We start from the raw sequence: 115,080 nt of genomic DNA, 5'->3' as shown, positions 1-115,080 counted from the left end.
TAACCGTTGTTGGCGCCGGACACGGTGAGGATCTCGCCCGCCGTGCCCGCGCGCACCGCCTCCCGGACCGCCAGATACGCCGGGCTGAAGCGGACCGGGTGCGCCACCGCGAGCCGCACGCCGGCCGCCCGGCACGCCTCGACCATGGCCGCGCCGTCCTCGGGCGTCGTCGCGAGGGGCTTCTCGCACAGGACGTCGACGCCGTGCGCGGCGGCGAGTTCGACCAGGGGCCGGTGCCGTACGTTCTCCGCGCAGACGACGACCTTGTCGGGCCCCCAGGCGAACAACTCCTCGTACGTGTCTACGTAGTTCACGCCGATCCGGGCCGCGAACTCCTTGCCGCGCAGCTCGCCCGGCGCCGCCAGGTCCGTGTCCGGGTCGGCCGCGAGGACCTCCACGCCGTCCATGGCGGCGAGCCCGCGCGCGAAGCCGCCCGCGTGCACGTGCGCGAACGACAGCACTCCTACCTTCATGGCCTTCACAGCCCGGCCTCCTCGGTCTGCTTCAGTTCGACGGGGTCACCGCTGCGGGCCGACTCGGCCGCCGCCACCGCGATCCGGACCGCCTCGACACCGTCGCGCGCCGACACCCGGGGCGCGGCACCGCCCGAGACGGCGGCGGCGAACTCCCGCAGCTCCGTCAGGTACGGGCTCTCCGTCATGGGGCTGCCGGGGATGCCCTCGCCCCGCGTGCGCTCACCTTGGGCCAGAACCCGGAAGCCGGTATGGGCGGTCGAGTCGTGCTCCAGGATTCCGTCGGGACCGGCGACCCGGAACGTGGTGCGGAACCGGAGGTCCGGCGGGCCCCACACGCCGAGCACATGGCTCACCGCGCCGGAGGCGTGCGTGAGGACCGCCGTGCCGGTGGTCACGTCGCCGGGCTGCGCGCCCGGGCCCTGGTGACCGCGGACCTGTGCGTGCACCCGCACCACCTCGCCCGCGAGCAGCCGCGCGAAGTCGAGATCGTGGATCATCTGGTCGACCAGGATGCCGCCGGACAGGGAAGGGTCGGCGAACCAGGGCGCCCACACCGGGAAGCAGCCCGAGCGGGTGAAGCGGAGCACCGCCGGGTCGCCGATGCCGCCCGCCGCGACGGACTCGGCGAGCGCCGCGTAGGCGGGGAAGTAGCGGACGACGTGCGCGGGGAAGAGCAGCACTCCGGCGGCCTCGGCCGCGGCCGCCATCTCCCGCGCCTCGGCGACGGTGAGCGCGAGGGGCTTCTCGCACACCACGTGCTTGCCCGCGGCGATCGCGTCGAGGGCGAGCCGGTGATGCGTGAACGTGGGGGTGCAGAGGTCCACCAGAGCGCTGCGGTCGAGGAGTTCGGGGAGGGACCGCGCCACCGACACGTCGTGATCGGGGTACCGGGCGGCGAGTTTCTCCGCGTTGCCGTCGGTGGACAGGATCGCGACGCGTGCGCCGAGCGCGGTCCAGGCGGGCAGATGCGCACGGGCGATGCCGCCCGCGCCGATCAGGCCCACGTCGAGGCGTGCCATGAACGTCCTTTCGGGAGTGCGGTGATGCGGTGTTCAGCCCTTCGTGCCGCTCTGGGCGATGCCCTGCACGAAGTGCCGCTGGAGGAACAGGTAGAGAAGGATCATCGGCAGGCTGGCGATCAGCGAACCGGCCATCATCACCGGATAGTTGGTCTCGAACTGTCCCTCCAGGGAGGTCAGCCCGGCACTGATGGGCATCTTCGCCGGGTCGGTGTTCACGACCAGCGGCCACAGCAGGTCGTTCCACGACCACATCGCGGTGATGACGGCGAGTGCGGCCAGCGCGGGTCGGATCAGCGGCAGCATGATCGACCAGAAGATGCGGAAGGGCCCGGCGCCGTCGATGCGCGCCGCCTCCTCCAGTTCGCGCGGCAGGGCGAGGAAGAACTGCCGCAGCATGAACGTCCCGAACGCGCTGAACATGCCGGGAAGGAACAGCGCGGGCGGGGAGTTGAGCAGCCCGAGCCGCTGGATGATGTCGTACTGCGGCAGGATCAGCAGGGACGAGGGGACCAGGAGCACGGACAGGAACAGGGCGAACAGAACGTTCTTGCCGCGGAACCGCATCCGCGCGAACGCGTACGCGGCGAGCGAGCAGAACACCAGCTGACCGGCGGTCCTGCCGACCGTGTTGATGACGCTGTTGCCGAGCATCTCCCCGTACGGCATCGCGGTGAAGACCTCTTCGAACGAGGCCCAGTTCCACTCCTGCGGCAGGAACGTCGTCGGTACGTGCACCGCCTCCGGCAGCGTCTTCAGCGCCGTGAGCAGCTGCCACAGGAACGGGAAGACCATGACGAGCGCGCCGAGCGAGAGCAGTATGTGCGTGGTGACGGCCCCGCCGTCCACGCGGCGCAACCGGTCACGCATAGTGCACCCACCTCTTCTGGAGCCGGAACTGAAGGAACGTCAGGGCCGCTGTGAGCAGCATCAGGAGGAAGGCCAACGCGGCCGCCGCGCCCTGGTTGTTCTGCTGGAACGCCCACTGGTAGAAGAGGCTCACCACGGACTGGGTCGAGCCGAGCGCAGGATTCGTCGGGCTCATCATCACGTAGATCAGGTCGAACATCTGCAGCGAGTTGATCACGCAGATGACCGCGGCGAAGAAGATGCTCGGACTCAGCAGCGGAAGCGTGATCGTGAAGAAGCGGCGCACCGGTCCCGCGCCGTCCAACTCGGCTGCCTCGTAGTAGTCCTGAGGGATGCCCTTGATGCCGGCGATGAAGATGATGAGGTAGTAGCCGACGCTCTGCCACACGGCGACGACACCGATGGCCCACAGCGCCGACGACGGGTCGGAGGCCCAGAAGTGCCGGGACATCCCGAACCAGGACAACACCTCGTTCAGGAGGCCGAAGTTGCCGTTGTAGAGCCAGTTCCAGACGAGGCCGACGGCCACCGGAAGCGTGACGAACGGGATGAAGTACAGGGCGCGATAGACGGCGACGCCGCGCAGGCCGCGCCGGTTGAGCAGCGCCGCCACCATGATCGACAGAGGCAGGGTGAGCAGCCCGATCGCTCCGTACAGGAGGGTGTTGCCGACGGCCCGCCACACCGTGACGTCCTGCACGACCCGCGCGTAGTTGTCCCCGCCGATCCAGCTGTTGCCGCCGAACGGGCCGAAGGCGGTGAAGCTGTAGCCGAACGTCTGCAGCATCGGCCAGATGTAGAACAGCAGGAAGCCGAGCCCGATGGGCGCGATGAAGAGGTACGCGGCCTTCTGCGTACGCGAGTTGGGTCCGCGCGCGGTGTCGTCGCGCCCTGCCTTCGCGCGCGGCTTCCTGATCCGGCCCTCCGCCTCGGCGGCGGCCGTCGACGGGAACACGGCCATCACTTGCCCTCCTCGTCGAGCGCCCGGTCCATCTGCTTCGCCAGCGTCCGCGCCGTCTGCTCGATGCCGCCCTTGCCGCTGAACGGGGCACCGAGCAGCAGGTATTCCTGGTCCTCCCAGACGGCGGTGTTCCGCGAACTGGGGTACGGGAACGCGTAGTCGAGCATGTCGATGAAGACGCGCAGATCGAACTCCGGCATCGACTTCAGCCAGGCGTCCTGGGTCCCCTCGTACGAGGGGATGGTGACGCCGCCCTTCGCCTGGATCTCCGCGGCGGGCCTGCGGGCCATGAAGTCGACGAACTTCCAAGCAGCCTGCTTGTGACGGGACTTGGCGCTGATGGCGTTCGCGAGACCGTGGATGACCGTGGCCCGTCGGCGCCCCTTCGGCAGCACGGCCACACCGCCGTGGTCCTTGATGGCGGGCGTGCCGTACATGAACGAGGCCATCGCCGACAGGTCGTAGTTCATGGCCACTTGCTCCGACAGGAACAGATTCCTGGCCCGCACCTCGGACATGGCGCTCTGCGGCGGTGACCAGCCCCGGTCGACGAGGTCGGTCCACAACCGCAGCCCTTCGACGGAGCGGGGGTCGGCGAATCCGGACTTCCCGTCGCGCAGCACGTATCCGCCCGCGCCGAAGACGGACGGATAGAACTTGGTCTGCCGGTCCATCTCGGCGGCGATCCCGTACACCCGGTTCCCGGGGTCGGTCAGCTCGCGTGCCGCGTCCCGCAGATCGTCCCAAGTCCAGCTGGAATCCGGGTATGTGACTCCCGCCTTGTCGAACAGCTTCTTGTTGTACCAGAGCCCGACCGTGTCGAAATCCTTGGGCAGGCCGTACTGCGTTCCGTCGTACGCGTAGATGTCGACCAGTGCCTTCGGGTGCCTGCCGACCGGAGTCCGGTCGCGTGCGATGTGCGGGTCCAGTGGTTCCAGGACGCCGTTCGACGCGTACAGCTGAAGGTTCACGGCGTTCATCCAGAACACGTCCGGCGCCGTCCCGCCACGCATCGACGTGCGCAGCGTCGTCCAGTACGAGGCCCAAGGGGTGAGCTGGATCTCCACGGAGATGCCAGGGTTCTCGCGCTCGAACGCCGTGATGATCTGCCGCATCCCGGGCACCTGGGCGACGTCCCAGATGCCGTACGAGAGGGTGGTGCGGCCGTCCGACGAGGCGGTGTCGGAAGCGTCGCCGTCCTTGCTGCACGCCGTGGCGAGGGGGGTCGCCGCGAGAGCACCGGCGAGCAGGGTTCTCCTGCGCATTCGCGTCTCCGGTCGGTAGCGGGTGGTGGGGGAAGGTCCAGCGTTCGGGGGCAGGGCCTCAACGGGCCCTATGGGCCCGGGAGGTGTGCTTCGGCCGCGTCCAGGGCGCGGCGCACGGCGCCGAGCGCGACGCCCTCGCGGCCGAGCGTGCTGACCGCGATGCGCGGCACGTGCAGGGTGAGGGGCTCGAGCCGCTCGGTGAGCAGCGGGGTCAGGGGTTCGCCCACAGGAGCCAACGCGCCCGTCAGGACGACGAGTTCGGGGTCCAGGGCGAGGACGAGCGCGGCGACGGCCGGGGCGACACCGGCCAGGAACCGGTCAAGGACGGCGAGCGCCTCCGGGTCGCCGTCGCGCACGGCGCGGGCCAGCGCGTCGGTCTCGGACTCGCCGGGCAGCCGTTCGCCGGTCCACGCGAAGCCCTTCTCGGCCTCGTCCACACCGAGTTGGGGCAGGATGCCGAGCTCGCCCGCGCCGCCGCGCCGGCCCCGGTGCAGTCTGCCGTCGATCATCAGGCCGCACGAGATGCGCGGCCCGAGCAGCACGCACGCCACGTCGTCCGCGAGCCGTGCGGCGCCCCGCCAGTGCTCGGCCAGCACCGCGAGGTTCACATCGTTCTCGACGAGGACGCGGTCGGTGCCGGGGAAGTCGTCCGCGAGCCGCCGCGCGAGATCCAGGTCGGTCCAGTCCGGCACGATCACCGACCGGATCCGGCCGGTGCGGTCGACCATGCCGGGCACGCCGATGCCGAGCGTCCACACATCGTGCGGGGCGAGCCCCTGCTCGGCGAGGAAGCGGCGCAGCCGGCCGCGCAGCAGCTCGATGCGCTCCGCCCCCGTCAGCTCCGGGTCGAAGGACTCCCTTTGCCGGGCCACGACCTCGCCGTCGAGTCGGGCGAGGAGCAGCACGATCTTCTTGAGCCCGATGTCCACGCCGACGACGTGCCCGGCCTCGGCCCGGAACCTGAAGCGTCGCGCGGGCCGCCCGGGGGCCCGCCCCGTCGCCGGGATGTCCGCCTCGGCGATCCACCCCTGCGTCGCCAGCTCCTCGACGAGTGCCTCCACCGTCGGCCGGGAGAGTCCGGTCGCACCGGCCAGGCCGCTCACCGTCTGCGGACTCTCCTGCCGCAACGCCCTCAGCACCACACCGGTGTTGAGGCCGCGCAGCGCCGCGAGGTCGTGCCCGCGTGCGCGGTCGTGCACCGCCACGGATTTCACCTCCGGCGGATCGACTTCTCGCGTTTTCTCGCGCTCGAATACGCAGGACTGTTGCAGAACCGTCCGGGCTTGGGAACCCCGCCCGCAAGTAAATTACGCAGAACTCCTGCGAATTGAGAGCGCGCGGCCTGCGGGTCCCGGTCCGCGAAACGTCACAGATGGCCCATTGACGCCTCTTCGGCCGGGCACTGAGGCTGGGGTCATGACCCAACTGTCCGAGCACTTGCGTCAGGCCACTCCCGTCGTCGCTCAGCGCGGGGAGGGCGTCCACCTGTACGGGATCGACGGCCGCCGTTATCTGGACTTCACAGCGGGAATCGGGGTGACGAGTACCGGCCACTGTCATCCGCGGGTGGTGGCGGCCGCGCAGGAGCAGGTGGGCACGCTCATCCACGGCCAGTACACGACGGTGATGCACCAGCCGTTGCAGCGGCTGGTGGAGAAGCTCGACGGCGTACTGCCCGACGGTCTGGACAGCCTGTTCTTCGTGAACTCGGGCAGCGAGGCGGTGGAGGCCGCGCTGCGGCTCGCCCGGCAGGCGACCGGGCGGCCCAACATCGTGGTGGCGCACGGCGGTTTCCACGGCCGGACCGTGGCGGCGGCCTCGCTCACGACCTCCGGGACGAAGATCCGTACGGGTTTCGGACCGCTCATGGCGGGGGTGGCGATCACGCCGTTCCCGAACGCGTTCCACTACGGCTGGGACGAGGAGACCGCGACGCGGTTCGCGCTGCGCGAGCTGGACCATCTCCTCGCCACGGTGTCGGACCCGGACGACACGGCGGCCATCCTGGTCGAGCCGGTCCTCGGCGAGGGCGGTTACGTACCCGCCAACTCGGCCTTCCTGCAAGGGCTTCGGGAGCGTGCCGACCGGCACGGCATCCTGCTGATCCTGGACGAGATCCAGACGGGCGTCGGCAGGACCGGACGGTTCTGGGGGCACGACCACTTCGGGGTGCGTCCCGACGTGCTGATCACGGCGAAGGGGCTGGCCTCGGGGTTCCCGCTGTCCGGGATCGCCGCGTCGCGGGAGCTGATGAGCCGGGCACGGCCGGGCTCGCAGGGCGGCACGTACGGCGGCAACGCGGTCGCCTGCGCGGCGGCGTGCGCCACGCTCGACGTGATCGAGGAGGAGGGGCTGGTCGCGAACGCGGCGACGATGGGGGCGCGGCTGCGCACCGGGCTCGAGGAGGTCGCGGCGAAGACACCGGCGATCGGGGACGTACGCGGGCTCGGGCTGATGCTGGCGAGCGAGTTCACGACGCCGGACGGCGAGCCCGACCCGGCGACCGCGCTCCGCGCTCAGCAGGCGGCGGCGGACGCGGGGCTGTTGCTGTTGACCTGTGGTCCCTGGGGGAACGTGGTGCGCATGATTCCGGCGCTGGTGGTGTCGGAGGAGCAGGTCGACGAGGCGCTGGGGATGTGGAGCGCGGCGGTGTCGACGGCCACGTCGGCGCCGTAGGGGTTCGCCTCTTCGCCGCCGGGTGCCGACCGATGGGGCGTCCCGCGCAGTTCCCCGCGCCCCTGAGGCATGCGCTGCGCGCAGCCTTCCCCTGAGCGAGCGAAGCTCGCTGCAGGGGCGCGGGGAACTGCGCGACCAGCCACACTCCACCCGCACCCGCCCCCCCACAAGAACCGTCACCCTCCCCCCTGATGGAGCCCCACCATGACCACACCCCCCGTCATCGCGGCCGTACCCAAGAACCTCCACATCGACGGAACCTGGCACCCCGCGGCAGCGCACCGCACGATGGCGGTCGACAATCCCGCCACCGGCGCCACCCTCTGCGACGTCGCCGACGCCGGCCCCGAGGACGGCGAGCGGGCCATGGACGCGGCAGCGAAGGCGCAGCGCGCCTGGGCGGCGACCGCACCCCGCGAGCGGTCGGAGATCCTGCGCCGCGCCCACGAGATCATCCTCAGCCGCACCGAGGACCTCGCCCTGCTGATGACCCTGGAGATGGGCAAGCCCCTCGCCGAGGCCCGCGGCGAAGTCGCCTATGCGGCCGAGTTCTTCCGCTGGTTCGCCGAGGAGGCGGTCCGGGTCGACGGCGGGTACGCGCTGAGCCCGGACGGCCGCAACCGCCACCTGGTGCTGCGCCAGCCGGTCGGCCCCTGTCTGCTGATCACCCCGTGGAACTTCCCGCTGGCGATGGGCACCCGCAAGATCGGCCCGGCGATCGCGGCGGGCTGCACGATGATCCTCAAGCCGGCCCCGCAGACCCCGCTGTCCACCCTCGCGCTGACCGAGATCCTCACCGAGGCGGGCCTGCCCCCGGGCGTCCTCAACGTCCTGACCACGTCGGACGCGGCCGGTGTGGTCGAGCCCCTGCTGCGCGGTGGCGGCATCCGCAAGCTGTCGTTCACCGGCTCCACCCAGGTGGGCCGCATCCTGCTCGCCCAGTGCGCGGACACCGTCGTACGCACCTCGCTCGAACTGGGCGGCAACGCCCCGTTCATCGTGTTCGAGGACGCCGACCTGGACGCCGCGGTGGACGGCGCCATGGTGGCGAAGATGCGCAACATGGGCGAGGCGTGCACCGCCGCCAACCGCATCTACGTGCACACCTCCGTCGCCGAGGAGTTCGCCACCCGGCTCACGGCCCGCATGGCGGCGCTGACCTTCGGCGACGGCACCGCCCCCGGCACCGACGTCGGCCCGCTCATCGACAGCACCGGCCGCGACAAGGTCGTACGACTCGTGCGGGACGCCGTCGACCGCGGGGCGAAAGTGCTCACCGGGGGTGAAGTCCCGGACGGGGAGGGGAACTTCTACCCGCCGACCGTCCTCGCCCAGGTGCCCCGCGACGCCGAACTCACCACCACGGAGATCTTCGGGCCGGTCGCCGCGCTGTTCACGTTCGAGGACGAGGACGACGTCGTGGGCGTCGCCAACGACACCGAATGGGGACTCGTCAGCTACGTCTACACCCGCGATCTCGACCGGGCGCTGCGCGTCGGCGAACGACTGGAGACCGGCATGGTCGGCCTCAACACCGGGCTGGTCTCCAACCCGGCCGCGCCGTTCGGCGGCGTCAAACAGTCCGGGCTCGGGCGCGAGGGCGGACGCGTCGGCATCGAGGAGTTCCTGGAGTACAAGTACCTCGCGATCCCGGCGGCGGGCGGGTGACGAGCCGCGCCGCGCTCACAGCCGCTCCACCGCGCGGAACCCGGCGAGCCGTGACACCAACGACCGCGCGCGCGGGGCGAGTTCGCTCACCAGGACCGTCTCTCCCGCGTTGAGCAGGCCGAGGACGGCGGAGAGCTCGGGTGCGGTCAGGTCCGTCTCCAGGACGTGCCCGCACGCCGCGACGAGCTGCCGCCCGCAGGCCGGGGACCACAGCACGCGTTCGGTCGCCCGCACCGCGTCGTCGTCGGTGAAGTGGCCGGGGCGCGCGGGCGGCGGCACGGGCCCGAGGCCCCCGTTCGTGGCCTGGCGCAGCGTCTCGCGCACCACCCGGCGCTGCAGTGCCGCGGGCCGGGCGGCCTGCCGGAAGTGGTCGAGCGCCGCCGCGAACACCGGCGGCAGTCCGGCGGGCAGGTCGTCGGGCGGGTCGCCGTCCGGTACGTGGATGCCGTCGCCGCCCCAACCACCCTGCGGGGAGAGGGGGTTGGGGCCCGGCGCGAGCAGCGAGTGCAGGCCGGTGCCGGGGCGGGGCGACTCCCGGGGAATGCCGATGTGCACGCCGGCCGTGGCGGAGGGCGGTGACGCGGCGGCCGGGGTGGGCGCCGTGTGGCGATAGCCCGCCGGCCAGTACAGCAGATCGCCGGGGGCCGATTCCGCCGCCACCCGGTGCCCGGCGCGGTCGAGCTCCAGGCGCCGGGAGCCGAGGACCACGTACAGGAACGTCGCACCCCGGTGGGTGCGGGACTCGGAGGGGGAGCGGGTTCCGTGGAAGAGCGTCGTGGTCGCGCCCGCGCCGGGCTGCCCGACCCGGCTCCACAGGCCCGCGAGGAAGTCGCGTTCCCGTGCCCAGAGGGGGTGGTGGCGTGAGTGCAGCCCCCGAATCACGAGGGAGAACGATTCGCCCGCCAACTGCCCCGCAAGGCGCCGGTCGTAGGCGTCGAACGATCCGTCCTCGGGCCCGGGCAGCAGATCCCCGGGGTCGCTGAGACGGCGCTGTCCGACGGTGAAGCCGACCCGGTCGTGGCCGGCGGGCCGTTGCGCGGCGACGACGGCGCTCTCGAAGACCTCGTTCCGGTCGAACGGCGCGTGCGGGAGTGCGGATCCGCGGAACAGGACGGGGCGCCGGTCCCAGTACTCGGCGGCGAAGTGCTCCCAGTCGAGCCGGTCGAGCCGGTCGATGGGCGCTGTGCCGACGGTGCTCATCGGCGGCGCTCCGGCCCTGTCGCCTCCACGGCACGCGAGCGGTACAACTCGCTCAGCAGGGGGAGCAGTTCGGGGTCGTCGGCCGATGTGTCGGCCGACTGCGCGAGCTCTGCCACGGAGCGGGCGTCGTGCGTCGTGCGCAGTCGGGCGAGGAGGCGGTCCGCTGCGGCTCCCGGGGCCGTCCAGGCGTGTCCGTTCGCCGCCCAGACCGCGGGGCCGTGGCTGTCGGGGTCCCCGGGAGCGCGGACGATCTCGGCGACTCGTCGTAATCGGTGCTCGGGGGTGAGGCGGATGCCCGGTCGGCGCGGCGGCGCCGGGTCGAGACCGGCCGCCGAGCGCAGTGCGGCCCAGCGCAGAAGCAGCTCCCGCTCGGGCTCGGGTCCGGCCAGGGTGTCCGTGAACAGGTCGGCGGAAGCGGTGAGTCGGGGCGGCGCGGTCAGACGGCCGTCAGGGTCGGCGGGCATCGGGTGAGGGTACGTGATCGGCCCCTCGACGTAGGCGGGGTGCCGGCGCATCAGGTCCGCGAGGACGTCCGCCACCAGCGGCAGGGCCGATGTCGTCCGCGCGGGCACGGTCAGGCGCAGCGTGGTGCACCGGCCGGGCCGGTGGTCGAGGTGGGTGCTGCCGGCGGGCCAGTGGACCACGTCGCCGGCCCGGGCCCGCAGCTCGTACTCGGTGCCCGTGTGCTCGGGCCGCACCCGTACCGTCAGCTCCCCGTCGAGCACCCAGGTCAGGGCGGCCGCGTCCGGGCGGACAGCCTCGTCCTCCACGGTGTGGTGCCGGTCGCCGACGGCCAGGTCCGCGGTGACGGGCAGCGGGGCGCGGCCGATGTGCCGCCAGAGGTCCGCGAGCACGTCCCGCACCCGCGACCACAGCGCGAAGTCATGGCTGAGCGGGTCCGTGACCGTGAGCAGCCACCCGTCTCCGGCGAGCCGCGGATGCCCGGCGAGGCGGTCGGCGTACCCGGCGAGGTCCGGGTCCGCTGGCCCCGGCAGGAGCGGCCCCGGGTCCTTCAGCCGGCCGTCCGTCGTGGCGAGCCGTACCCGCTCGGGCGGTGCGGCGGCGGTGGCGGCCCGCAGCAGGGCGTGGGTCTCGGCGGGGCCGAGGCCGAGCGCGCCGGCCCCCGGAACCACCACCGGTTCCCTGGCCCAGTACGTATGGGCGAAATGCCGCCAGTCCGGGCCGGGTGCGAGTCCGGTCGGATCGAGGCCGGGGATGGGTGCGGCGCTGTCGTTCATCGGGACAAGGGGCTCCTCGGTCCCTCACCGGGGATGGTCGGTCGGGCCCCGTGACCCTGCCACTGCGTTTCGCGCGCCGTCAACGTCTTCCGGAGAAGCTGTGAACATCTGGCGCAGAACATGCGCCTCGATCCATGCCGTCACTTCAGCCCCGGGCGCCTCAGACCGCGCTGCCCGCCTTCCAGTCCGCCCACGACACATTCCAGCCATTGAGGCCGTTCGACGGATCGACCGTCTCCTCGCCGGAGCGGCGCACCTCCACCACGTCGCCGACGATCGAGCTCTTGTAGAACTCGGCCCCCGGCGTCGACGCGTCGTCCGCGCCCTGCGCGTCGCGCAGGCCTATGCAGCCGTGACTGGTGTTGCTGGTGCCGAAGACCGACGGGGACGCCCAGTAGTTGCCGTGGATGAACGTGCCGGAGGTGGTGAGCCGCTGTGCGTGCGGCACGTCGTCGATGTCGTACTCGTCGCCGAGGCCCACGGTCGTCGAGTCCATCCGGGTCTCCTCGAACCGCTCGGAGATCACCATCTTCCCGGCCCACGTCTCGTACCCGGAGCCGCCGCCCGAGACGTCGTAGGTGGCGATCTCCTCGCCGTCCCGTGACACCGTCATCGACTTCTTGCTCAGATCGACGACGCTGATCTGCTCGCGCCCGATGTGGAAGGTGACGTCCTTGTCCTGGGTGCCGTACACCCCGTCCGCGCCCTCCACGTCCTTGAGACGCAGCTTCAGCGTGATCTTCGTGCCCGCGGCCCAGTACGTCTCGGGCCGGAAGTCGAGCCGGGTGTCGCTGAACCAGTGTCCGACGATCTCGACGCCCGGATCGGCCGTCACCGTGATCGCCCTCTGGACGGCGGCCCGGTCCGTGACGGCCCGCGTGAAGTCGAGCGAGACCGGCATGCCGACGCCCGACGTGGAGCCGTCCTCCGGGGTGAAGTACCCGACGAAGGTCGCGCCCGGCTTCTTGGTGGTGAAGGTGGAGGTGTGCGTGGAGCCGCCGCCCTTGACCTTCGCGGTGACGGTGTAGTCCGTGTCCGACAAGGGGTTTGCGGCGGACGTCCACGTCGTACGGGCGTCGTTGAACGTGCCCTTGAGGGCGGCCCCGCCGTCGGCGGTGACCCGGACGTCCGAGAGCGTCCCGCCGGACACCGACACGGTGACCGGGCTCGTGAAGTCGGCCGATGTCGAGCCGCTCGCCGGGGTCACGCTCACCGTGGCGCTGTCGGCCGTGCCGGAGCCGGCCGACGCGGTCTTCGCCCCGGCCGCGCCGGCCGCCCCGGCGCAGCCCGCGACGGTCACCAGGGAGGCCGCGCCGAAGGCGGTGAGCAGCCCTCTGCGTGACCAGTGGTCCGCCCGCGCCTGCCGCGCCCGCGCTGCCTCGTGCGCTGTTCGATCCCGAGAGTCGCCCACATCCGAGCCTTCCTGATCCATGGCTGCTGCGGTCAGGAATGCTGCCTCCGCGATCTGGGCGGACTCTTGGAAAATGGGCCTCTTGTCTTAATTTTCCCTTGGAGAGCGGCACGGGGTGCCGCGCGGGCCGGATCGCGGGACCGCGGGCCCTGTGGAATGGTGAGTGGGCGAAATGCGCTCAATGCCCGCTATCTCCGTAGGAGGCGTCATGTCCTCGAAGCGTCGCCGCAAGAAGAAGGCCCGCCGCAAGCACGCGGCGAACCACGGCAGCCGTCCCCAGTCCTGAGTCCTGAACCCCGGGGCCCGGGCTCTTGAGGAGCCTCCGGTTCCGGTGGCCTCAGGCCTTCTGTACGACTCCTTCACCGGTCGCGGCCGCCCACTCCGTCACCAGTGCCTCGTACTCCGCGCGGTCCTCGGCGGTCAACTGCCCACCGGTGCGCGACCAAAGGTCACGGATCCGCTCGTTGAGCACGTCGGCTGTGCGTGCGGAGCGCGGGGCAGGGGTGGAGGACATGTGAACGAGGGTAGGGGATCGGTACGACTTTCCGCTTCGGTCGGTGACGTGGGTATCGCCATGTGTGATGTTCGCCATGGTCGTTCGCACGAGTAAGTCCTGTCAGGGCTTGCGCGCCACTCCCGCGTACAGCGGAACCGGGCTCCCGTTCCGCTCTTCGTCGACGGCGAGCTCCGGGTGCCAGTCCGGCAGCCACACGATGCCCGGATCGAGCAGATCGAGACCGGTGAAGAACGTGGCCGTCTCCTCGCGGGAGCGCGGTACGAGCGTGACCCCGCCGGCCGCGTACATGTCGACGGCCTGCCGGGTGCGCTCCGGGTCGTGGTCGGACGCGAGGTGGGACAGGACGAGATGGCTGCCGGAGGGCAGCGCGTCCACCAGGGTGCGCACGAGGTCGTACGCGCCCGCCTCGTCGGGGACGAAATGCAGCAGCGCGATCAGTTACACCGCCACGGGCCGGTCGAAGTCCAGGACGGAACCGGCCAGATCGAGGATCTTCCGCGGCTCGCGGACGTCCGCCTGGAGATAGCGGGTGACGCCTTCCGGCGTGCCGTTCAGGAGTGCCTGGGCGTGGGTGAGGACGAGCGGATCGTTGTCCACGTACACGACGCTCGCCTCGGGCGCCGCGGTCTGCGCCACGCGGTGCAGGTTCGGCTCGGTGGGGATGCCGGTGCCGATGTCGAGGAACTGGCGCACCCCGAGCCGTGCCGCGAGCATCCTCGTCGCCCGCTGCATGAACCAACGGTTGTGCCGCGCGCCGTACTTGGCCGTCGGCTCCATCGCCACGATCTGCCGGCCGAGCGCCTCGTCCGCGGGGCCGTGGTCGCTGCCGCCGAGGAACCAGTCGTAGACCCGGGCCGGGTGCGGTGTGTCGGTGTCGCTGCGCGATGTACCGGAGGACGTGTCCGTCATGGGGCAACTCCCTTTTCGGTGCGGCCTGTTCGGGATGCGTACGTACGCTCCGTGTCATCCTGCCGTACCGGCGTGACGCGGGGGGAGGGGCGTCACGCCTGATACGAGAAGGGCGGGACGGACCATGCGGAGGCGCGCCGCGGGCCGGGATCTCGGGGCGCCCCCGTCGGGACCCGGCCGACCCAACCACCCCGGGATGCGGTGGAGTTGGTGTCCTTGACGGCGGTCGTCCGGGTGGCGCAGGCTGACCGGCGGAGATCACGGACCGGGGGATGGGGTGACGGCGCCATGGTGAGCGGACCCGTGCTCGCCGTCGACCAGGGCGCCTTCGGCACCGAAGCGCGCGCCGTCCGCCCGGCGTCCGGCGACCTCGGCGCGAAGGGCGCGGTCGCGGGGGGACGCCTCGCAGTCTTCCGGGCCGCCGTGGGCCGCGCGTCGTGACGGTCACCCGTGTCGGGCCGCTGCCCGCCGCCACGTACGACATCACGGTCGTCGGCGCCGGAGTCGTCGGCTGCGCGCTCGCCCGGGAGCTGGTGCGGAGGGCGCCCGGAGCGCGGATCGCGCTCCTCGACGCGGCGGACGACATCGGCGAGGGCACCTCCAAGGCCAACACGGCGATCCTGCACACCGGCTTCGACGCCGCGCCGGGCTCGCTGGAGGCGCGGCTCGTCCGCGACGGCAGCCGCCGCCTCGCCTCCTACGCGGCCGAGTCCGGCATCCCCGTCGAACCGGTCGGCGCCCTGCTCATCGCCTGGGACCCCGACCAGCTCGCCGCCCTGCCGGGGCTCGCCGCCCAGGCCGAACGGAACGGCCACCACGCCGTCCGCCCCATTCCGGTGGAGGAACTCCGGTCCCGTGAGCCCCACTTGGGACCGGGGGCGCTCGGCGCACTCGACGTACCCGGCGAGAGCGTCATCTGCCCCTGGACGACCACGCTCGCGTACGCCACCCAGGCGGTCCGCGCGGGGGTCGACCTGCACCTCAACTCCCGTGTGGAGAACGTCAGATCAGGTACGGGGACGCATCGGCTCATCGTCGCGGGGCGCGGCTCGCTCACCACTCGATGGCTGGTCAACGCCGCGGGCCTGCACGCCGACACCGTCGACCGGATGCTCGGCCACGAGACGTTCACCGTCACCCCGCGCCGGGGCCAGCTCATCGTCTACGACACGTTCGCCCGCGACCTCGTGCGGCACATCCTGCTGCCCGTGCCCACCGTGCGCGGCAAAGGCGTCCTGGTCACCCCGACCGTCCACGGCCACGTCCTGCTCGGCCCGACGGCCGAGGACCTGTCGGGGGACGACGCCAAACGGGCCACGCACAGCACGGCCGACGCCATCGACCTGCTGCGCGCCCGGAGCCGGCGCATCCTGCCGCGGCTCGTCGACGAGGAGATCGTCGCCGTCCACGCCGGACTGCGCGCCGCCACCGGCCACGACGACTACCGCATCGACGCCCGGCCGGGACGGCACTACGTCACCGTCGGCGGCATCCGCTCCACAGGGCTCACGGCGTCGATGGGCATCGCCGCGTACGTCGCCGACCTACTCGCCGACAGCGGATGCGCCGCGCTCGGCACGCCGCGCGAACTGCCGCCCGTGACCGTGCCCAACCTCGGCGAGGCGTTCCCGCGCCCCTACCAGCGGCCCGAACTCATCGCCAGGGATCCGGAGTTCGGTGTCCTCGTCTGTCACTGCGAGCGCGTCACCCGCGGCGAGATCCGCGCCGCGCTCACCACCACGATCCCGCCCGCGTCCCTCGCCGGACTGCGCCGCAGAACCCGCGCGGGCGCGGGCCGCTGCCAGGGCGCGGCGTGCGGGGCCGCGGTGCGGGAGCTGTTCGGGCGGGGGAACGGGGCGCGGGGGTGACAGGCGCGGGGAGCGGTGCGGCGCGGGCGGTCGACGTGCTGATCGTCGGGGGCGGGCCCGCCGGGCTGGAGGCCGCGAAACGGCTGGCCGCGGCGGGCGTCGGAGCCGTCGAGGTGCTGGAGCGTGAGCAGGCGGCCGGCGGGACGCCCCGGTACTGCCTGCACGGCGGCTTCGGGCCGCGCCGGCGGCCGCTGAACGGGCCCGCGTACGCGAGCCGCGCCGTGTGGGACGCCGAGGCCGCGGGCGCCACCGTCCGTACCGGTGTCACCGCCCTAGGCTGGGCGGACTCCACGACGCCCGCCCTCGACACCGTCGGCGCCCACGGGCACGAGCGGATCACCGCCCGCGCTGTTTTGCTCGCCACCGGCGCCCGCGAACGCCCCCGCGCCGCCCGGCTGATCCCCGGCACCCGCCCCGACGGCATCCTCACCACCGGCGAACTCCAGCAGTCCGTCCACCTCTTCGGGCAGCACGTGGGGACGCGGGCCGTCGTGGTCGGCGGTGCACCCGTCGGCCACGCGGCGCTCGCCACGCTGCGCAGCGCGGGCGTCGCCGTCACCGCCCTGATCACCCGGAGCCCCGCGAGTGCCCGCGAGGCCGACGCCCGGCTCCGCCACGGCGTCCCGGTCCTCACCCGGACCGCGGTCACCGAGATCCTCGGCCACTCGCGCGTGGCCGGTGTCCGCGTGCGGCACGCCGACGGCCGCTCGGCGGTGCTGCCCTGCGACACACTGGTCCTCACCGGCGACTTCGTCCCGGAGGACGAACTGGCCCGCAGAGGAGGGCTGTCGATGGATCCGTCCACCCGGGGCCCTCGGGTGGACGGCGGCTGGCACAGCACCCGGAGCGGTGTGTACGCGCTCGGCAACCTCGTGCACGTCACCTGGTCGGCACGGGCGGCAGCGGCGGAGGGGCGCCGGGCGGCCGCGGCCGTGCTGCGTGACATCCGGGCCGGGTGAGACGGGACGCGGCCGCCTCAGCCGGCCCGGAGTTTCGCCGCCCGCTCGCGCGGGTCGTAGTCCGCGCCGACGCCCTCGATCAGCAGCACGTCCCCGTCGATGTGGTCGGTCCGCAGCCGCAGGATCTCCTGGTACGCGGGCGAGGCGTACCAGGCGCGGGCCGTGGCCAGATCGGGGAACTCGATGAGCACCATGCTGCCGGGCCAGGTTCCCTCCACCACCTCGGCCGGCGGCCCGTGGACCACGAACCGGCCGTCGAACGGATCGAGGGTGGCCTGGATGCGCTCCAAGTACTCCAGGATGTCGGGGTGCGGGCGACGGCTGCGCAGATGCGCGAACCCGAAGGCGGACATGGTCGGCTCCTCGTCGTCGGACTCGGGGTGTCCAGAGGGCCCGAACGTAGCCGCGGCCGCCGGTGCGCGGCGATTACCCGCCGGGTAAGGGCGGACCGACGCTCGCTCTAGGAGGGCTCGCCGAACGACCCGTGCCGGCCCGCCCCGGACGCGAACCGGCCCGCCCCTTCGAGGCCCTCCTGCAACACGCCGACACCGTGCCGGAGTTCGGCGCGCATCGCCTCCTCCTCGGTCAGGCCGTGCTGCTCCCGCGCCGACGCCCGGTCGCTGCGCAGGCACGCCTGCGGGAACTCCGCGAGCCGCGCGGCGAGCGCCTCCGCCTCGGCGCGGGCCCGGCCCGGCGGTACGAGGCGGTTGGCGAGCCCCATCGCGTGGGCCTCGGGCGCCGGGACCGGGCGGCCGGTCAGGATCAGGTCCATGGCCCGGCTCTCGCCGATCAGGCGGGGCAGCCGGACCGTGCCGCCGTCGATCAGCGGGACGCCCCAGCGGCGGCAGAACACCCCGAACACGGCGTCCTCCTCGGCGACCCGCAGATCGCACCAGAGCGCCAGTTCCAGACCGCCCGCCACCGCGTGCCCGCTCACCGCCGCGATCACCGGCTTGGACAGGCGAAGCCGGGTCGGGCCCATCGGCCCGTCCCCGTCGGGCGCCACCCGGTTGCCGCGCTCCGTGCCGACGGCTTTGAGGTCCGCGCCCGCGCAGAACGTTCCGCCCTCGCCCCACAGCACCGCCACCCGCGCCGCCTCGTCCGCCTCGAACGCCCTGAAGGCATCGGCCAGTTGGATCGCTGTCGCGCCGTCGACCGCGTTGCGGGCCTCCGGGCGGGACAGGATCACCGTGGTGACGTGCGCGGTGCGCTCGACGCGGACGGGCGAAGGTGACATCTCGGTGCTCCCGGGTGAACTAGCCGACTTTCAGGGTGAGTTCGGCGTCGGCCGTCGAACTCGTACCGACATACAGCTTGAACGTCCCCTCCTCCACAAGGAACTCACCGCCCGGATCGTTCGTCCAGAACCCCAGGTCCTCCGCGGACAGCCGGAACCGGACCGTCGTGGAGGCGCCCGCGTCGAGCGTGACCCGCTTGAACCCCCGCAGCCTGCGCACCGGTTGGGTGATGCTGGCCGCGACGTCCTGGACGTACAGCTGGGCCACCTCGTCGCCGGAGCGCTTGCCGGTGTTGCGCACCGACACCGACACCTCGACCGTGTCGCCCTTGCGCAGCGCCCCCGCGGAGACGCTCCCGCGGCTGAGCTTCGGCGTGCCGAGGGCGAACGTCGTGTAGCTGAGACCGTGACCGAACGGGAACTGCGGCGTCGGCGGCAGGTCCAGGTACTTCGACGTGTACTTGTTGTCCGCGTCGTACGGGCGGCCCGTCGACTCGTGGTTGTAGTGGATCGGGATCTGCCCGACCGTGCGCGGGAACGACACCGGCAGCTTCCCGCCCGGGTTCACCGCGCCGAACAGGACGTCGGCCACGGCGTGGCCCGCCTCGGTGCCCGGATGCCAGGCCTCCAGGACGGCGGGCGCCTTGTCCAGCCAGTCGCCGACCGTCAGCGGGCGGCCGTTGACGAGGACCACCACGAACGGCCGGCCGGTCTCCGCGATCGCGGCGATCAGTTTCTCCTGCGCGCCCGGCAGTGAGATGCCGCTGCGCGCCGACGCCTCGCCGCTCATCGACGCGGGCTCGCCCACGACCACGACCGTCACGTCCGCGGCCTTGGCCGCCGCCACCGCCGCGTCGATCCCCGCGGTGTCCTCGCCCTCCGGGTCGACACCCCGCGCGTACGTCACCTTCGCGTCCGGCGCGGCCTTCTTGACGGCGTCCAGGATCTTCACCGCGGGGAACTTCTCCGCCGACGCGGGCACCACCCACGTACCGAGAAGGTCGGTGGAGTCCGCGAACGGGCCCACCACCGCGAGGGAGCCGACCGACTTCTTCAGCGGCAGGGCGCCGTCCTCGTTCTTGAGCAGCACCATCGAGCGGGCCGCCGCCGCGCGCGCCGCCTTCCGGGCGCCTCCCGACGGCTCCGTGATCGCCGCGTCCTCGTCCACGTACGGATCGTCGAAGAGCCCGAGCGCGTACTTCAGCCGCAGCACACGCGCCACCGCGTCGTCGATCCGCTGCTGCTTGATCCTCCCCGCGCGCAGCAGCTTCTTGCCGTTGGTGAGGAGGTTCGTGCTCGACATCTCCATGTCGACGCCCGCGTTCAGCGCGAGCCGCGCCGCGTCCGCCCCGTCCTCGGCGAAGCCGTGCGCGATCAGCTCCTGGACGCCCGTCCAGTCGCTGACCACCATCCCGTCGAAGTCCCACTCCCGCTTGAGGATGTCGGTCAGGGTGTGCGCGTTGCCGTGGGCGGGGACGCCGCTGATGGTGTTGAACGAGGCCATGACCGTCGCCACGCCGGCGTCCAGCGCCGCCTTGAACGGCGGGAGATAGAGATTGCGCAGCCGGGACTCCGACACGTCCACCGTGTTGTAGTCGCGGCCGCCCTCGGCGCCTCCGTACGCGACGAAGTGCTTGGCGCAGGCGGCGAGGGTCTCCTTGGCGCCGTAGCCCGAACCCTGATAGCCGCGCACCTTCGCCGCCGCGAACCGGGCCGTCAGGTACGGGTCCTCGCCGTTCCCCTCCGCGATCCGGCCCCAGCGCGGCTCGTGCGTGACGTCCATCATCGGCGAGAAGGTCCAGTGCACGCCGTTGGAGCGGGCCTCCTTCGCGGACACCTCGGCGTCCGTGCGCGTCACCTCGGGGTCGAAGCTCGCGGCCTGCGCGAGCGGGATCGGGAAGTTCGTCCAGAAGCCGTGGATCACGTCCAGGCCGAAGAGCAGCGGGATGCCGAGGCGGGACTCCTCGACCGCCAGACGCTGCAGCGTGTTCGTCGTTTTCGCGCCGAAGATGCTGAGCACCGAGCCGAGCCGGCCCGAGCGTGCCGCGTCCTCGACCTCCTTCGTCGAGCCCGAGCCCGGATTCAGGTCGTACGCCCACGGAAGCTGCTGCAGCTGGCCCAGCTTCTCTTCGAGAGTCATACGGGAGAGGAGGGCCTGGATCTTGTCCTCGTACGCTGCCCCACGCTGCTCCCCGGCCCCGTACGCGACCGGGGTCTGACTGGTCGCGACGGCCCCCGCGGCGGCGGTGACGCCGATCGCGGACAGCAGAGTACGCCTTCGTAGCTCCGGCATGTCTTCGCTTCCCGATAGTCCGAGACCCACAACTTGTGTGGTGGGCACAAGAATTGAAGTGAAGTTACGTTCCTGTGACCAGCGGGTCAAGAGATGCGACAGGGGTGTCGGGGGCGTCCGCGCGATCTTCCCTCATCCTGTCCCCGCGAACTCCGCGGGCGGGATGTTGACCTCAAGTTAGCTTGAGGTCATACCGTCATCGGTATGAGCATGGAGACCACAGCCTGGACGCAGCTGCACAGCGTCATGAACGCCCAGAGCGGCGGACCGAAGAACCGCCCCTTCGCCCGCGCGACCCTGCGCCGCATCGCCGCCTTCGCACGACCGCACCGGCGGCGCATCGCCCAGTTCGTGTTCCTGAGCATCCTGACCGCGCTGCTGGCCGTCGCGACCCCGCTCCTCGCGGGCGACGTCGTCAACGTCATCGTCGGCGGCCACGACCAGGGCCGCGTCGTCCGGCTCGCCGTCCTCATCGCGGTGATCGCGCTCGCCGAGGCCGGCATCGGACTCCTGGCCCGCTGGCTCTCCGCGAACCTCGGCGAAGGACTGATCCTGGACCTGCGTACCGCCGTCTTCGACCACGTGCAGAAGATGCCCGTCGCCTTCTTCACCCGCACCCGTACCGGCGCGCTCGTCAGCCGCCTCAACAACGACGTCATCGGCGCGCAGCGCGCCTTCAGCAACACGCTGTCCGGCGTCGTGGGCAACGTGGTGACGCTGATCCTGACGCTGGCCGTCATGCTCACCCTGTCCTGGCAGATCACCCTCCTCGCGCTGCTCCTGCTCCCGGTCTTCGTGCTCCCGGCCCGCCGGACGGGCGCCCGGATGGCGCGCCTCCAGCGGGAGGCCGCCGCGCACAACGCCGCCATGGGCACGCGCATGACCGAACGCTTCTCGGCGCCCGGCGCCACCCTGGTCAAGCTCTTCGGGCGCCCCGAGGACGAGTCGCAGGAGTTCGCGGCGCGGGCCCGGCGGGTGCGTGACATCGGGGTACGGACGGCGATGGCGCAGTCGGCGTTCATCACCGCGCTCACGCTCGTCTCCGCCCTCGCGCTGGCCCTCGTCTACGGCCTCGGCGGCTACTTCGCCCTCGACGGCAGCCTGAAGGCCGGCACCGTGGTGACGCTGGCACTGCTCCTCACCCGCCTGTACGCGCCGCTGACCTCGCTGGCCGGGGCCCGGGTCGAGGTCATGAGCGCGCTCGTCAGCTTCGAGCGGGTCTTCGAGGTCCTCGACCTGAAGCCGCTCATCGAGGACAAGCCGGACGCGAAGCCGATGCCGCAGGGGCCGGTCGCCGTGGAGTTCGACGACGTGCGCTTCGGCTACCCGTCCGCCGACAAGGTCTCCCTGGCATCGCTGGAGGAGGTCGCCTCGCTCGACACCCGGGGCGGCGCCGAAGTGCTGCACGGCGTCTCGTTCCGCGCCGAACCCGGCCAGACCGTCGCCCTCGTCGGATCCTCCGGCGCCGGGAAGTCGACCATCGCGCAACTCCTGCCCCGCCTCTACGACACCGACGCGGGCGCCGTCCGCATCGGCGGCGTCGACGTACGCGACCTGACGGCCACCTCGATGCGCGCCACGCTCGGCATGGTCACCCAGGACGGACACCTCTTCCACGACTCCGTCCGCGCCAACCTGCTGCTCGCCCGGCCCGGAGCGAGCGAGGACGACCTGTGGGACGTGCTGCGCAGGGCCCGCCTCGAAACCCTGGTGCGCGAACTGCCCGACGGGCTCGACACCGTCGTCGGCGAGCGCGGCTACCGCCTCTCCGGCGGCGAACGCCAGCGGATGACCATCGCCCGCCTGCTCCTCGCCCAGCAGCGCGTCGTCATCCTCGACGAGGCCACCGCGCACCTCGACAACACGTCCGAGGCCGCCGTGCAGGAAGCCCTGGCGGAAGCGCTGGAGGGGCGCACCGCCGTGGTCATCGCGCACCGGCTGTCGACGGTGCGCTCGGCCGACCAGATCCTGGTCGTGGAGGACGGACGGATCGTCGAGCGGGGGACCCACGACGAACTCGTCGGCGCCGGCGGACGGTACGCCGAGCTGTACCGGACCCAGTTCGCGGCGGGGGAGCGGGAGACTGCGGTCGAAGCCGCGTGAGCGCGCCGCCGCGGGTGCCGGGCGCCCGGCCACGGATTCGTCGTGGCCGGGCACCCGGCTCGCCCACTCCTTCGCAACGCGCGCCGGAACTCCCCCACCAGATCCGACAAAACGCAGGTTGACAGGATGCCGCCGACATGAGCGACGGCGGTTACCCTGGCCGCATGCTGCTGGGTCGTACAGCGGAGTGCGCGCGGCTCGAGGACCTCGTCGACGGTGCGCGCGGCGGGCGCAGCGGGGCCCTGGTGGTCCGCGGCGAGGCAGGGATCGGCAAGTCCAGCCTGCTCGCCTACGCCGAGTCGGTCGCCGGGGACCTGACCCAGCTGCGCACCCACGGCATCGAGTCCGAGACCGGGCTGCCGTACGTGGGCCTCGCGGACCTCTTCCGGCCGGTCACCCACCAGCTGGAGCGGATACCGGACCGTCAGGCCGCCGCTCTCACCAGCGCGCTCGCGCTCGGGCCCGCCGTCGCGCAGGACCGGTTCGCCGTCGCCGCCGGAACGCTCAGCCTGCTCGGCGCGGTCAGCGAGTCGGGGCCCGTGCTGATGGTCGTCGACGACGCGCAGTGGCTCGACCCCTACTCCCTGGACGCCCTCGCCTTCGCCACCCGCAGGCTCGGCCGCGAAGGTGTCGTCGCCCTCTTCGCCACCCGGGACAGCGGGGAGGCCGCCTCCCGGCTGGCCCCCGTCGAGACCCTCACCCTGCACGGCCTGGACGCCGACGCCGCGCGCAGACTCGTCGCCGACGAACCGCTCTCGCCGCACGACGTCAGCTGGCTGCTGGCCGAGGCCCGCGGCAACCCGCTCGCCCTCGTCGAACTGCCCGCCCTCCTCGCCCGCGGCGGCCACCGGCCCGACACCGGCGCCCCGCTGCCCATCGGCGAGATGCTCGCCCGCACCTTCCGCAGTGCCATCGACCGCCTCCCGGAACGGACCCGGGATGCCATGCTGCTCCTCGCCGTCCTCGGCCCGCGCCCCCTCGCCGGCACCGAACGCGTCCTGCGCGCACACGAGTTGACCTACGAAGCGCTCGAACCCGCCGAGCAGGCCGGCCTGATGACCGTCGAGGAGGGGGCGTACATCTTCCGGCATCCGCTGATCCGCTCCGGCGTCTACCACGGAGCGAGCGCCGTGCACCGCTGGCGGGCCCACCGGACGGTCGCCCACGCCCTGCGGGACGCCAAGGCGCCCATCGCCCTGGAGCGTTACGCCTGGCACCTCGCGGAGTCCGGCGCCGACCCCGACGAACAGGTGGCCGCCGCCCTGGAGCGCGCCGCGTCCGGCGGCCCCGCCGGCCTGGCCTTCCCGCTCGCGGCCCGCCTGTACGCGCACGCGGCCCGCTTCACCCCCGGCGACGAGCACAAGGCGCGCAGGCTGCTCGCCGCCGCCCGCGCCGCCCAGGCCGCGGGCTCGCTCGACGAGGCGGCGGAACTCCTCGACCGCGCCCTCGGCCACGCCGCCGGTGAGCGCACCGTGCTCGACCTGCGCCAACTCCGTTGCTACGTCGACATTCAGCGCGGCCGCCCGGCGCACGCCCGCGAGCAGCTCCGGGCCGCCGTCGACGAGGCACGGCGGGTCGATCCCGCCCTGGCCGCCGTCATGCTCGGCGGCATCACCCTCACCGAACTCGCCATCGGCGACCTCACCGCGGCGCGCGCCACCTCCGCCGAGTCGATGCAGATCGCCGAGGCGTTCGGCGACCCGGCCGCGGCCCTGCCCGTACGCCTCCTGCACGCGCTCGTCGAACTCCTCGGCGGTGACGCGCGGGACGGCCGCGCCCTGCTCCACGACCTCGAGAAGCCGCTCTCCGCACCGGACCTGGCGTTCCCCTATCCGGTGTCCGGCGTGGGCGGCCTGTGCTACCTCGCGGCCGAGGAACTCGACGCGGGACACGCCCTGCTCGACCGCGCCGTGCACGCGGCACGCGCCTCCAGCACCGTGGGACTCCTCGCCCACCTTCTCGGCACGTACTCCGTCGTCGAGTTCTGGAGCGGCCGGTGGAACGCGTCGCTCGCCCACGCCGACGAGGCCGCCCGGCTCGGCGAGGACACCGGACGCGTCATCGAGGTGTGCCGGGCGCTCGCCGCCCAGGCCAGGACCGAGGCCGCCCGCGGCAAAGAGGCCGACTGCCGGCGCCACGCGGCACAGGCCTGGTCCCTCGCGGAGACCGCCGAACTCCCCATGGACGCGGCCCGTGCCCACAGCGCGCTCGGGCTGCTCGAACTCGGCCTCGGCCGCTTCGAGGAATCCGTCCGGCACCTGGCGAACGTACGGGAGTTCTCGCTCGCCAACGGCCGCGGCGACGGCCTCTATCTCTCCTGGGCCACCGACCTCGCCGACGCCTACGTCCACCTCCACCGCACCGACGAGGCGTACGACGTGCTGCGCGTCCTCGATCACGAGGCGGGCCGCGGCCACCGCCCCGTCACCGCGGCGGCGGCCGCCCGGGTGCGCGGCATGCTCCAACCGGCCGAGGCCGACGTCCACATGGGCCGCTCGTTGGACCGACTCGCCGAGGTGAACGCTCCGTTCGAGCGGGGCCGCACCGAGTTCGCGCGCGGTGAACTGCTGCGCAGGCAGGGGCGGCGCGGCGAGGCGCGGCGGTGGCTGCAGCGCGGACTCGCCACCTTCGAACGGCTCGGCGCGAGCGGCTGGGCGGCCCGCGCCGCCGCCGAACTGCACGCCGCGGGCGGCGACGGCTCCCGCACCGGCGACGCGGGCCGCACCCCGCTCGACGGCCTCACCCCGCAGGAACTGCGCGTCGCCCTCGCCGTAGGACGCGGAGTCACCAACCACGAGGCCGCCGAGCAGCTCTTCCTGAGTGTCAAGACGGTCGAGTTCCACCTCGGCAACATCTACCGCAAGCTCGACGGAGTGCACCGCAGGGCCCAACTCGTGCGCCTCATCAGCCAATCCGCCGATGCCTGACACACGCCCCGACGCACGACAGCGGGGGTGCCCGTGGTGGGCACCCCCGTCCCCCGTTCGTTCCCCCGTGATTCCCCCGTTCTTCCCCCATGTACGAAAGCCCCGTGAACTTTCGTGTTCTCCACGATGGACCCGCGGCGCCGCCGTGGCCACGGTGAAAACCCTGGGATCGCGGACCAGGGGAGTACGGCCGTTGATGTAGTCGCAGGGAGCCGCGATGCGGGGCCGTCCGGCCCTGCGGGTGAGGGCCGGATGGCCCCTCCCACGCCGCTCCGGGCGGCGCGACGGTGTGCGTCCGTCGAGGTCGGGGGGCGACCATGGCCTGGGATCCCGTACGCAGGCTCCGCCGCCGGACACCGCGCGCACCGCGCACGAAGAGCCGGACGCCGCCGGTGGTGGTGCGGTGCGTCGCCGGATGTCTGGTCATCGAGGTGCGCGCGGAACTCGGGCCGGCCGCCGAAGCCTCGGTCGGGAGGTTGCTGCACGGTGCGATCCGCCCCGGCGCCGCGGGCGTCCTCGTCGACCTGCGCCACACCGAGCGGCTCGGTGCCGGGGGCGTCAGTGTGCTGTGGCTCGCCCGCATCCTGGCCGACCGCAACGGCCTGCCGTTCGGCCTCATCGGGGAACGCGCCGAACTCCCCTCTCCGACAGGGGGATCGATCCCCGTGAACGGGTCACCCGGCAGCCTCCTGGGCGCCCCGGGCCAAGGCCTCCTGCACCGTCGGCAGCGGAGCGAACCGGTCCAGCAGGCCGCCCGCCCGCAGGAGCTTCAGGATGGGCGGTTGCGCGCAGACCACCAGGAGCAGGCCGCCGCGCGCGACGACCCGGTCCTGGGCCCGGCACAGCAGGCGCAGGGCGTAGATGTCGAAGAACTCCACCGGCTCGAGGTCGAGCACCACGGTGTGCCCGACGGCGCTGGTGGCGGTGTCGAGTGTCGGCAGGATGTGCAGCGCCGCGGCGATGTCGATCTCGCCGTGGAACTCGATCACGGTCAGTCCGTGGGCCTCGTGGACCAGGACGTGCCCGACGGGCCATGCGCTTCTTTCCAGCATGGCGACTTCCCCTAGGCGGATCGGACTTCCGGAGGTGGTCCGGGAGGCAGGACGACGGGGATCGGCCACCGGGGTCACGGACGGCCTGAAATCATCAGAATACGGCCTGACGTGGCGTCCTGGGCAGGAGAACGACATGCTCGGTCGATGATTCCCGTACGGCGGTCCTGCGCACCCTGCGCGCGGGCCCAACCGGCCCCAGATGTCGCCCCGTTCGGGCCCGCCGGGCGGCGACTCACCCGCGGTGGATGATGCCCGGCCGCGCGGTCCCTGCTGCGGTCTGGTGATGATGCGTGAATGCCATGAATACGCGGACGGCCTCACGGGTTTCGTCACGCGGCGGGTGCGCGACGCCCGGCACGCGGTGGAGGCGGTCGGGGGAGCGGTGATACGCGGCGCGGTCGGTCTGGTCCTGGACCGGATCGACCTGGACGCCGTGGTGGCGCGGGTGGACGTGGACGCCGTGGCGGCCCGGCTCGATGTGGACGCGGTCGCGGCCCGGCTCGATGTGGGCCGGGTCGTGGACCGGGTGGACGTGGACCGCGTGGTGGAGCGGGTCGACGTCGGCCGGATCGTCGAACGGGTGGACGTGGATGCGGTGGTGGACCGGGTCGACGTGGGTGCGGTCGTGGAGCGGGTGGATGTGGACCGGGTCGTCGAGCGGGTGGACGTCGACGCCATCGCCTCCAGGGTGGACGTGAACACCATCGCCTCCAGGGTGGATGTGGATGCCATCGCGACCCGTGTGGACGTGGGCGCGATCGTCGAGCGGGTCGACGTCGACGCCATCGCGGCGCGCGTCGACGTGAACGCCGTCGCCGACCGCGTCGATGTGGGCGCGATCGCCGCCCGCGTCGACGTGGACGCCGTCGCCGACCGCGTGGACGTGGAGCGGATCATCGCCCGGATCGACCTGGTCGGGCTCACCCGCGACGTGCTGCGGGAGATCGATCTCGGGGTGATCGTGCGGGAGACCGGCGGCGGCATGGCCGCGGACACCGGCGCCGCGTTCCGGGACCTCGGGCGCCGGGGGGACCGCGGGGTGAACCGGCTCGCCGACCGGATGCTCCGGCGCGGGGCGCCCGCGAACGGGCGGGCGGGCCGATGAGCGTTCCGGAGGGCAGAGGCGGGGCTGAGCCGGCCGGGCTCGTCTCGCGCGGGATCGCGGCGCTGCTCGACATCCTGGTGCTCGCGCTCACCGGCGTCAGCGTCCAACTGGGCGCGGGATGCGCACGGTTGCTCGTCGCCGGGCCGCCGTTCCGGATGCCCGCGCTGGACGGGCGGATCGCGGGGGTGATCGGCTGGACGTTCGCCGTGTGCTACTTCGGCGGGGCCTGGGCCATGACCGGGCAGAGCGTGGGCGGGCGGCTGATGGGGATACGGGTCGGCGACCGCGCGGGACACCGGCTCGGTCTCCCGCGGGCGCTGCTGCGGGCCGCGCTGAGCGTGACGTTCCCGCTGGGACTGCTGTGGATCCCGTTCAGCCGGCGGCGGGCCGCGGTGCCGGACCTCGTGGTCGCCGCCGCCGTCCGCTACGACGGGCCGTGAACCGTCCGGGGGAGCTTGGCCGCGGCGACCAGACCGCCGAGCCCGATGACGGCGATGACCACCAGCGCGGCCATGTACGGGCCGACGGCCGGGTCCGCGACGAGGATGGTCCCCGCGACCGCGGTCCCCACCGACGAGCCGAGGTTGGAGATGCTGCGCGACAGGCCGGAGATCTCGCCCTGGAGGTCCTCGGGGAAGCTCGACTGGACGATGTTGACCGACGGGGTGAGCATCAGCCCGACCCCGAGGCCGATCAGGAACAGCCCCGGGACGTACATCCAGGCGTTCGTCGTGCTCTGGGCAAGTGCGATGAGCACGCCGATGCCGCAGACCGTCGTGATGAACCCGGCCATCACGAGCGTGCGCTGCTCCCTGCGCTTGGCGAACCGCTCCGCGCCCAGCGAGGACAGCAGCAGGCCCAGCGTGGACGCGGTGAAGACGACACCGGTGCCGATCGCGCTGTAACCCTGTACGACCTGGAGGTAGGTGGCCACGACGAACGAGATGCCCATCAGCGTCAGCCACTGGATGTGCTGGGTGATCAGGCCGAGATTCGAGGTGCGGTTGCGGAACAGGGCGGTGGGCAGCAGGGGCTGACGACCCTTGCGCTCCCTCGCCCGCACCCAGCGGAAGAAGGCGAACAGGAGTACGGCGCCGGTCAGTAGCAGGGCCAGCATCAGCCAGACGTTGTCGTCGGCGGCGAGGATGCCCATGACGACCAGGACCAGGCCCGAGGCCGAGAGCACCGCGCCCCAGGTGTCGAAGTCGCACTCCGGGTCCGGCGGCAACGGGTCGTGCACCCGCCGGGCGAGCACGATGATCACCACGACGACGAGCGCCTGGAAGACGAACGCCGCCCGCCAGCTGATCGCCGACGTGATCAGCCCGCCGATCAACGGTCCCGCGGCCGCGCCGATCCCGGCCATCGCCATGATCGCCCCGAACGCGCGGGCCCGGTCGGTGACCTCGGTGAACAGCAGTGTCGTCAGGATGTAGACGGGCGGGATGAGCAGCGCCGTCCCGATGCCCTCCAGGATCGAGTTGCCGAGGATGAGGACGCCCAGGCCGGGTGCCGCCGCGCTGAGCAGCGCGCCGACCCCGTAGATCGCCAGGCCGACGACGAGGCACCGTTTGCGGCCGTAGCGCTCGGTGAGGATGCCGCCGGGGATCATCAGCGCGGCCATCACCAGCAGGAACACCGTGATCGCGGTCTGCACGCCCTGCACCGTGGTGTCGAGGTCCTCACTGATGTCCTGGATCATCACGGTCATGTTCGACCCGGCGAAGCTGCACACGAACTGGGCCAGGGCGAGCGGCGCGAGCACCTGGCGGGGCCAGGGGCGTGGCTCGTGCGGGGCTGCGGCCCCGCCGTCACTGGACGGCACGGTCATCGGCTGGCCTCCGATCTGGGGCGGGACGACGGCCAGAGTCCCCTGTGGCCCCCGCCCGGTCGTCACCCCCGGAGGGTGACGACCGGCACCCGGGGCCGGGCGCAACACTCGGGGCACCACAACGGTGCATTCGGCACCGGCACCGAACACGGAGGTCCTGCCATGGCCACCTCGACGAGTTCACACCATCAATCCGGCGCCAAGGCGGCCGCGGCCGGCGGGCTGACCGTCTTCGCCGCCGTGCTGCTGTTCATCTCCGGTTCCATGGACTTCTGCCGGGGCTTGATGGCCGTACTGGAGGACCAGGTCTTCCTGCGGACGCCCAACTACGTCTTCGAGTTCGACCTGACCACCTGGGGCTGGATCCACCTCGTCCTCGGCGCCATCGCGGTGGTCGTCAGCATCGGTCTGTTCGTCGCGATGACGTGGGCCCGGGTCATCGGCGTGATCCTCGCCGGGCTGATGATCATCGCCAACTTCCTGTCCATCCCGTACCACCCGCTGTGGTCCCTCACCCTCATCGCGATGGACGGGTTCATCATCTGGGCGCTGTGCGTGGTGCGCCGCGACACGCTCTACTGAACCGGCCTCGCGATGGCCAAGGACGAAAGGGCCCGGCGGATCGCCGAGTTCATCGAGCCGCTGAGGGTGCGGCCCCACACGAAGGTGGACCTGGCTCGGGACTACGACCCCGCGTACCGGGTGGGCGTGAAGAACAAGAAGGCCGGCCGGGAGCTGCTGCGCAGCGGCGTCGAACTCCTTGCCGACTACCAGCGGCGGCTCGCCGCCGACGGCTCGTCCGGCGTCCTGCTGTGCCTGCAGGCGCTGGACGCGGGCGGCAAGGACGGCACCATCCGCCATGTGATGAGCGGAGTGAACCCGCAGGGGGTGCGCGTGGCGGGCTTCCGGGTGCCGTCCGCCGACGAACTGGGCCACGACTACCTGTGGCGCTACGCCCGCGGACTGCCGAGCCGCGGGGAGATCGGCATCTTCAACCGGTCCCACTACGAGGAGGTGCTCGTGGTCCGGGTGCACCCCGAACTCCTCAGCCGCCAGCGGCTGCCGGACGACGTCACGGGCGCCAAGCTGTGGCGGCGCCGCTACCGGGAGATCAACAACTGGGAGCGGTACCTGACGGACAACGGCTTCCGCGTGGTGAAGCTGTTTCTCAACCTGTCCAAGGAGGAGCAGCGCGTCCGGTTCCTGAAGCGGATCGACCTGCCCGACCGCAACTGGAAGTTCTCGGCGGCGGACGTCCGTGAGCGCGGCTTCTGGGACGCCTACCAGGACGCGTTCTCCGAGATGCTCTCCGCGACCAGCACCCCCTGGGCGCCCTGGTACGTGATCCCCGCGGACCGCAAGTGGTTCGCACGGATCTCCGCGGCCGCCGTGCTCGTCCACACGCTCATGGACATCGATCCGCAGTATCCCGAGATCGGTGACAAGAGCCGAAGTGAACTGGCGCGGGAGAAAAGGAAGTTGGAGCGAGAGGCGCCCGCCGGTGCGGTGCCCGACCCGTACGCCGCCGAGGCGGAAGGGCACGGCCGGGACAACCGGAAGGATCGGAGGCGGAAACGATGACCGCGGACGTGGCGCCGGACCTCTGGTACACGCGGTCGGCCGAGTCGGTGGCCGGCGAGCTCGGGGTCGACCCGGCCCTGGGCCTGAGCGCCGCCCGGGCCGCCGCCCGGCTCACCGACGACGGGCCCAACGCCCTGCCGCAGGAACGGACGAGCGGCGCCCTCGCCCGCTTCCTCGGCCAGTACACCTCGTACATGCAGATGATCCTCGTCGCCGCCGCGGCGGTGTCGTTCGTGATCCAGGAGTGGGGCACCGCGGTCGTGCTGCTCGCCCTGACCGTCCTGAACGCGGTCATCGGTCTCCGCCAGGAGGGCAAGGCGGAGAGCGCCATGAACGCGCTGAAGGAGATGACGAAGACGACCGCGCGGGTGCGCCGCGACGGGACCGTGGCGGAGGTCCCCACCGAGGAGGTCGTCGTCGGTGACGTCGTGCTGCTCGCCGCCGGCGACGAAGTCCCCGCCGACGGACGGCTCCTGGCGGCGAGCTCCCTGCAGATCGACGAGTCCGCGCTGACCGGGGAGAGCGTCCCCGTCGCGAAGGACCCGGCGCCCGTGCGGGGCAGCGACCTGGGCCCCGCCGACCAGACCGACATGGCGTTCATGAACACCCCGGTCACGCACGGCAGCGGCGTCCTGCTGGTCACCGCCACCGGGTCCGGCACCGAACTCGGCCGGATCGCGGGCATGCTGACGACCACACGCCCCGAACCGTCGCCACTGACCCGGGAGTTGAACCGCCTGACACTGTGGATCGTGGGCGCGGCCGGGATCACCATGGTCGTCATGTTCGGCCTGGGCCGCGGCCGCGGCGAGCCCTGGGACGCGCTCTTCGTCAGCGCCGTCTCGCTCGCCATCGCCGCGGTCCCCGAGGCGCTGCCCACCGTCACCCAGACGATCCTCTCGCTCGGCGGCCTCGACCTCGCCCGCCGCAACGCCATCGTCAAGGACCTGCCGTCGGTGGAGACCCTCGGCTTCACCTCGGCCATCAACTCCGACAAGACCGGCACGCTGACGATGAACCAGATGACCGTGGTCGAGGTCGTCGACGCCTTCGACCGGTACACGGTCTCCGGCACCGGCTACTCCCTGGAGGGCCGCATCCACCACGCCGCGGGCTCCACCGCGAGCATCGAGGAGGCGATCCTGCCCTACCTGCACGCCAGCGACGCCGCGCTCGTCGACGGCGTCGTCGTCGGCGACCCCACCGAGGGCGCCCTGCTGGTCCTCGGCCACAAGGCGGGCCTCGACATCGACGCCACCCGCGAGCGGCTGCCCCGGCTCGCGACACTGCCGTTCGACCCCGCGCACAAGCTCATGGCGACCTTCCACGAGGCCCGTGACGCAAGCGGCCGGCCGGTCGTGCGCTGCTTCGTGAAAGGGGCGGCTCCGGCCGTGCTGGCCCGTACCACCACCGCACGCTCGGACGGAGCGACCGTTCCCTTCGACGCACCTCTGCGCGAACGCGCCGAGGCGGAACTCGTACGGATGGAGCGGGCGGGCCGCCGCGTGATGGCCGCGGCCGTGCGCGACCTCGACCCCGACCGGTTCGCACCGAGCGGCGATCTCCTCGCCCTCGTACGGGACGTGAGCATCACGAGTCTCGTCGGCATGGCGGACCCGCCGCGCGTCGAGTCCAAGGAGGCCGTCGCCGCCGCCCAGGCCGCCCACATCCGCGTCCGTATGGTGACCGGCGACGACGTCATCACCGGCGCGGCCATCGCCCGGCAGGTCGGCATCGACGGCGAGGCGATCCTCGGCGCCGACTTCGCGGCCCTGTCCGAGCAGGAGCGCCTGGACCGCATCGAACGGATCGGCGTGGTCGGACGGGTCGCGCCCGAGCACAAGGTGCTGCTCGCCGACACGCTGAAGAAGAAGGGCGATGTCGTCGCCATGACCGGGGACGGCGTCAACGACGCCCCCGCCATCAAGGCCGCCGACATCGGCATCGCCATGGGCTCGGGCACCGAAGTGGCCAAGAACGCCGGGCGGATGATCCTCTCCGACGACAACTTCGCGACGATCGTGCACGCCGTCGAACAGGGCCGCAAGATCTACGACAACCTCACCAAGTACATCCGGTTCGTCCTGGTCCTGCTCGTCGTGTTCGTCCTCACCTTCCTCGGCGCGACCCTTTTCGACATCGCGGGCGGCGAACCGTTCACCCCCGCCCAGGTGCTGTGGATCCACTTCTTCGTCAACGCCGCCTTCGGCTTCTCCCTCGGCTTCGACCGGATCCGTCCCGGCCTGATGTCCCGCCGCCCGCGACCGCGCGGCCAGCCGGTGATGACCGGCGGCCTGATGCTCACCGTGGGGCTCGTCGGCACGGGCATCGCCGTCGCCCTCCTCGCCATGATCGAGCTGGGCCAGGAGCGCTACGACAGCGCGCGCATCGGCAACTCCCTCGCCTTCACCGCGTTCGCCCTCTGCCTGATCGTGGCCGCGCTCGAATGTCGCGACCAGACCGGCACCGTCCTGACGACCGGGACCTTCGACAGCAAGCAGCTGAACTGGACGGTCCTCGGGGAGTTCGTCCTCGCGGTGCTCGTGACCCAGATGGACGTCTTCAACCGGCTGCTCGACACGACGCCGCTGCATCTCGGCCAGTTCGGCTGGGCCCTGCTGCCCGCCCTCGCCCTGCTCGCACTGTGGGAGCTGGGCAAGCTCCTCGCCCGCCGCCGCCGACTGCGGAGGTGAGCGCCGCATGGGGTGGGTGCCGCCCGGAGTGCGGACCCTGCGGGAGTACCGGCGTGCGTGGCTGATCAAGGACGTCGTCGCGGGCGTCGTCCTGAGCACGCTGCTCGTCCCGCAGGGCATGGCCTACGCGGAACTGGCCGGGCTGCCCGCCATCACCGGCCTGTACACGTCGGTGCTCTGCCTGCTCGCCTACGCCGTCACCGGCCCGTCCCGCATCCTCGTCCTCGGACCCGACTCCTCGCTCGGCCCGATGATCGCCGCGACGGTGCTCCCGCTGGTGGCGTCCGGCGGCGACCCGGAGCGGGCCGTCGCGCTCGCCTCGGTGCTCGCCCTGATGGTCGGCGCGATCACGGCCCTGGCCGGGGTGGCCCGGCTCGGCTTCGTCGCCGACCTCATCTCCAAACCCACCATGATCGGCTACATGAACGGCCTGGCCCTGACGATCCTCATCGGGCAGCTGCCGAAACTGTTCGGCTTCTCCACGGACGCGGACGGGCTGGTCGAGGAGATCGACGCCCTGATCAGGGCGCTGGCCGACGGTGAAGCGGTACCGGCCGCGGTCACGGTCGGCGTCTCCTGCATCCTCCTGATCGTCCTGCTGCAACGCCTGCTGCCGAAGGTGCCCGCCGTCCTCGTCATGGTCGTGCTCGCCATCACGGCGTGTGTCGTCCTCGACCTCGACGACCATGGCGTGCGCACGGTCGGGCGACTGCCGGAGGGACTTCCGCCGTTCACGATTCCGCACGTGGCGTGGGGCGACCTCGGGCCGCTGTGCGTCGGCGCGGTCGGCATCGCGCTGGTCTCCCTCGCCGACACCATCTCCAACGCCAGTGCCTTCGCGTCCCGCGCCGGCCAGGAGGTCCGCGGCAACGACGAGATGATCGCGATCGGCACCGCCAACATCGCGGCGGGCCTGTTCCAGGGCTTTCCCGTCAGCACCAGCGGTTCGCGCACGGCGGTGGCCGAACGGGCGGGTGCCCGAAGCCAGTTGACGGGCGTCGTCGGTGCCTCCCTGATCCTGCTCATGCTCGTCCTGCTGCCCGGCCTCTTCAGCGATCTGCCGCAGCCCGCGCTCGCCGCGGTCGTCATCACGGCGTCCCTGTCGCTCGCCGACCTCGCAGGGACGCGCCGCCTGTGGCGCCAGCGGAAGGCGGAGTTCTGGCTGAGCATCGCCGCGTTCCTGGGGGTCGCGCTGCTCGGCGTGCTGCCGGGGATCGCGGTCGCGGTCGGTCTGTCGATCCTCAACGTCTTCCGGCGCGCCTGGTGGCCGTACAGCACCGTGCTCGGGCGGGTGCCGGGGGTGGAGGGCTACCACGACGTGCGCTCGCACCCGGCCGCCGAACACCTGCCGGGCCTCGTCATCCTCCGCTTCGACGCACCGCTGTTCTTCGCCAACGCCAAGTCGTTCCGCGACGAGGTGCTGCGCGCCGCACGCGGCACCCCGCCGCCGCGCCAGGTGCTGGTCGCGGCCGAGCCGGTGACCGACGTCGACACCACCGCCGCGGACATCCTGGAGGAACTGGACGCCGCACTCCAGAAGAAGGGGGTCACCCTCGTCTTCGCCGAACTGAAGGACCCGGTGCGGCGGAAGATCGAGCGGTACGGGCTGACCCGGGCCTTCGAGCCGGACCGCTTCTATCCGACCGTGGAGGGCGCCGTGGCCGCGTTCCGGGCGCGCAGCGGCGCGGACTGGGCCGTGACCCCGGGCGACGGCTGAGCCGCGCAGCGCAGCGGCCCGCGCCCCCGTCCTACGGGGGGCGCGGGCCGCACCCGTCGTCGTGCGGTCAGGGCCGGCCCGCCGCCACCGAGAACACGTGCGTGCCCCAGGGCGGCAGATCGACGTACAGGCCGGTGCCCAGGAGGTCCGCCCCCGAGCGGCCGTAGCGGTCCTCCGAGAAGACCAGATCCGTCAACTCCCAGACGTCCTCTCCCAGTTCGGGCCACGGCAGCGGGATGTGGGCCTGTGCCGGATGGTCGGACAGGTTGACCACGGACAGGAAACGGCCCGCGCCGCCCGTCCAGCAGGAAGCGATCAGGTCCCGCCCGGAGTCGTTGTCCGGCCAGACCTGGCACTCCAGGAGCCGCCAGCTCCCGGTCCGCATACCGCTGTGCCGCACCCGGGCCAGCAGCCGCTCGTGGAAGGCGCGCAGACCGGCATCCGGCGCCTCGTCCACCCGGCGGTCCAGGAACACCGGCAGATGGATCCGGCGACCGGTGAACTGGCCCTCGTGCCACAGCGTCGCACCGGGCAGCGTGGCGATCAGGACGGCCGCCGCGCGCTCCTTGTCCGGGGGCAGCGTGTGCGCGGCCCGCGGCTCGTCGTGGTTCTCCAGGAAACGGACCAGGCCGCGCTGATAGCGCTCGTCGGCCCGCAGATGGTCGCGTACCGAGGTGGCGCTCTCGTGGAGGATCCGGTCGTAGAGCCGCTTGTCGTAGCAGAAGTCGAACCCCTGCTCCTGGAGGGCCCATTCGAGGTCCCAGTACGCCTCGGCGGCGAACACCATGTGCGGGTGCCGGGCGCGGACCCCGGCGACGACCTCCGGCCAGAACTCCCGGTCGGGCGGCGTCCCCGCACGGTCCCCCCAGGTCCGCGCGAAGACGTCGTTCATCAGGAGCATCGCCATGTCGCAGCGCACCCCGTCGCAGGCCTCGCCGATCTCGGCCAGCACGTCCGTGGTCGCCCGTCGCAACTCCGGTGCGAACGCGTTGAGTTGCACGACGTCGGGCCAGGGCGGGAAGAACGGGTCGCGGCCGCGCGCGATCACGGCCCGCCCCGTGTCCAGGAAGGCCGCCGGGTCCCGGCGCGCGTCGTCGGCGTCCCCGCGCACGAAGTACTCGGGGTGCTCCGCGACCCAGGGGCTGTCCGGCGCCACATGGTTCGGCACGTAGTCGAGCAGTAGACCGACCCCCCTGCGGTCCAGCTCGTCGCGGGCCGCCGCGAGCCCCGCCGGCCCGCCGATCGCCTCGTCCACCACGTAACGGCGGATGCAGTACGGCGACCCGGCGATGTCCTCCTCGCCGACGCCCGGCACCGCCGCGTCGAACGCGGCCCGCAGCGTCGGATTGTCCAGGGCGATGGAGCGGCCCAGCGGGCTGCGCTCCCACACGCCCATCAGCCACACGGCGTCGACGCCTGCGGGCGTCACCTCGTCCCAGATGTCCTTGGGCACCTCGGCGAGACCGACGGGCCGCCCGATACGCAGGCCCAACTCCCGCAGCCAGACTCGGGTGTTGACCTCGTGGATGACGGGTTGCGCGGGCAGTTCGGTCATCGGATGCGCCTCCTCGCGGCGTCGGGGCGGAAGGCGTCCGGTCCGATCGTGCCGAAGATCTTCATCAGCGGGGCGATCAGACCGGTCCAGCCGGTCTGGTGGGAGGCGCCGATCCCGGCGCCGTTGTCCCCGTGGAAGTACTCGTAGAACGAGATCAGATCACGCCAGTGCGGATCGTCGCGGAACCTGGTCTGGCCGCCGTAGACGGGCCGGTTCCCGTCCTCGCCGCGCAGGAAGATCCGCGTCAGCCGCGCCGTGATGTCCTCGGCGACCTCGAAGAGGTTCTTCCGCACGCCCGAGCCGGTCGGGCACTCCACGGTGAGGTCGTCGCCGTAGAAGCCGTAGAGATTGATCAGGGCCCGCACCACGAGCGCGTTCATCGGCAGCCACACCGGGCCGCGCCAGTTGGAGTTGCCGCCGAACATGCCGGTGTCCGACTCGGCGGGCAGATAGCCGACCCGGAACTCCTGGCCGCCCGCCCAGAACGTGTACGGGTGCTCGGCGTGATGCCGGGACAGCGCCCGGATGCCGTACGGGCTGAGGAACTCGTCCTCGGAGAGCAGGTGGCCGAGGACCCGGACCAGCTTCTTCTCGTCCAGGACGGACAGCAGTCGCGGCCCGCCCGCCGTCCCGGCCTGAGCCGCGCCCATCGTGACCGAGAGCGACGGGTGACGGGCGGCGAACCGCTGCAGGCGCTCCGTGAGGCCGGAGATGCCGGCCAGTTGTTCCGGCCGGAACACGGTCGAGGCGCACAGCGGAAGCAGCCCCACCATGGACCGCACCTTCAGCCGGACCGCCTGCCCGTCGGGCAGCCGCAGCACGTCGTAGAAGAACCCGTCCTCCTCGTCCCACAGCTCGTCGCCGAGGTCCCCGATCCGGTCCATCGACGCCGCGATCCACAGATAGTGCTCGACGAACTTGAGCACCAACTCGTCGTACGCGGAGTTCTGCTGGGCCAGCTCGAGAGCGATCTGCAGCATCGACTGGCAGTACAGCGCCATCCACGCGGTGCCGTCCGCCTGCTCCAGGGTGCCGCCCGTGGGCAGCGGGGCGCTGCGGTCGAAGACGCCGATGTTGTCCAGGCCGAGGAAGCCGCCCTGGAAGACGTTGCGACCCGAGGGGTCCTTTCGGTTGACCCACCAGGTGAAGTTCGTCAGCAGCTTCTGGAAGGTGCGCTCCAGGAAGGCGTGGTCGGCGTTGCCCGTGGTGCGTTCCTCCATCATGTAGACGAAGTACGCGGCCCAGGCGTGCACCGGCGGGTTCACGTCGCTGAAGTTCCACTCGTAGGCCGGGATCTGTCCGTTGGGGTGCAGGTAGGAGTCCCGCAGCAGGAGTTCGAGCTGCTCCTTGGCGAAGTCGACGTCGACGACCGAGAGGGCCACGGTGTGGAACGCCAGGTCCCAGGCGGCGAACCACGGGTACTCCCACTTGTCCGGCATGGAGATCACGTCGTCGTTGACCATGTGGAACCACTCGCGGTTGCGCACCCCGGGCCGCGGCAGACTCCACGGCGACAGATCGTGCTCGGCCAGCCACGTCTCCAGGTCGAAGGAGTAGTACTGCTTGGACCACAGCATCCCGGAGAGGGCCTGCCGCAACACACGCGCCTCGTCCTCGCTCGCCCCCTGTGGGGTCAACTCCTTGTAGAACGCGTCGGTTTCGGCGATGCGCTCCTTGAAGACCGAGTCGAACCCGCGAGCCAGCGAGAGCTTCCCGCCGGCGGGCCCGAGACGCAGCCGCAACGTCTCGGACCCGCCCGGGGCGACCACCATCGAGTAGTGAGCCGCCGCTTTGGTGCCCTCCCGTTCCGGATTCACGGCCGCACCCTCGCCGTCGACGACGTACCGGCCGATGCCGTCCTTCACATAGGGAGAGGCGTTCTCGGCGCCGAACAGCCGCTCGTTGTTCGTCTCGTTCTCGGTGAACAGCAGCCGCGGCGCGTCGGCGCACCTGAGGTCGTAGGAGCCGAGCTCGGGATGGTCGGCGCGGACGGTGGAGACCTGCCGCGGACCCTCGACCGCGCGCAGCCGCGGCGCGGTGTCCGCCCCCGTGCCGTTCTGCCAGGACCAGGTGTTGCGCAGCCACAGCGTCGGCAGCACATGCAGCGCCGCCTCCTCCGGGCCCCGGTTCTCGACGGTGATCCGCATCAGGATGTCGTCATGGTCCGCCTTCGCGTACTCCACCGTGACGTCGAAGTAGCGGTCCTCGTCGAAGATTCCCGTGTCCATGAGCTCGTACTCGAACTCCTGGCGCCCGCGGGAGCCGTTGACCGTCAGGAGTTCGTCGTAGGGGTAGGCGGCCTGCGGGTACTTGTACAGGTAGCGCAGGTACGAGTGGCTGGGCGTGCTGTCGAGGTAGAAGTAGTACTCCTTGACGTCCTCGCCGTGGTTGCCCTCGCCGTTGGTGAGACCGAAGGCCCGCTCCTTGAGGATCGGGTCGTGGCCGTTCCACAGGGTGATCGCCAGACACAGGCGCTGCTTGTCGTCGCAGATGCCGCCCAGGCCGTCCTCACCCCAGCGGTAGGCACGCGAGCGCGCGTGATCGTGCGGGAAGTACGACCAGGCGTCGCCGCCCGGACTGTAGTCCTCGCGGACCGTGCCCCACTGCCGTTCGCTCAGGTACGGCCCCCACAGGCGGGCCCGCGTGTTGCCGGCGGCCTTCGGCCCGACACCTGCGGTCTGCTCTTGCCTCTTCATGAGCGCTCTCCCTGCGTCGGTCAGCCGGATGCGCCAGTCTTGGCGGGGTCCGCACGGCCTGCCTCACCTGACGGGGGTGAGCCCGGCGTGCGGGCCAGCAGCGTGATCGCGATCTCGTACGCGGCCAGCAGCGCGCCGACCACGAACAGCGCCGTCCACGAGGACAGCAGCAGCGCGATCACCACGGCGACGATCGCGCCGGACACCCGCAGCACGTCGGCGTGGCGGGCCAGCCACGGTCGAGCCGCCTTGTCCTTGGTGATCCGCGAACCCGCCCGCGCCGCGAACTGGCCACTGGCGCGGGCCCCTTGAGCCGTACGGCGGCGCAGCGCCACCGGCAGCCGGCCGGGCCCGATCAGATACATCAGGACGGCGATGCCGACGCCCAGCCACAGCAGCTGGTCGCCACGGTCGCGCAGCGTCGTGAACACGGTCCACAGCGCGGCCTGCAGCCCGTCGCGATAGACGCCCTCCGGCATCTGATCGAGCAGCTGATTCCGCACGGCCCGCAGCACGGTCGTCAGCACCGTGACCGCCACCACCAGCCACAGACCGAGCTGGAGCAGGGTGCGACGCCGGTCCGGCGCGGCCCACAGCGCTAGCGCCAGCAGCACCGGCACGGCGATCAGCAGACCCACCAGAGCGCGCTTGAACAGCAGCACGGCCTCCTGGAGCTGCCCCAGCTCGCTCCGGTCGTAGAGACGTATCTGGGCGAAGTCCTCCGGCAGTTGGACCCCCAGCGCGTTCTCGATGCGCTCGTGCAGACCGGGGGGAAGCTCACCCGACTTCAGGGTGGGCAGGTCCAGCTTCTTGCCGAACAGGGACGGGAGTTCGGCTTCCAGGGAGTTCAGCACGTTGTTGACCATCGGCAGCAGATTCAGGGACACCGTGTCACCGCTCACCTGCACGTTCTTGCTGCGCTTCTCCAGGAGCGCGACGATCCGCTCGTGCGCGAGCCGGTTCGTCGCCTTCCAGATCGACTCGAACTGGTCCGTGGCCAGCAGCTTCGAGATGGACTCGCGCACATAGTCGTGGACGGCGCCGGTGACCGGCGCCGCGAGGAAGGTCGCGCGGGGCGGCAGTGCCTCGGACAGCCTTTGCTGCACGTCGAGCTGGTCGAAGATCTCGGCGGCGAGATACGTGGACACCGCCTTGTTCACGTCCGGGTCCTCGGGCAGCGGACCGACCGCGGCGACCCAGCGATCCGTGTTCAGCGTGGTCCGCGCGCCCCACAGGCCCACCACGGACGTCACACCGACCACGGCGACCAGCGCGATCAGCACCGCCGCCAGTGTCCGCCGCACCGTCAGAAGACGGGCCCTGCGGCGCCGTTCCGTCCCGTGCCGGTCACGCAACTCGGAGACCTCGGCACGCAGCCGCTCCAGTTCGGCTTCGGCCGGCTCGGCACGCTCCGGAGTCTGGTCCTGGGACATGGCGTCACCTCCACCCTCCACCGTCGCCGCGGACCGGGCCCCCTCCTTCACCTGCGGCGGGTGACGCGGTGCGGCGGCCGCGAGCGCTGTGATGACGGACATGACGGGGGCGGATCCACGGAAGGGAGGCACGATGGCTGCGATCGGACCGGTGCAGCTCCTGACGGTCGAGTTCGGGCCGGACGCCAAGTTCGAAGGCCGGATCATGGAAGAGCTGTCGATCCTGGAGGCGAACGAGCAGATCCGCGTCCTCGACATGCTCTTCGTCAGCAAGGAGACCGGCGGAGACCTGTTCACCATGGACTTCCAGGCGGAAGGCATGGGAGAGACCGTCGCCGCGCTGCTCGGTATCTCGGGCAAGCAGGTGAAGGCCGCCGAGAAGGAGTTCCCGAGCATGGTCGAGGGCAACGCCTTCGGTCTGAGCCTCGACGAGATCCGGGAGATGGCGGAGGCCCTCGACCCGGGCACGGCCGCCGCGTTCGTGCTCCTGGAACACGTCTGGGCGAAGTATCTGCGCACAGCGATCCGTGACGCCGGCGGTGTGCCCGTCGCGGAAGGCTTCCTCACCGAGGAGGCACTCGAACCCGTCGCCGAACAGGTCGCCGCCGCGGCACAGCGGCTCGGCGACCCGGTGGCCCCGGACCCGGGGCAGAACCGGACGGCGCACCACCACCCCAGGAGGCCCTGATGGCCGATCTCGTCGTGCTCGGATTCGCGGACAAGGAGAAGGCGGAGGCGGTGTTGCGCCTCTCCAAGGAACTGTCCCGCCAGGAACTGCTCGACCTGGAGGACGCCGCCCTCGCCTGGCGCACCATGGACGGCAAGATCCATGTGAAGCAGACGTACAGCACCACGGCGACCGGGGCGGCCGGTGGCGCCCTGTGGGGCGCGCTGTTCGGCATGCTCTTCCTGATGCCGGTGTTCGGCGCCGCGGTGGGCGCGGCCACCGGAGGCGTCGCCGGAAAGCTCACCGACATCGGCATCAACGACGCGTTCGTCAAGGAGATCGCGAGCACCCTCGAACCCGGCCGTGCCGCCGTATTCGCCCTCGTCCGCCGCTCCACGCCCGACCGGGTCCGTGACGCGCTGCGCCCCTTCAATCCCAGCGTGATCCGTACCTCGCTCACCAAGGAACGGGAGGACGAGCTGGTCAACGCCCTGCACGGGGCGTGACGTCACGAGAAACGGCCGGCCCGGTCAGGCGCCGTCGCACACCGGAACTTCACCCGGGTGAGATGGCGTCCGCCGGGCCGCTCTGTCGCCCGGACGGGACCACACTGGCCTGTGCCGCACCTTGGGCCGTGTCCGCAGCGCCTCGCCTGCCCCCCGAGGCCTGCCCCCGACGCCCGGCACGCCCCTCGCCGCACCGCCCGCCTCGACAGGTGGACGACGGGGCCTTGCGGACACGACTCAGGCCTTCTCGAGAGCGAGGTTCCGCCGATGGCCGAGCGGCTCTGCCCCGAGGGCGCAGGACCGGAGCGCGAGGCACTGAGCACGGCGCCCGCGCTGCCCACCTGGATCCTGCCGCGACCGCGCCTGACGGACCGTCTGTCCCGCGCTGTACGAGGCCAGTTGACCGTTGTCGTGGGCCCGGTCGGCGCGGGCAAGACTGCCCTCGCCCTGGAATGGGCGCACACCCGGCGTCTGCCGGGCCCTCTCGCCTGGGTGACCTGCGACGGCCGCGCCGAGCAGCCCGCGGTGTTCTGGCCGCGCGTCACCTCGGCCCTGCGCGACGCGGGTGTCCGGGTCCCCGACTCGGTCGCCGACGGCGAGGGCCCCCTGCTGGTCGCGGCGCTCGCCGCCGAACTCAACCGGCGCGGCGAACCCGTCGTGCTGCTCCTCGACGACTTCCAGCCCGCCCCCGGCTCACCGATCGCGGACGGCGTCAGCAGCCTGCTGCGCCACACGCCCGGTGTGCTGCGCCTGGTCGTCCTGGCCCGCCGTGATCCGCCGCTGCACCTGCGCCGTGGCCGGCTCGCCAGTGATCTGACCGAAGTGCGCACCGCCGACCTCGCCTTCGACGACCGGGAGACCGCCGCGCTGCTCGCCCAGCACGGCATCGACGTGCCCAAACAGACCATCAGCGTGCTGCGCCGGCGCACCGACGGCTGGGCCGCCGGGATCAGGCTCGCCGCGATGTCCATGGAGAAGCTGGGGCAGCAGGGCGAACCCGAGCGGTTCGTCGACCGGTTCGCGGGGGACGACGAGGCGATCGCCAGCTACCTCGTCGAAGAGGTCCTCGATCTGCAGTCGGACGCCATGCGCCAACTGCTGCTCACCACGAGCGTCCTGGACCGGGTCAACGCCGAACTGGCCGCCGCGCTCTGCGGCGAGGACATCGGCCGCCACTTCGCCGACCTCGTCCGGGAGAACTCCTTCCTGCACCCCCTCGGCCAGGGCTGGTTCCGCTGCCACCAGATGTTCGCCGACGTGCTGCGGATGTGCCTGCGCCACGAAACCCCCGGGCTCGTCGTCCCGCTGCACCGGCGCGCGGCGGCCTGGCTCGGCACGCACGGGCTGCTCGCCGACGCCGTCCAGCACCTGCTCGCCGCCGACGACTGGGAACTCGCGGGCGAACTCATCGTGCGCCGCCTGGCCATCGGCCAGGTCCTCGGCCTGTCCAGGACCCGGCTGCCCGCGGATCTCACCCGCCGGATGCCGGAGGACACGGCCGGCGACCGGCCCGAGCCGGTGCTGCTCTTCGCGGCCGTCGCCCGGGTCCGCGACGACGACCCGGCGTGCGGGCGCCACCTGGAGCGGGCCGAACAGCTCCTCGCCGAACTGCCGCGGGACACGGCGGAGCAGCACGACCGGGCCGCCCGCTGCCGCCTGGCCCTCGCCGTGATCCGGATGGAGCGGATGCGCGCCCGCGACCCGCAGCAGGCGTACGCCGCGGCCCTGGAGGTGGAGGCCGTCGGGCCGCTGCTGCCGCACGCGGCACTGGCCCAGCACCCCGAGATACCCGCGCTCACCCTCGCGGTGCGCGGCAGTTGCGAGGTGCGCTCCGGTCACCTCAAGGCGGCGGAGGCCTCCCTCACCGGGGCGCTCAAGGCAGCGGGCGCCGCCGGCAACGGCGCGCTGCGCCGCGACAGCCTTGTCGAACTCGCGCTCCTCGAGGCGCTGCGTGGCCGGTTCCGGGCCGCCGACGAACTCGCCGCCCACGCCACCCAGCCGCCGCTGCCCAGCTGGTCCGCCGCCGAACGGTCCCGGGCCGCCCTGCACCTGGTGCGCGCCTGGGTGGAGCTGGCCCGTGGCGAGCCCGGCCGCGCCCGGCACGAACTCGCCCGCGCCGACGTGGTGTTGCGTACGGCCCCGGACCCGTTCCTCGCCGAGATCCGCCTGCTCGCCGCGGGTCTGGCCATGGCGGTGGAGCGGGGCGGTGTCGCCCCGCAGGTCCTGGGCGACCTGGTGAACGCGGCCAGGCTGCCCGGCACGGTGCTGCGGACGATGACGCCGGCCTGCGCCTTCGTGCTCGGCGCGAGCCGGCACGGCCGTCTGCTCACCACGGCGGTGCCGGACGGCGCGAGCGGGCGGCCCGCCCGCGCCGAGCAGTTGAGCCCGCGCGAGCGCGACGTGCTCGGCCGCCTCGCGCAGATGATGACCACCGAGGAGATCGCCGCGGAGCTGTATCTCTCGGTGAACACGGTGAAGACGCACCTCAAGAGCGTCTACCGCAAGCTCGCCGTGACCCGGCGCTCGGCCGCGGTCCGGCGCGCTCGTGAACTCCAGCTTCTGTGAGCACCAACGAACTCCTGAAGGTCAGTTGACCGGCGGCTGCACCCGCGCGGGCCGAGCAGGCACCAGGCCCAGCTCACGTCCGCGCGCCACGGCCTCGGCCCGGGAACACGCGCCCAACTTCCGGTACACGGCACGGACATGGCTCTTGACCGTGTTGTGCGACACGTACAGCCCGTCGGCGATCTGCCGCAGCGGCACCTCTCCGTCGAGCCGGCTGAGCACGGCCAGCTGGCGTACGGTCAGCGGCTGGAGCGGCGGCGCCCCGGACTGGGCCTGCGGTACGCGGGCGAGCACGGCCGCCGCCTCGTCCACGAGCACTCCGGTGCAGCGTGGATCCGCCACGACGGCGGCGACTCTGACCAGCGTGCCGGCGACCCACACCAGGCAGGCCGTTATCGTCGCGTCCTGCTCCTGGGTCAGTCTCGGTTGTCGGTCGTAGAGCACTGCGGGCATGCCCCTCACCTCCCCATGTGGAGGGCATCACCCCTACGGTGAGGGGCGCGGCCCGCTTGCGTAAGGGGCCCGTCGGCCTGTTCACAGGGGGACGCTTTGCCTCCCGGCGTCTGGTGCCCCGACCGTACACCGGGGGCGAAGGACTCAGGAGCAGGCGTCGGGCAACCGGCGCACCTCGAGCAGTTCCAGGCCGAGTGCCTGGATGCGGTCGAGAATCCCGTACAGCGCGGCCTGGTCGAGGCCGGAACCCACGAGGACCGTCTCGGCCGGATGCAGTACGACGGTCAGCTCCGCGAACGCGGACCGGAAGGCGTCGCCGAACCTGCCGCGTACGTGGATCTCGAAGTCGCCCATGGCGACACCTCCAGTGCGACGGCTCGGCCCACCGGTCATTGTCGTGGCGGCGTGGCCGTCGGCATCACCTTGTGCGGGTGACGGTACGGCGGGCCCGGGGCGGGATGCTCCGGACTCCATCAGGATTCCCGGCGCACCCGTCGCGGACTCCGCGAGGAGAAGAAGAGGAGGGATGCGACATGGCCGGTCAGGCCCCACCGGACCGGACCCCGCGGTCCGGCGCACCCGAACCGGAGCCCCACGTCAGTGTGATGTCGCTCGGCGGAGTCGTCTTCGCCGTGTGCATCCTCGGCATCGTCGGCGGGTTCCACGCGATCGCGGGTCTCTCCGCGATCCTGAACGAGAACTACTACCAGGCGCAGAACGACTACGCGTTCGACTTCGACGTCAACGGCCGCGGCTGGGTCGAGATGATCACCGGAGTGGTGATGCTCGTGGCGGCGATCAGCCTGTTCAGCGGCCGCACCTGGGCACGCGTCGTCGGTATCGTCGTCGCCGGTCTGAGCGCGATGGAGAACTTCTTCTTCACCCCGTACCACCCGGTGTGGTCGGCGATCATCATCTTCCTCGACGTCCTGGTGATCTGGTCGCTGGTGACGTACGGACACCGTGAGGCGCACAAGGTCTACGGAGCGCCGATGTAGCCGCGGGCCGGCGGGGCGCGGTCAACTCCCGCTCGTCAGGCCGAGCCTGCAGATCGTGCGCCAGTCGAGCGCCGGGCGTTCGCGGTAGACGCCCGGCCGCCGCCGGGGCACGACCACACGCAGCGCTCCGGGCCTGACCTCGCAGTGCACGGGCACCGGCAGCCGTACCGCCTCGCCGTCGATGCCGACCGGGAGTTCCTTCTGGTCCGCGTCGACGACGACCGTGGCCGCCTGCGCGCGGGTGAGCCCCGCGGACCGGCTGCCCCGCAGCAGGCCCGCGGCCTGGGCGGCGCTGGTGACGCGGACGCCCACGCAGCCGAGGACACCGCCGTCGATGCGGGTGCGCCGCCCCAGGCCCGCGATGTCGCGCTCGCCGTAAGGGTTGTTGCTGACGAGCAGGGCCTGCGGGTCCGCGAAGGTGTGCTCCCCGGCGAGCGCCGTCAGCCGGGCGCCGCTCTGGCCCAGAAGCAGATCGGGCAGCAGTTCCAGGGTGGTGCGGGTCTTGCCGTCCCGGTAGGCCGGGCTCTGCACGACCTCCGCGTACGCGCCGAACGAGACGTTGTTGACGAACGGGCGGCCGCCCGCGCGGCCGAGATCCACCCGCAGTTCCACCCCGTCGCGCAGCGCGTCCAGCGCCTTGGCCGGGTCGTCGCGGTCCAGGCCGAGGTCGAGGGCGAAGTGATTGCGGGTGCCCGCGGGGATCACCAGGAACGGCAGGCCCAGCTCGGCGGCGACCTCCGCGACCAGGGCCTGGGTGCCGTCACCGCCCGCGACGCCCAGGAGATCGGCGCCCCGCGCGGCGCACGCGCGGGCCAGCGCTCCGACGTCCGTCTCGCCCGTCGTCCCCAGCAGGACCACCTCGGCGCCGAGCGCGTCGGCCCGCTCGCGCAGCCCGAACCGGTCCACCTTCCCGCCCCCGGACCGGGGGTTCATGATCAGTACGGCGCGGTGGAACTCCGGCGCCGGACGTTCGGCGGGGCCGGCCGGGGCCGCCCCCCGCGCGAGCGCGGCACGCCCGGTGCCCGCCGCGAACAGCCACAGCGCCCCCGACACCAGCACCACCCACAGCAGTTCGGCCCGCGCGTACGCCACCAGGACCCAGACCGGCGCGGCGACCGCGAGCAGCAGGGCCAGATACCGCAGCACACCGTGCCGGCTGAGGACCCACCACACGGCCACGATCGTGAGCACCAGACCCGCGAGCCCCACACCGAGCAGGGCGAAGGTGCGCAGTCCGGCGAACACACCGAGCACCAGCACCGCGGCGGCGGCGGAGACCAGACACGCACGGGACAGCCAGCGCCGCCCCTGAAGTCCCGCGATCTTCGATTCCATGTCGGGAAGTCTGCGGCCGGACCACCGGACGGTCCTCACCCCTGACAGGCGACTTGGCCGCACGACTTCACACGGCCGGGGTGACGCCGACGACGCCCGCCTCACCCAGTCTCCTCACCACCGGCGGGCGCCGGGCACCGGCAGCCGGGAGGGAGCACGCCATGAACGAGAGCCGGAACGACACCGACACGACCGCACACGACCCCACTTCGCACGACCCGACCGCGGTCACCCGCGACCGAGCCACCCCGAAGGAACGGGCGAGCCGCGGCAGGGCCGCCCGCTCCCGCGTCCCCCGCTCCGCCCACGGCGAGTTCGTGCCCGCGGACGACCGCCCCGACCCCGTCGAGGTGATCGAGCGGCAGTCCGCGAGCCGGCTGTCCGAGCTGGTGCCGCTGCGCTACGGGCGCATGACGGAGTCCCCGTTCCGGTTCTACCGCGGCGCCGCCGCCGTCATGGCCAACGACCTCGCGCACACCCCGGCCACCGGTCTGCGGGCCCAACTGTGCGGTGACGCACACCTGTTGAACTTCCGGCTGCTCGCGTCACCGGAGCGGAGCCTGATGTTCGACATCAACGACTTCGACGAGACGCTGCCGGGCCCGTGGGAGTGGGACGTCAAACGCCTCGCCGCCAGCATGGTCATCGCCGGGCGCGGCAACGGCTTCAACCCGGCGCAGCGCACCCGTGTGGTGTGCGCGACCGTCGCCGCGTACCGCAAGGCGATGGCCGACTTCGCCACGATGCGTACCCTCGACGTCTGGTACGCGCACATCGAGGCCGACGAGCTGTTCGCGACGCTCTCCACCCGCCTCGACGCGCGCACCCGGCGCCGGATGTCCGCCGCGCTCAGCAAGGCCCGCACCCGCGACCACCTCCAGGCCCTGGACAGGATGGCCCGGGTCGTCGACGGCGAGCTGCGCATCACGCCCGATCCACCGCTGGTCACCCCGCTCGACATGCTGCTGCCGGGTGTCGAGCGCAAGCACCTGGAGGACCAGCTCCGCGAACTGGTCGAGCGGTACGCCGTGTCCCTGCCCGCCGACCGGCGGGCGCTGCTCGGCCAGTACCGGGTCGTCGACATGGCACGCAAGGCCGTCGGCGTGGGCAGCGTCGGCACCCGGTGCTGGGTGATCCTGCTGCTCGGCCGTGACGCGCGCGATCCGCTGATGCTCCAGGCGAAGGAGGCGCAGCCGTCCGTCCTCGCCCCGTTCGCCGGGGCCGCGGCCCACACCAACCAGGGCGAGCGGGTCGTCGCGGGCCAGCGGCTCATGCAGGCGGCCGGCGACATGTTCCTCGGCTGGGAGCGCGCCGAAGGCATCGACGGGCAGCAACGCGACTTCTACATCAGGCAGTTGCGGGACTGGAAGGCCATCCCGCAGGCCGACCTGATGACCCCGGACGTGATGCGCCTGTTCGGCCGCACCTGCGGTGTCACCCTCGCCCGCGCACACGCCCGCTCCGGGGACCGCATCGCGATCGCCGCCTATCTGGGCCGCTCCGACACCTTCGACCGGGCCGTCGCCCGGTTCGCGGAGGCGTACGCGGATCAGAACGAGGAGGACTTCGCGGCGCTCGCGGCGGCGGTGAAGGAGGGCAGGGTGCGCGCCGAGTCAGGGTGACCCGGGTGTCTCCCGGGCCGGTGCGGCGTCACCGAGCCACCGGCGCAGGAACTCCTCCTGCGCCAGGACCCGGCCGATCGCGACGCCGCTCACCACCACGGTGAAGTAGACGATCAGCCACGACAGCACGGTGAACACCGAGCCGAGCGCCCCGTACCGCTGCTCGCTCATCCGCAGCGCCCGCGGCAGCCACAGCCCGGACGCGACGCCGAACGCGACCGCGCCGCCACCGGTCAGCACCGCGCCGGGCAGCAGCGGCGGCCACGGGACCCGCCCGACCAGCAGCAGATGCTGCGTCCACCACCACATCAGCACCGCGGCCACCGCCTGCAACGGCACCCCGAGCGCGGGCCCCACCCCGAACGCCCGGTGCAGGACGCCCTGGAGCACCAGCATCACGATCCACACCAGCAGCCACGCCGCCCAGCGCCACGCCACCAACCGCACACTGGCGCGCGGCAGTTCCCAGGCGCGCTCGCACATCCGCTGCAGGGCCCGGGTGAACGAGGTCGCCGACACCAGGGCCACCAGGACGCCCGTCGCACCCCAGTTGTGCAGGGAGCTGTCGTCGCCGTTCGTCAACGCACTGACGTCCGCCACCACGGGACCTCCCGACCCCACCAGGACGCGCAGCGACTGCCGGATCTCGCGCCGCACCGGCGGCGGGCAGAACGAGGCGACGGCGATCAGCATCGGCAGCGCGGCCAGGAACGCCTGGGCGGCGAGCCGGGTCGCCATGTCGAGCACGGTGACCCGGATCAGCTGGTGGGTGCTGCGGGCCACGAAGGACCGGGCGGCCTCGACGATCGCCATGACGGTGTCCTCTCGTGGCAGGTCGCACTCCTGCCGAGCACCGTGCGACACGCCGAGCACCTTCGCGCCACCCGGGACGGGCGACGTGGCGCGCTCGGCCAGAGGCGTTGTCGGTGCGGGGAGTTACCTTCAACCCATGTCGATCACCGCACAACTCCGTGCCTCGGCAAGGCTGCCGGGCGGCGTCGCACTGATCAACGGCGCTCCGTTCGAGAGAACCGCCGCACTGGCCCCCTGCGCCCTGCTGCGCAACGGGCACGAGCTGGAGGTCCACGCCCTGGAAGACCTCTTCGCCGGTGAGAGCGCCCCGAGCGCCGTCTTCCCGCTGCCCTGGCCCTCCTGGGACAGAGGCGTGGACTCGGTGAGCCCCGACGGTTCGTTCGCGGTGTTCTCCGGCCAGCGGGCGGTCCGCGCGGTGAGCGCGAGCGGCGAGACGCTGTGGGAGCACCGGCACGGCTGCTGGGGGTCGCTCCTCGGCCATCCGCACACCGGCGACGACCAGCAGGTGTGCGACGGCCTGGAGCACGGCTCCTGCCGGATATCCGACGACGGCCGGCTTGTCTGGGCCCATGTGGCGCTCGGTTCCGACAAGGCCGTGCGGCAGGAGGCCTGGCTCGTCCTCGACGCCCGTGACGGCCACGAGCTGGCCCGGCTCGCCCTGGACAGCGCGGCCGCCGGCTCACATCAACTCGCCCACCCCGACGGCCGGCACATGGGCCTGTGCATCGGCTTGGGCCAGGACGGAATCCTCCTCCACTGGGCCCGCTGGGACGGGGAGAAGCTCACCGCCTGGGACGTGAACGAGGACATGGACCGCATCCTGGCCGACGTCCACGAGGCGCACCCCGGCTTCCTGACGATCCAGCACTACGGCTCGGACCTTCGGCTGCACGCCCTGGACGGGACGGTCCTGGCCGAGGCGGAACCGTCGGCGCCGGAGAGCGAGAACGGCGCGGACAGCACGGACGGGTACGAGGAGGACGACCTTTACTGGGACTACTTCGCCGGGTTCGTCGACGCCGGAACCGTCATCGCGTCCACGGTCGAGTCGGCCGACGGTTCCGACCGGGCCCGCCACTGGCTCCTCGACGCCGCCACCCTGCGCCTCCGCGGCCCGGTCGGCTATCCCACCGGCCCGAACCAGGGCTACGCACGCGCCTTGGGGGACGGCACCTGGATCACGTACGACGAGCGGGACCAGACGCTGCGCCGCTGGGCGGAAGCGCCCGGCACCGAGGACGGGGCCTGAGTCGTCAGGCGGCGTCCCGCCCGACCTTGCGTGCCCACAGGACCAGTGGGACCTGGAGCGGCACCCGGGCCAGGGCCGCGTTCCTGAGCGGGGCGGGCTTGTCGTTCCAGTCCGCGGCCATCTTGATGTTGGCGGGCACGACGGCGACGAAGAACGCGGCCGTGGCGTTGGCCGCGCGGGCCCGGGTCCGCGGCAGTGCGACCCCCGCCGCGAGCGCCAGCTCCACGGCGGCGCTCGCGTAGGTCCAGGCGCGCGGCGAACCCGGAAGCGAGCGCGGCACCATCGCGTCGAACGGCTTCGGCAGCAGGACATGCGTGACCCCCGCCCCGGCGAGCAGTCCGGCGAGGAGCTGGTGAGAACGTGCGCGGCGCAACGGGTCCTCCAGGGAGAGTCGGCGACAAGTCGGCGAACGAGGGGCGATCTTACTTACCAGTAAGTAAGAAAGTCGAGGTCCGCGGCGGGCTGTGAGTTCACCGACAGGTCGCCATCGGCCGGGGCCGTGACGCTCGCGCGGCATGAGCAGGTGATGGTGAAGTCGGTCGGTCCGCGCAGGTTGCGCAGGTGCTCAGAACGGTGCACTGCCCGCTCAGGGTCGGCCTACCGCAGGCCGTGAGTCCTCCGCGCCGCTTTCGACGGCTTGCGGACGGACAGTGGCGCACGTCGAGGGCGGCGTCGGCTGCCTCCCGGTGACGGCGGACCGTGCCTGAGACGCCATTTCACTTGGCCGGTCCGCGGTGACATATGAGAGGTGCGGCGATGGCAGTGAGGGCCAGGAAGTGTTCTGGCTCGCGCTCGTTGCGGCGGTGCAGGCGTCGGCAGCCGGACAGCCAGGACACGGTCCGCTCCACGACCCAGCGGTGTCGTCCCAGGTGCTGGGACGACTCGATGCCCTTGCGGGCGAGGCGGTGCCGGATGCCGCGGGATGCCAGCCATCGCCGCAGGCGGCGGTAGTCGTAGCCCTTGTCTCCGTGCAGTTTCCCCGGCCGTCTGCGTCGCGGGCCGCGACGGGAGCGGATGGGCGGGATGCCACGGACCAGTGGGATGAGGGCCTGGCTGTCGTGGAGGTGGCTGCGGAGATGCCGATCGACAGGGGCAGGCCCTGCCGGTCGACGATGAGGTGGATTTTCGATCCCCTCTTGCCGCGGTCGGTCGGATTCGGTCCCGTCAGCAGCCCCCTTTGAGGGCCCGGACACCGACGGAGTCGATCGCACACCGCGACCAGTCCAGCCCTCCCTGGGCGCCGAGTTCGTCCAGGACCAGGCGGTGGATCTTGGCCCGTACCGGGTGCTTGAGGGTGTACTTATCGCCGAGAGTCTGCGCGTGGGAGCCGAGCTGAGCGGGATCCCACTGCAGGTCAGCAAGATTGCGCGGATCGAAGTGGCCACCGCGTCCGGTGACCAGTCACGGCAATGGACTCTCCTGTACTTCACCGCCCCGGTGGCCGACGCCGAACGTCTTGCCCAAGACCTGGCCACCTGCCTCGCTCCGACGGGCGGCTGGTACGTCGACTTCCACACCCCTGGAGAGACGTTCGTGGTCTTCAGCAGCAAGACCTTTCGATACCCACGCGGTCAAGTCGAAGGCCGCCAAGCAGCACAGGCACACGGGCGCTCCATCGGAATCCCCGAACCACAGCTGGACTGGCACGTCTGACGGCTCCCATAGCGCGAACCACACCCATGGAAGTTTGCACCACCAAGGTGGTCGGTCTCGGCGGGACGACGTTCTCCAGCGGAATGATCGGTTTCGCTTTCGTCGCGGGTGCCACACCCGCCGGCAGATGCCACCGGGCGATCGCCAGGTTTCCGCAGCACATCGAAGAGTTCACCGGGCGCCACGGACGAATCGGACGGCGAAGGCCCCGAGGAGGGCGAAGGCCGCGGCAGCCAGATACAGCGCCGTGTAGTTGTCCTCACCGCCCGCTCCTCCGATGGCGAGGAAGACGGGAGCGACGGCCGGGGCGACGCTCTGCGGCAGAGCATTGGCGATGTTGAACAAGCCCATCCCCTTGGCGGCTTCGCTCTTGCTGTCCGGGAGGACGGAGGCGACCAGGGCGTAGTCGATACCGACGTAGACGCCCTGTCCGATCCCGGAGACGCCCACACCGACGAGGAAGCCGGTCACCGAGTTGCTGAAGGCGATGACGACCATGCCGGCGGCGAACAGCAGTGCCGCGACGCCGATGAAGACCTTGCGGCGCCCCAGCAGGTCGGACAGCCAGCCGGCGACATTGCTGCCCACCACGATGGCGATGGCCAGCAGCAGCATCGTCCAGCTCAGGATGCGCGCCGCGTCGTCGGCGTCGTATCCCAGATGGTCCATCAGGAAGTACGTCTTGTACGTCAGCAGGAACGCCTTGCCGGTCCACACCAAAAAGCGGCTGAGGAACGCCCAGGCGAAGTCGGTGTGACGCAGGGGGTTGATCCACATGCTGCGCGGGATGTCCGCCCAGGACAGCGCTCGGCGTTCCGCGCGGCTCTGCGGCACCTCGCGCAGGTGGCAGGCGAAGACCACTACCAGGACGACGCCGATGAGGGCCGGGACCAGGAACATTCCCAGGCCGTGCGTGCCGGTGAGCTGGATCAGGAACGTGCCGGCGACCGTGGCCACCTGGTTGGTCATGCCCATCAGCCCGGAGACGCGGCCGCGCCGGTGTTCGGGAATGCGGTCGGGCAGCACCGCGATCAGCGCGGCGAGGGCGGCATTGACACCGATCTGCAGGACGCACCAACCCGCCAGCATGGTGGGGATGTTCGGCGCGGTGCCGACCACGACCAGGGCGAGGGTGGCGAGCAGGATGCCGCCGACCATGAATGGCCGGCGCCGTCCGAAGCGCGAGGCCGACGCGTCGCTGAGCCTTCCGCAGACGGGGTTGGCCACCAGGGCGAAGATCGCGCCCACGCCGGTGACCAGGGCCAGGGAGGAGCTCTTGTGCTCGGGGTCCAGTTCGGCGACGCGCAGTGACAGGGCGACCGCGGTGGGCGGGAGCACGGCCAGCCACAGGCCGATGATGGCCAGGACGTACAGGCTGATGAAGGTGGTGCCGACCGGCTGGCCGGTGAGCCGGAGGGACCGTTCCGGCATGGCCTCGGCGGGCGTCTGGTGAGCGTCCGCTTCCGGAGCGGCGGCGTGTGGAGAAGTCATGGGGCGACTCCATTGTCGTCAGGGTGAGCAGGGGTGACTTGCCTTGCGGGTACGGACGGGGCGCGGCTGGTGTGGAGGCGGGCGCTCAGATGTGGTGTGTGGCCGCGAGTGCGGCGGCATCGCGCAGGAGACGGGTGTCCGCTTCCACGACCCTGGCGTGCAGATCCGCTCCGGTGCGGCGGTGCCGGTCCAGGTCGAGTTCGGCTTCGTGGGCCAGTTCCTTGCGGCGTGCCGCCGATGTGCCGCCCTGGCTGGTGCGGGTCTCCACGAAGGCGGCCGCGTCGAGGATCCGTGCCAGGTCCTCGGGGGTGTAATCGGCCAGCTCTCCGGGCGCCGGATCCCGCGGCTGTGCCGAGGTGTTCGTCTCCTGTGCGGCGATGTACCGGGCGACCGTCTCGTGGGCCTGCCGGAAGCTCAGCCCGCGGGTGCGGACCAGGTCGTCGGCGAGTGCGCTGGCGGTGGACCAGTGGCGTCCCGCCGAGGCGCGCAGTGCCTCCGCGTCGACCTCGAGAGTCGTGACGGCCTCGGCGAGGAGGTCGAACGCGCCGGCGCTCTCCCGGCAGTACCCGGGGATGCGGTTGTGGACATAGGCCTGGTCGGCGTCGGTGGACGTGGCGGAGTGGAGCGTGCCCAGCTGGCTCGCGGTCCAGCCCGCGGCCTCACCGGCCAGTCCTCGGATCCGCTCCAGGACGATGGGGTTGCGCTTCTGCGGCATCATGCTCGACGTGCCGCACAGTGCGGAAGAGAGCCGGACCAGGCCGACTTCGGAACTGGACCAGTAGAAGAGGTCGGACGCGCAGCGGGCCGCACCGGCCAGGGACAGGCCGAGCACGGCCGCGATCTCGGCGCCGCCGTCCTGTGCGGACAGCCCGGCGTCCCGGGCGTTGCGCACGGGCCTGGCGAAGCCGAGGTAGGAGGCGGTGGTCTCTCTGTTGATCGGCCACGACGTGCCGCTGTGCGCCGCCCCGCCCAGCGGGCATTCGTCGAGCCGGCGCAGGGCGTGGATCGTGCGGTCCAGCGCGCGGGACACCGGCCAGTACTGGGCGTTGAAGTAGTGGCCCAGCGTGGTCGGTTGGGCGTGCTGAAGATGCGTATAGCCGGGGGCGAGGACCGCGTCGTGGCGCTCGGCGGCGGCCAGCAGTGCCTCGCCGAGGCGCAGCATGGCGTCCATGGTGTGCAGCAGGGCTTCCCGGTCGGCCAGGCGGATGCCGGTGGACTTCTGGTCGATCCGGCTGCGCGCCCGCTGAATGTCGAGCCCGGACGGGCCGCACTGCTCCTCGAGGTAGCGCTCGATCTGCAGGCCGAGCGTGCCGATCGCAGGGTCGCCGGCCAGGAGCGTCCGCGGATCCGTGTCGAGCAGCCGGAGCAGGGCCGCGGTGATGGCCGCGCCCTGCTGCTTCCGGAAGATGCCCTCCTGGGTGAGCATCAGGGTGTGGGCGAGGTCCATGCGGACGTAGTGCGCAACGGCTGCGGTCTCGTCGTCCAGCTCGACGGCGTTCACGTGGTCGACGAGCTCCCGGGCGGGTCCGCTGCCGAGCCGGGCTTCAGTGAGGGTGGGACTCACGATTTCTGCTCCCTCCATGGCGCCATTGCCGTTATGTAAACGTCAACATGGCCATGTAAACGTTGACACGCGGAGTATTGGATACCGGCACCTCCATGTCAACGTTTACATTGGGAGCACCCGCAGGTAACCGTGACCAGGCCGGGCGGACGCACGACCGCCGCGCCAGGAGGAGAGACATGCCGGACGAGCGCGCAGCGCGGAGGGTCACCCTGCGAGAGGTCGCCCGGGCGGCAGGGGTGAGCACGGCCACCGTCACGCGCACGCTGCAGCACTCACCGCGGGTCGAGGAAGCCACCCGGGACCGTGTCATGGCGGCGGTCAAAGAACTCGGCTACACCCCCAACCCCATGGCCCAGGGGCTGCGCGACGGTCGGCGCGACGGCGCGGTCGGCCTCGTGACCAGCGGCTTCACCAACGTCTTCCAGGCGGGTGTCGCCGCCGGCGCCGAGCGTGAACTGCGCCGCGCCGGACTCCAGATGATCATCGCCTCGACCGACGAGGATCCCGCCCGCGAGCCGGAGGTGGTTCGCGCCCTGATCGACCGGCGGGTCAGTGCGCTACTGGTGATGCCGGACAGCGACGCACGCGACCACCTGACCCCGGAGCACACCTTCGGCACGCCGGTGGTCATGGTGGGCCGCCCGACGGCCGGCCTGTCGGCCGACCTGGTGACCACCGACGACGACGGGGCCGTCCAGGAGGCCACGGAGCGGCTGATCGGCCTCGGGCACCGGCGCATCGCCGCACTCGCGGGCCGCAGTGCCACCTTTCCGGCGCGCCGCAGACTCGAAGGCTTCCGCCGCGGCCTGGCCGGCAGCGGGGCCGTCGAGGAGGACCCGGAACTCGTGGTGAGCGAACTGGCGACCTCGGAGCAGGCCCGTACCGCGCTGCGGGCCATGCTGCGCCGGCCCCATCCGCCGACTGCCGTTCTCGCCCTCAACCTGGGCATCAGCACCGGCGTCCTCCTCGAACGGCTGGCCGGCGCCGCTCCGTTCGCCTTCATCGGCTTGGACGAGACCGAAGTGTCCGCGGGCCTCGGCATCTCGGCGATCGTCCGTGACCCCCAGGACGTCGGCCGGCAGGCCGCACGCCTGGCAGTGACCCGCCTTGCCGAACCGGGCCTCGCCCCAAGGACACTGACCTTGCCAAGCCGCCTCGTCGCTCGCGGCTCCGGTGAGATCCCGGCGGACGAGCTCGCGGCCGGGACGACGCCTCTGACCACGCGCTGACCGCTGCGCGGCACGGTCAGTGGTTGAAGATCCGTCGTGCATTGCCGGACAGGACCAGCTCAGGGCCTCGTCGTCCAGGTTCAGGTCGGCGAGTGTTAACAACGCTCGTGATCAATACGGCTAGGGCCTGTCTTCAAATCTGCCTGAGCGTGCGCGTTGTCGGGGGCCGACCTGTGTGAAGGGTGAACTCCTGAACTCACACGCCGTCGGATAAGTCAGCATCGACTCAGCATGAGTCCAGCAAAGCCTGAGGAAGCCTGCCCAGAGGTGGGACTGGTTGTAGCCTGAGCGAGGAGCACTTGACCTGCAAAAATGCAGGCAGGGAGCCTATTTGTGGGAGTACCTCGATGTTGCGCACCATGTTCAAGTCCAAGATCCATCGCGCCACCGTCACCCAGGCCGACCTGCACTACGTCGGCTCGGTCACCATCGACGCGGACCTGCTCGACGCCGCCGACCTGCTGCCCGGCGAGCTCGTGCACATCGTCGACATCGACAACGGGGCCCGTCTCGAGACGTACGTCATCGAGGGCGAGCGCGGATCCGGCGTCATCGGGATCAACGGGGCGGCGGCCCATCTCGTGCACCCAGGCGACCTGGTGATCATCATCAGTTACGCTCAGGTCGACGACGCCGAGGCGCGTTCGCTGCGGCCCAGGGTCGTGCACGTGGACCGGGACAACAGGATCGCGGCGCTCGGCGCGGACCCGTCGGAACCGGCCCCCGGCGGCGGTCAACTGCGCAGCCCGCAGGCTGTGCCCGCGCACTGAGGCCGGACCCGCGAGACCCGGGGAGTGGTCACCATGAGCGACACAGAGATCCACGACGACCGTGACGCGGGCTTCCTGCGCGCCCGCGTCGGCGGCGCCGACGGTGAAGTCGCCGGATACCTCCAGTACTTGGTCCTCGACGAGCCGCGGCGCGCCCTCGTGCCGGTGCACACCGTCGTGGAGCCGGAGCACGAGGGGAAGGGCATCGCGGGATCGCTCGCCCGTGAGCTGTACGCCATCGCCGCCCGGGAGGCGATGGCGGTCGCGCCGCTGTGCCCGTTCGTCGTGCGGTGGGCCGCCCGGCATCCGGGCGAGGCGCCGGCGGTCGGCGATGAGCTGATCGCCGCCGCCAAGGCGGCCGTGGAGGCCGATCCGCACCAGTGGTGACCTGCGCTCACGGGGGAGTGGCGGGTGCGTGACGGGTGAGTAGGGTGCCTGGCATGAACCTGGCGCTCCTGCACACCTCGCCCGTCCATGTCCCCGTGTTCGACGCCCTGCGGGACACCGACCACCCCGGCCTCGCCCTGGGCCACGTCGTCCGCGAGGAACTGCTGGAGCGGGCCCGTGCCGCGGGGCCGGACTCCGTCACCGACGATGTCCGTACGCTCCTGAAGGCGGCGGTCGCCGACGGCGCCGACGTCGTGCTGTGCACCTGCTCCAGCATCGGCGGCATCGCCGAGGAACTGTCCGCCGAGGCCGGCGTGCCGGTGCTGCGGGTGGACCGGCCGATGGCGGCGCTGGCCGTCGCCGAGGGGCCGCGCGTCGTCGTGGTCGCCACCACCCACAGTACGCTCGGCCCGACCGCCGCCCTGGTCGAGGAGGAGGCCGCCCGCGCGGGCCGCCCCGCCGACGTGCGCACCGTGCTGGTCGAGGACGTCTGGGACCTGTTCCTCGCCGGTGACCGCGAGACCTACCTCGACCGGGTCGCCGCCGCCCTCGACGGCCTCACCGGTGACGAAGCCGACGCGATCGTCCTCGCCCAGGCCTCCCTGGCCGATGCCGCCGGACGCACCCGCACCACGGTCCCGGTGTTCTCCAGCCCCCGTACCGGACTCGCGGCCGCCGCAGAGGAATGCGCGCGGACCCGGAGCGCTTAGGTTGAAGGGAATTGTCCGCACCGCAGCAGTTGTCCGCACCGCAGTCGAGGGACGAGGATCCGCCATGACCGACGTCGTCATCAGCCCCACCGGATGGGTCGCCGACCAGGCCCGCATCTACGAGGAGTCCGGCGGCACGAAGGGCACCACCATGCAGGGCGTTCCCTGCCTGCTTCTCGACTACCAGGGCCGCAAGTCGGGGCAGTGGCGCCGTACCGTTCTCATCCACGGCCGCGACGGCGACGACCTGCTGATCGTGGCGTCGTACGGCGGCTCTGACCAGCACCCCCTGTGGTACCTGAACATCGAGGCCAACCCGGACGTGCGGCTGCGCGTCGGCACCGAGCGGTTCACGGCGCGGGCCGAGACCCTGACGCCCGAGGACAAGGCCCGGGTGTGGGACTCGCTCGTCGAGCTGTTCCCGCGCTACGCCGACTACCAGAAGAAGACCAGCCGCGACATCCCGGTCGTGCGGCTCGTACGTACGGACGGCTGATGCGTACGGACGGCTGACGGGACGCGTGGACTCGGCGGGCGTGGGCACGCGCCGAGGGAGACAGTGGAAGTTCACCTCCGCCACCGGGCGGGAGTGAACAGGAAATCCCTCCGAACCGCTGGAGGCACCACCATGACCCACCCGTTCCCCGACCCCGTCCCGCCGGGCCCCACCCCGGGCCCCGGACCGAGTCCGGGCCCGGGACCGGACCGGCCGGATCCGGCGCCGCTCCCGGATCCGTTCCCGACGCCGCAGCCCCGGCCCGTGCCGGAGCCCTCGCCGTCACCGGTCCCGCCGGGCCCGACCCCGGACCCCGACCCGACACCGCCGGAGCCCGAGCCCTCACCCGTGTGACTCAACCCGGGTGACTCACTCCCTGTGACGCACCCCGGGTGGCTCAGGCGTCCACCTCGGAGCGGTCACCGCCCCAGAGCGTGTGGAACGAGCCCTCGCGGTCGGTGCGCCGATAGGTGTGCGCGCCGAAGAAGTCCCGCTGGCCCTGCGTGAGCGCGGCCGGCAGGCGCTCGGCGCGCAGCGCGTCGTAGTACGCGAGCGCCGCCGCGAAGCCCGGCGTGGGCACACCCTGCGTGGTCGCGGCGACCAGGACGGCACGCCAGTCGTCCTGGGCCGCCGCGATCTCGTCCGCGAAGCCCTTGTCGGAGAGCAGGCTGACCAGTTCCGGCTCGGCCTCGTAGGCCGCCGTGATCCGGTCGAGGAAGGCCGCGCGGATGATGCAGCCGCCGCGCCAGATCCGGGCCACCGCGGCCGAGTCGATGTTCCAGTCGTACGTCTCGCTGCCCGCGGCGATCTCGTGGAAGCCCTGGGTGTACGACACGATCTTCGAGGCGTACAACGCCTGTTCGACGCGGTCGGCGAAGGCCGCGGCCTCCGACTCGCTCAGCGCTGTCGCCTTCGGCCCCGCCAAGTGCCGGGAGGCGGCGCGCAGTTCGGCGTGCCCGGACAGGGAACGCGCGAACACCGCCTCCGCGATGCCCGAGACGGGAACCCCGAGGTCGAGCGCGATCTGCACCGTCCAGCGGCCGGTGCCCTTCTGCTCGGCCTGGTCCTGCACGATGTCCACGAACGGCTGGTCCGTGGCCGCGTCGACGTGGGACAGCACGTCCGCCGTGATGTCGATCAGGTACGAGTCGAGCCGGCCCTCGTTCCACGTGCGGAAGATCTCGGCGATCTTCTCGGGGGAGTAGCCGGCGACGTCGCGCAGCAACTGGTAGGCCTCGCCGATGAGTTGCATGTCGGCGTACTCGATGCCGTTGTGCACCATCTTCACGAAGTGGCCCGCACCGTCCGGGCCGACGTGCGTGACGCAGGGGGCGCAGGCGCCGGCCTTCGCGGAGATCCGCTCCAGCATCGGGCCGAGCGCGGCGTACGACTCGACGCTGCCGCCGGGCATGATGCTCGGTCCGTGCAGCGCGCCCTCCTCGCCTCCCGAGATGCCGGTGCCGACGAAGTGGATGCCCTGCTCGCGGAGTTCCTTCTCGCGGCGGCGGGTGTCCGCGAAGTGGGCGTTGCCGCCGTCGATGATCATGTCTCCGGCCTCGAGCAGCGGCGCGAACTCCTTGATCACGGCGTCCGTCGGCTCACCCGCCTTCACCATGATGACCAGCCGACGCGGGCGCTCCAGCGCGGCCACGAACTCCTCGGCCGAGTCGGTCGGGACGAAGATGCCTTCCTCGCCGAACTCCTCGACCAGCTGGTGCGTCCGGGACGCGGTGCGGTTGTGGAGGGCGACGGTGTATCCGTTGCGGGCGAAGTTGCGGGCGAGGTTGCGCCCCATGACAGCGAGCCCGGTGACACCGATCTGGGCGGTAGTGCTCATGCCTGTCGCTCCTGGATTGGGAAATTGAAAGATCTTGTTCAGTTGTGGCGTCGTACGGCGTAGCGTGTCGATCGTCCCCCACACGACGTGCCGTCCGCACTTTCTACCTTTACGACCCTGGAGCCGTGCGTGCCTCATTTCGACCTGTCGCTCGACGAACTGCGTGCCTACAAGCCCGCGTCGACGGCCCCCGACGACTTTGACGCCTTCTGGGACAAGACGCTCGGAGAGGCGAGGCAGTACGACCTCGACGCGCGCTTCGAGCCCGTGGACGTGCCGTACACGGCCGTCGACGTCTTCGACGTCACGTTCGCCGGCTTCGGCGGGCACCCGGTCAAGGGCTGGCTGATCCTGCCCGCGGGCACGAACGAGCCGATTCCGGCCGTCGTCCAGTACATCGGCTACAACGGCGGCCGCGGCCTGCCCCACACCCACCTGCAGTGGGCCGCCGCGGGGTTCGCGCACTTCGTGATGGACACCCGCGGCCAGGGCAGCGGCGGCAGCGTCGGCGACACGCACGACCCGGTGGGCAGCGCCCCGTCGGTCGCGGGCTTCATGACGCGCGGCGTCCAGGACCCGCACGACTACTTCTACCGCCGCGTCTACACCGACGCCGTGCGCGCCGTCGAGGCCGCCCGCTCGCACCCCCTGATCGACGCCTCGCGGGTCGCCGTGACCGGTGGCAGCCAGGGCGGCGGCATCACGATCGCCGTCGCGGGCCTCGTCCCCGACCTGTTGGCGGCCGCCCCCGACGTGCCGTTCCTGTGCCACTTCGGGCGCGCGGCCACGCTCACCGACCGTCACCCGTACCGCGAGATCGCCATGTACCTCAAGACGCACATCGGCGAGGACGAGCGCGTCTTCCGGACGCTCTCCTACTTCGACGGCATGAACTTCGCGGCCCGCGCCACCGCGCCCGGTCTGTTCTCCGTCGCCCTGGAGGACCTGACCTGCCCGCCGTCGACGGTGTTCGCGGCGTACAACCACTGGGCAGGTGCGGAGCGGTCGATGGAGGTGTACGCCTTCAACGACCACGAGGGCGGCGGCGCCTTCCAGCAGGCGGTGCAGCTTCGCTGGATTCCGGGGCACTTGAGGGGCTAAAAGCAGCCAAGGTGGCTTGCGGCACCCTTGTCACGCGTGCGTAGGAGCGGCTACTTTGCGGCTCCTACGTGTGCCTGTGGGGATCCCGGGCAACTAAGGGGGCGTTCATGGCGTTACGCGGCCGGCACCGCCGGTATCAGCCGAGCCGGGTCAACCGGGCCTCGCTCACCGTGACGGTCGGCGGCGCCGGTATGGCGATCCCGCTGATCGGCGCGGGCGCCGCGCAGGCCGCGGACGTCGGCACCTGGAACAAGGTCGCCGCGTGCGAGTCCAGCAACAACTGGAGCATCAACACCGGGAACGGCTTCTACGGCGGCCTCCAGTTCACCGCCTCCACCTGGGCCGCGTACGGCGGTGGTGCCTACGCCTCGCGTGCCGACCTCGCCACCAAGGACCAGCAGATCGCCGTCGCGGAGAAGGTCCTCGCGGGCCAGGGCCCCGGCGCCTGGCCGGTCTGCTCGCAGCGGGCGGGACTGACCCGTACCCCGGCCACGCCCGTCCGTACGGTCAGGGAAGTCAAGGACGTCAAGGACGTCAAACCCGAGATCACCCCGCAGTCGACGGCGGCCAAGGGCCGCGCGGAGATGTACACGGTGGTCAGCGGCGACACCCTGTCCGGCATCGCGGAGTCCCGCAAGGTGGGCGGGGGCTGGGCCCGGCTGTACGCGGCGAACCGGACGACCGTCGGCGGCGACCCGGACCTGATCGTTCCGGGACAGCGGCTGACCGTGCCGGGCCAGGGCGGCAGCGCGCCGAAGAAGAGCGAGCCGAAGAGGGCCGACGCCAAGAAGACCGCGGTCAAGAAGGCCGAACCCAAGAAGTCCGAGCCGAGGAAGACCCAGCCCAAGAAGGCCGAGCCGAAGAAGACCGATGTCGCCAAGAAGGCCGCGGGCGGCGTCGTCGCGCCCGTCTCCGCCTCCCTCGGCACGCCCTACCACGCGGCCGGTTCCTCCTGGTCGAAGGGCTACCACACGGGCGTCGACTTCGCGGTGCCCACGGGCACGTCGGTCAAGGCCGTCTCGGCGGGCACGGTCGTCTCGGCCGGCTGGGGCGGCTCGTACGGCTACGAAGTCGTGATCCGGCACGCCGACGGCAAGTACAGCCAGTACGGCCACCTCTCCGCGCTCACCGTGCGCAGCGGGCAGCGCGTGGTGGCCGGACAGCGCATCGCCCGCTCGGGGTCCACGGGCAACAGCACGGGCCCGCATCTGCACTTCGAGGTGCGGACCGGGCCCGGCTTCGGCAGCGACGTCGACCCGCTCGCGTATCTGCGGGCCCACGGCGTACGGATCTGAGTACAGGAGGATCCGGGCGTCAGGACGAGACGTCCTCGTACGGATTGAGCCTGTCGCGTCGCGTCTTCGGCTGACGCGGCAGGCCGTCCAGCGCGGCGGGGCTGTCCGGCACCGTCGGGGTGTCCTGCGGCGCGGGCGCGCTCTCCGGCAGGTTCTGCGCGACGACCTGGGGAGCCTCCGTCGCGTGCTCCCGGCCGATGCGCTCGGTCGTCAGCAGTATCAGACCGCCCGCGGCGACGACCCCGCAGCCGAGCGCCAGGACCGTGCCGATCGTGCCGTGCCGGAACGTCTCGCCGAAGAGGGTGAGGCCGACGGCCGCCGCGGCCACCGGGTTCACGACCGTCGCGGTCGCCAGCGGCGCGGCGAGTCCCGCCCCCCGGTAGGAGGCCTGCGACAGCAGCATGCCGGTCATGGCGAGCCCCGCGATCGCCAGCAGGGTGGCGAGCTGTTCCATCGGCTCGCCGGACCAGTCCACGGCCACCGACTTCGTGAACACCGACGCCATGCCGAACGCGCCGCCCGCCGCGACGGCGAGCAGCACCGCGCGCACCACCGGGTGCCGGTGCGCGGCCCGCGCCGACGTCATCAGGACCAGCACGCCACCGGCCGTGATCAGGCCGACGAGAAGCCGCTCCGGGCCGTCCAGGGACTGCTCGGACGGCGTGCCGGTCAGCGCGAGCAGGCCCGCCAGGCCGGCCGTCGCCATGATCGCCCCGCGCCAGGCGGTGGCCCCTGCCCGACGCCCCACGAGCAGGGCCGCCATCGGCAGCGCGAGCACGATCGTCAGCGCCCCGAGCGGCTGCACGAGGCTGAGCGGCCCGTAGGCCAGCGCGATGACGTGCAGCAGCGCGCCCAACCCGTTCAGACACCCGGCACCCCACCAGGCGGGCCTGCGCAGCGGCGCGTACGCCGCGGACGGGGAGCTCTCGGCCACCCGCTCCTGCACGATCGCCCCGCCCGCGTAGGCCACCGCGGAGACGAGGGAGAGCAGCACGGACAGCGCCAGGGCACTCATGAGGTGCTCCTGGGGATGCGGCGCGGCAGGCGGTCGGTTGTCATACCTCTACGATCTCGCGCGCACGCCTCCGTGTCGTCCGACCTGAGCAGGCATTGGGTCCTACTACCGATGGAGTACGCCGACTCCTGAGTCATCCCCAGGACGGGTGCCCGTGGGACTACTGACCGTGCCCGCACTCTTTCGCGCGGAGCCGTTCATGGGTGACCATGGGACGCGCCTCGCGAACAAGCAGCACGGGAACGACAGTGCGGGTGCGCTTGCGACCTTTCAGCAGTGTTGCCGACCGACGACGGGGGCCGCGCGTGCGAGTGGGACTGCTCAGCCGGGAGTACCCGCCGGACGTCTACGGCGGCGCGGGGGTCCACGTCGAGTTCCTGGCGCGGGAGCTCAGGCCGCTCGTCGACCTGGAGGTGCACACCTGGGGCGAGGGCGCGGGCGACGGAGTGCGCAGGCACCGCGCCTGGCCGGCCCTGGACGGGGCGAACGACGCGCTGCGCACCCTCTCCGTGGACCTCTCCATGGCCGCCGCACTCGAAGGCCGCGACCTCGTCCACTCGCACACCTGGTACACGAACCTCGCGGGTCATCTCGCGTCGCTCCACCTCGGCATCCCGCACGTGCTGACCGCCCACTCCCTCGAACCGCTGCGCCCCTGGAAGGCCGAGCAACTCGGCGGCGGCTACGCCCTGTCGGCGTGGGCGGAGCGCACCGCGATCGAGGCCGCGGACGGCGTGATCGCCGTGTCCCGGGCGATGCGCGACGACATCCTCGCCTGCTATCCGGCCCTCGAGCCCAAGCGGGTCCGCGTCGTGCACAACGGCATCGACGTCTCGCTCTACCGCTCCGACCCCGGCACCGACGTGCTGCGCCGCTTCGGCGTCGACCCGGAACGCCCGTACGTGCTCTTCGTCGGCCGTATCACCCGGCAGAAGGGCGTGCCCCATCTGCTGCGCGCCGCACGGGAGTTGACGAAGGGCGTGCAGCTGGTGCTGTGCGCGGGCGCGCCGGACACCCCCGAGATCGGCCGGGAGTTCCGGGAGCTGGTGGACGAGCTGAAGCGGACGCGGGACGGGGTGTGCTGGATCCCCACGATGCTGCCGCGCTCCGAGGTCGTCCAACTCCTCGGCCACGCCTCGGTGTTCGTCTGCCCGTCCGTGTACGAGCCGCTCGGCATCGTCAACCTGGAGGCGATGGCCTGCGGTACCGCCGTCGTCGCCTCCGAGGTCGGCGGCATCCCCGAGGTGGTGGCGCACGGCGAGACCGGTCTGCTCGTCCCGTACGCGGAGGCGGACCCGGAGGGCTTCGAGTCGGGTCTCGCCGAGGCGCTGAACACCGTGGTCGCCGACCCGGACGCGGCGCGCCGGATGGGCGCGGCCGGGCGGGAGCGGGCGGCCGCCGAGTTCGGCTGGGACGCCGTGGCCCGGCGCACCGCCGACCTGTACCAGGAGATCCTCAGCGGCACGTGACACACAGGGGACAAGAGGGGGCTGGCCATGCGCGGTGGACCTTCGGTGCTCGGGATCGTACTGGCGGGAGGGGAGGGCAAGCGGCTGATGCCGCTGACCGCGGACCGGGCGAAACCCGCGGTGACGTTCGGCGGCATGTACCGCCTCGTCGACTTCGTGCTGTCCAATCTCGTCAACGCCGACATCCTGCGCATCTGCGTCCTGACGCAGTACAAGTCGCACTCGCTGGACCGGCACGTGTCGACGACCTGGCGGATGTCGAGCCTGCTCGGAAACTACGTCACCCCCGTCCCCGCCCAGCAACGCCTGGGGCCGCGCTGGTTCTCCGGCAGCGCCGACGCGATCCTGCAGTCCCTTAACCTGGTCCACGACGAACAGCCCGACTTCATCGCGGTGTTCGGCGCCGACCACGTCTACCGCATGGACCCGCGCCAGATGCTCACCCAGCACATCGAGTCCGGCGCGGGCGTCACCGTCGCCGGGATCCGCGTCCCGCGCGCGGAGGCGTCCCAGTTCGGCATCATCACGCCCGCCCGGGACGGCACCCGCGTGGAGGCGTTCCTGGAGAAGCCGACCGACCCGCCGGCGCTGCCCGGCTCCCCGAACCAGGTCTTCGCCTCCATGGGGAACTACCTCTTCACCACGAAAACCCTGATCGATGCTCTCCAGCAGGACGCCGAGGACGACGACTCCGCGCACGACATGGGCGGTTCGATCCTGCCGCAGCTCACCGAGCGCGGCGTCGCCCAGGTCTACGACTTCGACGACAACCACGTCCCCGGCGAGACGGAGCGCGACCACGGCTACTGGCGCGACGTCGGCACCCTCGACTCGTACTACGAAGCACACATGGACCTGATCTCCGACGCCCCGGCGTTCAACCTGGACAACCGGCGCTGGCCGATCTACACGCACGCCGGGCAGCTGCCGCCCGCCAAGTTCTGCGCGGCGGGCATCGCGAGCGAGTCGATCGTCAGCCCGGGCTGCGTCATCCGCGGCCAGGTCACCCGCTCCGTGCTCTCGCCCGGGGTGACGATCGAGGACGGCGCCGTCGTCCAGGGTTCGGTCCTGCACGACAACGTCCGGGTCGGCCGGGGCGCGGTGGTGCGCGGCGCCGTCCTCGACAAGAACGTGGAGGTCCCGGCCGGGGCGACCATCGGCGTCAACCCGGGCCGCGACACCGACCTGTACACCGTCTCCAAGGGCGGCGTGATCGCGCTCGGCAAGGGGCAGTCGGTGCGCTGAGCACCGAGCCCTTCGGGACGCACACGACCTAGGGAGCCACGGCTCTGACGTCGATCGGCACCGCGCCCGTGCGGTAGCCGCGCTCGTCGAGCAGATGTCCGTTCAGCTTCATGGGCCACAGGGCCACCGCCCGGTCGACGACGGTGAGCGCGGGCACGCGCTCGGCGAGCCGGACCTCGAAGCGCTGCGCGTCGTCGAGCGAGCGGACCCAGGCGACCACCTTGAGGTTGTGGCGGCCGATCACGCCCGCGCACAGGCGCACCTCGCGCGCGCCCGCGACCTGTTCGGAGACCGGCCGCAGATCGGCGGGCGCGACCCGGCCCCACAGGATCAACGAGACCGGCCACTCCGACAGGGGCCTGGCCACCTCGCAGCGGACCTGTGCCATCCCTGAGGAGAGAAGGCGGTTCACCCGGCGGCGCACGGTGTCCGGGCTGGTCCCGCATCGCTCGGCCAGCGCCTTGTGGCTCGCCCTGCCGTCCACGGACAGCGCGGCGAACAACGCGTGGTCGAGGTCGGTGAGTTCGAAGACGGGCGTGTCCGCGCGGGGCGCCGCGGAGTCGGCGAGCCGGGCGATCTGCTCGCCGCCCAGGGCGCGCAGCCGCCACCGGCTGCCCTCCGTGTACACCGTGCTCGCCAGGTGGGTGCGGGTGGTGACGATGCCGGTGAGTCCGCCGAGCCGGTGAGTCACCCAGTGGGTCAGCGCCGACAGGCGGGGCGCGAGGACCGTCAGCAGCAGGTCGCGGCCGCCGCTGACGTGCTCGACGGTGATGACGTGCGGGTCCGCCATGAGCGTGCGGCCGACCTCGGCCAGGCGGCCGTTCGCGCAGTCGACCTCGACGAACGCCAGACACCCCTGGCCGGCCTCGGCGACGGCCGGCGCCGGATGGCAGCCGATCCAGGCGGAGCCCGTCCGCGTCAACCGGCTCCAGCGCCGGGCCACCGTCACCGGATCCACCCCGACCGCCGCGCCGATCCGGGCCCACCCGGCCCGCGGCGCGATCTGCAGGGCGTGCACCAGGGCCTGGTCCAGGTCGTCGAGCGCGGGTCTGCCGAATTCCTGCACTACAGCTTCTCTCCTGCGTAATCCCTGCGATTCGGATCCCCATCCTGCGTCAGGGCCGCACCCTGACGCCATTCCTCGCGTCTCCCCGCCGCCCGCCGGCCCGTATCAGGAGGTTCGTCCCGCATGCCGCTCATCGAACGCGCCCAGGAACTCCAGCCCGCACTCGTCCGGCTGCGCCGCGCCCTGCACCAGGACCCCGAACTCGGTCTCGACCTGCCCCGCACCCAGGAGAAGGTCCTCGCCGCGCTCGACGGACTGCCCCTGGAGATCACCCTCGGCAAGGGCCTGAGCTCCGTCACCGCGGTGCTGCGCGGCGGGCGGTCCGGCGGCGCGGTGCTGCTGCGCGGCGACATGGACGCGCTGCCCGTCACCGAGCGGAGCGGCGTGGACTACGCGTCCCGGGTTCCGGGCGCCATGCACGCCTGCGGCCACGACCTGCACACCGCCGGGCTCGTCGGCGCGGCGACCCTGCTCTCCGAACGGCGCGAACAGCTGCACGGGGACGTGGTGTTCATGTTCCAGCCGGGGGAGGAGGGCCACAACGGCGCGAGCGCGATGATCGAGGAGGGCGTGCTCGACGCCGCCGGAAAGCCCCTCGACGCCGCGTACGCGCTGCATGTCGCCGCGAACACGCTGCCCGGCGGCTGGGTCGCCACCCGCCCGGGCACCGTCACCTCCGCCTCCGACCAGCTGAGCGTGACCGTGCGCGGCAAGGGCGGCCACGGTTCCACCCCGTACAGCGCCAAGGACCCGATCCCGGTCGCCTGCGAGATCGTCACCGCGATCCAGACCTGGGTGACCCGCCGCTTCGACCTCTTCGACCCGGCTGTCGTCACCGTCGGCACCTTCCACGCCGGCACCACGCAGAACGTCATCCCGGAGACCGCCACCTTCAAGGCCACCGTGCGCAGTTACTCCGAGACCGCCCACGAACGCCTCATCGAGGGACTGCCCCGGCTGGTGCGCGGCATCGCCGAGGCACACGGCATCGAGGCCGAGGTGACGTACGACGTGATGTACCCGGTGACGGTCAACGCTCCGGACGAGACCGCCCTCGCGCTCGAGACCGCCCGCGACCTGTTCGGCGAGGACCAGGTCTGGCAGGCACCCAACGCGTCCAACGGCTCCGAGGACTTCGCGTTCGTGCTGCGGCGCGTGCCCGGCGCGATGCTCATGGTCGGCGCCGCACCCGAGGGCGCCGACGTCGCGCACGCCCCGATGAACCACTCCCCGCTGGCCGTCTTCGACGACACGGTCCTCGCCCGCCAGGCCGCCCTGCTCACCGCGCTCGCCGAGCGGCGCCTCGCGCAGGGGGCAGCCGCGTGAGCGCCACGGGCGCCGCCACGACAGGCAGGGGCGAGGTGCGTGCCGTTGTCGGGCTGCTCGTGGCCTTCGAGCTGGTCAGCGGGTTTCTGCAGGGCGCCGCCGTGCCGATCGTGCCGGAGATCCGGGACTGGCAGGGCATCGGCACGGGCCAGGCCCAGTGGTTCACCACCGTCCAGTACCTGGCCGCCGCGGTCAGTGTCCCGGCCTTCGGCCGCCTCGGCGACCTGTACGGACAACGACGGCTCATCCGTGTCGCCCTCGTCGTGATCGCCGTCGGCACGGTCCTCGTCGCCTTCGCCCCGAACCTGGGCGTGCTGCTGCTGGGCCGCGCCCTGATGGGCCCCCTCGCGGCCCTCCTGCCCCTGGAGATCGGTCTGGTACGGGACCGGCTCAGCGTCGACGGCGGACGCAGGGCCGTCGGACTGCTGGTCGGCACGCTCACCCTCGGCACCGTCCTCGGGCACGCCCTCGTCGGGCCCCTGCTCAGCCTGCTCGGCGAGCTGCGCCCCACGCTGATCGCCCTCGCCGTGCTCGCCATCGGCTGCGCGGCCCTGTCCTGGACCGCGATACCCGAGTCCCGCACCCGGGCGAGCGGCAGGATGGACTGGTCCGGCGCCGCCCTGCTCGCCGTCGCCCTGGTCACCCTGCTCGGCACCGTCGCGCGCGGGCCGTCCTGGGGCTGGCTGTCCGCGCCCACCCTCGGCGGACTGCTGCTCTGCGCCGTGCTCCTGTACGGCTGGGCCCGGCTCCAACTCGCCCGCCCGTACGCCCTGGTGGACGTCCGCGCCCTCGCCCGGCGGGACAGCGCCCTGTACTACGCCTGCGGGTTCGTGCTCGGCGCCGTGATGTTCGGCGGGCAGACCGTCGCCGTCACCTTCATGGCCGCCTCACCGGCCGACGAGGGGTACGGGTTCGGCCTCGCGGCCTGGCAGATCAGCCTGTACGGCGTCATACCCAACATCATGGCGTTCGCGGGCTCCGCGCTGTGCGCGGCGTTCGCCGTCCGCGTCGGATACCGGCGGCTGCTGTTGCTCGCCTTCGCGCTGCTCACCGCGGGGTACGTGGGTCAGATCGCGCTGCACTCCGCGCTCCTGCCGTTCGCCGTCGCGGGCGCCCTGGTCGGCGTCGGCTGCGGGCTCGCGCTCGGCGGGCTGCCCACCGTGATCGTGGAGGAGAGCGCGGCCGACCGCACCGCGAGCGCCACCGCCGTCTACAACAACCTCAAGACGCTCGGCGGCAGCGTCGGCGGCGCCGCCTTCTCGGTCGTCCTCGGCTCCGTGGTCATCGGCACCACGGACACACCGGCCCTGGCCGCCTATGTGACCGTCTGGGCGGTGGGTGGAGCGGTCTGCGCGCTCGCCGTACTGCTCCAACTCGCCCTCGGCGGGAAGGAGTCCAGGTCACAGGTGTCCAACCTCGGCGCCCCGGCGGGATCAATTCCGGACGGCCCTGGCTAACCTGCACGGGTGACCACCGACCTGATCCTGCTGCCGCGCGTCGCCTATCGCGGGCAGGAGATCACCGCGCCCCGGCTCAGAGGGCTGCTCGCCCTGCTCGCCGGTGACCCGCGCACCGGCTGCAGCACCGAGCGGCTCGTCGCGGGCCTGTGGCCGGACGAGCTGCCCGAGCGGCCGGGCAAAGCGGTGCAGGTCCTCGTCTCCCGGGCCCGCGCCCAGCTCGGCGCCGACGTCATCGCCAGCACCCCGACCGGCTACCGGCTCGCCCTCGCCGCCGACCGGGTCGACAGCACCGCTCTCCTGCTGCACGCGGCCACGAGCGCGGAGCGGGCCCGGGCCGGGGACCACGCGGGAGCGCTGACCGCGGCGGAGGCCGGGCTCGCCCTGTGGGAAGGAGCCCCGGACGCCAGCGGCGACGACCCGGTCGCGGCGCTGCGTGGCGAACGCGCCCCGGTCCGCGCCGCGCTCGCCCGGGCACGGGCCCTCGCCCTCGCCCGCCTCGGCCGGCACACGGAGGCGGCCGGACCGCTCGCCGAGACCGCCGCCCGGCACCCGCACGACGAAGAGGTCCTCGCCGAACTGCTGCGCGGCGAGGCGGCGACCGCGGGCCCCTCCGCCGCCCTGACCCGCTACGAGGCGTACCGCCGCGAGCTGCGCGACGCGCTCGGCACCGATCCGGGGCGGCAACTCAAGGACGTGCAGCAGGAGTTGCTGCGCGGCGAAGCGCCGGTCGTCCGCCGCGGGGTGCCCCACGAGCCGAACCGTCTCCTCGGCCGAGACGAGGACGTCACAGCGGTGGAGACGCTGCTGCGCACCTCCCGCGTCGTGACCGTCGTCGGCCCGGGCGGCCTCGGCAAGACCCGGCTCGCGCACGCCGTCAGCCGCCGGGCCGCGCAGCGCGTCGTGCACTTCGTGCCGCTGGCCGTGGTCTCGGCCGACGCGGACGTGGCCGCGGAAGTGGCCTCCGCACTCGGCGCGGCCGCCGCCCCGACCTCACCGTCCGACCCGGTTCCCGGCATTCTCCGCGAGCTCGGCCCCGGGCCCGCCCTGCTCGTCCTCGACAACTGCGAGCAGGTCGTCCGGGGCGCCGCCGACCTCGTACAGGCCCTCGTCGCGTCCTCCGGGGACCTGCGCGTCCTCGCCACCAGCCGGGCCTCGCTCGGCCTGACCTCCGAGGCGGTGTACGCGCTGCCGGAGCTCGAACTCGCCACCTCCATCGAGCTGTTCACCCAACGCGCCCGCGCCGCCCGGCCCGGCGTGGAACTGCCGCCGGACGTCGTGGCCGGGCTCTGCCGCCACCTCGACGGGCTGCCCCTCGCCGTGGAACTCGCCGCGGCACGGGTCCGTGCCCTGTCCGTACCGGAGATCGCCCGCCGCCTCGCCGACCGCTTCACCCTCCTGCGGGGCGGCGCGCGGGACGCCCCCGAACGCCACCGCACCCTGCACGCGGTCGTGGACTGGAGCTGGAACCTCCTCGACGACGACGCCCGCGCGGCGCTGCGCACCCTGTCCGTCTTCCCCGGCGGCTTCGCGGGGCAGGCGGCGGAACGGATCCTGGGCCCGGACGCGCTGTTCCTCCTGGAGGAACTGGCCGGGCAGTCGCTGGTCACGGCGGCCGACACCTCGACCGGTGTGCGGTTCCGGATGCTGGAGACCGTACGGGAGTTCAGCGCGGCCCGACGCGCCGAGGCAGGTGAGGACGAACCCGCCGTGGACCAACTCCTGCTCTGGGCACGTGAGTTCGGGGAGGCCCACCACGACGTGTTCTTCGGCTCGGAGCCGCTGCCCGGCTGGGAGCGGATCAAGGCCGAGCAGGACAACCTCGTCCTCGCCCTGCGCCACGCCCTGGCCCGCACGGACCGTCCCACCGTCGCCGCGCTCACCGCCGTCCTCGCCACCCTGTGGTCCAACGACGCCAACTATCCCCGTCTCGCCGGCCTCGCCGCGGACACCGGACCGGTCCTCTCGCACTACCGTCCCGGGCCCGCGGACGTCGAAGTCGCCCGCGCCGCGGCGGTGTTGTGCGTGGCGGCCCTGTTCGTCGGCTCGGGCGTCAGCGCCGTACGCCAGCTCGTCACCCTGCGCCGACTGCCTCCGGCGCCGCCGGACACCCTGCTGCGGGCCGCGGCGGTGGTCCTCGGCGCGGTGCCCGAGATGGTGCCGCCCGACTACGCCGTGCTGCGGCGGCTGTGCGCCGACGAGCAGCCACTGGTCGCGGGGATCGCCGAGAGCATCGCCACGTACGTCTGGGAGCACGAGCACGACATCGGCCGCGCGATCGACTCGGCCCGCCGGATGCTCACCGAACTGGGACCGGCCGACAATCCGTCCGTTCAGCTGATGGCGCACTCACGGCTGAGCGAGCTGCATCTGCGCACGGGCCGCGGGGAGGAGGCGTACGAGCATCTGCGCGCGGTCCTCGCGATCGTGCCACGACTCAACGACGGGCACGACTACCTCTTCATCCGCTGGCACCTGGTCCTCGCCTGTCTCCAGCGCGACGACCCCGACGAGGCCGAGTACTGGCTGCGGCAGACGGAGCGGGACAACGCCCGCCGGCAGGACACCTACTACCGGCCCGACCTCGGCGGCCGCGCCGAGATCGCGCTGGCGCGCGGGCTGACCGAGGTGGGGCTCGGACTGTGGCGCGGTGCCGTGGAGCAGATGCTCGCCGCGGGAGCGCGGGACAGCGCGGACGCCACGCTCGAACCATGGGCGCTGGTCATGCAGTCGGTGGCGGTGACGGCCCATGCCCACGCGGGGCGTCTCGAACCGGTCGCGAAGACGGTCGGCCGGCTGCGGGGCTGGCTGCACGCCGTGGCCTGCGCTCCGTCCCCGGCGGACCTCTACGCGTTGGGGCCGGTGCTGCACGCCCTCGGACTGGTGGAGATCGGGGCGGACGCCGCACACGCCGCACGGATGATCGCGCTGGCCGAACGGCTCGGCGTGGGCCGCGAGTTCCAGCCGACGATGTCGCGGGACCGGGCCCGCCGAGCGGTCGAGGCCGCCGGAGACACGGCCGGGGCGGCGTACACCGACGCGGTGTCGGAGTACGCCGCCCTGGAGCGGGACGAACTGGGCGACGCGGCCCGCTCGCTCACTTCGGGTCGCGGTTGAACGACGCCGTCGCCCAGCGGTAGCCGAGCGCGGCCAGCGCGACGCACCAGATGAGCGCGATCCACCAGTTGTGCCCGATCTCGGTGCCGAGCAGCAGCCCGCGCAGCGTCTCGATGGCCGGGGTGAACGGCTGGTACTCGGCGATCGGCCGGAACCAGCCCGGCATCGTGTCCGCCGGGATGAAGGCGCTGGAGATCAGCGGCAGCAGGATCAGCGGCTGGGCGCTGTTGGCGGCCGCCTCCGGGTTCGGGCTGGCCAGCCCCATGCCGACGGCGATCCAGGTGAGGGCGAGCGAGAACAGCACGAGCAGCCCGAACGCGGCCAGCCACTCCAGGACCGTGGCGTCGTGCGACCGGAACCCGATGGCGACGGCGACGGCGCCGACGAGCACCACGCTCGCCACGCACTGCAGCACACAGCCGGCGACGTGCCCGATGAGCACCGATCCGCGGTGGATGGCCATGGTGCGGAAGCGGGCGATGATGCCCTCGGTCATGTCGGTGGCGACGGAGACCGCGGCGCCGATCACCGTGCCGCCGATGGTCATCATCAGGATGCCGGGGACGATATAGGCGATGTAGTCGGAGCGGTCGCTGCCGCCGATGCCCGCGCTCATCACGTCGCCGAAGATGTACACGAACAGCAGGAGCAGCATGATCGGCGTGAGCAGCAGGTTCAGCGTCATCGACGGGTAGCGTCGGGCGTGCAGGAGGTTGCGGCGCAGCATCGTCCGCGAGTCGCGGACGGCCAGGTTCAGAGCACTCATCGGACGGTCTCCTTCGGCTGGTCGGTGCTGGTGCCGGTGCTGGTACTGGTGCTGGTCAGGGCGAAGAACACGTCGTCCAGGTCGGGTGTGTGCACGGTCAGCTCGTCGGCCTCGATGCCCGCGGAGTCCAGCCAGTCGAGGATGGAGCGCAGTTCGCGCTGGCTGCCGTCGCTGGGGATCTGCAGGGACAGCGCCTCGTCGTCGCGGGTGCCCTCGCGCAGGGTGACGGCGGCGGACCGGTAGGCGGTCGGGTCGGTGAAGCGGAGCCGGACGTGGCCGCCGGGGACGATCCGCTTCAGCTCCTCCGCGCTGCCCTCGGCCGCGATCGCCCCGTCGTGCAACACGGCGATCCGGTCGGCGAGTTGGTCGGCCTCTTCGAGGTACTGCGTGGTGAGGAAGACGGTCACCCCGTCCGTCACCAGCTCGCGGATGATGCCCCACATGGTGTGGCGGCTGCGCGGGTCCAGGCCGGTCGTCGGCTCGTCGAGGAAGATGATCCGCGGGCTGCCGACGAGCGTCATGGCGATGTCGAGGCGCCGCTTCATGCCGCCCGAGTACGTGGAGGCGGGCTTCTTCGCGGCCTCCACCAGGTCGAAGCGCTCCAGAAGTTCGGCGGCGACCCGTCGTCCCTCGCTCGCGGACAGGTGGTGCAGGTCGGCCATGAGGAGCATGTTCTCCTCGCCCGTGATCAGGCCGTCGACCGCGGAGAACTGACCGGTCACGCCGATCACGGCGCGCGCGGCCTGCGGGGCGACGGCCAGGTCGTGGCCGCCGACCCGCAGCTCACCCGCGTCGGCACTGATCAGGGTCGAGAGGATGTTGACGGCGGTGGTCTTGCCGGCGCCGTTCGGCCCGAGCAGGGAGAAGATCGTCCCCTCCGGCACGGCCAGGTCGATGCCGTCGAGCACCACCTTGTCGCCGTAGGACTTGTGGAGCCCGTGCGCCGCGATGGCGAGCGTGGGCGATGTCGTTGTCGTCATGCCGCAGAGATTGCGGCATGACGCTCTCAACGTGGCTTCACACCGGTCTCAGTCCCCAAGAGAGTCGTGAAACCGGCTGAAACCACAGGTCACAGCACCCGTCGCCGCCTGCCGAGCCAGGTCTGCGCGATGACCACGACGGCCAGGAACGCGCCGCTGACCACCTGCTGGTACGCGGAGTCCAGCGAGCCGATCTGGTTGATCACGTTCTGGATGACCTTCAGGAGCAGTACGCCCACCAGCGACCCGCTGATGAAACCGAAGCCGCCCGTGAGCAGCGTGCCGCCGATGACGACCGCCGAGATCGCCTCCAGCTCCATGCCGGAGCCGAGGATCGTCACCCCCGACACCAGCCAGGCCGCGTTGAGCGCCCCGGCGAGGCCCGCGCACAGCCCGGACACCGTGTAGACGCCGATCTTCGTACGGGCCACCGGCGCACCCATCAGGGCCGCCGCGTCCTCGTTGCCACCGACCGCGTACACGTACTGCCCGAAGCGCGTACGGCGCAGGGCCACCGCACCCAGCACGAACAGGGCCAGCGTGATCCACACCGGGACGCCGACGCCGAGCAGCTTGCCCTGGCCGAGCGTCGCGAAGAACGTGGACTTGTCGACGAGGTACGTCGTCGAGCCCTCGTCGGTGATCGCGAGGAGCAGGCCGCGCGCACCGAGCATCGCCGCCAGCGTGACGATGAAGGGAGCGAGCCGGGAGCGCGCGATGAGCAGCCCGTTCACCAGGCCGATCAGCCCGCACACGGCCAGCGGGAGCAGCAGCGCGACGACCGTCCCGTACTGCGAGCCCCAGGCCGCGAGCACGCCGCCGAGCGCGAACAGCGAGCCCACCGACAGGTCGATGCCGCCGGTCACGATCACGAACGTCATGCCGAGCGCCACGATCGCGAGGAACGCGGACGACAGCGCCATGTTCTCCAGGTTGTCCCCGGTCAGGAACGTGTCGAAGGAGAACGACGCGACGATCACCGCGATCACCAACGTGACCAGGGCGCCGTGCTGTTGAGCGAGCGCGCTCAGCCGCTCCGCGCGCGTCGCGCCGAGAGGTTCCTCCTCGACCGTCCTGGCCGGCCCCACCGGTGCCGCTTTCGTGGAGTCCGTCATCGTCATCGCTTCCCCCGCTCCCTGGCCGCGTAGACGGCGAGCACGATCACCACGGCCTGCGCGATCTGTGTCCACGACGGCGGCAGGTCGTGCTTGATGAGCGTGGCCGTGAGCAGCTGGATGAGAACCGCGCCCGCGACCGTGCCGCCGATCCGCACCCGGCCGCCGGTGAGCGGCGTACCGCCGACCACGACCGCCGTGATCGCGGAGAGTTCCATCAGATTGCCGAGCGACGTCGGGTCGCTCGCGGTGAGGCGGGCGGTCGCCAACACCCCTGCCACGGCGGCCAGTACGCCCGAAATGACGTAGACGAGGACGAGGACCCGGCGCACCGGAAGTCCCGCGAGCTTCGCGGCCGGCCGGCTGTCACCGATGGCGAGCAGCTGGCGGCCGAACGTGGTGCGCCGCACGACGAACGCGACCAGGAGCGCGAGCGCCGCCGCGATCAGCACCAGGTAGGGGATGCCGAGCACGTCACCGGTGCCGAGCGAGCGCAGGCCCGGGTCCCGGACGTCCTTCAGCTGGGGGAGCAGCACGAGCGCCAGACCACGGCCCGCGACCATCAACGCCAGGGTGGCGACGATGGGTTGGACCCCGATGAAGGCCACGAGCGCGCCGTTCGCGACGCCGACCAGGGCGCCGCCGACGAGTGCCGCGACGACGGCGATCCACGCCCCGTACCCGAGATAGAGGGAGATGAGGGAGGTCGCGAGCGCCATCACCGAGCCGACCGACAGGTCGACGCCCTCGCTGCCGATGGCCAGGGCCATGCCGAGCGCCACGATGAGCACCGGGGCGACCTGCACGGCCTGCGTGCGGAAGTTCTCCGCGGACAGGAAGTGCGGGGTGAAGGCGATGTTCGCCAGGAGCAGGACCGCGACACCGGCGTACACGCCGTAGTCCTGGAGGAGGCGGAGCAGCCGGTCGCGGTCGAGACCGGCCCGGCCCAGGGTCAGATCAGTCAACGGACGGCCCTCCAGGCCCGCCGAGTCCGTCGGACTTCCCGGTCTTCACGGTCTTGACGGTCTCTACCGTGGTTCCGGGCGCTCCGGCGGGAGTTGCGGCAATGGCGCGCATCAGTCGGTCCTCCGTGACCGCGTCTCCGGTGAGCTCGGCGACCACCGCGCCGTCCTTGAGGACGACGACCCGGTCCGAGCCCTCGATCAGCTCCTCCATGTCGGAGGAGATCAGCAGCACGCCGAGCCCGTCGTCCGCCAACTCGTCGATGAGCTTCTGGACTTCGGCCTTGGCGCCGACGTCGATGCCGCGGGTCGGCTCGTCGAGCAGCAGCACCTTCGGGTTCATCGCGAGCCAGCGGGCGAGCAGCACCTTCTGCTGGTTGCCGCCCGACAGCTCGCCCACCTTCTGGTGCGGGCCCGACGCCTTGATGCGCAGCCGCTCGACGAAGGTGTCCACGATCCGGTCGATCCGCGCCTCGTCGACGAGGCCGAACCGGGACAGGCCCGGCAGCGCCGCCAGCGCGATGTTCTCCCGCACCGAGAGGCCCGGCACGATCCCCTCCGCCTTCCGGTCCTCGGGCAGCAGGCTGATGCCGGCCCGGATCGCGGCCGGGGTGGATCCCGTACGGACCGCGGTCCCCGCCACCACGACCCGGCCGCTGTCCGTGGGCAGGGCGCCCGCGATCGCCTTCGCGGTCTCGCTGCGCCCGGAACCGAGCAGCCCGCCGAGCCCGACGACCTCCCCGGGCCGCACCTCCAGCGACACCCCGTGCAACTGGTGGCGGACGGTCAACTCCTGTGCCCGCAAAACTGGTTCGGAGGCCGCGTCGTGCTCACCGGAGAACTTCGTGAGTCCTTCGTCCTGTACGTCGCCGATGGCGCGGCCCAGCATCAGCGACACGAGGTTCAGCCGGTCCAGGTCCGCGAGCCGGCCCGTGTGCACCAGCTTGCCGTCACGCAGCACGGTGACCGCGTCGCACACCTCGTACAGCTCGTCGAGGCGATGGCTCACGTACACGACCGCGATGCCGCGCTCGCGCAGCATGCGGATCACGCCGAACAGGGTCTGCACCTCACGCGGTTCGAGCGACGACGTCGGCTCGTCCATGATGACGACCTTCGCGTCGACCGACACCGCACGGGCCAGGGCCACCATCTGCTGCGCTCCGACGCCGAGTTCGCGCAGCGGGCGCTGTACATCCACCCGCACCCCCAGTTCACGCAGGGCCGCGGCCGCCTCCCGGTGCATCCGCCGGAAGTCGATCAGTCCCAGCCTGTTGCGGGGCTCGCGGCCCAGGAACAGGTTGCGGGCCACGCTCATCAGGGGGACGAGATTGACTTCCTGGTAGATCGTGGAGATGCCCGCGTGCTGGGCATCGAGCGGCGTGGAGAAGCTGACCCCTTGACCGTCGTAGGTCAGCTCGCCCGCGTCCTGGTCCGGCTGGTACACGCCCGTGAGCACCTTGATGAGCGTGGACTTGCCCGCCCCGTTCTCCCCGATGAGCGCGTGCACCTCCCCGGCGCGCGCGGTGAAGTCGACACCGTCGAGAGCGCGCACGCCGGGGAAGGTCTTGCTCAGGTTCTTCACCGACAACATGTCAGAAGGCCTTGCCGAGGTCCGACTTGGCGTTGTCCTTCGTGTACGAGCTGTCCTTGATGACGATGTCCTGGCCGACCTTGTCACCCTTGGTGAAGGAGTCCAGGGTCTGGAAGGCGAGCGGGCCGAAGCGCGGGTTGGACTCGATGACGCCGGAGATCCAGCCGTCGACGATGCCCTGCACCGCGTTGCGCGTGCCGTCCACCGTCACGATCTTCACGGCACCCGGCTTCTTGCCCGCGCTCTTGAGGGCGTTGACCGCGCCGAGGCCCATCTCGTCGTTCTCGGCGTAGATCCCCTTGATGTCCGGCTTGGACTGGATGAGCTGCTCGGTGACCTGCTGGCCCTTCTCGCGGGCGAACTCGCCGGTCTGCTTGAAGACGACCTTCAGGCCCGGGGCCTTCGCCTTGATCTGGTCCTCGAAGCCCTTGGTCCGCTCGGTGGTGACGTTGTTGCCCGCGGCGCCGAGCAGGATCGCGATCGTGCCCTTGCCGCCGGTCGCCTCGATCATCTGGTCGGCCGCCCGCTTGCCCTGCTCGACGAAGTCCGAGCCGATGAACGAGACGTAGTCCTTGCAGGCCGTCGCGTTGATCTTCCGGTCGACGGTGACGATCGGGATGTGCTTGGCGCTCGCCGCGCGCAGCACGGGCTCCCAGCCGTCGGAGTTGAGCGGCGCGATGACCAGCAGGTCGGCGCCCTTGGCGATCAGGTCCTGGACGTCGCTGATCTGCTTGGAGAACTGCGACTGGGCGTTCGCGGTGAGCAGCTTGATGCCGCGCTTCTGCGCCTCGGCCTTGATGGACGCCGTCTCCGCGATACGGAACGGGTTGGCCTCCTTCTCGGACTGCGAGAAGCCCACGGTGGCGCCCTTGAGATCCAGCTTCTGGCCGCCGAAGGCGGTGATGTCACAGGTCTCGCCGGTGCCGGAGGAGGCGACCTCCTGCCCGGCGTTCTTGTCGGCGGCGCTCGAACTGCCCTTGTCCGAGGAGGAGTTGTCGTCCTCGGACTTGGCGCATCCGGTGGTGAGGGCGAGGCCCGCGACGAGGCCGGCGGCGAGCAGGGCCCGGGCGGAGGTACGGCTGCGGCGGTGGAGCGCGATCTGCGTCATGTTCAGGTCCCCAAAACGGCACGGCCCGGCGCGTGAACGCGCAGACGGGATGGGTCGGCTGGTGCGATGGCTGAGTGTTCGACCGGTCGGAAGTCGGTACGGGGAGGGTTTTACATCGTTGGAAGGAGGCTGTAAAGGCTTCTCACAACGGACGGCCCCGAGCCGCGGGTGTGCGGGTGTCAGCGCCGCCCCAGGGTGCTCTCCCGCTCCACCAGCCGGAATTCCGCGGTCAGTTCACGTCCCGCGGTCTCCTCGGGGTGCTCCAGGCGGCGCAGCAACGACTGCACCGCGAGCCGGGCGATGGCCTGCTTGTCCGGCGAGATCGTGGTCAGTGTGACCGCCCCGAAATGGCCCTCGGCGATGTCGTCGAACCCGACCACCGCCACGTCCCACGGAACCCGCAGGCCCCGCTCGTGCAACACGCGCATCGCCCCGATCGCGACCAGGTCGTTGTACGCGAACACGGCGTCGGGACGGACCCCCGAGTCCAGCATCCGGGCCATCGCCTCGGCCCCGTCGCCCCGGTCCCAGCCGCCGGTCGCCCCGACCAGGGTGTCCGGCGCCGACAGGCCCGCCTCGGTCAACTCCCGCCGCCAGCCGTCGAGTCGCAGCCGGGCCGGCTGGTTCGCCGAGTCGATGCGTTCGCCCAGGTAGGCGATCTGGGTGCGGCCCCGGCCGACCAGGTGGCGCACGGCGGTGCGGGCGGCCGCCACGTTGTCGATGGCGATGTGGTCGTAGGCCAGGTCGTACTCGCGCTCGCCGAGCAGCACGAGCGGCACGTCGTCGCCGTCCCGGCCGAGCAGATCGTCGGCCTCCAGCTCCAGCGGGCTCAGGATCAGGCCGTCGATCACCCGGGCCCGGAATCCCTGGCTGACCAGGAGCTCCTGCTCGCGCTCGCCGCGGGTGTGGTCGAGCAGCACCGTGACGTCGTGCTCGGCGGCCGCGTCGATGACCGCGCCGGCCAGCTCGGCGAAGTACGGGTTGCCGAGCTCCGGCAGGGCCAGCGCGATGATGCCCGTACGCCCTTTGCGCAGGTGACGGGCTGTCAAGTTCGGTCGGTAGCCCAGCTCGTCGATGGCCTCCTGGACGCGGGCGCGCATCGCGGGGGTGACGTGCTGGTAGTTGTTCACGACGTTCGAAACGGTCTTGATCGAGACGCCCGCGCGTTCCGCGACATCCTTGAGGCTCACCCGCACGGAATCTCCTCCTGGGGTTCTGACGATGGGTTTGTCGATGGTCTGTCGGTGGGTTTCGTCGGTGGGGTCGTCGGTGGTTTCCACGATGGGTTTGTCATGACCCTGGACAGCGCGCCGAGCGCGTGCTGTCATGCCAACTGCCGTTCATTCCAACGTTGTAAGAACGAGTTGTACCGACTCGAGCGGCGAGCCGCCACCCTTCCTCAACGCCTTCCCCGCGTTCCACACCAGGAGGATCCGTGCGCACCAGAACCGGCCCCCGACACCGCGGCCGACCCCTGCCCCTGCTGCTCACCGCGGCACTCGGCCTCACCGCGCTGACCGTGGCACCGCACGCCACGGCCGCGGACGAGCCCGTCGTGCCGCACGGGCTCAAGGGCGAGTACTACACCCAATCCGCCTCGGGAGCCTTCGACTTCGACCAGTTGAAGGCCACCGGGTTCGATCCGCAGATCGACTTCGGCAGCCTGGACTCCCGGCTGCAGTCCGCCACCGGCCAGGCCGACGACGCGAGCGTCCGCTGGACCGGCGAACTGGTCCCGGAGAAGTCCGGCTTGACAACGTTTTCCATCACCGGGGACAACGGTTTCCGGCTCTGGGTCGACGGCAAGCCGGTGATCGACCACTGGGTCGACGACTGGGACAAGGAACAGACCTCTGAACCCGTCGAGTTGACCGCCGACAAGGCGGTCGACATCAAGGTCGAGTACTTCGAGCACTTCGGCGGCTCCAATCTGCATCTGCGCTGGACCGAGCCGGGTGAGTCGAAGGAGGCCATTCCCTCCTCGGCGTTCCGGCTGCCCGGCGACTGGAAGTACGACGGCGCCATCGGCACCACCGTGCTCGGCGACGGCCGCACCCTCAAGCTCGATTTCGCGCAGAAGCTGGGCACCGTGCCCGGTGACGTCAACGACCACCTCTCCGCGGTCATCGGCGGCGCCAAGTGGCCGCTCAGCACGGTCAAGGCCGACCCCGACGACCCGCGCTCCCTCGTCGTGGGCCTGAAGGAGCCGGTCGTCGGCAACAAGAAGGGCGACGCCGCGGGCCTCGCCGACGTCACCTACGACGGCAAGGGCGGTCTGACCGGCGCCGACGGCACGGCCGTCGGCACCTTCTGGTCGAGCGGCCCGAACCACTCCACGTACGAACTCTCCACCAAGTGGGGCGACGACGTCACCCCGTCGAACGCGCACCGGGAGTACCCGCGCCCGCAGCTCACGCGTTCCGACTGGCAGAACCTGAACGGCAATTGGGAGTTCGCCGCCGCCAAGGCGGGCGACCCGGTGCCGGTCGGCAAGAAGCTCGGCGAGAAGATCCTCGTGCCCTACCCGGTCGAGTCCCAGCTCTCCGGGATCGAGCGCCACGAGGACCGCATGTGGTACCGGCGCACCTTCACCGTGCCCAAGGACTGGAAGGTCGGCAGCGGCAAGCGCCTCCAGCTGAACTTCGGCGCCGTCGACTGGAAGTCCGAGGTCTACGTCAACGGCAAGAAGGTCGCGGACCACAAGGGCGGCTACGACAAGTTCAGCGCCGACATCACCGACGCGCTGAAGCCGGGCCGCACCCAGGAGCTGATCGTCGGCGTCTACGACCCGACCGACGCCGCCGACGGCGAGAACCCGCCCATGGGCAAGCAGCGCCTCGACCCCAGTGGCATCTGGTACACCCCGTCGTCCGGCATCTGGCAGACGGTGTGGATGGAGCCGGTGGCCACCGACCACGTCACCGACCTGAAGCTGACGCCCGACGTCGACAAGGGTCAGCTGTCCGTGGAGACCACGGGAGTGCGCGACGGCCTGCCCGTGACCGCCACCGCGTACGCGGGCAAGCGCAAGGTCGCCACCGCGACCGGGACGTCCGGCAAGCCGCTCACGGTCAAGATCGCCAACGCGCATCTGTGGACCGCCGACGACCCGTACCTCTACGACCTCAAGGTCAGCGTCGGCTCGGACCGGGTCGGCAGCTACTTCGGGATGCGCTCCATCAAGGTCGAGAACGTGAACGGCACGCCGCGCACCGTCCTCAACGGCAAGCCGGTCTTCATGATGGCCACCCTCGACCAGGGCTTCTGGCCCGACGGCCTGCACACCGCGCCGAGCGACGAGGCGCTGGCCTACGACCTGAAGATGCACAAGCAGATGGGCTTCAACTCCGTCCGCAAGCACATCAAGGTCGAACCCGACCGCTGGTTCTACTGGGCCGACAAGCTGGGCCTGCTGGTCTGGCAGGACATGCCCGCGATGACGGCCGGCGTCAACCCGTCGACCGCGGCCCGCGCCGAGTTCGAGCGCGAGATGAAGATCATGATCGACCAGCACTACAACCACCCGTCGGTCGTCATGTGGGTCACCCTCAACGAGGGCTGGGGCCAGTACGACGAGGGCCGCCTCGCCGACCAGGCGAAGTCCTGGGACCCGACCCGCCTGATCAACGGCATGTCCGGCCTCAACCTGGGCAAGGACGGCGGCACCGGCGACATCATGGACGAGCACGGCTACCCGAGCCCGGCCCTGCCACCGCATCCGGACGGCAAGCGCGCGCTGGTCGCGGGCGAGTACGGCGGCCTCGGCCTCGCCGTGCCCGGTCACGCCTGGTCCGTCCAGCAGTCCTACGTCGACGTGGACCCGGCGACGTACACGGACGACTACCTCACCAAGCTCGCCGAGGTGCACGCGCTGGCCTGCAAGGGCGGCAACGGCGCCGTCTACACGCAGATCTCCGACGTGGAGGGCGAGCTGAACGGCCTGGTCACCTACGACCGCAGGGTCGTCAAGCCGGACGTGAAGCGCGTCCACGACGCCCAGCAGGCGCTGATCAAGGACGCCTCCCGGGCGACCGTGGCGAACTGCGCCTGACGGCACCCGCCTGATCCCGTACGTCCCTGGGGCGGGCCCGCACCGCCGGGCCCGCCCCCTCTCATGTGGGAGACACCTCATGACAGTGACACGACGCGGCGTGCTGCAGGCCGCGACGGTGGCCTGCGCGGCCACCGCGTTCGGCGGCGCGACGGCCGTGACGGCCCGCGCGGACGCGGCAGGGCCCGCCGCCGACGCCTTCACCCGGCTGCCCGTCGGCAGCATCACCGCCCGCGGCTGGCTCGACGGCCAACTCCGGCTGCAACTGGCCGGGTTGTGCGGCCGCTACGCCGAGAAGTCCCACTTCCTCGTCATGGACACCTGCGGCTGGGTCCACCCCGAACTCGGCGGATGGGAGGAACTCCCGTACTGGCTCAGGGGATACGTCCCCCTCGCGATCGCCACCCGGGACGCCGACGCGCTCGCCACCTGCGAGCGGTGGATCGACGCGATCCTCGCCACCCAGGAGCAGGACGGCTTCTTCGGCCCGCGCGCCCTGCGCACATCCCTCAACGGCGGCCCCGACTTCTGGCCGTTCCTGCCGCTGCTGATGGCGCTGCGCACGTACGAGGAGTACACGCACGACGAGCGCATCGTGCCGTTCCTCACCCGGTTCATGACGTACATGGAGGCGCAAGGCAAGGGTGCCTTCGACTCCAGCTGGGTCTCCGTGCGCTGGGGCGACGGCATCGACACCGCGCGCTGGCTGTACGACCGCACCGGTGACGCGTTCCTGCCGCGCCTCGTCGAGAAGATGCACCACTTCGGCGCCGACTGGACCGGCGACCTGCCCACCCCGCACAACGTGAACATCGCCCAGGGCTTCCGCGAACCCGCCCAGTACGCGCAGTGGGCGGCCGACGGCGCCGACGCCCTGGTCCGGGCCACGTACCGCACGTACGACCAAGTCCTCGCCGAATACGGTCAGTTCGCGGGCGGCGGCATCGCGGGCGACGAGAACTACCGGCCCGGCTTCGGAGACCCGCGGCAGGGCTTCGAGACCTGCGGCATCGTCGAGTTCATGGCCAGCCACGAGCTGCTCACCCGCGTCACCGGCGACCCGGTGTGGGCCGACCGCTGCGAGGACCTGGCCTTCAACATGCTCCCCGCGGCCCTCGACCCCCAGGGCAAGGGCATCCACTACGTCACCAGCGCCAACAGCGTGGACCTGGACGACGCCCGCAAGACGGACGGGCAGTTCCAGAACGGCTTCGCCATGCAGTCGTTCCAGCCGGGCGTCGACCAGTACCGCTGCTGCCCGCACAACTACGGCATGGGCTGGCCGTACTTCACCGAGGAGCTGTGGCTCAGGACACCGGACGGCGGGCTCGCGGCCGCGCTGTACGCCCCGTGCGAGGTGAGCGCCCAGATCGGCGACGACCGGGTGACCGTCCGAGAGGAGACGGACTACCCGTTCGACGAGACCATCACGCTCACCGTCGGCGTACCGCGTCCGGTCGACTTCCCGCTGCGCCTGCGCATCCCCGGCTGGTGCGCCAAGCCCCGTCTCGAAGTGAACGGCCGAGCCATGAAGGCCGGTTCGGGCCCCTCCTTCACCGATATCCGCCGCACCTGGCGGGACGGCGACAAGGTCACCCTGCGCCTTCCCCAGCGCACCACTCTGCGCACCTGGAGCGGCAACCACGACAGCGTGAGCGTCGACCACGGACCGCTGACCTACTCGCTGAAGATCGCCGAGAAGTACGTGCGCACCGGCGGCACCGACACCTTCCCCGAGTACGACGTGCACGCCGCCTCCACCTGGAACTACGGCCTGGTCCCCGGGAGTTCACCGGAACTGCGGCGCCGGAGCGGCCCGCTGCCCGCCAACCCCTTCACCCTCGACGGCACCCCGCTCACCCTCGCGGCCAAGGCCCGCCGGCTGCCCGAGTGGATCGCGGACGACGAGCACGTGGTCGCACCGCTGCAGCCCAGCCCCGCGCGCAGCCGCGCGAGCGTCGAGACCGTCACCCTCGTGCCGATGGGCGCGGCCCGGCTGCGCATCACGTCCTTCCCGACCGCCGCCCCCGACGGCCGGCCCTGGATCCCCGAACCGCCCTACCGCCGCGTCCAGAACAAGCACAGCGGCAAGGTCCTCGCCGTCGACTCCATGTCCACCGCCGACGACGCGCGGGTCGTGCAGTTCGACAACTCCGGGACCGGCGACCACGCCTGGCAGCTCCTCGACGCAGGCGACGGCAGGCTGCGGATCCGCAACGGGCAGAGCGGCAAGTACCTCGCGGTGCAGGGGAGTTCGACCGCCGACAGCGCACACGTCGTCCAATACGAGGACAACGGACGCGCCGACCTGGTGTGGACCCGCGTCGACCGGGGCGACGGCTGGTTCCTGCTCCGCAACGAACACAGCGGCAAGGTGCTCGGCGTCGACGGGATGTCCACCGACAACAGCGCACAAGTGGTGCAGTTCGCCGACAACGGGACGGAGGACCACCTGTGGCGCCTGACGTCTTGACGGGCCACCGACACCGACGAAGAATGATCGCGCTTGCTGACAACGTTGTCGAAAGGCCCAGTATGAGAACGCGTACGACGAGAACGCGCACGACGGGAGCGAGAGCCCGCCGCGCCCTGGGGGTGCTCGGCGCGGCCGCGCTGCTCGGCACCGGCCTCGCGGCCCCGGCGGCACAGGCCGCGTCCGGCGGGGACGGCCGACTGACCGATCTGGTCAACCCGTTCATCGGCACCGAGAACGAGGGCAACACCTATCCGGGCGCCGCCGTGCCGTTCGGCATGGTGCAGTTCTCGCCGGACACCGGGCACAACACCGGATACGACTACTCCGAGAACCACATCCGCGGCTTCTCCACCGTCCATCTGTCGGGTGTCGGCTGCGGACTCGGCGGTGATCTCCCGGTGCTGCCCACGACCGGCGACATCACGTCGACCGACTACGCCAAGTACGCGGCCGAGTTCAGCCACGACGACGAGACGGCGTCGCCCGGCTTCTACAAGGTGGGCCTGAAGACCGGCATCGAGGCCGAGTTGAGCGCCACGAAGCGCACCGGCGTGCAGCGCTACACCTTCCCGGACAAGGACACCGACAAGGCCAACGTCCTCATCAACGCCGGGCAGTCGCTGCACAAGACGCTGCACACCAAGGTCGAGATCCTCGACAGCCGTACCGTGCGCACCGCCATCACCGGCAGCGGCTTCTGCCAGGACACCAAGCCGTACACGGTCTACACGATCACCCGCTTCGACCGGCCGTTCAAGACGTCCGGCACGTGGAAGGGCGACACGGTCACCGCGGGCTCGAAGACCTCGGACGCGGACGCCGAACGCAACGGCGCCTACGTGCGGTTCGACACCAGCAAGGACCGCACCGTCGAGGCGACGACCGCGATCTCGTACGTCGACGCGCAGGGCGCGGCCCTCAACCTCCGCGCGGAGGGCGGCCGTTCCTTCGACAAGGTGCGTGACGCCGCGCAGGCCGCGTGGGAGGACCGCCTCGACGACGTCCGCGCCCAGGGCGGCGGCGAGACGCTTCGCCGCACCTTCTACTCCTCGCTCTACCGGTCCTTCCTCGCGCCCAACATCGGCAGCGACGTCGACGGCCGGTACACCGGCTGGGACCAGAAGACCCACCGTGCCAAGGGCTTCACCTACTACCAGAACTGGTCTCTCTGGGACACGTACCGCACCCAGGCCCAGCTGCTCTCGCTGCTCGCGCCGCGCGAGTCGCGGGACATGGCGCTGTCCGTGATCCAGATCGACAAGGACAGCGGCTGGCTGCCCAAGTGGGGCTACGGCACGGTCGAGACGAACATCATGACCGGTGACCCCGTCACCCCGTTCCTCACCAACGCCTACCGGCAAGGGCTGTTGAAGGGGCACGAGGAGGACGCCTACCGGGCGCTCAAGAAGAACGCCGACGGAGTGCCGCCGGCCGACTCCGCGCCGGTGGGCCGCGAGGCCAACAAGGAGTACCTCGCCGACGGTTTCGCGCCGTACATCAAGGACCGTGCGCACGTGAAGCCCGGCGACTCCGACTACGACCACGGCGCCTCCGCCACCCTGGAGTACGCCCTCGCCGACGCGATGCTCGGGCAGATGGCCAAGAAGCTCGGTCACGAGGACGACGCGAAGCGGTACACCGAGCGGGCTCAGAACTACCGGAAGATCTTCGACGGTTCGACCGGTTTCTTCCGTGCGCGCGACGCGTCGGGTGCCTTCACGGGACCGGCCGACCCGGCACAGAGCGAAGGCTTCCACGAGGGCACGTCCTGGCAGTACCAGTGGCTCGTCCCGCAGGACCTGCCCGGCATGGTCGACCTGATCGGCGGGACGGACGCGGCGAACCAGCGCCTCGACTCGTTCTTCGCCTACGACCAGCTGGTCGCCGACCCGGCGAAGACCGCCCGCGAGGTGTGGGTCAACGGGCCGTACGACTACTACAACGCCGACAAGTACAACCCGCAGAACGAGCCCGACCTGATCGCGCCCTACACGTACCTGTCCACCGGGCAGCCGTGGAAGACGACGGACGTGGTGCACGCCGCGCTCACCCTCTTCACCGATGCCCCGACCGGCATGACCGGCAACGACGACCTCGGCACCATGTCCGCCTGGAACGTGCTCTCCTCCATCGGGATCTTCCCGGTGCAGCCGGGCACGGACACCTGGGGTCTGTCGACGCCCGTCTTCGAGCGCGTCGACCTCACGCTCGACCGGCGCTACTACCCGAACGGGAAGCTGACCGTACGGGCGAAGGGCAGCTCGGACACGGACCGGTACATCCAGTCGGCGCGGGTGGACGGCGCCGCGTACGGCAAGACGTATCTGACGACGAAGGACCTGCGCGGCATGAGCGACCTGTCGTTCACCGTCGGCGGCTCGCCGTCGCAGTGGGGGACCGGTGCCGACGCGGCGCCGCCCGCGCTGAAGTGACGCGGTGCGGTGACGCAGCTGAAGTGACGTAATCGACACGGCACTTGAGCCACACGAGACCCGCCACTCCCGGGGATGTCCGAGAGTGGCGGGTCTTAATCTGTTGTTAACTGAGCGTGCCTAGATCGTACTTGACCGTAATCGAGTGTCGGCTGTTGACTGCGACTTCCCGTCGTCGACGCGAGAGCACTCCATGACTGCGAATGGCTCGGACCTGCTCGCCCCACTCGACCTTGCGTTCTGGAACATCGAGACCGCCGAACACCCCATGCACCTGGGCGCGTTGGGCGTCTTCGAGGCCACCGAGCCGGGCGCCGCCCGCCACGCCCACGAACTGCTCGCCGCCCGCGCGGCCGCGGTGCCGGGCCTGCGCATGCGGATAGCCGGGGTGCTCGTCCCCGTGGGCGGCGCGGCCCGGGTGCCCGTCGCCGACTTCGACCCGCTGGACCACGTACGCATGGAAGAGCCCGTGGCCGACTTCCACGCCGCGGCGGGCGCGCTCATGGAGCGACCGCTGGACCGCCGCAGGCCGCCGTGGGAGGCGCACGTCCTGCCCGCCGTGGACGGTGGCTCCTTCGCCGTGCTCTTCAAGTTCCACCACGCCCTCGCCGACGGGCTGCGGGCCCTCACCCTCGCCGCCGCCGTCATGGACCCGATGGAACTGCCCGCCGCGCGGGCGCCCAAGCCGGAGCCCGAGCGGCGGCGCGGCCTGCGCCTGCCGTTCCCCGGCCTGCGCGACATCACCCTCGGCGACCTCGACCCGCGCCGCTACCCGGGCCATGTCCGCGCGGTCGCGGGCGCCGCCACCCAGGCCGTCGCCATCGGCGCGTCCGTGGCCAAGGCCACCTGGGGCGTGCGCACGTCACCGGCGCTCACGTCCGATGCCAGCGGGACACGGCGCGTCGCCGGTGTCGCGCTCGACCTCGACGACGTCCACCGGATCCGCAAGACCGAGGGCGGCACGGTCAACGACGTCCTCATCGCCATCGTCGCCGGAGCCGTCAGGCGCTGGCTCGACGAGCGCGGCGACGGCAGCGCGGGGGTCGAGCCGCGCGCCCTGATCCCCGTCTCCCGGCGCCGCCCGCGCACCGCCCACCCACAGGGCAACCGGCTCTCCGGCTACCTGGTCCGCCTGCCCGTCGCCGAGGCCGACCCGGCCGAGCGACTGCGCGTCGTGCGGTCCGCGATGAACCGGCGCAAGGACCGGGGCCCGAACCGGGGCGCGGGCGCCGTCGCCCTGCTCGCCGACCACGTGCCGCCGCTCGGCCACCGGCTCGGCGGCGGACTCGTCGGCCGCAGCGCGGGTCTGCTCTTCGACCTCCTGGTCACCAGCGTTCCGTTGCCCAGCCTGGGACTGCGGCTCGGCGGCTGCCCGCTGACCGAGGTCTTCCCGCTGGCGCCGCTCGCCCAGGGCCAGTCGCTCGCCGTCGCCGTGTCGACGTACCGGGGGACCGTGCACTACGGGCTCGTCGCGGACGCGGCAGCCGTACCGGACCTCGACGCGCTGGCCCGCGCGGTGACCGACGAACTGACGGAACTCCTCGCCGCCTGCGCTCCCTAGCCCGGGTCGACTCCCGGCCGGCCGAGGTCCTTCAGGAGGCCGTCGAGCGCCTGGGTGAGGGCCTCGGCGTTGTCCGCGGTGAACCAGGTGGTGCGGATGCGTTCGTTGGTGCCCTTCGGGGTCTCGTGGTCGTCCGCGAGCTGCTGGACGGAGCGCGTGTCGTCGCCCAGCGAACGCCCGACGGCCTGGAAGAGGCCCCGGACGTACCGGTCGGCGTCCCCGGCATCGACGCCCTTTCCGGCGGCCCAGTCGGTGAGCGTCGCCAGGTACCGGTAATGCGTGGTCAGCGTGGACGTCAGCGTCTGGAAGACGTCGAGCGTCGGCTCGTCCGGAACGGGGAGCGCCCCGCCCAAGCGGTCGAAGAGGGCGTCGACGTCGGGGTGCCCGGGGCAGGTCACGGTGACGGCGCGACGCTCACGCACGGCGGGCAGCGGGATCGCGCGCACCACGGGCGCCGCGGTGCCGAGCGTCGCGCGCACCTCGTCGATGCCGACGCCCGCCATGACGCTGACCACGACCTTGTCGCCGTCGACCCGCAGTCCGTCGAGGGCCTCGGCGCGGTCCTGGGGGCGGACCGCGACGATCACCGTCGAGGAGCGGTCCGCCACCTCCTGGTTGTCGGCGCAGACCCGCACGTTCGGAAACCGCCGCGCCAACTCGGCGGCCGCCCGGGCGCCACGCGGTGAGAGGAAGACGTCCGGCGGGTTCTCGACGCCGTCGCTCCAGCCGGTCACGAGGGCCCGGCCGAGCTCGCCCACGCCCATGATCCCTATGCGGTCCACTGAGTGTCCCTTCCCGTAGTCGTCCCGTAGATGGTCGTCACGCAGTCGTCGTGCGGGCGGCCTGATCCTTGATGCCCGCGAGAACGGTGTCGAGGATCCGGTCGAACTCGGCCACGGACCCGAACCCCGCCTGGAGGGGCAGCAGGGCGGCCATGGTCGGGTAGGCGTCGGCGTCGATCACGGGCACCTGCGCGTTCTCGGAGCCTCCGTCGTCACCGCCGCCGCTGAGCACCGCCAGCAGATAGCCGTTGAGGAACCCGAACAGGGTCAACTGCGTGTCCGCGACGACCTGTTCGGGCAGCCCGGCCGCGCGCATGGCGGCGACCAGCCGCTCCAGGGCGGCGAGGGCCACCGGTGACGTCTGGGCGCGGGTGGTCAGCAGCGGGAACACCCGGCGGTGCCGGTAGGCCATGTCCCGGTAGCCGTGGGCCGTGCGGCGGGCGATCTCCTCCCAGTCCCGGCCGTCCGCCCCCTCGCTGTCCGTCGGGACGACCACCTCGGCGAGGACGGCCTCGGACACCGCGTCCAGGAGCGCCGCCTTGCCCTTGATGTGGTGGTAGATCGACATCGGGTCGACCCCGAGCTCCTCCGCGAGCCGGCGCACCCCGAACTTGTCCAGGCCGTGCCGGTCCACGAGGGCGACACCGGCGGCGGCGATCCGCTCACGGCTGAGTCCCGCCGCGGTGCCCTGCGCCCGTCTCGTCGCCATGTCCGCTCCCTGCCGCCCTTGCCAAACCTACGCCGTAGATCCTAACGTCCGGACAGGAAACCTACGCCGTAGGAATGGGAGTTTTTCATGAGCCTGTCACCGAGGTCGGAGAGGCGCTCCATCGCGATGCACGCCGGGCTGCTCCTCACGGCCCTGACCGCGCTCGCGCCACTGCTCGACATCGCCACCGTCGACACGCTCTCCGCCCACGTCCGCGACGCGTATCCCGGCTGGGGCCCGCACGACGTGGCCGCCGACCGGAACGCGATCGCCGGCTACCTCGTCGGCACCGGGGCCCTCGGCACGCTCCTGTGGCTGCTGGCCGTCCGGGGGATCACCACGGGCAGGCGCTGGGCCCGCACCGCCACCACCCTCGGCTTCACCGCGGGCCTCTCGGTGGCACTGCTCAACCTCGGCCTGCGCGGCGAGAAGTACGACGTCGTCGTGCCCTACGCCTACGGCACGGCAACGTTCCTGCCCTGCGTCGCGGGAGCCGTCGTCGTGGTCTCCGTCTGGCGCCGTCGGCCGGTGCCGAAGAACGACCTCACCCACTCGATCAAGGAGGACGCATGACCGAAGCGGCAGGAACGGAAAGGGTGGCGGCGGGCCGTCGGCTGCGCAGACAGGCCCTCGGCGGAGAACCCGACTGGGCCTCGATGTCGGACGAGGAACTGCGCGTCTATCGCGACACCGAGAACCGCAGGCGGGCGTCGCCCGAGATGCGGGCGATCACCGGGGAGCCGGATCCCGGAGCCACGATCGACTGGACGGAGCTGCCGCTGCCCGGCCGCGACCTGCCGGTCCGCGTGCTCCGGCCCGCACGGGAGACGGGTGAGCTGCCGCTCGTGGTGCATGTGCACGGCGGCGGGTTCGTCGGTACCGCCGTCCAGTGCGACTGGGGCACCAGCCATGTCGCCGCGCGGCTGCCCGCGGTCGTCGTCTCGGTCGAGCACCGCCTGCTCGCACCGGACAGCCCGCTGTCGGCCGCCGCCGACGACGGCTGGGACGCACTGCGGCACGTGCTGGCGCACGCCGGTGAGTGGGGCGTCGACCCGGAGCGGACCGCGGTCTTCGGCGAGAGCTGCGGCGCGCTGATCTCCGCCCTCGTGACGGTCCGCGCCCGGGAGGCGGGCCTGCGTCTGCGGGCCCAGGTGCTGGTCAACCCCGCGGCCGACGTCACCGGCTCGATGTTCGCGTACGACTCGTTCGCGCGGTACGGCGACAGTCCGACCGCGAGCCTGGCGCAGCTGCGGCTCTTCCGCCGGCTCGCCGTGCCGCCGGGAACCGACGCCCGGGCCCTGTCCCCGCTGTACGCCGACGACCTGGGCGGGCTCCCGCAGGCCCTGGTGGTGCTGCCGACGGACGACCCCGTCGCCGATCACGGCCGCCGCTACGCCGAGCGCCTGCGGGCGGCGGGGACGCCCGCGCGGCTCACCGAGTACCCGGGGGCGCCGCACGCGTTCCTGTCCATGCCGGGCGCGGTGGCGCAGGCCGAGGCCGCGCGGGCCGAGATCCTCGCGTTCCTGCGCGAGTCCCTGGCGGAGTGAGAATCCGCACGCGCGGCGTGATGCCGGCCACGTCAGGCGTGATCACGGCCACGGAACCGGGGCGGCGACCGGAACGAGTTTGGAGGCAGGGCCCGCCGCTCCGTAAAATTCGGCTTTTGTGAGCGGGCGCGGTTCGGGCGCGACGCGCGAGACCCTAGGAACGGCAGCGGCGATGACGGTGACAGACGACAACCAGGCCCCTCAGGCCTCCGCGGACCCGGAGGTCGCGCACGGGCCCGGCATCGACCCCGAGCGCCTCGCCGTCTGCCTCTCGGTCCTGGAGGAGCTCGACACGATCGACGTCGACCACCCCGACGCGATCACCGTCCGGCGCGCCACCGCCGGTATCTACCGGACCGTGAAGCAGCGCCGCCGCCAGGAGCGCCGCGCGTCCAAGACGGCGCACGACAAGGCCGTCACCGAGGCGACCGCGACCGGGTCCGCGCAGCGTATCGACGACGAGACCGAGGGCATCCTGCCGTCGTCGGTCACCGAGGCGGGCCGGATCGCGGGGATACTCCAGCGCCCGCGCTCCTGCTACACCTGCAAGACCCGGTACGTGGAGGTCGACTACTTCTACCACCAGCTCTGTCCGGACTGCGCCCGCCTGAACCGGGACAAGCGCGACGCCCGCGCCGACCTGACCGGCAAGCGCGCCCTGCTCACCGGCGGCCGCGCCAAGATCGGCATGTACATCGCGCTGCGGCTGCTGCGCGACGGCGCGCACACCACGATCACCACCCGCTTCCCGAAGGACGCCATCCGCCGCTTCAAGGCGATGGAGGACTCCGCGGACTGGATCCACCGCCTGGAGGTCGTCGGCATCGACCTGCGCGACCCGGCGCAGGCCGTGTCCCTCGCCGACCAGGTCACCGAGGCCGGCCCGCTCGACATCCTGATCAACAACGCCACGCAGACCGTGCGCCGCCTCCCGTCCGCGTACGCCGCGCTGGTCGACGGCGAGAGCGCGCCGCTGCCCGCCGGTGAGCTGCCCCCGTACTCCGTGATCGGCGCCTTCAACTCGGGCGCCGTCGACGGCATCGCCGCGCTGCCGCTCGGCACCAGTGGCATCGACGCGCAGAAGGTCGCCGACCTCGCGCTCGTCGCGGGCAACGCCAGCGTGGAGCGGCACCTCGACGGCACCGCCATCGACGCGGGCGGCCTCGTGCCCGACGTCGTCGACTCCAACACCTGGGTGCAGAGCATCGAGCAGATCTCCCCCGTGGAGCTCCTCGAGACCCAACTCTGCAACTACACCGCGCCGTTCATCCTCATCAGCAAGCTGCGCCCGGCCATGGCCGACGCCGCGAAGAAGGCGCGCAGCGGCCGTTCCTACGTCGTCAACGTCTCGGCGATGGAGGGCGTCTTCGGCCGCGGCTACAAGGGAGCGGGCCACCCGAACACCAACGCCGCCAAGGCCGCGATGAACATGGTGACCCGCACCAGCGCCCAGGAGATGTTCCAGACCGACGGCATCCTCATGACGTCCGTCGACACCGGCTGGATCACCGACGAGCGCCCGCACTACGACAAGCTGCGCCTCGCCGAGGAGGGCTTCCACGCCCCGCTCGACCTGGTCGACGGCGCCGCCCGCGTCTACGACCCGGTGGTGCGCGGCGAGACGGGCGACGACGTGTACGGCGTCTTCCTGAAGGACTACGCGCCCGGGAAGTGGTAGCGCAGCTGCCGCTGGACGGCCTGCGCGTCACCCGTCGGTGAGGCGGCACGCACCCGCGTGCCGCCGTCCACCAGCAGATCGGTGCCGGTGATCCACTCCGCGTCGTCGGAGACCAGCCAGCGCACGGCGCGGGCGACGTCCACCGGTTCGCCGATGCGTCCGGTGGGCAGCCCCGCGGCGACGGTCTCCTCGGCCCGCTCCCACACGAAGCGGGCCATCTCCGTGCGCACGAGACCGGGGGAGACGGAGTTGACGCGCACCAACGGGCCCAGTTCACCCGCGAGTTGAGCGGTCAGGTGGAGCAGCGCGGCCTTGCTCGTGTTGTACGCGCCGATGTTCGGGCCGACATGCGTGGCGCCTTCCGTGCACACATTGACCACGGCGCCGCCGTGCTCGCTCATCCAGGCCCGCCACGCGCACTGCACCAGGCGCAGCGGCGCCTCCACGTTGACGGCGAAGGCCGTGCGCCAGGCGTCCGGGTCGGCGTCCATGAGGGGACCATAGGGCTGGTTCGTCGCCGCGTTGTTCACGACGATGTCGACCCGCCCGTACGCGGTCATCGCCCGGTCCGTGACCTCCCACAGGTGTGCCGGGTCCGCGACGTCGCCCGGCACCCCGATCGCGTCGGCGCCCCGCGCGCGCAGCGCCGCGACCGCTTCCCCCACGTCGTGCGCGTCGCGCGCCGTCACGCACACGTGCGCGCCCGCTCCGGCCAGTTCGTCCGCGATCGACCGGCCGATGCCGCGGGAGGCGCCGGTCACGATGGCCGCCCTGCCGTCCAGGGGTCGTTGCGCCGTCATGCGCGTACGGTCTCATGACGGATGGCGGCGTGACGATGCGTCAGGCGTGCGGTGGTCGTGGACGGTTGGTGGCGCGAGTGTGGAGGAGGGCGGTACGCGCCGTTCGTGGCCGGGACCCTACACGCGGGCTTGCCGCTCCCCGGCGGTCGTCGCCGCCACCAGGTCCAAAACCTCGCGCCAGTCCTCCATCACCCCGGCGTCCAGGCCGACCACCTTGCCCGCGTCGTCCGCCTGCCGCAGCTCGATCGCGTCCTCGGCGTGCGGATCCGCCTCGAAGTCCGCCACCTCCTCCCGCGTCATCGGGCCACCCTGCACGCCGAGTGTCAGCGCGCTCTGCGGGGAGAGACCGCGGGCCGGCTCCACCGCGGCGAGGTAGCGCTTGGCCGGGACGTGCAGGCGGACCAGGGCGGCGACCCGGGCGCCCAGCAGGCCGCGCACCGCGTCCGCCGCGACCTCGGCGTGGTGTGCGTCGTCGCCGGGGCGCAGCAGGTGCCCGATGTCGTGCACGAGGCCCGCGAGCTGCAACTCCTTGTCGCTGGGGCGGGCCCGCCGCAGCAGCGCCGCCGTCTGCAGCGCGTGGTCGTGCAGATCGACCGGATCCCCGCTGCGGTCGGGGGCGTCCCAGGCACCCCGGCAGGCGTGCAGTGCGGCCATCAACTCGTCGACCGTGTCCATCGCGACTCCTCCCGAAGATCTTCCGAGGCTTGTCCGGAAGCAGACCATGGCGAGCTGACGGACCGGTCAACAGGACGTTAACGCTCGTACAGATCCCTGGGGGTTGAGGGGCGATGCGGGCAAGGAGGGGCGTGTGGTGCAGAATTGCCGCATGTCCCGCCTTGCCGTCCACGCCCTTTTGGTGACCCTGCTGGTCGCCGTGCTGGGCTGCGCGCAGGGCACCGACACCACGGCGGACGTGTACGCGCCGGCGGCGGCGGCGGCCGAGCAGGCCTCGCCCGTCACCCCGGGCTGCGACCCCGAACAACGGCACGCACCGGACGGCCGGCAGGGCGTGCCGTCGCGCGGCACGTCCGCGCACGAACTCCTCGCCCCGCTCGCTTACGCGCACGGGTCCGGCGCGACCGCGGTCCTCGAAGGCATCGCGCCCACGACACCCGCGGGCCGCGGCCCGCCCCCGCACGACCCGCCCTCCCCGGTCGAACTCTCCGTCCTGCGCGTGTAGACGACACGGTTCCCCGTGTCCTCACTCAACTCCCTTTACGCAAGGACTATTTCGGCATGCCGGAAAACACCACCCCGTCGAAAGCCCGCCCCCTCGCCATCGTCGCCGCCGTCGCCGTGGCGGCCGCCGTGCTCGGCACGGTCTCGTACACCGCGACCAAGCCCGAACCCCGCACCGACGCCTCCCGGCAGGAGGCCGCCTCCGGCCAACAGCTCGACGACGCCACCGCCCAGCTCGTCGAGCTCGCCCGCCGCGACGGTCGGGACCCCCTCGCCCAGGGCCGCGCCGACGCCCCCGTGGTCCTCATCGAGTACGCCGACTTCCGATGCGGCTACTGCGGCCAGTTCGCCCGCGACACCGAACCCGGCCTCGTGAAGAAGTACGTCGACGAGGGCACCCTGCGCATCGAGTGGCGCAACTTCCCGATCTTCGGCGCCGAGTCCGAGGCCGCCGCCCGCGCCTCCTGGGCCGCCGGACAGCAGGGCCGCTTCTGGCAGTTCCACCGGGCGGCCTACACCGACGGCGCCAAGGAGCAGGGCTTCGGCGCGGGCCGGCTCGACGCTCTCGCCCGCGAGGCAGGCGTGAAGGACCTCGACCGGTTCCGCACCGACCGCGACAGCCAGGAGGCCCGAGCCGCCGTCAAGAAGGACCAGGACGAGGCGTACCGCCTGGGCGCCACCTCGACGCCCTCCTTCCTGATCAACGGGCAGCCCCTCGCGGGCGCCCAGCCCGCGGCCACTTTCGAGCAGGCCGTCGAGGCGGCGAAGGCGCAGGCGGCCAAGTGAGCACCGTCGGCGACATCGGCTACCTCGCGGCGTTCCTCGGCGGACTGCTCGCGCTGCTCAGCCCGTGCAGCGCGCTCCTGCTGCCCGCCTTCTTCGCGTACTCCCTCGACAGCCCCACCCGCCTCGTCGCCCGCACCGGCATCTTCTATCTCGGCCTCGCCACCACACTCGTACCCCTGGGCGCGGCGGGCTCCTACGCGGGACGCTTCTTCTACGGCCACCGGGACCTGCTCATCACCGTCGGCGGCTGGCTGATCATCGCGCTCGGCGTGCTGCAGATCGCGGGCCGCGGCTTCGCCTCCCGCCGCCTGACCGAACTCTCCGGCCGCATCCGCCCGACCGGCGCCCTGTCCGTGTACGCGCTCGGCGCCGTGTACGGCCTCGCCGGATTCTGCGCGGGCCCGATCCTCGGCAGCGTCCTGACCGTCGCCGCGCTCGGCGGCCACCCCGTCTACGGCGGCCTGCTGCTCGCCGTGTACGCGCTCGGCATGGCCGTGCCGCTGTTCCTGCTCGCGCTGCTCTGGGAGCGGTTCGACCTGGGGCGCAGGCGCTGGTTGCGCGGGCGCCCGGTGCGCGTCGGCCGGTTCGCGACCCACAGCACGAGCCTTGCCTCCGGCCTGTTCTTCGTTGCCCTCGGCACGCTGTTCCTCGTCTTCGACGGGACGACCGCACTGCCCGGACTGCTCGACGTCGACGACTCGTTCGCCGCCGAGCAGTGGGCGCGCGGTGTCGGCGACCATGTGCCCGACGCCGTGCTGCTCGTGGCGGCCGTCGGGCTCGTGGGTGTCGTCCTGGTCGTACGGGCCTGGGGGCGCGGCCGGCCACGGACGGTGACCGAGGAGCACGATCCCCGCGAGGAACTGAACACGAGGCTCGCCCCGCACGTATCTTCCCGTACCACCAACTAGCTCGCCGAGATGGCGAGTTGAGCTCGGGCACCGGGAGGCCTGCTTGCGTCGCGTCAACGGCACCGCCCTCATCCTCGCCGCCCTGGTCGCCACGGTCGGCGCCCTGGCGTTCCCCATCTGGTCGTACGCCAGCCGCTCGGGAACCGGCCAGGCGAATCTGAACGCCGGCACCGTGGCCACCCAGTGGGGTCCGCTGTCGGCGACGGACCGGGACTTCGTCGTGCGGGTCAGACTCGCCGGACTGTGGGAGATACCGGCCGGCCAGCAGGCCATGGAGCGCGCCCCCACCCAAGCGGTCAGGGACACGGGCGACCACCTCGTCGTCGGACACATGGACCTCGACCAACGGGTACGCACGGTGGCCGCCAAGCTCGGCGTGGAACTCCCCAACCAGCCCAACGCGCAGCAGCAGGGCTGGCTGGACGAACTGACGGCGGCGAGCGGCAAGGACTATGAGCAGAAGTTCGCCAATCTGCTGCGCAACGCGCACGGCAAGGTGTTCGCGCTCATCGGCCAGATCCGCAACACCACCCGTAATTCACTTGTACGAGAACTCGCCACCGACGCCAACCAGACGGTGCTCGACCACATCACCATGCTGGAGAACACCGGTGACGTGGACTTCGACGCCATCGCCGACGAAGCGGCCGGCACCGCGACCGCAAGCCCGACCGGGCCGCCGCCGCCGGACGGACAGGTCCCAACCACCCCAAACCCCGCTCAGCCCACCGGAAGTCCCGACGCGACGTCGCGGCCTTCGGCCGAGCCGACCGACGAGCCGGGCCGCACGATCAACACCGACCGTCCCGCCCCCACCTCCTGACCCGGCGGCCACGGCCCGAACGCCGACCCGACGCAAAACCGCTCGCGCCGGGACGGACCGGCATGGCTGAATGAATACCTGGCGGCCCCTGAAGGGCCGGCAGGTTTCAGCGCCATAGAGCGGACCCCCGCTCATTTGGTTACTCTGTAGCCGGACGGTTACCGCACGTGGGTCCCACCCGTACCCATGGTTCCGTCCGGGGAGAGGCCGGTCACCACGGCCGATCCCACCAGCGACAACCGGCGCCACCGCGCCCGAACTGGCTCTCTACCCACACCCGATCGGGCGTCCGGTGTCCTGTACGACGCTGGACCGGTCACGCCGGAGCGGGTTACCCGACACACAAGGAGTGCGCGGTGACACCAGAGAAGACGAATCTCGAACAGCGCCCGAAGGAACGTGCGGAGCGGGCCGGCCGCCGGCCGGAGAAGCTCGGCAGTCTCGACGTCTGGGCCCGCTCGGCCCCGATCCGCCTCGCCGGCTACGAGGACGACCTGGCCGAGCCGCACATCCTGCCCAGCGTCGACTGACCGCGGGGCCGCGCCGTCCGATCAATGCGCCCGCATCCCTCCTCGGTGAGGGGTGCGGGCGAACGCGTTTGCGCGCACCCCTCACAGGGTGCCGACGAAGTCCTCGACGAGCGCGTCGAAGACGTCCGGGCGTTCCATGTTCGGGTAGTGGGCGGTCCCCTCGACCGGCGCCACCCGGCCGTTCGCGACCGTACGGGCGAGGCGTTCGGCCATGCCAATGTGGTCGGGGGAGTCGAGCGTTCCGGTCACCGCGAGCACCGGCACCTCGATACCCGCGGCCCGCTCCCAGGTGCCGGTCAGCGGGATCTGGTGGTCCGGCTCGTCGCGGGTGTGCTGGGACAGGGTGTGGCGGGTCATCCGGCGCAGCCGGTCGACGACGCCGGGGCCGAGTGCGCCGAGTTCGCGGTGCGGGCCCGCCGCGAAGCGTGTGAAGGTGTCCACCGCCGTGTCGAGGTCACCGGCCGCCATGGCCGCGTGCCAGGCGCGCCACGTCGCCAGCGTCCAGGGGTCGTCGAAGTACGGCTCGCTGGTGCCCGCGCCGACGACCGCGACCGCGGCGACCAGGTCCGGGTGTTCCAGGGCGGTGTCGATCGCGAGGGAGCCGCCCATGGAGACACCGACCAGGATCGCGGGCCCGGTGTCGAGATGGCGCAGCAGCGCGGCGAGGTCGTCGGTGTGCCGGAACGGTCCCCTGGCGTTGGCGGACTCCCCGTGGCCGCGCGTCCGGCGCGATCACCCGATGGTGCTCGGCGAACGCGGGGATCTGGGCGTCCCACATGCCGTGGTCGAGGAAGCCGCCGTGCAGCAGCACGAGAGGGCGGCCGGAGTCGGAGCTGTCCGTGTCGAGCCAGTGCAGATCCATCATGACAACCAAGGTGTCATTCCCGCCGGGTGATGACAACCTGGTTGCCATGAAGGGCATCATGGGGGAGTGGGAGACATGGACGAGGCCGCGGAAGAGACGCCGGACGTGATGGCCGCGCGGCTGGCCGAGGTGTACGACCTCGTGGGCCCGCTGTACCGGCGCGTGCTGCGCAAGGTCGAGCTGGACGGAGCCGACGCCGGGGTGTCCGTCGGAGTACGGGCGGTGCTCGATCTGCTCGCCAAGCGCGGGCCTTTGACGGTGCCTCAGATGGGGCGGGCGCAGTCGCTGAGCCGGCAGTTCGTGCAGCGCATGACGAACGAGGCGGCCGCTCTCCGTTATGTCGAAGCCGTGCCCAACCCCGCGCACAAGCGGTCCTCCCTGATTCGCCTGACCGGCGCGGGGCGCGCCGCCATCGCGGCCGTCGTCGACCGGGAGCGCGCGGAGCTGGCCGGTATCCACGGGCGGGTCAGCGGCGGTGATGTCGACGCGTGCGTGCGGGTGTTGACGGAGATGCTGCGGCTGCTCGACGACGTGGACGTGGACATGGACGTGGACGTGGACGTGGACTGACGCGCGGCCCGCCTGCCGCGGTCCGCGGTACGCATTCCGTGGCGCGTTGAGTCATCGGATGGATTTCGGTGTGGCGGTCGCGGATGTCCAAGTGGTTGCGCAATGTTGTCCCTTGACAGGCTCATGCCTCGCTTGAAGCATCCGATGTCATGACCGATTCTCGTGTGATCCGTGCACCTCGACGACGCAGGCACAGATGGCTCGGCGCGGCCGCGGCACTCCTGCTGCTGACGGTTCCGGCGCCCCTGGCTCGTGCCGACGCCGCGCAGGACTCCGGCCCCAGGACCGTCCCGGCCCTCACCAACTGGACGGCGGAGGGCGGACGATACTCCTTCGGTGACGACAGCCGCCTCGTCGCCGCCGACGCCGCGTCCCGGCGCGTGGCCCGCACCCTCGCCGGCGACCTGCGCGCCGCGGGCAAGGGTGACGTGCCGGTCGTCGGAGGGCCGTCCCGCGCCGGGGACATCGTCGTCGACGTCGACCCGGACGAGAGCAGGCAACTGGGCGCCGAGGGCTACGAGTTGACCTCCGGGAAACGCCTCGAGATCACCGGCGCCGCCGAGACCGGCGCCTTCTACGGCACCCGCACCCTCCTCCAACTCCTCGCGCAGGACGACGAGATCGCCGCCGGGCACACCGTCGACGTGCCGCGGTACAAGGAGCGCGGAGTCGGCGTCTGCGCCTGCTACGTGCACATCTCCACCGACTGGCTGGAGAACCTCGTGCGCGACATGGCGTACCACAAGCTCAACCAGCTCCTCCTCGAACTGAAGGTGAAGAGCGACGCCCACCCCGAGGCCAACTCCTGGGGGTACTACACCAGGAGCGAGATCCGGCGGCTCGTCGCGCTCGGCGAGAAGTACCACGTCACGATCGTCCCGGAGATCAACTCACCCGGGCACATCGACCCCTGGATCGAGAACCGGCCCGACCTCCAGCTCGTCGACACCGACGGCAAGGCCCAGCCGTCGCGCCTCGACATCACCGAGCCCGAGGCGTTCGGCTACTACAAGAGCCTCATCGACGAGTACGGCGAGGTGTTCCCGGCCAAGTGGTGGCACATGGGCGCCGACGAGTACATGCTCGGCTCCGACTTCGCCAAGTACCCGCACGTCCTGGAATACGCGAAGGCGAAGTACGGCGAGAACGCGACGCCCCAGGACGCCTTCATCGACTTCGTCAACCGAGTCGAGGCCTACGCCGCGAGCAAGGGCAAGCGGCTGCGCATCTGGAACGACGGGCTGACCGGCGCCAACACCGTCCCCGTCACCCCCGGCACCACCGTCGAGCACTGGCTCGGCGTGAAGGTGAAGCCCAGTCAACTCATCGCGCAGGGCCACCCCGTGATGAACGCCGCCTACTCCCTCTACCTCGTACGCGGCGGCTTCCACACCGACACCCGCAAGCTGTACGACGAGCAGTGGGACCCGCGCAGCTTCGAGGGCGAGAAGCTCACCTCGGCCAAGGGCATCACCGGCGCCAAGATCAGCCTGTGGCCGGACTACGGCGCCGCCGAGACCGAGAACCAGGTCGCCGAGTCCACCGAACTGCCGCTCGCGCACATCGCCCAGGTCACGTGGGGCGCCGCGCACCCGGACGCCACCTACGACGCGTTCGCCGCGCGGGCCGCGGCCGTCACCCACGCGCCCGGTTGGCGTGACCTCACCCGGGTCCCGGTAGCGGACGGCACCTACACCTTCACCGACACACAACGTCACGCCGGAAAGCGACAGTTGACGGTCACGCGCACCTCCGACGGCTATGTGACCCTCACCGACCCCGCGACCGGGAAGTGCCTGGAGACCCGCAGCGGCAAGCTCACCCACGACCTGCCGCTGGAGCCGGGCTCGGCCGTCACCCAGGAGGCCTGCGACGCCGAGAGGACCCTGCAGCGATGGGTGCTCTCCGAGGTGCCCGGCGGTCACCGGCTCACCAACGCCATCACGCAGATGCCCGTCCACGTCACCGATGACGGCGCGCTGGTGCAGTACCCGGCCGACCAGCGGCAAGCCGCCGTCTGGCGCCTGACGCACGCCTGACCCGACCGGTGCGAGGCCGGGGCGGGGCCACCGGACGGCCCCGCCCCGGCCTCACTGTTCCGGCCGCGATCAGGCGTGCGAGGATCGGCGAACAAGCGACCGCGAACACTTGTGCTGCACCGGGAGAGAGCTTTGACCGCGCACGACCCTTCTGCGACCGACACCGGCGACGGGGCGACCACTCCCGCGTGCTGCGCCGCACCCCGCGGTGGCAGCGCGCCCGCACCGGCGGCGCTCACCGTCACGCCGCGTCGCAAGGCGTCCGGCAAGGGCATGGCCACACTCCCCGGCGGCACGTTCCGGATGGGCAACGAGGACGCGTACGCCAACCCCGGCGACGGCGAGGGACCCGTGCGCGAGGTCACCGTCCCCGCGTTCCGCATCGACGAACACGCCGTCACCAACGCCCAGTTCGCCACCTTCGTGAAGGAGACCGGGTACGTCACGGCCGCCGAGCGGTTCGGCTGGTCGTACGTCTTCGCGGGCTTCCTCGCACCTCAGCAGGTCCGCGCCACCCGGGCCCCCGCCGCGACCCCGTGGTGGCGCGGCGTCGAGGGCGCGACCTGGCGCGCCCCCGAAGGACCCGGCACCGGCATCGGGGACCGGGCCCGGCACCCCGTCGTCCACGTCAGCTGGGACGACGCCCACGCCTACGCGCGGTGGGCGGGCAAGCGGCTGCCCACCGAGGCCGAGTGGGAGTACGCCGCCCGCGGCGGCCTCGACCAGGCCCGCTACCCGTGGGGCGACGAACTGACCCCGCGCGGCCGCTGGCGCTGCAACATCTGGCAGGGCGACTTCCCGCGCGTGAACACCGGCGAGGACGGGCACGTCGGCACCGCCCCCGTGGACACCTACCGGCCCAACGCCTACGGCCTCTACAACGTCGTGGGCAACGTGTGGGAGTGGGTCGCCGACCGCTTCACGGCGACGCACCCGGCGACCCCGGCGACCGACCCGCGCGGCCCCGAGGAGGGCGAGGGCCGGGTCATGCGCGGCGGCTCGTACATGTGCCACGACTCGTACTGCAACCGCTACCGGGTGGCCGCCCGGACCCGGAACACCCCGGACTCCAGCAGCGGCAACTGCGGCTTCCGGTGCGCCGCCGATGCCTGACGACATCTGGGACGCGCTGCCCGCCGAACTCCGCGAGGAGGCCGACGGGCAGGTGCTGCGGGACGCGCGGATGACGGCCGTCCACGTCCTGGTCACGTGCGGTGTGAGTCTGCGGGACGCGCAGATCGTCGTGGAGCGGCGGTACGCCCACCACGGGGAGCGAGTCGCGCGGCGGCCCGAACCACCGCTCGATATAACGGAGTTGGCTGCCCTCGCGCCCGCGCGGGTGGTGGAGATCGCCGCCGAGTGGGACGGGGACACGGTCCACGACTGGTTCGTGGAGCTGGTCGCCGTCACCGCGCGGCCCGCGGGCTCGCGGGCGCTGACCACCGTGACGTGGGGCGCGGCCCGCCGGCACCTCGGCGACGAGGAGACCGGGCCGCGCCACCCGGCCGCTGTCGTCGCCGAGCGGATCGGCAGCGAGCTGGCCGCCCGGCTCGCGGTGCCGTTCCGCTTCGACAGCCCCGACGAGCCCGAGCCGCCGGCCAGGCGTCAGCCGTAGACGCGCCGCCCCCCGACGTACGTCTGCGCCACCTTCGTCGTGCCGATCTCCTCGGCCGGGCCCGCGAACGGATCCCGGTCCAGGACCACCACGTCCGCCAGATACCCGGGCGCGATCGTCCCGGTCTCCTCGTCGAGATGGTTCACGTACGCGCTGCCCGCCGTGTACGCGGTGAGCGCGTCCAGCAGACCGATCCGCTGCTCGGGCAGGAACACCGGGGTGCCGTCGGCGGCGCCGGCGTCGATCCGGTTCACCGCCACGTGGATGCCCTGCAACGGGTCGGGGCTGCTCACCGGCCAGTCGCTGCCCGCCGCGAGCGTCGCGCCGGAGCGCAGCAGCGCCCCGAACGGATACTGCCACGACGCCCGCTCCGCGCCCAGGAACGGAATGGTCAGCTCGTCCATCTGCGGTTCGTGCGCGGCCCACAGCGGCTGCGTGTTCGCCGTCGCGCCGAGCGCCCGGAACCGGCCTATGTCGTCCGGGTGCACGACCTGGAGATGGGCCAGGTGCGGGCGGGTGTCCGACCATCCGTTGGCGCGCCGCGCCGCCTCCACCGCGTCGAGCGCCTCCCGCACGGCCCGGTCGCCGAGGGCGTGGAAGTGCACCTGGAAGCCGTGCGCGTCGAGCTCGGTGACGTACTTCTTGAGGTCCTCGGGCGGTACGAAGCTGATCCCGCTGTTGTCGGACACGCACCCGCAGCCGTCCAGGTACGGGCCGAGCAGCGCGGCCGTGCCGTTCTCGGCGACCCCGTCCTGCATGATCTTCACGGTCGTCGAGCGGAACCGGCCGCGCGTGCCCGCGGCCCGGCGGGCGAGGAGCTCCTCGATCTGCTCGGTGCCGCGCGCCCGGTCCCACCACAGCGCGCCCACGACGCGCGCGGTCAGGGTGCCGTCGTCCGCGCACGCGAGATACGCGTCGGTCGCGTCGGTGAGGTTGGCGTGCTCGCCGAGCAGGGCGTCCTGCCAGGCGGTGATGCCGAGGGAGTGGAGCAGTCCCTGGGCGCGCAGCAGGCCCGCGATCCGCTCCTCGCGGGTGATCCGCGGCAGCAGCCGGCCGACCAGGTTCGCGGCGCCCTCCTGGAGCATGCCGGTCGGTGTCCCGTCGGCGGCGCGCTCGATGCGGCCGTCGGACGGGTCGGGGGTACGGGCGTCGATGCCGGCGCGCTCCAGGGCGAGGGAGTTGACCCAGGCGCCGTGGTGGTCGCGGTTGACCAGGTAGACGGGGCGGTCGGGGACGAGCGCGTCCAGCTCGGCGGCCGTCGGCAGGCCGCCGGGGAACGCCTCCATCGCCCAGCCGCCGCCGGTGACCCACTCGCTGTCGGCGTGCTCACGGGCGTACGCGGTGATCGTCTGCCGGTACTCGGCGAGCGTCGTCGCCCCGCTCAGGTCGCACTGGCCCATCTCCATCCCGCCGCCGACGGGGTGCGCGTGCGCGTCCTGGAAACCTGGGATCAGCAACTTCCCCGCGAGGTCGACGACTTCGGTGCGCGGACCGATCAGCTCGCGCACCTCGTCGTGGCCGACGGCGACGACGCGCTCCCCGCGCACCGCCACCGTCGTGGCGCGGGAACGGGCGGGCGAGCCGGTGTGGACCGGGCCGCCGGTGAAGACGAGATCGGCGGGTGCGGTGTCGGTCATGTGAGGCAACTCCTGGCGTCAGTACGAGTGTTACGAGGCGTCGGCGGTGGCCGGCGGGACGGCGTCCGCGTCCGTGCCGCGCCCGGTCGTGAAGTAGGGGGAGCGGCGGCCGTACTTCGCGACGGCCGCCATCACCAGTCCGGACAGGACGATCACGACGGGCACCGAGAGCATGAACCATCCGTTGCCCGGGCTGAGTTCGAAGTGATCGGACATCGTCGCGTAGTCCCGGGCGAGATACGCGCCGATGCCGAGCAGCGCGAGCGCGCTGAGCCCCGGCGCGATCACCGCGCGCACCGCCTCGCGGAAGTCCGTGCGCAGCAGGGCCCGGAAGCGGACCGCGCAGGCGAGCGCGGTCAGCCCGTAGTAGAGGGCGACGATCAGGCCGATGGAGTTCACGGCCGCGAGGATCATCTCGTTCAGTTTCGGGATGGCGAGGGCGAGCAGGGCCAGCACCGCCGCGATCGCCATGACGAGGACGGTGCCGATCGCGGGGGAGCCGTAGCGCGGGCTGACCTTCGTCCACACCTGGCCCATCGTGCGGTCCCGGCCCATGGCGAGCAGTCCGCGCGCCGTCGGGATCACGCTCGCCTGCACGGAGGCGACCGCGGAGAAGAGCAGGGCGAGCAGCGGCAGGCTGGCCAGCGGCTCGTCAGCGAGCTTCGCGCCGAGATACGTGAGCGCCTGCGGGCCCTGCTCGACCAGCTCGGGCAGCGACATCTCGCGCTGGAAGGCCACGGACCCGTAGAGGAACAGCGCGAGCATCGTGAACAGGGCGATGAAGCCGCCGCGGCCCGCGTCCCGCACGTCCTTCGTCTCCTCGGTGACGCTGAACGCGGCGTCCCAGCCCCAGAAGAAGAACACCGCGAGGACCAGCCCCTGCGCGAAGCCGGTGCCGTCGTGGATCGAGAACGGGTTCAGCCACGACCACTGGAAGGCGTGGTCACCGGTGATCATCGACCAGCCGCAGAACCCGATCAGGACCACGTACTCGAAGACGAGCAGCCAGGTCTGCAGACGCGTCGCCTTGCGGATGCCGGTGACGGCCGTGACCGTGACCGCGGTGAGCACGACGAGCCCGACGACGGTCGACAGGGCCGTCGAGTTCGGGTCGAGGCCGATGCCGAGCAGCGTGTGCAGATGGGCCTTGTTGGCGAACTGGAGGAAGACCGAGCCGGTCACCGCGCTCGTGTACGCCATGAAGATCAGCGTGCCGACGAGCGTGACCCAGCCGGTCAGGAAGCCCAGCCACGGGCCGAGCGAGCGGCCCACCCAGACGTAGCCGCTGCCCATGTTCTGCTCGTGCCGGTTCAGCCGGGCGTACGCCGTCGCGATGCCCAGGATCGGGACGAAGGCGATCAACAGGACGGCCGGTGCCTGCAGGCCCACGGTCGCGGCGAGGGACCCCATCCCGATGCCGATGCTCGTGGTGGCGGCGGTGCTGGAGGCCGCGACGGCGATGCCGTCGACGACGCCGAGGGAACGGCGCAGGCCGGCTCTCGGCGGGGGTGTGCTTCTCATGGGCAGACTCCTGGGACCGGAACGAGGGAGGAGGGGGCGTGCGGGAGGCTGCGATCAAACCGGCCTTGTCAACGTTGCGTCAATGGTGTTGACATAAGGAGATGGCAGGCGCGGACGAAGGGGGAAAGCCATGGCTGAGGGGCGGATTCCGGCCGAGCGGCGACGACGCAAACCGACCAGGTCGGGAGTGCTGCTGTCCGAGGACGTGATCGTCGACTGCGCGCTGCGCCTCGTCGGGCAGCACGGGCCCGACGCGCTGAGCGTGCGGCGGCTCGGCGCGGCCCTCGGCTGCGACCCCAGCGCCCTGTACCGGTACTTCCACAACACCGACGACCTGCTGCTCGCCCTCGGGGACCGGATCATCGGCGACAACATGGCCGGCTTCGACCCCGACCGGTACGCGTGGCGGGACGGGCTGCGCGAGATGGCGCTGCGCATCCACCGCGGGTACCGCGAGCACCCGCGGGTCGCCGCGCTCGCGGCGTACCGGGTGACGCGCCGCGAGCACGAGTTCTGGGCCGTGGACGCGGGGATCGGGCTGTTGCGGCGGGCCGGGTTCCCGGACGCGGACGCCGTCCGGCACTACGCGGCGTTCGTGGACACCGTGCTCGGGCACGCCGCGCTCGATGCGGCGCACTTGGCGTTGCCGGTGGAGCGCCGGGAGGCGGACGATCGGGCCTGGACCGGGGTGTACTCGGGGCTGTCCGAGGAGGAGCACCCGCATCTCGCGGCTGTGCGGGGGCACTTGCCGTTGATGGCGGGGAGTTCCTTCGAGGCCGCGCTGGATCTGTTGCTGGCGGCGTTGGTCGCGGCGGCGCCCGGGGAGGGGGGTTAGGGGTGCGTCGCCGGGTGCGGGCCCGGTGGGGCTTCTCGCGCCCCGCGGCGGAGCCGCTGATCGGCACGGCCCCGCGCCCCCTAAGCGAGCTTCGCTCGCTCAGGGGAAGGCTGCGCGCAGCGCATGCCTTCAGGGGCGCGGGGAACTGCGCGAGAAGCCACGACGAGAGTTGTACTCGGCGATGAACGAGAACACCCGCGGCGCGTAGCCGAAGGTCACCCCAGCTGACCCCGCAACCACGCCTCCACCTCGCCCACGTGCGCCGCGGCAGCGGCTCGCGCCGCCTCGGGGTCATGAGCCACGAGCGCCCGGTGGATCCGGAGGTGCTCGCGGCGGGTGCGCTCGAAGGCGCCCTCCTCCTGGTAGCCCCGCCACACCCGCGCCCGGAACGTCCGCGACGACAGCCCCTCCAGGATCGCCGCCATCGTCTCGTTCCCGGCGGCGGCCACGATCGCCCGGTGGAACGCCAGGTCGTGGGAGAGGATCTCCTCCGGGTCGTCCGTGGCCTCCATCGCCGCCAAGTGCTCCTCGACCTCGGCGAGCCCGGCCCGGGTGATCCGGGCCGCGGCGAGGGCCGTCGCCGTCGACTCCAGGATGCGCCGCACCTCGAGGAGCTCGACGAGCTGCGGTCCCCGTGACAGATCCGCGACGACCCCGAAGGTCTCCAGCAGGTCGCCGGCCTCCAACTGTGTGACGTAGATGCCGGAGCCGTGCCGCGCCTCCAGGACACCGAGCACCGTCAGTGCCCGGATCGCCTCCCGGATCGACGAGCGCGAGATGCCCAGCTGGGCCGCCAGATCCCGTTCGGTGGGCAGGCGCTGGCCCGGTTCCAGGCTGCCGCCGCCGATCATCGCCTTGATCTGCTCGATCGCCCGCTCCGTGACGGTGCCCCGTTGGGGTGCGGTCCGCTCCACGATGACGTCCTCCCACGCAGGGTCCGCTGCCGGATGCGGCGCAGTCTAACCATCCGGGTGGTCCGACCACTACCGAGATGGTCCGACCTTTCCGGGGCCCCGGAGGCGTAAATACCGAGAAAACTTGGCGACGAAGGGTGTTGAGGAACCGAAGTGGTCTGATAAATCTCTGGGCGCGGCCGGTGCCTGGACGGGCAGGAGCCGGCTTTCCCCCATGACTCCCGGAGCCGAGGAGCGGTCCGATGACTGGCACCACGAAGGGCACGAAGGGTACGAAGCGCACCAAGAGGTCGAGAGCGGGAGCCCTGCGCGCGGCGGCACTCGTGGGGTGCGCCGCCCTCGCCCTCAGCGCGTGCGGCAGCACCAAGGACACCGCCGCCGGAGCCGGTGGCGGGGGCGGGGGCGGTGACGGGAAGGGCAAGGTCGGCGTCATCCTGCCCCTGCTGACCTCCCCGTTCTGGCAGTCGTACAACGACTACGTGCCGAAGATGGCGAAGTCCGAGGGCGTGGACGCGCTGAAGACCGTCAACTCCAACAGCGACCCCTCGCAGCAGATCACCGACATCAACAACCAGCTCAACCAGGGCGTCAAGGGCCTCGTCGTCGCCCCGCTGGACAGCGCCGCCATCGCCGCGGGACTCGACCAGGCCGAACGCAAGGGCGTCCCCGTCGTCGCCGTGGACGTGGCCCCCGAGAAGGGCAAGGTCGCGATGGTGGTGCGCGCCAACAACGTCGCGTACGGGGAGAAGGCCTGCGCGTACCTCGGGAAGCAGGTCACGTCCGGCAAGGTCGTGCAGATCATGGGCGACCTGGCGTCGGTCAACGGGCGGGAGCGGTCCAAGGCGTTCCGGGACTGCGTGAAGCAGAAGTACCCCAAGCTGAAGGTCCTGGAGATCCCGGCCAAGTGGGAGTCGGACACCGCCGCCTCCAAGCTGGACACCCTCCTGAACGCCAACCCCGACATCAAGGGCATCTACCTGCAGGCGGGCGGCGTCTACCTCGCGCCCACCCTCCAGACCCTCAAGTCCAAGGGCCTGCTGAAGAAGGCGGGCACCGCCGGGCACATCACGATCGTGTCGAACGACGGCATCCCGCAGGAGTTCGACGCCATCCGCAAGGGCCAGATCGACGCGACCGTCTCGCAGCCCGCCGACGCGTACGCCAAGTACGGCATGTACTACATCAAGGCGGCGATGCGGGGGAAGACGTTCAAGCCGGGTCCCACCGACCACGACTCGGAGATCGTCAAGCTGCCCAGCGGCATCCTCGAGGACCAGCTGCCCGCGCCGCTGGTCACCAAGGACAACGTCGACGACCCCAAGCTGTGGGGAAACACGGTCAAATGACGTCCACCACAGCGCCGTTGGTCGAGGCCGACGGCATCGCCAAACGGTACGGGCCCACGGTCGCCCTCGCCGACGGCCGACTCACCGTGCGCGCGGGCGAGTCCCACGCGCTGGTCGGCCGCAACGGCGCCGGCAAGTCCACCCTCGTCACCGTCCTGACGGGCCTTCAGGCCCCCGACGCGGGAACGCTGTTGTTCGACGGCGAGCCCGCACCCCCGCTCAACGACCGCGAGGCCTGGCGCGCGAAGGTGGCCTGCGTCTACCAGAAGCCCACCGTCGTACCCGAGTTGACCGTCGCCGAGAACCTCTTCATCAACCGGCAGCCCGAGTCCCGCCGCGGCTTCTTCAGCTGGAAGAAGCTGCGCGCCGAGGCCGACCGGCTGCTGCGCACCTGGGACATCCGCGTCGACCCCGACGCCCGCACGGCCGACCTCAAGGTCGAGGACCGCCAAATGGTCGAGATCGCACGGGCGTTGAGCGGCGGAGCCCGCTTCATCGTCCTCGACGAGCCGACCGCGCAGCTCGACAACAAGGAGATCGAGCGGCTCTTCGCCCGCATGCGCGCGCTGCAGGACTCAGGCGTCACCTTCCTGTTCATCTCGCACCACCTCCAGGAGGTCTACGAGGTCTGCCAGACGGTCACCGTGCTGCGCGACGCCCGCTGGATCACCACCGCGCCGGTCGCCGAACTACCGCGCCCCGCACTGGTGGAGGCGATGGCGGGCGAGGCGATCGCCGAACAGGCGGCCGCCGCCGCGGAAGCCGTTGTGGAGCAGGAAGGAGTCGACGCGCCGGTGGTCCTCTCCGTGACGGGCCTCACCTCGGACACGTACGCCGACGTCGACCTGACCGTGCGCCGCGGCGAGGTCGTCGGCCTCGCCGGATCCAGCGGCAGCGGCAAGATCGCGCTCGCCGAGTCATTGGCCGGACTGCACACGCCGACGTCCGGCACCGCCCGCCTCGACGGCGCCGAGCTGCCCTTCGGCGACGTGTCGGCAGCCCTGAAGGCGGGCGTGGGCTGCGTCCCGCGCGACCGGCACGACCAGGGTCTCGTCACCGGCATGACCATCGGCGACAACGCCACGATGTCCGTCCTCGGGCGGCTCGGCCGGTACGGCTTCGTCGGCACCGACCGCAGGCGTGCCGTCGCCCGCGACCTCATCGACCGCCTGGACATCCACGCCGAAGGCCCCGACCAGCCGGTCTCCGACCTGTCCGGCGGCAATGCCCAGAAGGTCGTCATGGCCCGCGCCCTCGCCTCCGACCCGCACCTCCTGGTCCTCATCAACCCCACCGCCGGCGTGGACGTGAAGTCCAAGGAGTCCCTGCTGCGCCGCGTCGACAGCGCCCGCGACGACGGCACCGCCGTGCTCGTCGTCTCCGACGAACTGGACGACCTGCGCCGCTGCGACCGGGTGCTCGTGCTGTTCCACGGGCGGGTCGTCGCCGAGCACACGGCGGGCTGGTCGGACCACGAACTCATCGCGTCCATCGAGGGGGTGGACCGTGACTGACCCGGCCCCGCGCCTCACACAAGGAGTACCCATGGCCGACCTCAAGGCCCCGTCGGCCCCGGCGACGAACGCCCCGGCCCGCCCAGGAGCCGGCACCGCCAAGAACGTCCTGCTGCGCAGGGCCCGTGAACTCGCGCTCGTGCCCGCGCTGTTGCTCCTCATGGTCCTCGGAACGATCGTCAACGACTCCTTCCTCACCGAGCGCAACCTCATCTCCATTCTAGGCGCGTCGGCGGCGCTCGCCATGGTGGTGCTCGCCGAGTCCCTGGTGCTGATCACCGGCAAGTTCGATCTGTCCCTGGAGTCCGTCGTCGGCATCGCGCCCGCCGTGGGCGCTCTGCTCGTCCTGCCCGTGGCCCAGTCCGGCTGGGGCACGGAGTTCCCGGCCGTGCTCGCGATGCTCGCGATCCTCGTCGTCGGCGGCGTCATCGGCGCGTTCAACGGCATCCTGGTGGTGAAGTTCAAGCTCAACGCCTTCATCGTCACCCTGGCGATGCTGATCGTGCTGCGCGGGCTGCTGGTCGGCGCGACCAAGGGCAAGACCCTCTTCGGCATGCCGGACTCCTTCTTCTCGCTCGCCACGACCACCTTCCTGCGCATCCCGATGTCGGTGTGGCTCGCCGCGGCCTGCTTCGCCGTCGCGGGCGCCGTGCTCAAGTACCACCGCGTGGGCCGCGCCCTGTACGCGATCGGCGGCAACGCCGACGCCGCCCGCGCCGCCGGTATCCGCGTCGA

General features: G+C 71.7%; 94 protein-coding genes and 3 pseudogenes (2 of these 97 running past the window's edge). 52 read left to right on the top strand and 45 right to left on the bottom strand.

From position 1 onward, the window contains the following. From B072_RS0131735 to B072_RS0131710, 6 genes are all read right to left on the bottom strand, one after another. Positions 1–473, bottom strand: partial view of a Gfo/Idh/MocA family protein gene (locus tag B072_RS0131735; RefSeq protein WP_043245164.1) — the beginning only. It extends 541 nt beyond the left edge of the window; only the first 473 of its 1,014 coding nucleotides appear in the window; the start codon lies at positions 471–473; its stop codon lies beyond the left edge, outside the window. 5 nt (positions 474–478) lie between these two features. Next, positions 479–1,495 carry a Gfo/Idh/MocA family protein gene (locus B072_RS0131730; protein ID WP_018534000.1) on the bottom strand — a complete coding sequence of 339 codons (1,017 nt, stop codon included), beginning with the start codon at positions 1,493–1,495 and terminating at the stop codon, positions 479–481. Positions 1,496–1,528: 33 nt separating this feature from the next. Then, positions 1,529–2,365, bottom strand: coding sequence for a carbohydrate ABC transporter permease (locus B072_RS0131725; protein ID WP_018533999.1), 837 nt, complete (start codon positions 2,363–2,365; stop codon positions 1,529–1,531). After that, positions 2,358–3,326, bottom strand: coding sequence for a carbohydrate ABC transporter permease (locus tag B072_RS0131720; RefSeq protein ID WP_018533998.1), 969 nt, complete (start codon positions 3,324–3,326; stop codon positions 2,358–2,360). Before B072_RS0131720 ends, B072_RS0131725 begins: the two co-directional genes overlap by 8 nt. Next, a complete protein-coding gene (locus B072_RS0131715; RefSeq protein WP_018533997.1) occupies positions 3,326–4,591 on the bottom strand; it encodes an ABC transporter substrate-binding protein in 1,266 nt (421 codons plus the stop codon). Before B072_RS0131715 ends, B072_RS0131720 begins: the two co-directional genes overlap by 1 nt. A 68-nt stretch (positions 4,592–4,659) precedes the next feature. After that, positions 4,660–5,796, bottom strand: coding sequence for an ROK family transcriptional regulator (locus tag B072_RS0131710; protein WP_018533996.1), 1,137 nt, complete (start codon positions 5,794–5,796; stop codon positions 4,660–4,662). Positions 5,797–6,007: 211 nt separating this feature from the next. Between B072_RS0131710 and B072_RS0131705 the strand changes: the two genes are divergently transcribed. Both B072_RS0131705 and B072_RS0131700 read left to right on the top strand, forming a co-directional pair. Beyond that, positions 6,008–7,267 carry an aspartate aminotransferase family protein gene (locus B072_RS0131705; protein ID WP_018533995.1) on the top strand — a complete coding sequence of 420 codons (1,260 nt, stop codon included), beginning with the start codon at positions 6,008–6,010 and terminating at the stop codon, positions 7,265–7,267. A gap of 204 nt (positions 7,268–7,471) precedes the next feature. Beyond that, a complete protein-coding gene (locus B072_RS0131700; RefSeq protein ID WP_018533994.1) occupies positions 7,472–8,935 on the top strand; it encodes an NAD-dependent succinate-semialdehyde dehydrogenase in 1,464 nt (487 codons plus the stop codon). A gap of 15 nt (positions 8,936–8,950) precedes the next feature. On the opposite strand, the gene B072_RS45795 is transcribed toward B072_RS0131700, so the two are convergent. From B072_RS45795 to B072_RS44550, 5 genes and pseudogenes are all read right to left on the bottom strand, one after another. Continuing rightward, on the bottom strand, positions 8,951–10,135 hold the full coding sequence (locus tag B072_RS45795; protein ID WP_018533993.1) for a hypothetical protein: 1,185 nt from the start codon (positions 10,133–10,135) through the stop codon (positions 8,951–8,953). Further along, positions 10,132–11,373 carry a hypothetical protein gene (locus B072_RS44555; protein ID WP_018533992.1) on the bottom strand — a complete coding sequence of 414 codons (1,242 nt, stop codon included), beginning with the start codon at positions 11,371–11,373 and terminating at the stop codon, positions 10,132–10,134. The genes B072_RS45795 and B072_RS44555 overlap by 4 nt, the downstream gene beginning before the upstream one ends. Positions 11,374–11,533: 160 nt before the next feature. After that, on the bottom strand, positions 11,534–12,784 hold the full coding sequence (locus B072_RS0131685; RefSeq protein WP_018533991.1) for a L,D-transpeptidase: 1,251 nt from the start codon (positions 12,782–12,784) through the stop codon (positions 11,534–11,536). A 337-nt stretch (positions 12,785–13,121) separates the two neighbouring features. Next, positions 13,122–13,298, bottom strand: a complete 177-nt coding sequence (locus B072_RS48830) for a hypothetical protein (protein ID WP_018533990.1) — start codon at positions 13,296–13,298, stop codon at positions 13,122–13,124. Between the two features lie 102 nt (positions 13,299–13,400). Further along, positions 13,401–14,210, bottom strand: a pseudogene (locus B072_RS44550) (SAM-dependent methyltransferase). 288 nt (positions 14,211–14,498) lie between these two features. Here B072_RS44550 and B072_RS48400 point away from each other — a divergent pair. Genes B072_RS48400 through B072_RS44545 form a run of 3 tightly spaced genes read left to right on the top strand, consistent with a single transcriptional unit; the run spans position 14,499 to position 17,037 of the window. Then, a complete protein-coding gene (locus tag B072_RS48400; RefSeq protein WP_018533987.1) occupies positions 14,499–14,651 on the top strand; it encodes a hypothetical protein in 153 nt (50 codons plus the stop codon). Then, positions 14,648–16,078 carry an FAD-dependent oxidoreductase gene (locus B072_RS0131665; RefSeq protein WP_018533986.1) on the top strand — a complete coding sequence of 477 codons (1,431 nt, stop codon included), beginning with the start codon at positions 14,648–14,650 and terminating at the stop codon, positions 16,076–16,078. Before B072_RS48400 ends, B072_RS0131665 begins: the two co-directional genes overlap by 4 nt. After that, complete coding sequence (locus B072_RS44545) at positions 16,075–17,037, top strand: NAD(P)/FAD-dependent oxidoreductase (protein WP_018533985.1); 963 nt, start codon at positions 16,075–16,077, stop codon at positions 17,035–17,037. The genes B072_RS0131665 and B072_RS44545 overlap by 4 nt, the downstream gene beginning before the upstream one ends. 17 nt (positions 17,038–17,054) lie before the next feature. Here the strand turns inward: B072_RS44545 and B072_RS0131655 are convergent, their stop codons facing one another. The 3 genes from B072_RS0131655 to B072_RS0131645 form a co-directional block, all read right to left on the bottom strand. After that, entirely contained in the window at positions 17,055–17,390 is a 336-nt protein-coding gene (locus B072_RS0131655; protein ID WP_018533984.1) for a DUF1330 domain-containing protein, read from the bottom strand. Between the two features lie 107 nt (positions 17,391–17,497). Beyond that, a complete protein-coding gene (locus tag B072_RS0131650; protein WP_018533983.1) occupies positions 17,498–18,274 on the bottom strand; it encodes a crotonase/enoyl-CoA hydratase family protein in 777 nt (258 codons plus the stop codon). Positions 18,275–18,293: 19 nt separating this feature from the next. Beyond that, entirely contained in the window at positions 18,294–20,567 is a 2,274-nt protein-coding gene (locus B072_RS0131645; protein WP_018533982.1) for a glycoside hydrolase family 3 N-terminal domain-containing protein, read from the bottom strand. Positions 20,568–20,771: 204 nt separating this feature from the next. Here B072_RS0131645 and B072_RS0131640 point away from each other — a divergent pair, with 204 nt between their 5' ends. Further along, a complete protein-coding gene (locus tag B072_RS0131640; protein WP_018533981.1) occupies positions 20,772–22,670 on the top strand; it encodes an ABC transporter ATP-binding protein in 1,899 nt (632 codons plus the stop codon). Between the two features lie 164 nt (positions 22,671–22,834). Then, positions 22,835–25,597, top strand: a complete 2,763-nt coding sequence (locus B072_RS0131635; protein ID WP_018533980.1) for a helix-turn-helix transcriptional regulator — start codon at positions 22,835–22,837, stop codon at positions 25,595–25,597. A gap of 674 nt (positions 25,598–26,271) precedes the next feature. Here B072_RS0131635 and B072_RS0131630 read toward each other — a convergent pair. Next, positions 26,272–26,649 carry an STAS domain-containing protein gene (locus B072_RS0131630; protein ID WP_018533979.1) on the bottom strand — a complete coding sequence of 126 codons (378 nt, stop codon included), beginning with the start codon at positions 26,647–26,649 and terminating at the stop codon, positions 26,272–26,274. 286 nt (positions 26,650–26,935) lie between these two features. Between B072_RS0131630 and B072_RS49435 the strand changes: the two genes are divergently transcribed. Continuing rightward, on the top strand, positions 26,936–27,757 hold the full coding sequence (locus tag B072_RS49435) for a hypothetical protein (RefSeq protein WP_018533978.1): 822 nt from the start codon (positions 26,936–26,938) through the stop codon (positions 27,755–27,757). Next, positions 27,754–28,197, top strand: a complete 444-nt coding sequence (locus tag B072_RS0131620) for an RDD family protein (protein WP_018533977.1) — start codon at positions 27,754–27,756, stop codon at positions 28,195–28,197. The genes B072_RS49435 and B072_RS0131620 overlap by 4 nt, the downstream gene beginning before the upstream one ends. Here B072_RS0131620 and B072_RS0131615 read toward each other — a convergent pair. Next, a complete protein-coding gene (locus B072_RS0131615) occupies positions 28,182–29,588 on the bottom strand; it encodes an MFS transporter (RefSeq protein WP_018533976.1) in 1,407 nt (468 codons plus the stop codon). The genes B072_RS0131620 and B072_RS0131615 overlap by 16 nt on opposite strands. Before the next feature lie 162 nt (positions 29,589–29,750). On the opposite strand from B072_RS0131615, the gene B072_RS0131610 reads away from it, so the two are divergent. Genes B072_RS0131610 through B072_RS44535 form a run of 4 tightly spaced genes read left to right on the top strand, consistent with a single transcriptional unit; the run spans position 29,751 to position 35,579 of the window. Next, the gene (locus B072_RS0131610) at positions 29,751–30,170 is read left to right on the top strand and encodes a DUF7144 family membrane protein (RefSeq protein WP_018533975.1); all 420 of its coding nucleotides are present in this window, start codon (positions 29,751–29,753) and stop codon (positions 30,168–30,170) included. A 12-nt stretch (positions 30,171–30,182) separates the two neighbouring features. Then, a complete protein-coding gene (locus B072_RS0131605; protein WP_018533974.1) occupies positions 30,183–31,169 on the top strand; it encodes a polyphosphate kinase 2 family protein in 987 nt (328 codons plus the stop codon). Further along, on the top strand, positions 31,166–33,862 hold the full coding sequence (locus tag B072_RS0131600; RefSeq protein ID WP_018533973.1) for a cation-translocating P-type ATPase: 2,697 nt from the start codon (positions 31,166–31,168) through the stop codon (positions 33,860–33,862). Before B072_RS0131605 ends, B072_RS0131600 begins: the two co-directional genes overlap by 4 nt. Positions 33,863–33,869: 7 nt before the next feature. Next, on the top strand, positions 33,870–35,579 hold the full coding sequence (locus B072_RS44535) for a SulP family inorganic anion transporter (protein WP_018533972.1): 1,710 nt from the start codon (positions 33,870–33,872) through the stop codon (positions 35,577–35,579). A gap of 67 nt (positions 35,580–35,646) precedes the next feature. Here the strand turns inward: B072_RS44535 and B072_RS0131590 are convergent, their stop codons facing one another. The 3 genes from B072_RS0131590 to B072_RS0131580 are packed head-to-tail and all read right to left on the bottom strand — an operon-like array spanning position 35,647 to position 41,365. Next, positions 35,647–37,134: an alpha-amylase family glycosyl hydrolase gene (locus B072_RS0131590; RefSeq protein WP_018533971.1), complete on the bottom strand. Its 1,488-nt coding sequence runs from the start codon at positions 37,132–37,134 to the stop codon at positions 35,647–35,649. After that, positions 37,131–39,830: an MGH1-like glycoside hydrolase domain-containing protein gene (locus tag B072_RS0131585; protein ID WP_018533970.1), complete on the bottom strand. Its 2,700-nt coding sequence runs from the start codon at positions 39,828–39,830 to the stop codon at positions 37,131–37,133. Before B072_RS0131585 ends, B072_RS0131590 begins: the two co-directional genes overlap by 4 nt. 20 nt (positions 39,831–39,850) lie before the next feature. Next, a complete protein-coding gene (locus B072_RS0131580) occupies positions 39,851–41,365 on the bottom strand; it encodes a hypothetical protein (RefSeq protein WP_018533969.1) in 1,515 nt (504 codons plus the stop codon). A 31-nt stretch (positions 41,366–41,396) separates the two neighbouring features. Here B072_RS0131580 and B072_RS0131575 point away from each other — a divergent pair, with 31 nt between their 5' ends. From B072_RS0131575 to B072_RS0131565, 3 genes are all read left to right on the top strand, one after another. Further along, positions 41,397–41,951 (top strand): DUF1269 domain-containing protein, encoded by a 555-nt coding sequence (locus B072_RS0131575; RefSeq protein ID WP_018533968.1) that lies wholly within the window; start codon positions 41,397–41,399, stop codon positions 41,949–41,951. Next, on the top strand, positions 41,951–42,436 hold the full coding sequence (locus B072_RS0131570) for a DUF1269 domain-containing protein (RefSeq protein ID WP_018533967.1): 486 nt from the start codon (positions 41,951–41,953) through the stop codon (positions 42,434–42,436). The genes B072_RS0131575 and B072_RS0131570 overlap by 1 nt, the downstream gene beginning before the upstream one ends. A gap of 267 nt (positions 42,437–42,703) precedes the next feature. After that, the gene (locus tag B072_RS0131565; protein WP_018533966.1) at positions 42,704–45,001 is read left to right on the top strand and encodes a LuxR C-terminal-related transcriptional regulator; all 2,298 of its coding nucleotides are present in this window, start codon (positions 42,704–42,706) and stop codon (positions 44,999–45,001) included. Positions 45,002–45,022: 21 nt separating this feature from the next. On the opposite strand, the gene B072_RS46990 is transcribed toward B072_RS0131565, so the two are convergent. Both B072_RS46990 and B072_RS0131555 read right to left on the bottom strand, forming a co-directional pair. Then, positions 45,023–45,454 (bottom strand): LuxR C-terminal-related transcriptional regulator, encoded by a 432-nt coding sequence (locus B072_RS46990; protein ID WP_078506645.1) that lies wholly within the window; start codon positions 45,452–45,454, stop codon positions 45,023–45,025. Between the two features lie 144 nt (positions 45,455–45,598). Next, a complete protein-coding gene (locus B072_RS0131555) occupies positions 45,599–45,808 on the bottom strand; it encodes a hypothetical protein (protein WP_018533964.1) in 210 nt (69 codons plus the stop codon). Between the two features lie 179 nt (positions 45,809–45,987). On the opposite strand from B072_RS0131555, the gene B072_RS0131550 reads away from it, so the two are divergent. Continuing rightward, on the top strand, positions 45,988–46,452 hold the full coding sequence (locus B072_RS0131550; protein ID WP_018533963.1) for a DUF7144 family membrane protein: 465 nt from the start codon (positions 45,988–45,990) through the stop codon (positions 46,450–46,452). 21 nt (positions 46,453–46,473) lie between these two features. Here the strand turns inward: B072_RS0131550 and B072_RS0131545 are convergent, their stop codons facing one another. Further along, positions 46,474–47,787: a diacylglycerol/lipid kinase family protein gene (locus B072_RS0131545; RefSeq protein WP_018533962.1), complete on the bottom strand. Its 1,314-nt coding sequence runs from the start codon at positions 47,785–47,787 to the stop codon at positions 46,474–46,476. Between the two features lie 161 nt (positions 47,788–47,948). Here B072_RS0131545 and B072_RS44525 point away from each other — a divergent pair, with 161 nt between their 5' ends. After that, positions 47,949–49,409, top strand: a complete 1,461-nt coding sequence (locus tag B072_RS44525) for a DUF2252 domain-containing protein (protein WP_018533961.1) — start codon at positions 47,949–47,951, stop codon at positions 49,407–49,409. Here B072_RS44525 and B072_RS0131535 read toward each other — a convergent pair. After that, the gene (locus B072_RS0131535; protein ID WP_234018961.1) at positions 49,401–50,273 is read right to left on the bottom strand and encodes a YhjD/YihY/BrkB family envelope integrity protein; all 873 of its coding nucleotides are present in this window, start codon (positions 50,271–50,273) and stop codon (positions 49,401–49,403) included. The genes B072_RS44525 and B072_RS0131535 overlap by 9 nt on opposite strands. Before the next feature lie 85 nt (positions 50,274–50,358). Between B072_RS0131535 and B072_RS0131530 the strand changes: the two genes are divergently transcribed. Further along, on the top strand, positions 50,359–51,471 hold the full coding sequence (locus B072_RS0131530) for a hypothetical protein (RefSeq protein WP_018533959.1): 1,113 nt from the start codon (positions 50,359–50,361) through the stop codon (positions 51,469–51,471). A gap of 4 nt (positions 51,472–51,475) precedes the next feature. On the opposite strand, the gene B072_RS0131525 is transcribed toward B072_RS0131530, so the two are convergent. Beyond that, positions 51,476–51,844, bottom strand: coding sequence for a hypothetical protein (locus B072_RS0131525; RefSeq protein ID WP_018533958.1), 369 nt, complete (start codon positions 51,842–51,844; stop codon positions 51,476–51,478). Between the two features lie 343 nt (positions 51,845–52,187). Then, positions 52,188–52,752, bottom strand: a pseudogene (locus B072_RS47495) (IS5 family transposase); the annotation flags it as partial. 39 nt (positions 52,753–52,791) lie between these two features. Between B072_RS47495 and B072_RS0131515 the strand changes: the two are divergent. Next, a complete protein-coding gene (locus B072_RS0131515; RefSeq protein WP_234018969.1) occupies positions 52,792–53,124 on the top strand; it encodes a hypothetical protein in 333 nt (110 codons plus the stop codon). Positions 53,125–53,295: 171 nt separating this feature from the next. Here the strand turns inward: B072_RS0131515 and B072_RS0131510 are convergent, their stop codons facing one another. Together B072_RS0131510 and B072_RS0131505 are read right to left on the bottom strand one after the other, a co-directional pair. Continuing rightward, a complete protein-coding gene (locus B072_RS0131510) occupies positions 53,296–54,615 on the bottom strand; it encodes an MFS transporter (protein ID WP_026246499.1) in 1,320 nt (439 codons plus the stop codon). A gap of 85 nt (positions 54,616–54,700) precedes the next feature. Continuing rightward, positions 54,701–56,179 (bottom strand): argininosuccinate lyase, encoded by a 1,479-nt coding sequence (locus B072_RS0131505; RefSeq protein WP_018533954.1) that lies wholly within the window; start codon positions 56,177–56,179, stop codon positions 54,701–54,703. A gap of 179 nt (positions 56,180–56,358) precedes the next feature. Here B072_RS0131505 and B072_RS0131500 point away from each other — a divergent pair, with 179 nt between their 5' ends. The 5 genes from B072_RS0131500 (at position 56,359) to B072_RS0131480 (ending at position 59,774) form a co-directional block, all read left to right on the top strand. Further along, positions 56,359–57,411 (top strand): LacI family DNA-binding transcriptional regulator, encoded by a 1,053-nt coding sequence (locus B072_RS0131500; RefSeq protein WP_018533953.1) that lies wholly within the window; start codon positions 56,359–56,361, stop codon positions 57,409–57,411. Positions 57,412–57,758: 347 nt separating this feature from the next. Then, the gene (gene panD / locus B072_RS0131495; protein ID WP_018533952.1) at positions 57,759–58,181 is read left to right on the top strand and encodes an aspartate 1-decarboxylase; all 423 of its coding nucleotides are present in this window, start codon (positions 57,759–57,761) and stop codon (positions 58,179–58,181) included. A gap of 33 nt (positions 58,182–58,214) precedes the next feature. After that, positions 58,215–58,568 carry a GNAT family N-acetyltransferase gene (locus B072_RS0131490; protein WP_018533951.1) on the top strand — a complete coding sequence of 118 codons (354 nt, stop codon included), beginning with the start codon at positions 58,215–58,217 and terminating at the stop codon, positions 58,566–58,568. Between the two features lie 53 nt (positions 58,569–58,621). After that, positions 58,622–59,278, top strand: a complete 657-nt coding sequence (locus B072_RS0131485; protein WP_018533950.1) for an aspartate/glutamate racemase family protein — start codon at positions 58,622–58,624, stop codon at positions 59,276–59,278. Positions 59,279–59,342: 64 nt separating this feature from the next. Further along, the gene (locus B072_RS0131480; protein WP_018533949.1) at positions 59,343–59,774 is read left to right on the top strand and encodes a nitroreductase family deazaflavin-dependent oxidoreductase; all 432 of its coding nucleotides are present in this window, start codon (positions 59,343–59,345) and stop codon (positions 59,772–59,774) included. Positions 59,775–60,171: 397 nt separating this feature from the next. On the opposite strand, the gene gndA is transcribed toward B072_RS0131480, so the two are convergent. Continuing rightward, positions 60,172–61,611 carry an NADP-dependent phosphogluconate dehydrogenase gene (gene gndA, locus B072_RS0131475; protein ID WP_018533948.1) on the bottom strand — a complete coding sequence of 480 codons (1,440 nt, stop codon included), beginning with the start codon at positions 61,609–61,611 and terminating at the stop codon, positions 60,172–60,174. A gap of 129 nt (positions 61,612–61,740) precedes the next feature. Between gndA and B072_RS0131470 the strand changes: the two genes are divergently transcribed. Together B072_RS0131470 and B072_RS0131465 are read left to right on the top strand one after the other, a co-directional pair. Then, the gene (locus B072_RS0131470; RefSeq protein ID WP_018533947.1) at positions 61,741–62,712 is read left to right on the top strand and encodes an acetylxylan esterase; all 972 of its coding nucleotides are present in this window, start codon (positions 61,741–61,743) and stop codon (positions 62,710–62,712) included. A 107-nt stretch (positions 62,713–62,819) separates the two neighbouring features. Continuing rightward, complete coding sequence (locus B072_RS0131465) at positions 62,820–64,007, top strand: transglycosylase family protein (RefSeq protein WP_018533946.1); 1,188 nt, start codon at positions 62,820–62,822, stop codon at positions 64,005–64,007. A gap of 19 nt (positions 64,008–64,026) precedes the next feature. Here B072_RS0131465 and B072_RS0131460 read toward each other — a convergent pair whose 3' ends face one another. Further along, on the bottom strand, positions 64,027–65,022 hold the full coding sequence (locus B072_RS0131460; protein WP_018533945.1) for a DMT family transporter: 996 nt from the start codon (positions 65,020–65,022) through the stop codon (positions 64,027–64,029). Positions 65,023–65,333: 311 nt separating this feature from the next. Between B072_RS0131460 and glgA the strand changes: the two genes are divergently transcribed. Both glgA and glgC read left to right on the top strand, forming a co-directional pair. Then, on the top strand, positions 65,334–66,491 hold the full coding sequence (gene glgA / locus B072_RS0131455) for a glycogen synthase (protein WP_018533944.1): 1,158 nt from the start codon (positions 65,334–65,336) through the stop codon (positions 66,489–66,491). 27 nt (positions 66,492–66,518) lie between these two features. Further along, positions 66,519–67,736, top strand: a complete 1,218-nt coding sequence (gene glgC, locus B072_RS0131450) for a glucose-1-phosphate adenylyltransferase (protein WP_043245048.1) — start codon at positions 66,519–66,521, stop codon at positions 67,734–67,736. 28 nt (positions 67,737–67,764) lie between these two features. Here glgC and B072_RS0131445 read toward each other — a convergent pair whose 3' ends face one another. Next, a complete protein-coding gene (locus B072_RS0131445) occupies positions 67,765–68,802 on the bottom strand; it encodes an Lrp/AsnC family transcriptional regulator (RefSeq protein WP_018533942.1) in 1,038 nt (345 codons plus the stop codon). A 123-nt stretch (positions 68,803–68,925) separates the two neighbouring features. Here B072_RS0131445 and B072_RS0131440 point away from each other — a divergent pair, with 123 nt between their 5' ends. From B072_RS0131440 to B072_RS0131430, 3 genes are read left to right on the top strand one after another with little or no spacing between them, the layout of a single operon-like run. Next, positions 68,926–70,128 carry a M20 metallopeptidase family protein gene (locus B072_RS0131440; RefSeq protein ID WP_018533941.1) on the top strand — a complete coding sequence of 401 codons (1,203 nt, stop codon included), beginning with the start codon at positions 68,926–68,928 and terminating at the stop codon, positions 70,126–70,128. After that, the gene (locus tag B072_RS0131435) at positions 70,125–71,585 is read left to right on the top strand and encodes an MFS transporter (RefSeq protein WP_234018960.1); all 1,461 of its coding nucleotides are present in this window, start codon (positions 70,125–70,127) and stop codon (positions 71,583–71,585) included. The genes B072_RS0131440 and B072_RS0131435 overlap by 4 nt, the downstream gene beginning before the upstream one ends. A gap of 9 nt (positions 71,586–71,594) precedes the next feature. Further along, on the top strand, positions 71,595–74,702 hold the full coding sequence (locus tag B072_RS0131430; protein WP_018533939.1) for an ATP-binding protein: 3,108 nt from the start codon (positions 71,595–71,597) through the stop codon (positions 74,700–74,702). Here the strand turns inward: B072_RS0131430 and B072_RS0131425 are convergent. From B072_RS0131425 to B072_RS0131395, 7 genes are all read right to left on the bottom strand, one after another. Beyond that, the gene (locus tag B072_RS0131425) at positions 74,683–75,468 is read right to left on the bottom strand and encodes an ABC transporter permease (protein WP_018533938.1); all 786 of its coding nucleotides are present in this window, start codon (positions 75,466–75,468) and stop codon (positions 74,683–74,685) included. The two genes, B072_RS0131430 and B072_RS0131425, sit on opposite strands and share 20 nt — an antisense overlap. Beyond that, positions 75,465–76,448, bottom strand: a complete 984-nt coding sequence (locus B072_RS0131420) for an ATP-binding cassette domain-containing protein (RefSeq protein WP_018533937.1) — start codon at positions 76,446–76,448, stop codon at positions 75,465–75,467. Before B072_RS0131420 ends, B072_RS0131425 begins: the two co-directional genes overlap by 4 nt. 89 nt (positions 76,449–76,537) lie before the next feature. Then, positions 76,538–77,569, bottom strand: coding sequence for an ABC transporter permease (locus B072_RS0131415; protein ID WP_018533936.1), 1,032 nt, complete (start codon positions 77,567–77,569; stop codon positions 76,538–76,540). After that, on the bottom strand, positions 77,566–78,528 hold the full coding sequence (locus B072_RS0131410) for an ABC transporter permease (protein WP_018533935.1): 963 nt from the start codon (positions 78,526–78,528) through the stop codon (positions 77,566–77,568). The genes B072_RS0131415 and B072_RS0131410 overlap by 4 nt, the downstream gene beginning before the upstream one ends. Next, positions 78,521–80,119, bottom strand: a complete 1,599-nt coding sequence (locus tag B072_RS44515) for a sugar ABC transporter ATP-binding protein (RefSeq protein WP_018533934.1) — start codon at positions 80,117–80,119, stop codon at positions 78,521–78,523. Before B072_RS44515 ends, B072_RS0131410 begins: the two co-directional genes overlap by 8 nt. 1 nt (position 80,120) lies before the next feature. Beyond that, positions 80,121–81,227, bottom strand: a complete 1,107-nt coding sequence (locus B072_RS0131400) for an ABC transporter substrate-binding protein (protein WP_018533933.1) — start codon at positions 81,225–81,227, stop codon at positions 80,121–80,123. 179 nt (positions 81,228–81,406) lie between these two features. Then, positions 81,407–82,423, bottom strand: coding sequence for a LacI family DNA-binding transcriptional regulator (locus B072_RS0131395; RefSeq protein WP_026246497.1), 1,017 nt, complete (start codon positions 82,421–82,423; stop codon positions 81,407–81,409). Between the two features lie 239 nt (positions 82,424–82,662). Between B072_RS0131395 and B072_RS0131390 the strand changes: the two genes are divergently transcribed. The 4 genes from B072_RS0131390 (at position 82,663) to B072_RS0131375 (ending at position 91,747) form a co-directional block, all read left to right on the top strand. After that, positions 82,663–85,278, top strand: a complete 2,616-nt coding sequence (locus B072_RS0131390) for a glycoside hydrolase family 2 (protein ID WP_018533931.1) — start codon at positions 82,663–82,665, stop codon at positions 85,276–85,278. 79 nt (positions 85,279–85,357) lie between these two features. Continuing rightward, complete coding sequence (locus B072_RS0131385) at positions 85,358–87,751, top strand: RICIN domain-containing protein (protein ID WP_026246496.1); 2,394 nt, start codon at positions 85,358–85,360, stop codon at positions 87,749–87,751. Positions 87,752–87,813: 62 nt separating this feature from the next. After that, complete coding sequence (locus B072_RS0131380) at positions 87,814–90,186, top strand: GH92 family glycosyl hydrolase (protein ID WP_078506642.1); 2,373 nt, start codon at positions 87,814–87,816, stop codon at positions 90,184–90,186. Positions 90,187–90,379: 193 nt separating this feature from the next. Next, positions 90,380–91,747 carry a wax ester/triacylglycerol synthase family O-acyltransferase gene (locus B072_RS0131375; RefSeq protein ID WP_018533928.1) on the top strand — a complete coding sequence of 456 codons (1,368 nt, stop codon included), beginning with the start codon at positions 90,380–90,382 and terminating at the stop codon, positions 91,745–91,747. On the opposite strand, the gene B072_RS0131370 is transcribed toward B072_RS0131375, so the two are convergent. Both B072_RS0131370 and B072_RS0131365 read right to left on the bottom strand, forming a co-directional pair. Then, positions 91,744–92,529 (bottom strand): NAD(P)-binding domain-containing protein, encoded by a 786-nt coding sequence (locus B072_RS0131370; protein WP_026246494.1) that lies wholly within the window; start codon positions 92,527–92,529, stop codon positions 91,744–91,746. The genes B072_RS0131375 and B072_RS0131370 overlap by 4 nt on opposite strands. A gap of 37 nt (positions 92,530–92,566) precedes the next feature. Further along, positions 92,567–93,238, bottom strand: coding sequence for a TetR/AcrR family transcriptional regulator (locus tag B072_RS0131365; protein ID WP_018533926.1), 672 nt, complete (start codon positions 93,236–93,238; stop codon positions 92,567–92,569). Between the two features lie 87 nt (positions 93,239–93,325). Here B072_RS0131365 and B072_RS44510 point away from each other — a divergent pair, with 87 nt between their 5' ends. The 3 genes from B072_RS44510 to B072_RS0131350 all read left to right on the top strand — a co-directional run bounded on the left by B072_RS44510 (position 93,326) and on the right by B072_RS0131350 (position 96,463). Continuing rightward, on the top strand, positions 93,326–93,811 hold the full coding sequence (locus B072_RS44510; RefSeq protein ID WP_063746477.1) for a hypothetical protein: 486 nt from the start codon (positions 93,326–93,328) through the stop codon (positions 93,809–93,811). An 83-nt stretch (positions 93,812–93,894) separates the two neighbouring features. Next, positions 93,895–94,785 (top strand): alpha/beta hydrolase, encoded by an 891-nt coding sequence (locus B072_RS0131355; RefSeq protein WP_202538443.1) that lies wholly within the window; start codon positions 93,895–93,897, stop codon positions 94,783–94,785. Between the two features lie 172 nt (positions 94,786–94,957). Continuing rightward, positions 94,958–96,463 carry an SDR family NAD(P)-dependent oxidoreductase gene (locus B072_RS0131350; protein WP_018533923.1) on the top strand — a complete coding sequence of 502 codons (1,506 nt, stop codon included), beginning with the start codon at positions 94,958–94,960 and terminating at the stop codon, positions 96,461–96,463. Here the strand turns inward: B072_RS0131350 and B072_RS0131345 are convergent. Next, the gene (locus B072_RS0131345; protein WP_018533922.1) at positions 96,442–97,263 is read right to left on the bottom strand and encodes an SDR family oxidoreductase; all 822 of its coding nucleotides are present in this window, start codon (positions 97,261–97,263) and stop codon (positions 96,442–96,444) included. The genes B072_RS0131350 and B072_RS0131345 overlap by 22 nt on opposite strands. A 117-nt stretch (positions 97,264–97,380) precedes the next feature. Next, complete coding sequence (locus tag B072_RS0131340; RefSeq protein WP_018533921.1) at positions 97,381–97,938, bottom strand: HD domain-containing protein; 558 nt, start codon at positions 97,936–97,938, stop codon at positions 97,381–97,383. A gap of 151 nt (positions 97,939–98,089) precedes the next feature. Here B072_RS0131340 and B072_RS0131335 point away from each other — a divergent pair, with 151 nt between their 5' ends. The 5 genes from B072_RS0131335 (at position 98,090) to B072_RS48825 (ending at position 101,489) form a co-directional block, all read left to right on the top strand. Next, complete coding sequence (locus B072_RS0131335) at positions 98,090–98,443, top strand: hypothetical protein (RefSeq protein WP_018533920.1); 354 nt, start codon at positions 98,090–98,092, stop codon at positions 98,441–98,443. Between the two features lie 56 nt (positions 98,444–98,499). Next, positions 98,500–99,228: a DsbA family protein gene (locus B072_RS0131330; protein ID WP_018533919.1), complete on the top strand. Its 729-nt coding sequence runs from the start codon at positions 98,500–98,502 to the stop codon at positions 99,226–99,228. Further along, the gene (locus B072_RS0131325; protein ID WP_018533918.1) at positions 99,225–100,136 is read left to right on the top strand and encodes a cytochrome c biogenesis CcdA family protein; all 912 of its coding nucleotides are present in this window, start codon (positions 99,225–99,227) and stop codon (positions 100,134–100,136) included. The genes B072_RS0131330 and B072_RS0131325 overlap by 4 nt, the downstream gene beginning before the upstream one ends. A gap of 43 nt (positions 100,137–100,179) precedes the next feature. Then, entirely contained in the window at positions 100,180–100,959 is a 780-nt protein-coding gene (locus B072_RS0131320; RefSeq protein ID WP_018533917.1) for a DUF4142 domain-containing protein, read from the top strand. Between the two features lie 356 nt (positions 100,960–101,315). Beyond that, on the top strand, positions 101,316–101,489 hold the full coding sequence (locus tag B072_RS48825) for a hypothetical protein (protein ID WP_018533916.1): 174 nt from the start codon (positions 101,316–101,318) through the stop codon (positions 101,487–101,489). A gap of 81 nt (positions 101,490–101,570) precedes the next feature. Here B072_RS48825 and B072_RS44505 read toward each other — a convergent pair. Next, a pseudogene (locus B072_RS44505) lies at positions 101,571–102,149 on the bottom strand (alpha/beta fold hydrolase); the annotation flags it as partial. Between the two features lie 280 nt (positions 102,150–102,429). Between B072_RS44505 and B072_RS0131305 the strand changes: the two are divergent. From B072_RS0131305 to B072_RS0131290, 4 genes are all read left to right on the top strand, one after another. After that, positions 102,430–102,924, top strand: a complete 495-nt coding sequence (locus B072_RS0131305; RefSeq protein ID WP_018533913.1) for a MarR family winged helix-turn-helix transcriptional regulator — start codon at positions 102,430–102,432, stop codon at positions 102,922–102,924. A 149-nt stretch (positions 102,925–103,073) separates the two neighbouring features. Next, a complete protein-coding gene (locus tag B072_RS0131300; protein WP_043245043.1) occupies positions 103,074–104,963 on the top strand; it encodes a family 20 glycosylhydrolase in 1,890 nt (629 codons plus the stop codon). Positions 104,964–105,095: 132 nt separating this feature from the next. Continuing rightward, entirely contained in the window at positions 105,096–106,076 is a 981-nt protein-coding gene (locus B072_RS0131295; RefSeq protein WP_018533911.1) for a formylglycine-generating enzyme family protein, read from the top strand. Then, positions 106,069–106,578, top strand: coding sequence for a hypothetical protein (locus tag B072_RS0131290; RefSeq protein WP_018533910.1), 510 nt, complete (start codon positions 106,069–106,071; stop codon positions 106,576–106,578). Before B072_RS0131295 ends, B072_RS0131290 begins: the two co-directional genes overlap by 8 nt. Here B072_RS0131290 and B072_RS0131285 read toward each other — a convergent pair. Continuing rightward, complete coding sequence (locus B072_RS0131285; RefSeq protein ID WP_018533909.1) at positions 106,569–108,215, bottom strand: amidohydrolase; 1,647 nt, start codon at positions 108,213–108,215, stop codon at positions 106,569–106,571. The genes B072_RS0131290 and B072_RS0131285 overlap by 10 nt on opposite strands. 30 nt (positions 108,216–108,245) lie before the next feature. After that, positions 108,246–109,736, bottom strand: coding sequence for an APC family permease (locus B072_RS0131280; protein WP_018533908.1), 1,491 nt, complete (start codon positions 109,734–109,736; stop codon positions 108,246–108,248). A gap of 130 nt (positions 109,737–109,866) precedes the next feature. Here B072_RS0131280 and B072_RS0131275 point away from each other — a divergent pair, with 130 nt between their 5' ends. Continuing rightward, a complete protein-coding gene (locus B072_RS0131275) occupies positions 109,867–110,571 on the top strand; it encodes a TetR/AcrR family transcriptional regulator (protein ID WP_026246492.1) in 705 nt (234 codons plus the stop codon). 215 nt (positions 110,572–110,786) lie between these two features. Here the strand turns inward: B072_RS0131275 and B072_RS0131270 are convergent, their stop codons facing one another. Continuing rightward, on the bottom strand, positions 110,787–111,485 hold the full coding sequence (locus B072_RS0131270) for a FadR/GntR family transcriptional regulator (RefSeq protein ID WP_018533906.1): 699 nt from the start codon (positions 111,483–111,485) through the stop codon (positions 110,787–110,789). A 242-nt stretch (positions 111,486–111,727) separates the two neighbouring features. Between B072_RS0131270 and B072_RS0131265 the strand changes: the two genes are divergently transcribed. The 3 genes in view from B072_RS0131265 to B072_RS0131255 are tightly spaced (at most 31 nt apart) and all read left to right on the top strand, a layout consistent with a single transcriptional unit that may run on beyond the window. After that, a complete protein-coding gene (locus B072_RS0131265; RefSeq protein WP_018533905.1) occupies positions 111,728–112,831 on the top strand; it encodes a sugar ABC transporter substrate-binding protein in 1,104 nt (367 codons plus the stop codon). After that, the gene (locus B072_RS0131260; protein WP_018533904.1) at positions 112,828–114,345 is read left to right on the top strand and encodes a sugar ABC transporter ATP-binding protein; all 1,518 of its coding nucleotides are present in this window, start codon (positions 112,828–112,830) and stop codon (positions 114,343–114,345) included. The genes B072_RS0131265 and B072_RS0131260 overlap by 4 nt, the downstream gene beginning before the upstream one ends. Before the next feature lie 31 nt (positions 114,346–114,376). Further along, positions 114,377–115,080: the 5' portion of an ABC transporter permease gene (locus tag B072_RS0131255; protein ID WP_018533903.1), read on the top strand. Its footprint extends 331 nt past the window's final position; 704 of the gene's 1,035 nt are visible here — the first part of the coding sequence; its start codon is at positions 114,377–114,379; its stop codon lies off the right edge, out of view.

The organism is Streptomyces sp. HmicA12, from assembly GCF_000373565.1.
Taxonomy (GTDB): domain Bacteria; phylum Actinomycetota; class Actinomycetes; order Streptomycetales; family Streptomycetaceae; genus Streptomyces.
This window is presented reverse-complemented; position numbering and strand designations above follow the sequence as displayed.

What these genes read in the sequence shown, in the direction of transcription:
- B072_RS0131730 (WP_018534000.1), bottom strand. Translation starts at nt 1,495, where the DNA reads ATGGCACGCCTCGACGTGGGCCTGATCGGCGCGGGCGGCATCGCCCGT.
- B072_RS0131725 (WP_018533999.1), bottom strand. Translation starts at nt 2,365, where the DNA reads ATGCGTGACCGGTTGCGCCGCGTGGACGGCGGGGCCGTCACCACGCAC.
- B072_RS0131720 (WP_018533998.1), bottom strand. Translation starts at nt 3,326, where the DNA reads ATGGCCGTGTTCCCGTCGACGGCCGCCGCCGAGGCGGAGGGCCGGATC.
- B072_RS0131715 (WP_018533997.1), bottom strand. Translation starts at nt 4,591, where the DNA reads ATGCGCAGGAGAACCCTGCTCGCCGGTGCTCTCGCGGCGACCCCCCTC.
- B072_RS0131705 (WP_018533995.1), top strand. Translation starts at nt 6,008, where the DNA reads ATGACCCAACTGTCCGAGCACTTGCGTCAGGCCACTCCCGTCGTCGCT.
- B072_RS0131700 (WP_018533994.1), top strand. Translation starts at nt 7,472, where the DNA reads ATGACCACACCCCCCGTCATCGCGGCCGTACCCAAGAACCTCCACATC.
- B072_RS45795 (WP_018533993.1), bottom strand. Translation starts at nt 10,135, where the DNA reads ATGAGCACCGTCGGCACAGCGCCCATCGACCGGCTCGACCGGCTCGAC.
- B072_RS44555 (WP_018533992.1), bottom strand. Translation starts at nt 11,373, where the DNA reads ATGAACGACAGCGCCGCACCCATCCCCGGCCTCGATCCGACCGGACTC.
- B072_RS48830 (WP_018533990.1), bottom strand. Translation starts at nt 13,298, where the DNA reads ATGTCCTCCACCCCTGCCCCGCGCTCCGCACGCACAGCCGACGTGCTC.
- B072_RS48400 (WP_018533987.1), top strand. Translation starts at nt 14,499, where the DNA reads ATGGTGAGCGGACCCGTGCTCGCCGTCGACCAGGGCGCCTTCGGCACC.
- B072_RS0131655 (WP_018533984.1), bottom strand. Translation starts at nt 17,390, where the DNA reads ATGTCCGCCTTCGGGTTCGCGCATCTGCGCAGCCGTCGCCCGCACCCC.
- B072_RS0131650 (WP_018533983.1), bottom strand. Translation starts at nt 18,274, where the DNA reads ATGTCACCTTCGCCCGTCCGCGTCGAGCGCACCGCGCACGTCACCACG.
- B072_RS0131645 (WP_018533982.1), bottom strand. Translation starts at nt 20,567, where the DNA reads ATGCCGGAGCTACGAAGGCGTACTCTGCTGTCCGCGATCGGCGTCACC.
- B072_RS0131640 (WP_018533981.1), top strand. Translation starts at nt 20,772, where the DNA reads ATGAGCATGGAGACCACAGCCTGGACGCAGCTGCACAGCGTCATGAAC.
- B072_RS0131635 (WP_018533980.1), top strand. Translation starts at nt 22,835, where the DNA reads ATGCTGCTGGGTCGTACAGCGGAGTGCGCGCGGCTCGAGGACCTCGTC.
- B072_RS0131630 (WP_018533979.1), bottom strand. Translation starts at nt 26,649, where the DNA reads ATGCTGGAAAGAAGCGCATGGCCCGTCGGGCACGTCCTGGTCCACGAG.
- B072_RS49435 (WP_018533978.1), top strand. Translation starts at nt 26,936, where the DNA reads ATGATGCGTGAATGCCATGAATACGCGGACGGCCTCACGGGTTTCGTC.
- B072_RS0131620 (WP_018533977.1), top strand. Translation starts at nt 27,754, where the DNA reads ATGAGCGTTCCGGAGGGCAGAGGCGGGGCTGAGCCGGCCGGGCTCGTC.
- B072_RS0131615 (WP_018533976.1), bottom strand. Translation starts at nt 29,588, where the DNA reads ATGACCGTGCCGTCCAGTGACGGCGGGGCCGCAGCCCCGCACGAGCCA.
- B072_RS0131610 (WP_018533975.1), top strand. Translation starts at nt 29,751, where the DNA reads ATGGCCACCTCGACGAGTTCACACCATCAATCCGGCGCCAAGGCGGCC.
- B072_RS0131605 (WP_018533974.1), top strand. Translation starts at nt 30,183, where the DNA reads ATGGCCAAGGACGAAAGGGCCCGGCGGATCGCCGAGTTCATCGAGCCG.
- B072_RS0131600 (WP_018533973.1), top strand. Translation starts at nt 31,166, where the DNA reads ATGACCGCGGACGTGGCGCCGGACCTCTGGTACACGCGGTCGGCCGAG.
- B072_RS44535 (WP_018533972.1), top strand. Translation starts at nt 33,870, where the DNA reads ATGGGGTGGGTGCCGCCCGGAGTGCGGACCCTGCGGGAGTACCGGCGT.
- B072_RS0131590 (WP_018533971.1), bottom strand. Translation starts at nt 37,134, where the DNA reads ATGACCGAACTGCCCGCGCAACCCGTCATCCACGAGGTCAACACCCGA.
- B072_RS0131585 (WP_018533970.1), bottom strand. Translation starts at nt 39,830, where the DNA reads ATGAAGAGGCAAGAGCAGACCGCAGGTGTCGGGCCGAAGGCCGCCGGC.
- B072_RS0131580 (WP_018533969.1), bottom strand. Translation starts at nt 41,365, where the DNA reads ATGTCCGTCATCACAGCGCTCGCGGCCGCCGCACCGCGTCACCCGCCG.
- B072_RS0131575 (WP_018533968.1), top strand. Translation starts at nt 41,397, where the DNA reads ATGGCTGCGATCGGACCGGTGCAGCTCCTGACGGTCGAGTTCGGGCCG.
- B072_RS0131570 (WP_018533967.1), top strand. Translation starts at nt 41,951, where the DNA reads ATGGCCGATCTCGTCGTGCTCGGATTCGCGGACAAGGAGAAGGCGGAG.
- B072_RS0131565 (WP_018533966.1), top strand. Translation starts at nt 42,704, where the DNA reads ATGGCCGAGCGGCTCTGCCCCGAGGGCGCAGGACCGGAGCGCGAGGCA.
- B072_RS46990 (WP_078506645.1), bottom strand. Translation starts at nt 45,454, where the DNA reads ATGCCCGCAGTGCTCTACGACCGACAACCGAGACTGACCCAGGAGCAG.
- B072_RS0131555 (WP_018533964.1), bottom strand. Translation starts at nt 45,808, where the DNA reads ATGGGCGACTTCGAGATCCACGTACGCGGCAGGTTCGGCGACGCCTTC.
- B072_RS0131550 (WP_018533963.1), top strand. Translation starts at nt 45,988, where the DNA reads ATGGCCGGTCAGGCCCCACCGGACCGGACCCCGCGGTCCGGCGCACCC.
- B072_RS0131545 (WP_018533962.1), bottom strand. Translation starts at nt 47,787, where the DNA reads ATGGAATCGAAGATCGCGGGACTTCAGGGGCGGCGCTGGCTGTCCCGT.
- B072_RS44525 (WP_018533961.1), top strand. Translation starts at nt 47,949, where the DNA reads ATGAACGAGAGCCGGAACGACACCGACACGACCGCACACGACCCCACT.
- B072_RS0131530 (WP_018533959.1), top strand. Translation starts at nt 50,359, where the DNA reads ATGTCGATCACCGCACAACTCCGTGCCTCGGCAAGGCTGCCGGGCGGC.
- B072_RS0131510 (WP_026246499.1), bottom strand. Translation starts at nt 54,615, where the DNA reads ATGACTTCTCCACACGCCGCCGCTCCGGAAGCGGACGCTCACCAGACG.
- B072_RS0131500 (WP_018533953.1), top strand. Translation starts at nt 56,359, where the DNA reads ATGCCGGACGAGCGCGCAGCGCGGAGGGTCACCCTGCGAGAGGTCGCC.
- panD (WP_018533952.1), top strand. Translation starts at nt 57,759, where the DNA reads ATGTTGCGCACCATGTTCAAGTCCAAGATCCATCGCGCCACCGTCACC.
- B072_RS0131490 (WP_018533951.1), top strand. Translation starts at nt 58,215, where the DNA reads ATGAGCGACACAGAGATCCACGACGACCGTGACGCGGGCTTCCTGCGC.
- B072_RS0131485 (WP_018533950.1), top strand. Translation starts at nt 58,622, where the DNA reads ATGAACCTGGCGCTCCTGCACACCTCGCCCGTCCATGTCCCCGTGTTC.
- B072_RS0131480 (WP_018533949.1), top strand. Translation starts at nt 59,343, where the DNA reads ATGACCGACGTCGTCATCAGCCCCACCGGATGGGTCGCCGACCAGGCC.
- gndA (WP_018533948.1), bottom strand. Translation starts at nt 61,611, where the DNA reads ATGAGCACTACCGCCCAGATCGGTGTCACCGGGCTCGCTGTCATGGGG.
- B072_RS0131465 (WP_018533946.1), top strand. Translation starts at nt 62,820, where the DNA reads ATGGCGTTACGCGGCCGGCACCGCCGGTATCAGCCGAGCCGGGTCAAC.
- B072_RS0131460 (WP_018533945.1), bottom strand. Translation starts at nt 65,022, where the DNA reads ATGAGTGCCCTGGCGCTGTCCGTGCTGCTCTCCCTCGTCTCCGCGGTG.
- glgC (WP_043245048.1), top strand. Translation starts at nt 66,519, where the DNA reads ATGCGCGGTGGACCTTCGGTGCTCGGGATCGTACTGGCGGGAGGGGAG.
- B072_RS0131440 (WP_018533941.1), top strand. Translation starts at nt 68,926, where the DNA reads ATGCCGCTCATCGAACGCGCCCAGGAACTCCAGCCCGCACTCGTCCGG.
- B072_RS0131425 (WP_018533938.1), bottom strand. Translation starts at nt 75,468, where the DNA reads ATGAGTGCTCTGAACCTGGCCGTCCGCGACTCGCGGACGATGCTGCGC.
- B072_RS0131420 (WP_018533937.1), bottom strand. Translation starts at nt 76,448, where the DNA reads ATGACGACAACGACATCGCCCACGCTCGCCATCGCGGCGCACGGGCTC.
- B072_RS0131415 (WP_018533936.1), bottom strand. Translation starts at nt 77,569, where the DNA reads ATGACGATGACGGACTCCACGAAAGCGGCACCGGTGGGGCCGGCCAGG.
- B072_RS44515 (WP_018533934.1), bottom strand. Translation starts at nt 80,119, where the DNA reads ATGTTGTCGGTGAAGAACCTGAGCAAGACCTTCCCCGGCGTGCGCGCT.
- B072_RS0131400 (WP_018533933.1), bottom strand. Translation starts at nt 81,227, where the DNA reads ATGACGCAGATCGCGCTCCACCGCCGCAGCCGTACCTCCGCCCGGGCC.
- B072_RS0131385 (WP_026246496.1), top strand. Translation starts at nt 85,358, where the DNA reads ATGACAGTGACACGACGCGGCGTGCTGCAGGCCGCGACGGTGGCCTGC.
- B072_RS0131380 (WP_078506642.1), top strand. Translation starts at nt 87,814, where the DNA reads ATGAGAACGCGTACGACGAGAACGCGCACGACGGGAGCGAGAGCCCGC.
- B072_RS0131375 (WP_018533928.1), top strand. Translation starts at nt 90,380, where the DNA reads ATGACTGCGAATGGCTCGGACCTGCTCGCCCCACTCGACCTTGCGTTC.
- B072_RS0131365 (WP_018533926.1), bottom strand. Translation starts at nt 93,238, where the DNA reads ATGGCGACGAGACGGGCGCAGGGCACCGCGGCGGGACTCAGCCGTGAG.
- B072_RS44510 (WP_063746477.1), top strand. Translation starts at nt 93,326, where the DNA reads ATGAGCCTGTCACCGAGGTCGGAGAGGCGCTCCATCGCGATGCACGCC.
- B072_RS0131355 (WP_202538443.1), top strand. Translation starts at nt 93,895, where the DNA reads ATGTCGGACGAGGAACTGCGCGTCTATCGCGACACCGAGAACCGCAGG.
- B072_RS0131350 (WP_018533923.1), top strand. Translation starts at nt 94,958, where the DNA reads ATGACGGTGACAGACGACAACCAGGCCCCTCAGGCCTCCGCGGACCCG.
- B072_RS0131345 (WP_018533922.1), bottom strand. Translation starts at nt 97,263, where the DNA reads ATGACGGCGCAACGACCCCTGGACGGCAGGGCGGCCATCGTGACCGGC.
- B072_RS0131340 (WP_018533921.1), bottom strand. Translation starts at nt 97,938, where the DNA reads ATGGACACGGTCGACGAGTTGATGGCCGCACTGCACGCCTGCCGGGGT.
- B072_RS0131335 (WP_018533920.1), top strand. Translation starts at nt 98,090, where the DNA reads ATGTCCCGCCTTGCCGTCCACGCCCTTTTGGTGACCCTGCTGGTCGCC.
- B072_RS0131330 (WP_018533919.1), top strand. Translation starts at nt 98,500, where the DNA reads ATGCCGGAAAACACCACCCCGTCGAAAGCCCGCCCCCTCGCCATCGTC.
- B072_RS0131305 (WP_018533913.1), top strand. Translation starts at nt 102,430, where the DNA reads ATGGACGAGGCCGCGGAAGAGACGCCGGACGTGATGGCCGCGCGGCTG.
- B072_RS0131300 (WP_043245043.1), top strand. Translation starts at nt 103,074, where the DNA reads ATGACCGATTCTCGTGTGATCCGTGCACCTCGACGACGCAGGCACAGA.
- B072_RS0131290 (WP_018533910.1), top strand. Translation starts at nt 106,069, where the DNA reads ATGCCTGACGACATCTGGGACGCGCTGCCCGCCGAACTCCGCGAGGAG.
- B072_RS0131285 (WP_018533909.1), bottom strand. Translation starts at nt 108,215, where the DNA reads ATGACCGACACCGCACCCGCCGATCTCGTCTTCACCGGCGGCCCGGTC.
- B072_RS0131280 (WP_018533908.1), bottom strand. Translation starts at nt 109,736, where the DNA reads ATGAGAAGCACACCCCCGCCGAGAGCCGGCCTGCGCCGTTCCCTCGGC.
- B072_RS0131275 (WP_026246492.1), top strand. Translation starts at nt 109,867, where the DNA reads ATGGCTGAGGGGCGGATTCCGGCCGAGCGGCGACGACGCAAACCGACC.
- B072_RS0131265 (WP_018533905.1), top strand. Translation starts at nt 111,728, where the DNA reads ATGACTGGCACCACGAAGGGCACGAAGGGTACGAAGCGCACCAAGAGG.
- B072_RS0131260 (WP_018533904.1), top strand. Translation starts at nt 112,828, where the DNA reads ATGACGTCCACCACAGCGCCGTTGGTCGAGGCCGACGGCATCGCCAAA.